Below are 110,958 nucleotides of genomic sequence, written 5' to 3' on the forward strand. Positions count from 1 at the left end.
TGCGGGGCTGCATCTGCTGGACCATCCGCCTCGACAGGGTCCTCAGCCTGAACCTCGGCCTGAACCTCGGCGATGGCGATCTCCTCGGGCGGGCTTACCTCTCCCTCAATCACCACTTCACCCGTTGAGGGGGCGGGATCAGTTGCCTCGGCCTCAGCGGCAGGGATATCTCCGGCACCCATGGCGGCCACATGGGCGGGACCATGTTCGCGCAACAGCGCCTGCACATCCTTGATGGACAGCCCCTTGTCGTGCAGCAAAATCTTGATGCTGCCCAGCAATTCAACATCGGCAGGCCGATAGTACCGACGCCCGCCTGCGCGTTTGACCGGTTTGATCTGGGTGAATTTGCTTTCCCAGAAACGCAAGACATGCGCCTGGATCCCCAGCCACTCCGCAACTTCGCTGATGGTGCGGAAGGCGTCTGGTGATTTTGACATCGCGTGGTGTGTCCCGTGGTTACTGACCGTTATTTACGGTTCCCGTCTGCCACCCGGTCCTTCATCAAATGCGATGGTCGAAAGGTCAAAACCCGGCGAGGCTGAATGGGCACCTCTTCGCCAGTCTTCGGGTTGCGTCCCACGCGGGCGGATTTATCGCGCACGCTGAAGGTCCCGAAGGAAGAAATTTTGACCTGTTCCCCACGGACCAGGGCGTCAGACATATGCTGAAGCAGGCTTTCCACCAGCTGCGCGCTTTCGTTGCGCGACAGGCCAACCTCGCGGAAGACCGCTTCACTCAAATCCATTCGTGTTAGTGTTTTTTCGCCCATGACTATCCCCGCTGTTTGTCGAAGCATAGGGCGGGGGGAATTTCCCTGTCAATATCAATGAATTGCATCGGGGAGTTGGACTGGTAAAATCGCACGCCTTCTGAGCGTTGCCTTGCCGCTTACCAGCGCAGCACCACCGATCCCCAGGCCAAACCGCCGCCAATCGCCTCGGTGACCACCAGATCGCCCTGTTTGATCTGACCCCGTGCCTTGCCCACCGAAAGCGCCAGCGGGATCGACGCGGCGGAGGTATTGCCGTGGTCCTGTACGGTCACGACAACCTTCTCCATCGGCAGGCCCATCTTCTTGGCGGTGCCCTGAATGATGCGGATATTGGCCTGATGCGGCACGATCCAATCCACGTCATCCGCGCCAAGGCCGGCCCGCTCCAGCGCGGTATGGGCGGTGGAGGCCAGTTTCTCAACTGCGTGGCGGAACACCTGATTGCCCTGCATGCGCAGATGACCGGTGTTCTGGGTCGATACACCGCCATCCACATAAAGCAGATCTTTGTAGCGCCCGTCGGAATTGAGATCGGTTGCCAGAATGCCGCGATCATCGCTGCTGCCGGCGCCGTCCTGCGCCTCCAGCACCAGCGCGCCGGCGCCATCACCAAACAGAACGCAGGTGGAGCGGTCGGTCCAGTCCATGATCCTGCTAAAGGTCTCAGCCCCGATCACCAGCACCTTTTCGGCCTGACCGGAGGCAACCAGCGCATTGGCGTTGCTCAGCGCGTAAACGAACCCGGCACAGACCGCCTGCACGTCAAAGGCAAAGCCGCGCGTCATACCCAGTTGCGCCTGCACCATGGTGGCAGCAGAGGGGAAGGTCAGATCGGCGGTAGAGGTGGCCACGACGATGGCGTCGATATCTTCGGCCGTCAGCCCCGCATCGGTGAGCGCATTTTGCGCGGCCTTGGTGGCCATCATCGAGGTGGTTTCCCCCTCGGCGGCGAAATGGCGGCGCTCAATCCCGGAGCGGCTGCGAATCCATTCGTCGGTGGTGTCTAGCGTGGCTTCGAATTCCGCGTTTTCGACCACGCGTTCAGGGAGATAATGCCCGGTCCCGACAATTACTGCGCGTCGCGTCATTCTATGGCCTGCCTTTTAGTCTTTTTTGGTGGGCGCCTGGTCGGTTGGGGTCTCGTCCATTTGCGCTGGTTTATCTTGGGTAAGCGCCACAGAGGATGCAACCCGTGCCGCCAGTTTTTCTGCAAACCCCTGCTGGGCGAGACGGAACGCCAGCTTGACCGCCGCCGAGACACCGGTGGCATCGGCGCCGCCGTGGGATTTCACCACGGTGCCATTGAGGCCAAGGAACACGCCGCCATTGACCCGGCGCGGATCCAGCCGTTTGGAGAGCCGCTTCAGCGAGGTCATCGCCAGCAGCGCGGCAATCTTCGACAGGAAGGAGTATTCAAATGCCTCGCGCAGGGCGACACGCATCAGGCTGGCGGTGCCTTCGCCGGTCTTGATCGCTACATTGCCGGTAAACCCGTCGGTGACAATCACATCGGCCACATCACCGGGGATATCGCTGCCCTCGACGAAGCCAACAAAATCAAAGCTGCCGTTGTCCGAATGATCGGAGATCAGCCCGTAGGCCTCTTTCAGATCGGCGTGGCCTTTGTGTTCTTCGGTGCCGACATTCAGCAGACCCACGCGGGGGCGGGGGATATCCATCGAATTGCGCACATAAGAGGTGCCCATCAGGGCATATTGTAGCAGATCCTGCGCATCGGCACGCACATCGGCACCGACATCCAGCATCACGTTGAAGCCTTGCGGATTGCGTGACGGCCAGAGAATCGCAATCGCCGGACGGTTCACGCCGGGCAGCTTGCGCAGGCGCAGCATCGACAGCGCCATCAGCGCGCCGGTGTTGCCGCAGGAGACGGCGCCGGCGGCTTCGCCCTGTTTGACCGAGTCCAGCGCCGACCACATCGACGTGCCCTTGCCGTTGCGCATCACCTGAGAGGGTTTGTCCTCCATGGTGACCACATCGCGGGCATCGCGGAATTCCACGCGTCCATTGAGGATGCGTTTCTTGGCGACGAGTGGTTTCAGCTGATCTTCGGGACCATGCAGGATGAACCCCAGATCGGGGTTCTTGTCGGCGGACATAGCAATGCCGGCCACCACAACTGCGGGGCCGGCATCTCCGCCCATGGCGTCAACCGAAATGACTATGCGGCCGGCATTCTTCTGCATCTGATCGGGTTTACCCGCCATGAAAAGGCCTGCCTGACATAAGTCTGGGTCAGACGCGGCTTAGGCCGCGTCTTCGTCCATGTCGATCTCGTCAGCGGCTGCGACGATTTCTTTCTCGTCGTAGTGGCCGCAGGAGGGGCAAACGTGGTGCGGGCGCTTCAGCTCGCCGCAGTTGCCGCATTCGTTCGGGTTTGCAGCAACCAGTGCATCGTGCGCGCGGCGGTTGTTGCGACGCGACTTGGATACTTTGTTCTGTTGGACAGCCATGTCTCAACCTTTGTCACTTGGGGCCTTGGGGCTGTCCCCGCGGCGCGTTTCACATTCAATGTTTCGATCGGTCTGCCGTGCGTTTAGGCCGCAGCCTTGCCGATGTCCAACCAAAATTCCGATGAGCGCGCGAAAATACTGCGAATTGACGCTGGCGCAAGTGGTTTTTTGGCCGGTCAGCGCAGGAACACCAATCGGAATCGTCTGGCTGCTCTCTTTTCAGTCTTCGCCGCCGCCGTCAAGCTGATCGCGCAGAGCCGCCAGCCCGGCAAAGGGCTTGGTGTCTTCATCGCGCATGGGGGCCACACCGGGTTCGGCATGCACCGATTCTCCCAGTTCGGCGCCGTCTTTGCGGGGGTATTGCGGCAGCGCCAGCGCCAGCGCCTCCACCATCACCTCCTGCGGGGAGATATGGCTGCCAAGCGGTTCGCTGGTGTCATCTTCCGGCATCTCCACTTCTTCCTCGCTGTCGGGATGCACCAGCCCCGCGATGAAGCTGCGGCGCACCTTCTGGTCGATGCGGCTGGTCACCGGATCCAGTGTCACCACGCAGGGCTGCACCACGGTCGCCCCCAGATCCGCCACGAGTTCCCAGTCGCGTTTGCCCAGGGCGCGGATCTCTCCGGCAAAGCGCAGCTTGCGCAGATCATCAACGCCAAGCTCCTGGGCGAGCGCCTTCATCGTGGCGGTGTCAGGGCGCAGTTCAAAGGTGGTTGCGCGGTTTTGCGGGAGGTCAGCGACCCGAAAAGCGGTGCTCTCAGACATTTGGGGGACTTTCGTTTCTTGAACCGGAGGCTCGGTTTAGGTAATCCGGTTCAAAGGCGTATTCAAGCCGGGGGGCAAGAGAGTAGCATGACATCCAAACGCATGAGGTCGCTGAAGGCGGCGACAAGGGTCACGGTTCTCTTGGTTGCGGGGCTCGCGGTCAGTGGCTGCGCGATGTATCGCAAACATGGATATGTCCCCAGCGAGGAACTGCTCTCCGAGGTGGTTGTGGGCGTTGATACCAAGGACAGCGTGGCCGAAACCGTCGGTGTGCCTGCAGCAGAGGGCGTGCTGACCGATGGCGGGTATTACTACGTCTCCACCCTGATGCGCCGCCGCGGCCCGTCAGCGACAAAGCCGGTCTCGCGCGAATTGGTGGCGATCAACTTCAACGATCAGGGCGTGGTCACCGGGATCGAACGCTACGGTCTGGAACAGGGCCGGGTGATTCCCTTGCAGCGCCGCGTGACCAGCTCCAACGTGCAGGACAAGACATTCCTGCGCCAGCTTCTGGGCAGCCTCGGCAACTTTGGCCCTGGTGGTCTGATCGAATGATGGGGCGGGTCTGATCGGCCTGCATATCGAGATCTTTGAAAAGCCATCCCGATCCGGGGTGGCTTTCGTCATTTGGCTGAGATGCGATCCATGGTAGGCAGGCCTGAGTTGTTTGCTGTGCGGTAGCTTGCGGTGTCTGTGGTTGGTGGAAGATCTGTGTTGCGTGATGTAATCAATCCGGTCGGGATGACAGGTGATGCAGAGCCTGAGGCTGTTTTGCATGGCGGCCGCTACCGTGTCCGCGTCATTGATGGGGCGGAGGGGGCGCTGGACCATGCCGATCTGCAACAGGCACAGCGCCTGCGTGGTCTGTGTTTTGGACGACCGGGGTCGGATGCAGAGGCACTGGATGCGCGCTGTCGGCATCTGTTGGTGGAGGATCAGGCCAGTGGCCGCTTGGTCTGTTGCTGCCGGTTGCTGCTCTTGCCGGATGGCGCGCATCTTGGGGTCAGCTACGCCGCGCAGCGCTATGATCTGACCCCGTTGCAGCCGCGTACTGGCCCGCTGCTGGAGCTGGGCCGGTTCTGCATCCATCCTGATTGGCAGGACGCGGATATTCTGCGGCTGGCCTGGGGCGCGCTGACGGCGTTTGTGGACCAGCAGGGCGTGGAGCTGCTGTTTGGCTGTTCGTCGTTCCGGGGCACGGATCCGGCGGCTTACTCTCAGGCACTGGCCCTGCTGCGGTTGCGTCATCAGGCCCCGCCGGGGCAGGGCGTCGGGGTGCGTGCGGCGGAGGTGCTGGAGCTGGCCGCGCTGGATCTGCCCCGCGTGGACGGCAAACAGGCCTTGCAGCAGATGCCACCCCTGCTGCGCAGCTATCTGATGATGGGTGGTTGGGTCAGCGACCATGTGGTGATTGACCGTGATCTCGACACGCTGCATCTGTTTACGGGTGTTGAAATTGCCGCCATTCCCGCCGCGCGCAAACGTCTGCTGCGCGCTGTTGCCGGGGGCTTCGCCAGTCACGGGGCCTGACAGCCGTTGACCTGCCCCGCGCCCCGGTTTAGCTGGCTCCTATGGCACGTATTCCTCTCTTACAGATGTCCGGTATCTCCCTCACCTTTGGGGGCGATCCGGTGTTCGCGGATCTTGATCTGGTGGTGCAACCCGGTGACCGGGTGGCGCTGGTTGGGCGCAATGGCTCCGGCAAATCCACCCTGATGAAGGTGATGGCCGGTCTGGTCGAAGCTGACGCGGGGGCGCTGGTGGTGCCGCCCGGAAAATCCGTCGGCTATATGGAACAGGACCCGCAGATGACCGGCTTTGCCACCCTGGGCGATTTCGCGGCCTCCGAGTTGGACCCCGGCGAGATGTACAAGGTGGAGCGCGCAGGCGAGGGGCTGAAGTTTGATCCCGCACGCCCGGTGGCGACGGCCTCTGGCGGTGAAAAGCGCCGCGCGGCGCTGGCCAAGCTGATGGCCGAGGCGCCGGATCTGATGTTGCTGGATGAGCCGACCAACCATCTGGATATTGAGGCGATCACCTGGCTTGAGAATGAGCTGAAGGCGACCCGCGCGGGGTTTGTGTTGATCTCGCACGACCGGGCGTTCCTGCGGGCGCTGACCCGCGCGACGCTATGGGTGGACCGGGGGCAGGTGCGCCGTCAGGAAAAGGGGTTTGAGGCCTTTGAGGCCTGGCGCGACAAGATCTGGGAAGAAGAAGACCAGCAGCGCCATAAGCTGAACCGGCTGATCAAATCCGAAAGCCGCTGGGCGGTGGAGGGGATCTCGGCCCGGCGCAAGCGCAATATGGGCCGGGTGCGCGCGCTTCAGGATCTGAAGGCGGAGCGGTCGAGCCAGATCAAACGACAGGGCGCCGCGGAGCTGGCGCTGGACGCAGGCCCGAAATCTGGCCGTAAGGTGATTGAGGCCGCAGGGCTGACGAAATCCTATGGCGACAAGGCGATTGTGCGGGACTTCTCCCTGAAGGTGCAGCGCGGGGATCGGGTTGCCTTTGTCGGGCCGAATGGTGCGGGCAAGACGACCCTGTTGAAGATGCTGCTGGGGCTGGAACAGCCTGACGCGGGGACGGTGCAGCTGGGCACCAATCTGGAGCTGGCGCTGTTTGATCAGACCCGTGATCAGCTGGACGGCGATGCCAGCCTTTGGGAAAACCTGACCTCTGATCCTCTGCTCGGGATTTCCGGCAAGGCGGATCAGGTGATGGTGCGGGGGCAGCCGAAACATGTGGTGGGCTATCTGAAGGAATTCCTGTTCGATGAGGCGCAGGCCCGCGCGCCGGTGCGGTCCCTGTCCGGGGGCGAAAAGGCGCGGTTGCTGCTGGCCCGGCTGATGGCCCGGCAGAGCAACCTGCTGGTTTTGGATGAACCGACCAACGATCTGGATGTCGAAACACTGGATCTGTTGCAGGAGCTGCTGGACAGCTACGACGGCACGGTTTTGCTGGTCAGCCACGACCGGGATTTTCTGGACCGTGTGGCCACCACCACCATCGCCATGGAAGGCGGCGGCGGGGCCACCGCCTATGCCGGCGGGTGGAGCGATTATCTGGCCCAGCGTGGCCCTGTGGCCGGGGCGGCGGAGAAATCCGAAAAACCCAAAGCGGCGAAATCAAAACCCAAGCAGGAGGCGCAGCCGAAGGACGGTCTGAGCTTCAAGGAAAAACACCGGCTGGAGGCCTTGCCCGGAGAGATCGAGCGGCTGGAGGCGGAGATCGCTAAATTGCAACAGCTGATGGCCGATCCTGAGCTGTTCACCCGCGAGCCGGTGAAGTTTCAAAAAGCCACCGATGCGCTGGTGGAGCGGCAGGAAAAGCTCTCCGCCGCTGAGGAAGAATGGCTGGAGCTGGAAGAGAAATCTGCGGGCTGAGGCCCGTCTGGTTTTTTGGTAAGTCATATTGACCCAATGTTTCGCGTGCGAAACATTGGGTCAAAGACGCTGCCGTAGTCGTTTGTAAAATATAAATTTTTCCTGATTGAAGTCTAAGGTGGCGCGCGCCTGCTGTGCAACAGTTCCGCGTTTTAACCGTGCGGATGTCAGCCGGGCAGCGCCCGCGCCGGATTGCCGACAACCCTCACCCCGGCTTCCACATCCCGTGTCACCACGGCACCAGCGCCGATGATGGCGCCATCGCCGATGCTGACACCGGGCAGGATGATCGCGCCGCCGCCGATCCAGACATCGGATCCCAGCGTGACCGGGCGCGCGACCTCTAAACCCTTGGCGCGCAACGCAGGATCGCGGTGATGATCGGCGCAGTAGATCTGCACATTTGGCCCCAGCATGCTGCGATCCCCGATGCGCACAGGGGCGCTATCCAGAATGGTGCAGCCCGCATTCATATAGACCTGATCGCCAAGCGTAATATTGATCCCATAGGCGCAGTGAAACGGGGTCTCGATCAGGCAGTTCTGTCCATGTTCAGCGAAGAGCGCAGCCAGCGATGGGCTGAGGGTTTCGCTGGGGTCCGGGGCGCGGTGATTGTGCTGGTGCACCGCCAGACGGGCCTGATGACGCAACACCGAGAGTTCGCTGTCTATGCAACAGTACCAGTCGCCCGCCTGCATCTTTTGCCGCTCAGATCGGCTCATGCCGGGCCTGTTCCGGGTGAGGGTGGCGCGATGGTTTTGGCGTAATCGGCCATCAGATCCGCCAGCGCCTCCGCCGTGGTGGGGAAGCGGGCATAGCTGTGGGGGGCCGGGACATTTGCCCAGGGCTGTTTCTCCTCGGTCATGATCTCGACGAAGGGGGTGAACCACGTCAGATCATCCAGCAGGGAGGCACGCAGATTCACCCGCTCCGGCGCCGCCTTCAGGCGCGAGAGAACGAAGCTGAGGCAGCTCGGGCAGTAATAATGCTTGCGCTCTGCGCTGTGGAGGCCGCCTAGCACCAGCTCTCCCGTGGTGGTGACGGCCGCTGCCGGGAACATGACGGTCAGGGAATAGGCGCTGGCGGCAAGTTTCTGACAATCGCGGCAATGGCAGGCCAGCGTCAGCAGGGGCGCGGCAGTGACATGCAGCTGCACAGCGCCGCAGAGACAGGCGCCGGTCAGTGGCAGGTTGGGCTGGGTCATGGGTCGGCTCCCCCTCGGTCAGGCTCCGCGACAGGCTAGCGGAGATTCTGGGGGCTGTCGCTGCTCATTTCCCTGCCGCGCCAATCAGGGGGAGGGGGGCCTCAAGAGGGGGATCCCCCCTTGAGGTATCAGCGGGTATCAGCTGCACTACGTGCACCTGTGGGCGCGTCAGCGCATCCGCAGCGCGCCGTCGAGGCGGATCACCTCGCCGTTGAGATACCCCATCTCGACGATGAACCCGGCCAGACGGCCATATTCGGCAGGATCACCCAGGCGGGCGGGGTTGGGCACATCGGCGGCGAGCTGCTGCTGCACCTCCTCCGGCAGGCCAGCGAGCATTGGGGTCATGAAGATCCCCGGCGCGATGGTCATCACCCGCACGCCCGAAGAGGCCAGATCGCGGGCCATCGGCAGGCACATGCCCACAACACCCCCTTTGGAGGCGGCATAGGCGGCCTGGCCCTTTTGACCGTCAAAGGCCGCGATGGAGGCGGTGTTGATGATCACGCCGCGACCACCATCCTCGGCCGCGTCACATTTGGCGATTTCCACAGCGGCCAGCCGGGCCACGTTGAAAGTGCCGACGAGGTTGATGTCGATGGTGCGCTGGTAGGCATCAAGGGGATGTGCGCCATCGCGGCCCACGGTTTTGATGCCAAGGGCGATGCCGGCGCAGTTCACGCAGGCGTTGATCTTGCCCATCTTCTCGCTGGCGAGCGCCATGGCAGCAGCAACTGAGGCTTCGCTGGTGACATCGGTTTCGGCAAAATGCCCCCCGATTTCGGCGGCCACGGCGGCGCCGCGTTCGGCGTCCCGGTCCAACAGGGTGACCTGGGCGCCATTGGCGGCGAAATGACGGGCGGTGGCCTCACCAAGGCCAGAGGCGCCGCCGGTGACGACGGCGGCGGTTTGCGACAGTTTCATGAGCAGGGCTCCTCCCGGGGATCTGTGCTATCGGGTTCATATCTGAACATGCGTTCAGATAATCACGTCCCCCTAGCAGTGTCCAGAGAGCCCGGGATTCATCAGCCGTTTGTCGAGCGCGGCCAAGGGGCGCAGCAGGCGACCCAGCGGCGGCCAATAGGCCCAGGTGCCGCCCAGTTGGTGCAACCGCGCGCCGGTGCCCAGTTTGAACCGGGCCAGACCTGCGGCGTCTTCGGTGTTGATCACCCCCAGATCCAGCTGTTCGCAGCCCTGTTTGGCCAGCCAGGACATCGCCTCCCACATCAGGAGGTTATGGGCGGAGAGTGCCTTGCCCCGGTCGGTGGTGTGGGCGATGTGGTAGGTCGCGCCGCGCCCATGGCGCAGAACAAGAATGCCCGCGACGATCTCCTTGCCGTCATGGGCCTCGAAAATCTTGGCCATGCCTTTGTTCTCGCGGGCGTAGGCCAGCGTCAGATCCACAGGCCAGCTGCGATACCCACGGCTGGATTGCTGCGCGGCATCGGCGGCAAAGATCCAATGCGCCGGTGTCTGCGGCAGCGATTGGCGGGTGATGCGCAGCCCCTGTTGTTCGCCGTGGACCAGCCGGTTGCGCCATTTCTGGTGCAGATTGGCGCGCCGCTGATCGGGGTCGGTCGTCAGGTCGACCAGCCCGACATGGGCCGGGCTGACCAGCGCCACGGCGCCGTGGCGGGCCAGGGCAGGCGTGGGCGTTTCGGGGGATAGGATCACTGGCGTGCGGCGCAGGCCGTTCTCCTGCAGGTGTTCCAGCAGACGCAGCGGTTTGTCGATGCGGGCACGGTTCACCATGGCCACGTTGATGCGGCCCCAGAGTTTGCGGCGCATCACGACAGTGTCCTTCATCTGGCCAAGCACCAGAGGATCCTTGCCGGTGGCCTGAAGTGCGCGGGCAAATTCTGCCGATTGCGGCAGGGCAGAGATGGTTTCATCGCGAAGAATGGGTCGGGGCATGACATCTGCTGGTGTGAAATCGAACATGGCGCCATTAACCGCAGCGAAACCTAAATGATGGTTAATGGGGGTATGAAAAATACGAATAAAATTCGAAATCATCATGCGCCGGGGCCGAGGATCACCAAAGCCGCCGCTTTGTTGGCAGCGCTGGCCGTGTCCTTGCCGGTTGGGCTGGTGCTGTTGCTGGTGGATCTGCTGCTGTTATGAGGGCGCGGGTTGGCTGCGGTGGGACCCGTGGCTGAGACGAAAAAGGGGGCCGATTGGCCCCCTTGGATCATCGTTTTGATCTATGCGCGCGGGGTCAGCCGTCTAGCTGCACCAGCGCGTGGCGTTTTTTGCCGGCCGAGAGTTTGATCGGCGAGGCGAGCGCGGCGGCGTCGATCATCAGCCCTGCATCGGTCAGCGGCTTATCGTCGATCTTGGCACCGTTTTCCGAGATCAGGCGCTTGGCGTCCTTGCCGGATTTGGCCAGCCCGGATTTCACGATCAGCTGCACGATGGAGATGCCATCGCCCAGATCCGCAGATGACAGCGAGAGCGTGGGCAGATCGTCGCCAATGCCGCCTTTCTCAAACACTTCGCGGGCGGTGGCCTCGGCGGCGGCGGCAGCCTCGGCGCCATGCAGCAGGGTGGTCACCTCATTGGCGAGGATCACCTTGGCGGCATTCACCTCGGAACCTTCGAGCGCGCCGAGGCGGTCACATTCGTCCACCGGCAGCTCGGTGTAGAGCTTGAGGAAGCGGCCCACATCGGCGTCGGTGGTGTTGCGCCAGAACTGCCAGAACTCATACGGCGAGAGCAGATCGCCATTGAGCCAGATCGCGCCGTTCTGGGACTTGCCCATTTTCTTGCCATCTGAGGTGGTCAGCAGCGGCGAGGTGAGGCCGTAGATCTCATGATCCAGCACCCGGCGCGTCAGGTCGATGCCGTTGACGATATTGCCCCATTGGTCCGACCCGCCCATCTGCAACACGCAGCCGTAGCGGCGGTTCAGCTCAAGGAAGTCATAGGCCTGTAGAATCATGTAGTTGAATTCGAGGAACGACAGCGACTGTTCGCGGTCGAGACGCGATTTCACGCTCTCAAACGACAGCATCCGGTTCACCGAAAAATGGCGCCCGATGTCGCGCAGGAACGCGAGGTAGTTCAGATCGTCCAGCCATTCGGCATTGTTGAGCATCATCGCCGCGTTACCCGCGCCGCTGTCATAGTCGATATAGGCGTCGAACACCTTTTTGATGCCGGCGATATTGTCGTCGATCTGGGCGTCGGTCAGCAACGGGCGTTCATCCGCGCGGAAGGAGGGGTCGCCCACCTTGGTGGTGCCGCCGCCCATCAGGGTGATCGGTTTGTGGCCGGTTTTCTGGAACCAGCGCAGCATCATGATCTGGATCAGTGAGCCGACATGCAGCGAGGTCGCAGTGGCGTCGAAACCGATGTAGGCGGATTGACCGGGAGTCATCAGCGCCTCGTCCAGGCCCTGATAATCGGTACAGTCGGACAGATAGCCGCGTTCCATCATAACTGCGATGAAATCCGATTTTGGGTGGTAGGTCATGATGTGCCTCGGCTTTTGAATTGCGCGCTGCTGTATAAAACGCAATTTGCACGGGGGAAAGCAGTGTGAACGGCTTTGCGGAAGAAATTCGCTGCTGTATCCTTGCGGTCAAATCGGCGCGATGCGTCCAATATCTCAGCAGGCCTTATCAGCATGACAAGATCCCATCCTCCGGCGCGTTTGTCCGCGATCCCCAAAACCGGCGTGTTGCGCGCCCTTGGCACCATGAGCGGCACCTCGCTGGACGGGGTGGATGCCGCCATTGTCGAAACGGATGGCGTGGCGATCCACGGCTTTGGGGCCAGTGCTTATCGCGCCTATGAACCGGTGGAGCGCGCGCAGCTGGCTGCCGCGCTGGGGCAGTGGCAGGGGCCGCAGGTGGAGGCGGCAGGAGAGATCGTGACCCGCGCCCATGCGGATCTGCTGGCGCAGGTTTTATCTGATCAGGCGGATACGGATCAGCGGGCGGTAGATGTCATCGGTTTTCACGGTCAGACGCTGGCCCATGCGCCGCAGACACAGGGCACCCTGCAGGTGGGGGATGGGGCGGCACTGGCGGCTGAGCTGGCAACGCCGGTGGTCTGGGATTTTCGCAGCGATGATGTGCGGTTGGGCGGTGAAGGCGCGCCGCTGGCGCCGTTCTTTCACTTCGCCTGCGCGAAATATCTGAAACGAGACAAGCCCCTGTGTTTTCTGAACCTCGGCGGAGTGGGCAATCTGACCTATGTCGATCCACGGTTTGACGCGGCGGAGGATCCCGGGGCGCTGCTGGCGTTTGATACCGGGCCGGCCAATGCGCCGATCAATGATCTGGTGCAGGCGCGCTGCGGTCAGATGATGGACGAAGGCGGCGCGATTGCCCGGGGCGGTGTGGTGGAAACTGGCGCGCTGGAGCTGTTTCTGGCCGAGCCGTATTTTGCCCGGATGCCACCGAAGTCTCTGGACCGGAATGATTTTGCCGAGATGATTGATCTGGTCAGTGAGTTGACCGATCGCGATGCAACAGCGACCCTGACCGCGATGTGTGCCGCAGCCGTGGCGCAGGGGATGGAGCATTGCCCGGAGCCACCGGAGGTGGTGCTGATCACCGGTGGCGGGCGGCATAATCCGGTGCTGATGGAGATGCTGCGGGTGTCGCTGGATTGCCCGGTCGCCCCGATTGAGAGCGTCGGGCTGGATGGCGACATGCTGGAGGCGCAGGCCTTTGCCCATCTGGCGGTGCGAGTGGCGCGGGGGCTGCCGACGTCCTGTCCGGGCACCACAGGGGTCCGCGCCTGTGTGGGCGGCGGTGTGGTGAGCGTGCCAGGCGGCGCGGGCTGAGGTCTGGCAGCCAAGAAGCTTTAAAGTTTCTTGGCAAATTTCTGTGTAGAAATTGGGCGTTAGCCGCGCGGGATGTCAAAGCTAGGCGCGGCGAGTTCAAAGCCTTCGAACTGGAACCCCGGCGAGACGGTGCAGCTGACCAGCGTATAATCTCCGGTGGTGCGGGCGGCTTGCCAGTGGCCTTCCGGCACAATCAGCTGGGGTTCGCCCGCTGTCAGATCGGGGGTGAGCAGGTGGTCCTGTGCGGGGCCATCGTCGCTGGCCGAGAGTGACAGCACCAGCGGCGCGCCAGCGTGGTAGAGCCAGATTTCGGTGGCATCGACCCTGTGCCAATGGCTGCTTTCGCCCGCCTTCAGCAGGAAATAGATGCAGGTGCCGGTGGCGCGGCCGTTGTGGCTGTCGGCGTTACCAGCAATCCATGTCTGGCGATAGTAACCGCCTTCGGGATGGGGCTGGAGGTCCAGCTTGGCGATGATCTCATCGGCGGTCATGTCTCGGCTCCGTTTAGTCTGTTGGCACAGGGTAGGTTTGGCTCTGGCAATTTGACATTTGCCGCATATGTTTGGGCCATGACATTGCACATTCCCTTTGACAATACATATGCCGCGCTGCCGCCGGTGTTCTACACGAAACAGGCCCCTGTGCCGGTGAAGGCGCCAGAGCTGCTGGCCTATAACGCCGCGCTTGGGGCAGAGCTGGGCATCACCGCAGGTGAGACGGCTGAACTGGCGGAGGTCTTTGCCGGCAACCGAGTTCCCGATGGGGCCGAGCCGCTGGCGCAGCTTTATGCGGGGCATCAGTTTGGCAATTACAATCCGCAGCTGGGGGATGGGCGCGCGATCCTGCTGGGCGAAGCTGTTGGCCCGGAGGGGGCGCGGCGCGATATCCAGCTGAAGGGATCGGGGCGCACGCCGTATTCGCGGGGCGGTGACGGGCGGGCCTGGCTGGGGCCGGTCCTGCGGGAATATGTGGTCAGCGAGGCGATGCACGCGCTTGGCATCCCAACCACCCGCGCGCTGGCGGCGGTGGCATCGGGCGAGACGGTCTGGCGCGAAGAGGGCGGGCTGCCGGGGGCTGTGCTGACGCGGGTGGCCTCCAGCCATTTGCGGGTGGGAACCTTCCAGATCTTTGCCGCGCGTGGCGAGCAGGCGGCGCTGCGTCAGCTCACGCAGTATGCGATCCAGCGCCACTATCCTGACGCGGACGGCCCGATGGGGCTGCTGCGGGCGGTGCGGGATCGTCAGGCGGAGTTGATTGCGGCCTGGATGTCGGTGGGGTTCATCCATGGGGTGATGAATACCGATAATTCGTCGATATCCGGCGAGACGATCGACTATGGGCCGTGCGCCTTTATGGATGTGTATCATCCCAGCACAGTGTTCAGTTCGATCGACCGGATGGGACGTTATGCCTATTCCAACCAGCCCGATATTGCGGTGTGGAACCTGGCGCAGCTGGCGACCGCGCTGATCCAGCAGGCGGAGGATCCGCAGGCGATGGTGGAAGAGGCGACGGAGATTGTGCATGCGATGCCCGCCCTGACTGAGGCCGCCTGGCTGCGGCGGTTCGGGGCCAAGATCGGTCTCGCTGAGGCGACGCCTGAGGATATGGCGCTGATCACCGGCCTGTTGACGCGCATGGCAGAAGGTCAGGCGGATTTCACCAATACATTCTGGGCTTTGCTGGAAGAGGTTGAGCCAGACACAGGCGCGGCGCGGGATCAGTTTCTGGCGCCTGAGGCCTTTGACAGTTGGGCGGAAGACTGGCGCGCGCGACTGGCACAGGAGGCAGACCCAGTGGCGGTGATGGCGGCGGCAAACCCGGTCTATATCCCGCGCAATCACCGGATTGAGGCGATGATCGCCTCTGCCGTGGCGGGGGATTTCGCCCCGTTTGAGCGGCTGAATACGGTGCTGTCGGATCCATATGCCGTGCAGGACGGGGCCGATGATCTGCGCCGCCCTCCGGCGGAAAGTGAGGTCGTCAAGGCGACCTTCTGCGGCACCTGATTGGCGGGATCGCTGCGCGCGCGGTTATTTGCGGTTGATCAGCACGATGCCGATTGCGACCAGTGCCAGTGCGGCCCAGACCTGCGGGTAGATCACCTCATCCAGCAGGAGCCAGCCGAGGATTGCGGCGATCACCGGTGACAGGAAGCTGAAGGAGGCGACCGCATTGGCGCGGTAAATGCTGATCAGCCAGAGCCACAGGAGATAGCCGAGGCTGGCAATGGCCACGGCCTGAAACACCACGCCGGAGATATGCAGCGCGGTGGGGTCGCGTAGGAGCGGACCGAACAGCGGCGAGATCGCCAGCAGCACCAGCGCCGAGGTGGCCAGCTGATAGGTCAGCTGGCGGATGGGCGGCACCGCGGACAGGGGCGAGAGGCGCGCGCACAGGGCGATCCCGGCCCAGGCCAGCGTGGCCGCAAGCGCCAGAACATCACCGAGCAGTGAGGCATCATCGCTGCCCCGGTGCAGGACCGCCAGCACAACGCCCCCCATGGCCAGCACAAGACCGAGCATGCGCAGCGTATTGAGCCGCTCTCCGGGCAGGAGCAGATGGCCGGCCAGTGCCAGCCAGACCGGCATGGAGTTGAAGATAATGGTGACGCGCGAGACGGAGGAGAGGTCCAGCGCGACATAAAGACAGACAAATTCAGCGGTGAACAACAGGCCGGACACCAGCCCCCAGAGATGGACAGAGCGCGTCCAATGTGTTGGCGTCTGGGCAGGCGCCGGCGTGTTTGCGCGTTTCAACTGGCCGCGAAAGGCGAGCCATGCAAGCAGCACACCGAGGCCGATCAGAGAGCGCAGGCCTGCCTGAAACACCGGGCCAAACCCGCCGTTGGAGACCTTGATCACCACCTGATTGAAGCCCATCAACCCACTGAAGCCGATCAGCATTGCGGCCCCGAGACCGTCCATTGCGCGTTTTTCACTCATGGCGCCAGAGGAGGGGTAGGAGATCTCAGAGTCAAGGTGGCAAAACAGGTGTTTAGGTCACTGCGGATCGGCCTTGCCCGGCTCTGGCCTGTGCGCTGGTTTTGGGTCATGCTGTGGTGCGTATCGCGTATCAGATTGGCAGCAGATAAGGCAGGCGGAATGACGCAGGAACAGAGCAGGCAACCCGGTCGGCTGCGCTTGGCGAGTTACAATATCCAGAAGTCCGTCGGGCTTGATCTGCGCCGCCGCCCGCGTCGGACCCTGCAGGTGATCGAGGGGACGGGCGCCGATCTGGTGCTGTTGCAGGAGGCGGACAAGCGGTTGCCGCCGCGCCCGGCTGCCTTGCCGCATTTCATTCTGGATGAGGCCGGTTGGCAGGTCGTGGATCTGGGCGGAGCCGGGTCGCTGGGCTGGCATGGCAATGCGGTGATCTGGCGGGGCGCGGCGCTGACCTTGCAGGATCATGGCCATATCCCGTTGCCGGGGCTGGAGCCGCGCGGCGCGGTCTGGGCGCTGTTTCAGACCGGGCTTGGGCCACTCAGGGTGGTGGGGGCGCATCTGGGGCTGACCACCAAGGCGCGCCATGAGCAGGTGCATCATCTGGCCGAGGTGATCGCAAGAGAGCCTGAGTTGCCGACCGTCTGGGCTGGTGATTTCAATGAGTGGTCACGTCAGCCGGTGCTGGATCATCTGGCGCCGCAGTTGCGGTTTGTGCCGCCGCGCGCCAGCTTTCCGGCGCTGCGGCCCATGGGTGCGCTGGACCGGATTGCGGTGAGCGCGGGGCTTGAGGTGGTGGACAGCGGCGTTTACCGGACGCGGCCGGCGCATATTGCCTCCGACCATCTGCCGGTCTGGGCCGATCTGGTGGCGGTGGACCAGCCCTAGGGCGCGCCGACCGGCCAACGCGCCGCCGTGGCCAGATGGCGGGCACAGGGCAAAAGCCGAAAAAATATAAAGCCGGAGACGCGGACTGCGACCCCGGCTTTAATTCTGGTTTCAACGGCGGCCCTGAAGAGGGCCCGCTGAGGTCACCCGGTTGGGCTTACTGGGCGCGGCGGCGCTGACCGCCGGGTTTGCCCTGTCCGCCACCTTGGCCTGCACCCTGACCGCCGCTGCGCGCGCCGCCCTGACCGCCGCCACCGCCGCCACTGCGCCGCCGACGATGACCGCCGGGTTTGCCGCCGCCACCGGGTTTGCCACCACCACCACCACGGCGTCCGGCCGGAGCCTTGGCATCGGGCAGCACCTCCCACGGACGGCCGGAGGCCACCGGGATATTGAGGTTCATGGTCTTCTGAATGGCTTTCAGCTCGCCCATCTCATCGGGCGCACAGAAGGCCACGGCCTGACCGTCCTTGCCCGCGCGTGCGGTCCGGCCAATGCGGTGCACATAGGCGTCCGGGACGTTGGGCAGCTCGTAGTTGTAAACGTATTTCACGTCGGGGATGTCCAGACCGCGGGCGGCCACATCGGTGGCCACGAGGATCTTCACCTCGCCGGATTTGAACGAGGCAAGCGCGCGTTCGCGCTGACCCTGGGATTTGTTGCCGTGGATTGCCGCCGCTGAGAAGCCTGCTGCGGACAGCGTCTTCATCAGTTTTTCCATACCGTGTTTGGTGCGGCCAAAGACCAGTGTACGCTCATCCTTATGGGCGCCCAGCAGCTCCTTCAGGAGCGACAGCTTTTCAGCCTTGGCGATGAAGTGCACCGACTGGGTGATCTTGTCTGCGGCCTTGCCGGGAGGGTTCACCTCGATCCGGACCGGGCTTTGCAGGTAGGAGTTGGCGATCTCGTTCATCTGCTTGGGCATGGTGGCCGAGAACAGCATGGTCTGGCGCTGTTCGGGCAGCAGTGCTGCGATTTTGCGCAGCGCGTGGATGAAGCCGAGGTCCAGCATCTGATCGGCCTCGTCCAGCACGAGGAAGTCACAGGAGCCAAGGTCCAGTGCGCCACGATCAAGGATGTCCAGAAGACGGCCCGGCGTGGCGATCAGGATATCGGTGCCGCGCGACAGGCGGCTGATCTGTGGGTTGATCGACACACCCCCGACAACCAGCCCGGTTTTGATCGGGGTGCCTTCGGTCAGGCCCTTGAGGTTGGCGGCGATCTGGTTGGCCAGTTCGCGGGTCGGCGCCAGCACCAGACCGCGCACGGTCTTGGCGGCAGGCTTGCGGCCGTATTGCATCATCTGAGCGATCAGGGGCACGCCGAAAGCGGCGGTCTTGCCGGTGCCGGTTTGCGCCAGCCCCAGCACATCCTTGCCGTTCAGCGCATGCGGGATGGCACGCGCCTGAATTGGGGTCGGATCGGTATAGCCCAGCTCAGCAATGCGGGTCAGGAGCTTTTCAGGCAGCCCCATGGTTGAAAATTCTGTCACGTCTCGTCCTTTCACAGCCGGGCGGATGCCACGGCCGGTGCCGCCCATGCGCATGCCGGGCGGACTGTCGTTGGGGCAGGGACCTCGGGCGGACGGGCATCATGCCAGACCGCTGGTCGCTGCGAGTGCCCCACGCGTGATATTGGGAACGGTGGCATATCCTTAGGGTCGGTTCAGTGGCCTGCGCACGCTTCTGGCGCGGCCCGACGTCCTCTGCTCACGCGGCAGGGAGGGATGCCTGCAGCGGGAGATGGGCCTGTCGGCGATGAAAGTCAATGGTGAATTGCCGCTTATTCTGCGCCAAAGAGTGTAAAAACCCGGTTTGCGTGGCCTGCGTCTTTGTATAAACAGGGACGCCACGCTGCATAGAGGACGGTCATGAGCGAGACGATTATCGCACGCTGCGAAGCCATAGGTCTGCGGATGACAGGCCAGCGACGGGTGATTGCCCGCGTGCTGCAAGAGAGCGCCGATCACCCGGATGTCGAGGAACTCTATGCCCGTGCCAGTGCCCTGGATGGGGCGATTTCGCTGGCGACGGTCTATCGCACGGTGAAGCTGTTTGATGAGGCGGGCATTCTGGAGCGGCTGGAGTTTGGCGACGGGCGCGCGCGCTATGAAGATGCCGACCGGGAGCATCATGACCACCTGATCGATATGACCACCGGGGCGGTGATTGAGTTTTGCGACCCCGAGATCGAAGCCTTGCAGGAAAAGATCGCTGAGAAACTGGGCTATGAGCTGCGGGGCCATAAGCTGGAACTCTATGGCGTGCCGCGTAAGCGGGACTGAGCGGCGCAGGTCGTTTTCTTTTCAGAAGAAAACGGGACCGAATTTTGCGGAAAATTCCGCTGTGCGACCGGGGCTGCTGCGGGTTGCCCATCACCGGGTGTGATGGCAGAGGTCACATGAAGTCATGGGGCGACGTCGCAAACGGAGTAGTTCGGTGTCGCTGGCTGATGTTTGTTGGCCGGATTGGTCGGCGCCGCTGCCCTGCCGCCGTTCACAAATCATCATCATGGGCACAAACCACCATCACGGGACGATCACGATGAACAATGTCACAGGAATTTTGCTGGTGATCCTCGCCATGGCGGGGTTCTCGCTGGAGGATATGTTCATCAAGCAGCTCGCCAAATCGGTGCCTGTGGGTCAGATCTTGATGATGCTGGGTCTTGGCAGCGGCACGGTGTTTGTGATCTGGGCCAAGCTGCAGGGGCACCCGGTCCTGGCGCCGCGCAACTGGCGCTGGCAGCCGGTATTGCGCGCCTCACTGGAGGCCCTGGCGGCGGTCAGCTTTGCCTCGGCCCTGGCGGTGGTGGATATCTCCACCGTGGCGGCCGTGTTTCAGGCGATGCCGCTGGCGGTCACCGTGGGGGCGGCGCTGTTTCTGGGCGAGGACGTCGGATGGCGGCGCTGGAGCGCGATCCTTGTCGGCTTTGCGGGTGTGTTGATGATCGTGCGGCCCGGTCTGGCGGGATTTGAGCCGGGTGTGCTGTTGGTGCTGATCTCGGTTGTGGCGGTTGCGGCGCGCGACCTGATGACGCGGGTCATGGACAGCGCTGTGCCCTCTGCCGTGGTCAGCTCGCAGGCCTTTGGGTCGGTGATCCCGGCGGGGCTGGTGATGCTGCTGATCTTGCCCGGAGAGCCTGTCGCCCTGCAGGGTGGCCAGTGGGGCATGCTGCTGGGTGGCGTGATCTTTGGCGTGCTCGGTTACTATGGCATCGTTACAGCGACCCGGATTGGCAACGCCGCTGTGATCACGCCGTTTCGCTATTCCCGGCTGGTGTTTTCCATCCTTATCGGCGTGGTGGTCTTTGCCGAGGCGCCCGATGGTATGACGCTGATTGGATCCGCGCTGATCATTGGCTCGGGGCTCTATACCTTCCTGCGGGAGCGGCGTCTGGCACGGCATGCAGCGCGCGCGGCAGCGGTGGCTGCAGCCTGAGGAACAGGCGGCGAAAACCGGCGGCAATTGGTTGCGCAAACAGGCGCCTGTTAGCCCTAACCCCGTAAAATAAGTCACGTTAGCGATAACGCCCGTGGTTTACTTTTGCCCTGTGGATGCTATGACGCTGGCAAGAATTGCCGCAACCATTTGCCAAGATCAGGGACCCGAGTGATGAGCACTATTATCGATATCCACGCCCGTGAAATTCTGGACAGCCGGGGCAACCCGACTGTCGAGGTTGATGTCATGCTGGAAGACGGCACAATGGGCCGCGCCGCGGTGCCCTCCGGCGCCTCGACCGGGGCCTATGAGGCGGTGGAAAAGCGCGACGGCGACAAATCCCGCTATATGGGCAAAGGCGTGCTGGAAGCGGTTGCTGCGGTGAATGGCGAGATCGCGGAGGAGCTGGTCGGCTTTGACGCGACTGAGCAGGTTGCAGTCGACATGGCGATGATTGAGCTGGACGGCACCGAAAACAAAGGTCGTCTGGGCGCGAATGCCATTCTGGGCGTGTCGATGGCCGTGGCCAAGGCCGCCGCTGATTTCACCACCCAGCCGCTCTATCGTTATATCGGCGGCACCTCGGCGCGAATGCTGCCAGTGCCGATGATGAACATCATCAACGGCGGCGAACACGCCGACAACCCGATCGACATTCAGGAATTCATGATCATGCCGGTGGCGGCGGAGAATATCCGTGACGCGGTGCGCATGGGCTCCGAGGTGTTCCACACCCTGAAGAAAGAGCTGTCGGCGGCGGGTCTGTCCACTGGTATCGGTGACGAGGGCGGCTTTGCCCCCAACATCGCCTCCACCCGCGAAGCGCTGGATTTCGTGCTGAAATCCATCGAGAAGGCGGGCTACAAACCGGGCGAGGAAATCTACCTGGCGCTCGATTGCGCGGCGACCGAATATTACAAGGACGGCAAATATGTCCTGTCGGGCGAGGGCAAAACCCTGTCGTCTGATGAGAATGTGGCCTATCTGGCGGCGCTGGTGAAGGACTACCCGATCATCTCCATCGAAGATGGCATGGGTGAGGATGACTGGGACGGCTGGAAGGCGCTGACCGATGAGCTGGGCGACAAGGTGCAGCTGGTGGGCGACGATCTGTTTGTGACCAACCCCGCACGTCTGGCCGATGGCATCGCGCGCGGCTGCGCCAACTCCATGCTGGTGAAGGTAAACCAGATCGGCACCCTGACCGAGACGCTGAAGGCGGTCGATATGGCGCATCGCGCGCGCTACACCAATGTGATGTCGCACCGCTCGGGTGAGACTGAGGATGCCACCATCGCAGACCTCGCCGTGGCCACCAACTGCGGCCAGATCAAGACCGGGTCGCTGGCGCGGTCGGACCGGCTCGCCAAATACAACCAGCTGATCCGGATTGAGGAGCTGCTGGGGGAAGTGGCCGAATATGCGGGCCGCTCCATTCTGAAATAAGATCTGAGGCCGGGGCGTTTGCTCCGGCCTTTTTACTTGGTGTTTGTATTTGTGGTGTTTGACCATGCTTAAAAAGATTGCGCATTTTTTCATTCGTCGCGCGGAGCGCCGGGTGGGCGTTTCTCTGGAGTATTCCCATGCGATTGCGGAGGCTGATTTTGGCCTGCTGACGCGTTACAATCGGGTCTTCGGGTTTCTGGATCCCAACCGTCATGTGCCGGCGGCGGCTTATCACGCGGCGCGGCTGACCGGCGCGTTGAGTGCGGATTGCGGCACCTGTGTTGAGGCGGAGATCAACCTGGCAAAAGCCGCTGGGCTGGCGCCGGAGCTGATCCAGTCGATCCTGACAGGTGGCACGCTGGAGCCGGAGCTGGAAGCGGTTGTGCGGCTTTCCGGGGCAGTGGCTGGTGCGCGAACGGATGATCCGGAGGCACGGGAGATTGTGCGCGCGGCCTATGGCGAGGCGGGGCTGATTGAGCTGAGTTTCGCCATGAACGGTGCAGCTATGCTGCCGGGGATCAAGCGCGCGATGGGCTATGCCACGGCCTGTGATCTGCAATTGATGCGCCGCTTGGCCTGAGGCGCGGCCGCCCCTCGTGTGGGGGCGGCGATCTCAATCTGCGCCTTCTCGACGTCCTGTCCTAGGTAGGCCCCGAGTGGGCAGCTGCTGGCGATGGGCCTGTCGTCCGGCCAATGTCAATCAAGGCTCATCCTTCAAATATGTGCGAATAGCGCGCGTCTGTGGCCTTGTTCACAGACGCGTGAGGACGGCTGTGGCAGTCTCTGGGTCAGGCGCTACGGGGGTGGCGCTGGCTGAGGAGGGGGAAGACCATGCGTGTAAGACCACATCCGAAAGCCCGGCCAACCGTTTCGGTGACCAAGGCTGACGCAACAGTGCCGGTTGGCGCTGCTCTTGCGACGGCCGGTGCAGGAAGCTGGCTGCCCATCGGGATTGTTGTTGCGGTGGCGCTGCTGGCGGGATGCGCTGGGCCTGGGCGCTATCCGCTGAGCGGGCAGACTGTTGGGATGAGCGATCCGGTTCTTAGCCTGTCGATGACACAGGGCGCGACTGTTGCCGGGGGGCTTTGACGCGCGCTGCCAAGGGGGATCGACAGCATCTGGGCCCTCTCTCTGTTCCGGGGGGCCTGCGCCGACGGGGGGCGCGGCTTTTTCAGCCGTTGGCGAATGGGAAAGACCCTGAGGGCGGTTGGCTCTCAGGGTCTTTTTCGTCTGTATATTTCCATGCCGGGCCGTTTGGGTCGCGGTCAGACGTGGGGTGGCTGGTCGACCTGGGCCTTAGGGGCAGGCCGCCGTGTAATAGGTGCCATCGCCGCGCGAATAGGCGCATTGGCGGGACTGGTTGTTCTGGGCCACCACGGTGCCCGCCGCCGCACCACCCAGGGCGGCAATCAGACGCCAGTCATCATCCGCCTTGAGCGCATCGGCAGCGATCAGACCGGCGGCGGCACCACCAGCGACCCCGGCGACGGTGCGTTGCTCCGGTGTGAGGTCAGAGCAGGCGGATAGGGCCAGGGTGGCTGCACTGAGCCCGGCGAGAATATGCGTTTTCATAAGGGTTCCTTTCCTGTCTTATGTGCGGTCCTGTTGATCCGGACGCACTTGGGTCGTGGCGGTCGCGATGATCTTGCGATGCGGAGCGACCGGATTGGAGTGGTCGCTGTGTGATCTGGGGGTGGCCCCCGTCCGAGCAGAGACAGGGGGCCACGCCGCGCGGGGGGCGCGGTAGATCCGGTTGAATTCTGTAGCAGACCAGAGCCGCCTCACCCCTGGGGTGGCTCTGGTCTGCTGGCCGGGTCTCACCCCTGATCCCCGGCCAGTTTGGCCATTGATGTGGCCGCAGCAGTCTGGATCTGGTCCCTCTCGGCTCCCCTAAGCCGGTGTTGAGGGGGCATATCCCATCGGAATGCGCCGGACCCATGCTGGTGTTTGTGCCGTCAGCTTTGCCTTGGCGACCACCCCGGTGGGTGGCCATACGTTGCGGCTTCTGCCGCTGTCTCAGTTGCGCTGCCAAAACTCTCTCTGGCGGCGCGCTCCCACACGTCCCACGGTGTGTTCAATATCGGTCAGCGGTGCGGAAGACTGTCAGGTTCTACCGTGCGCTGTCTGAGAAGGAACGCGCAACCTGCGCATGGGTTCCCTCCGCGCGGGAAAAAACATGTGGAAAAACTGCTGCGGGCGCAGCGCGGGGCGACCGGACGGGTTGGTTTGGCCGCCCTGTCGTAGCCGTCGGGACCGTTCGCCCAGCGGTAGGATCAGAGCTTGCGGCTCATCAGCATGTAGGTGTCGCGCGGTTCGAACCGGGCGCGGGCATAGAGGTTGCGGGCGGTCTCATCGGTTTTGTCAACTTCGAGATGCAGCGCCTTGATGCCAGCCTCTGCGAGGGTGCGGGGCAGGGCAAAGAGCACTTCGGTGGCAATGCCGCGCCCGCGCACCGGGGGGCGAATGAACAGCTCATCCACAAAGCCGTCCATGCCGCCAAACTCTACCGACCAGCTGAAGGTGACCACGATATAGCCCACTGGGGCGCGGGCGGGGCCGATCAGATAGACCGCGCCATAAGGCAAGCCCTCGAGCAGCGGTTCAATCGCGGCCCGCCGCAGCGTGTCATCGGAGGGGATTCCCATCTCGGCGTGGAAGGCGGCGACCAGATCCAGAACGCGGTCCAGATCTTCGGTGCGGGCGAGGTGCAATGCGGCGCTCATGAGGTTTCCTTTGCTGCCAGCGCGTTGATCGCGTGGGCTTCTGCCTTTTGCACCCAATCCGATTTGCAGTCACCATATCCGTGCATGTCGCCGGGGTGCAGCGCGGCACATTTGCCCTTGATCGCCGCATAGCCCGCCCGCAGTGCCGCGTTGGCCCGCAACGCATCGCGAAAGGCGATATGGCGGGTGATCTCGTCAGAGCCTGCGACATAACAATGGGCCTGCACCCGGCGTTTGCCGGTTTCTGGATCATCAGCACGGCAGTAGCGCCGTCCGGGCAGGCCGAATTCACCCAGCCATTCGAAACCAAGCGCCTCAATTTGTGGGCGGGCGGCATCCATGGCCGCCTCGCTTTCAAAGACGGGTATCAGGTCAATGATGGGTTTGGCGGGCAGGCCGGGCACAGCGGTTGATCCGATATGATGCACCGTCACTAAACCGTCTATCCTGCTGTCTGACCAGCGGTCTGCTTCGGCCTTGGCTTGTGTCGGCCAGCTGGGATCTGGGGCAACGATCAGGCTCATAGCAGCGCCAACCGGCTGGTGATCAGATCGAAGAAGCCATCGGCCTCCAGATCGCCAATGAACAGCGCATTGGCCGGGCGGTCGGTGACCCCCCACCAATCGGCCACGGTCATGCCCAGCGTCAGCTCGGACGTGGTTTCCACCACAACATTGACATGGCGGCCCGAGAACAGCTCTGGCCGGATCAGATAGGCAATGACGCAAGGGTCATGCAGCGGGCCACCTTCGGAGCCGTATTTCTCCACATCAAAGCGTTCAAAGAAATCAAGCATCTCGGCGGTGAAACGCGCCACTTTGGTATCGAGGGCACGGATCTTTTCGACGCGTGCGCGGGTGGCGAGCGCCTTATGGGTGACGTCCAGCGGCATCATGGTGACCGGCACACCTGATGTGAGCACTGCGGCGGCGGCCTCCGGGTCGACATAGATGTTGAATTCTGCTGCCGGGGTGATGTTGCCGACCTCGAAATAGGCACCACCCATCAACACGATCTTCTGCACGCGGTCCACGATATCGGGGGCCTTTTGAAAGGCGGCGGCGATATTGGTGAGCGGCCCCAGCGGGCAGAGCGTGACGGTGCCGGGCGCTTCGCGGCGCAGGGTGTCGATGATGAAATCAACGCCATGCGCCTCCGCCAGCGGCATGGTGGGATCCCACAGTTCGGGTCCGTCCAGACCGGTTTTGCCATGCACATGTTCGGCGGTGATCAGGGGCCGTTGCAAAGGGGCGTCACAGCCGGCGTGCACGGCGACATCCGGGCGGCCTGCCACCTCGCAGACGCGGCGCGCGTTGGTTTGGGTCAGGGCCAGAGGCACATTGCCAGCAACACAGGTTATGCCAAGCAGATCAATCTCTTGCGGGCTGGCCAATGCCAGAAGAATGGCGACAGCGTCGTCCTGTCCGGGATCGGTGTCGATGATGATCTTGCGCGCGCTCATGGGGCTGTCCTTCTGGTCGTCGCGCCGACCCTCGCAAGGGTGGCGGGCAATGTCCAGCGGTGGCGCGGGCTGCGGTCGGGAATTCGCCGGTTTCCTCCCACCCTCACACTGAAAAAGGCGCGCCGGATATAGCGCGCCTTAGCGGTGGGTCTGGCCTGTGCAGAAGGATCAGGCAGCGGCTGCGCCCATGGTGTCGTCCATCGCAGAGAGCAGAATGCCCGCAATCACATCGAGTTCGTCGCGGCTGAGGCGCACAGGCAGGCGGACATCGCAGGCCTGCATCAGCATGGCGCGGGTCTGCGGCAGCTCCGGGATATCGCGCAGGAACTGCCAGTTCCAGAAGGCACGGGCATTGTCTGCTGAACGGCCGAAGATCTGCACCTTGACGCCCCGTGCCTCGGTTGCGGCGGCAAAGCGGGTGATCTCATCATGGCTCATATCAACCAGATTGAACTGGATCGAATCCGGGGCGCGCTGCTCTGGTGCCAGCCGTGCGGGCACGTTGATATGCGGCGAGCGGTTCAGCTGATCGGCCACGTAGTCGTGGTTCTTCAGCCCGTCGCGAACCCGGCGGGCCAGTTCCGGCAATTGCGGACGGATCACCACAGCGGAAAGATTGCTCATCCGCAGATTATAAAGCGGCAGCTGGTTCTGCCACTTGGCAAAGGCCTGTTCCAGAGCACCGGTGTTGTCGCCTGGCGCGGCTTTGTGTTTCTTCCAATTGTGCTCATAGGCGCCGGACATGATCACCGCGCGGGCCACCAAATCGGCATCATCGGTGACCAGAATGCCGCCTTCGCCGGCGTTGATCATCTTGTAGGACTGGAAGGAGAAACAGCCGATCGCGCCGAGCGTGCCGATATTGCGGCCATGCCAGGTGGTGCCCAGTGAATGGGCGGCGTCTTCAACCACCGGAATGTCGCGCGCCTGACAAAGCGCCATGATCGCATCCATATCGGAGGTATGGCCGCGCATATGGCTGATGATCACCGCTTGCACATCGTCCAGCTTGGCCTCGAAATCAGCCATGTCGATGCGGTAGTTCGCGCCCACCTCGCAGAGCACCGGCACGCAGTCGGCATGCACAATGGAGGAGGGGACCGCCGCAAAGGTAAAACCGGGGATCAGCACGCGCGCATCACGGGGCAGGTCCAGCGCCTTCAGCGACAGGAACAAGGCCGCCGAGCAAGACGACACCGCCAGCGCGTACTTGCTGCCAAGGAGCTGGGCGAATTCCTCCTCCAGCAGGGCGACGGGCGCATCCTGCGGGGCGGTATAGCGGAACAGATCGCCAGAGTGCATCAATGCCTCAAGCGCGGCGCGCGCGGCCTCCGGGATGGGTTCTGCCTGATGGACATTCGGGACCTGCGACGGGGATGCCTGGCTCATATTTCAAAATCCTGAAGTTACCTTTTCAAAAATATAAAAGGTCTATGGGCAAATGCCAAGCACCCCCGGCGGCAGTGGCGGGTTTTGGCGACGAATTTCACGAAACTGTTGCTTTGGGTCTGTCCGGGGGCAGAGGGGCGCACCGCATGGCGGGCGCCTCGCAGGATCTTAGATACCCAGCCTGTCCCGCAGCGAATACCAGGTCATTGCCAAGGCCAGCAGCGGGCTGCGCATGGCCGCGCCGCCGGGGAAGGCGGGGGCGGGCACGCGGGACATTGTCTCAAACCCGTCACTGTCACCGGCGATGGCGCGCGCCATCAGCTGACCGGCGTGGGTGGCGGTGCCGACGCCATGGCCGGAATAGCCCGATGCGCTGAGGATATTCGGGGCAAGCCGGGCCAGATAGGGCATCCGTTTCATGGTGATGGCCAAGGTGCCGCCCCAGGCGTAGTCGATCTTCACATCACGCAGATGCGGGAAAATCTCCGTCATTGGCTTGCGCACGGTGGCGGCGATATCGCTGGGGAAGCGGTAGCCATAGCTCTCACCGCCGCCAAACAACAGCCGCCCGTCATGGCTGAGCCGGAAGTAGTTCACCACAAATTTGCTGTCAGCCACCGCCACATCGCGGGCCAAGACATTGGCGGCGTCGGCGCCTAAGGGTTCTGTCGCGGCGATGAAATTGTTGATTGGCATCACCCGCGCGGCCACCTGCCGGTTGAGGCCGCCGAGATAGCCGTTGCAGGCCAGGATCAGATGGTCGGCGGTGACCTGCCCTTCGGCGGTGCGCAGGCGGATCTGTGCGCCGTCTTCGATATCCAGAACCTCGCTGCCCTCGCAGATCTGTACCCCGGCTGCTGCGGCGGCACGGGCGAGGCCAAGTGCATAGGCCAGCGGGTGCAGATGGGCCGCGCCGGTGTCGAGCGAGCCGCCAACATAGGCAGGCGAGGGGCAGATCGCCTCCAGCCCGGCCTTGTCCAGCGCAGAAATCTCACCGTAGCCATAGCGGTTTTGCAGATGCTCCACATAGCGATGTTCGTCGTCGACTTCCGCTTTGGAGAAACAGGCATGGGCGATGCCGGGTTTCAGGTGGCAGTCGATGTCGTGGCGGGTGATCAGGGATTTCACCAGATCCTTGGCCTCCTCAGCCAGGGACCAGAGCTTGGCGGCGTCGCCGTCCCCCATGAGCTTTTCCAGCCCATCCTGCTCCATGCGCTGACCACTGCCCAGCTGACCACCGTTGCGGCCCGAGGCGCCAAAGCCGACACGGTTGGCCTCCAGCAGGATGACCGAGCGCCCGGCCTCCGCCAGATGCAATGCGGCGGAGAGGCCAGTGTAGCCGCCGCCAACAATGCAGACATCGGCGCGGGCCTCACCTTGCAAGGGGGCAAAGGGCGCGAGCGGAGTGGCGGTGGCGGCGTACCAGCTGTTGGGATAGGCCCCTTTGCGGTCATTGGAGTAAAGCAGGTTCAACGCCATGGCACACCTCAATCCCCGGCAGGCACCGCCTATACGGCGAAGCGCAACTGCCTGTCATCTTTCCATAAATACTCACCAGCGCTGACATCTCCCAAGACGCCAGCGCTGAGAATGTTAGACGTTCAGCAGCAGATGCTCCCGCTCCCAGGGCGAGATAACCTGCAGGAACTCGTCATATTCGGCGCGTTTCACGATGGAATAGACGCGGGCAAACTCCGGCCCCAGCACCTCATGCAGGTCTGTGGCTTCCTCAAAGAGGTCGAGCGCCTGACCCATCACCTGGGGGATATCGCCGTCACCGGCGTAGGCGTCTCCCTTGAACTGCTTGCGAGGGCGTTCCTCGCGGGTGAGACCTAGATAGCCACAGGCCAGGGACAATGCGATCCCAAGGTAGGGGTTGCAGTCCATGCCGGCGATGCGGTTTTCCACGCGCCGCGCTTCAGGGCCGGAGAGGGGCACCCGGATACCGGTGGTGCGGTTGTCGCGCGCCCATTCCAGATTGATCGGGGCGGCCTGTTCCTTCACGTAGCGGCGATAGGAATTCACATAAGGCGCCATCACCGCCAGACCGGCGGGCAGGTGGTTCTGCAACCCGCCGATGAAGTGGTAAAACGCATCCGTCTCGCCGCCCTGTGGACCGGAGAAGATATTGTCGCCGCTCTCCATGTCGATGATCGAGTGATGGATATGCATGGCAGAGCCGGGTTCATCGGCAATGGGCTTGGCCATGAAAGTGGCAAAACAGTCGTGGCGCAGCGCGGCCTCGCGGATCAGCCGTTTGAAATAGAACACCTCATCCGCCAGTTTCACCGGATCGCCATGGCGCAGGTTGATTTCCAGCTGCCCGGCGCCGCCCTCCTGGGTGATGCCGTCGATTTCAAAGCCCTGATGTTCGGCGAAATCATAGATATCGTCGATCACCGGCCCGAATTCGTCCACGGCGGTCATGGAATAGGCCTGACGGGCGGCGGCCGGACGGCCAGAGCGGCCCATCATCGGTTCAATGCCGCGCGCAGGATCGGTGTTGCGGGCGACCAGAAAGAACTCCATTTCCGGTGCCACAACGGGATCCCAGCCGCGATCATGATAGAGTTGCACCACCCGTTTCAGCACATTGCGTGGGCTGAAGGGGATCGGTTTGTGATCGCGGTCATAGGCGTCGTGAATGACTTGCAGCGTCCAGTCACCAGTCCATGGGGCGGCGGTGGCGGTGGACATGTCCGGTTTCAGGATCATGTCCTTTTCGATCCAGCCATCGTCATCCGCTGCCTCGGCCCAGTCGCCGGTGATGGTCTGGTAGAAGATGCTGTCGGGCAGGTGGAAATAATCCTGCTTGGCAAATTTGGACGCTGGCACCGCCTTGCCCCGGGCGATGCCCGGCAGATCCGAGATGATGCATTCAACCTCGTCGAGACGACGGCCCTCCAGATAGGTTTTTGCTGCATCGGGAAGGGTGTCTAGCCAGGCTGACATCAGGTCCTCTCTTTCTTGAAGAAGGCATTGAGGAAGGTTGCGATTTCACCCGATTGGACCGGATGGTGTAATTCTGTGCTGGCGGCATCCAGGATCGCATCCGGCACCACGCCGCGTCCGCGGCTGTCGATCAGGCCACCGACAAAGCTGCTGGCGAATTCGGGGTGAGGCTGCAGGGTCCAGATGTGATCACCATAGGCGAGTATACCGTTCTTGCAGTGGTCGTTTCCGGCCAGCACCCGCGCACCCTCGGGCAGGGCGGTGACCTGATCCTGATGCCACGCGTTGAGCCGCAGCGGCTTGCCATCCATCTGATAGGTGACCGGGCCGACGGCCCAGCCGCCGGTAAATTTCTCAACCTTGCCGCCAAGTGCCTGCGCGATGATCTGGTGGCCAAAGCAGATGCCGACCAAGGGCTGTTTACGGGCGTGGATCTCGCGGATCAGATCCTCTAGCGGGGGGATCCAGTCGTGGTCTTCATAGGCACCATGTTTGGAGCCGGTGATCAGCCAGCCGTCTGCTGCGTCGGCGCCGCTGGGAAAGACGTTGTCGACCACCGCGTAGGTGTCAAAGTCAAAATCGCCGTCGGCCAGCAGGTTGCGGAACATCTGGTCATAGTTGCCCGAGTTGCCGATCAGGTTTTCGGGCGCGTGGCCGGTTTGCAGAATGCCGATTTTCATGGGTCACCAAATTTGATCAAATTAAGCCTAGCCGAGGTCCGCAACTCAGGCAAGCGCTTGATGCGGAGCGTTGTGGGCTTTGACAGGCTGATGTCATACCGCCTCAAGCCAGGACAGCCAATGGCTCTCCGCTGGGCGCTCGGCAAAGCCTGCCAGCTCCTGACGTTTCATCATCACCAGATTGCGGATCACCCGGTCGGGCAGGATCCGCGCGATCAGCGGGTCACTGTCGAAGAGGTCGATCGCGGCGTTCCAGTCGGGGGCCAGCTGCGGCAACCCGTCAATCTCATAGATGTTGCCCTCGGACGGGGCCGGGGGCGTGGCGGCATCCTCGATCCCGGCGAGGGCCGCGCCGAGCACCACGGAGAGCATCAGATAGGGGTTGATATCGCCGCCTGCGACCCGGTGTTCGATACGGCGCGCCTTGGGGCTGCCGCCGGGGATACGGATTGCGGCGGTGCGGTTTTCATAGGCCCAGGCGGCGCTGACCGGGGCATGGGCGCCGGGCACCAGCCGGTCGTAGGAATTGCCGTGTGGGGCCAGGATCAGCGTGCTGGCGGGCATCGCGGTGAGGCAGCCGGCCACCGCGTTCATCAGCAGATCCGAGCCGCGTTCGGTGCCATCGTTGAAGATATTGTTGCCGTCCTCATCCTCGACCGAGAAATGCACATGCATGCCGTTTCCAGCCTCTTCGGCATAGGGCTTGGCCATGAATGTGGCGGCAAACCCATGCTTGCGGGCCAGACCTTTGACCAAGGCCTTGAACAGCCAGGCATCATCGGCGGCGCGCATGGCATCCTGATGGTTGAGGTTGATTTCAAACTGGCCCAGCCCCGCCTCCGAAATGGCGGATTGGGCGGGAATGCCCATCGCCTCCGACCCTTCATAGAGGTCGGTGAAAAACGCATCAAAGGCATCAAGTTCCGCGACCGACAGGACCGACTGCTGATCCAGCTCCCGGCCTGTGAGCGGGTCGATGGGCGGGGCCGGCTGTGCGCCGCTGTCATCCAGCAGGCTGAACTCCATTTCGGTGGCGGCGACAACACGCCAGCCGCGCTGCTGGTAGCGGGTCAGCACATCTGACAACACATGACGCGGATCGCCCATGAAGGGGCGGCCGTCTTCCCAGTACATTGCCATCGGGACCAGCGCGGATGGGTTGGCCAGCCAGGGCATCGGGACGGCGCCACGTTCGGTTGGCAGCATCACGCCATCGGCATCGCCGGTCTCAAACACCAGCGGGTTGTCTTCAACATCGCGGCCCCAGAGATCGACGTTGAGGGTAGAGATCGGCATCCGTGCGGCGCCATCTGCCAGCTTGTCTGCCAGCCCCACGGGCATACGCTTTCCACGCATCTGCCCGTTCAGGTCACAGGCGGCGATGCGGATAGTGCGCAGATGAGACAGATCCATCGGAGGCTCCCTAGTTGATTGCCCCATTACTAAAGCAGGATCCGCAAGACGCAAAGAAAATTTGATCAAAAGTTTTGTTGGCCCGATCACAGACACCGGCAGGGCAAAGAAAAAGGCGCCGCAGTGGGCGCCTTTGGGTGCTGGGGTCCAGAGAGTTGATCAGCGGATCAGGTTGGGCCTGTAGCGGATCTTGCGGCGTTTTTCCTGCGGCAGATGGGCGTTCAGCCGGGTGTTGATCACGCCGAAGATGCCAATCACCACCAGCGTCAGCAGGATGAAATAGAAGGCCAGGATCGGGTAGGGCACGAAGGGGTTGAACGTCTTATCCGCGAAATAGCTGGCGTAATAGAGCGCATCGCCGCGCTGTTGCCAGGCCGGGAACCCGGAGAAAAACACCAGCGTGGTGGCATGGAACAGGAAGATCGCCTCATTGGTATAGGACGGCCAAGCCAGACGCATCATTGTTGGCCACATGATTCGGCGAAAGCGGGTCCAGCCGGACAGCCCATAGGCGTCTGCCGCCTCGATATCGCCCTTGGGGATCGAACGCAGCGCGCCGTAGAAGATCTCGGCGGAATAGGCGGCGGTGTTGAGGATCAGCACGATCAGCGCGCCAAGCCAGGCCGCCGACAGCGGATTGAAGATTGGCGAGACCGACTTCAGCTGCAGGAACAGGAAGTAGGCAAAGAAGAACTGAATGAACAGCGGCGAGCCACGGAAGATGAAAATGAACCATTCAGCGGTTTTGCGCAGCGGTGTGGAAGTGGAATTCTTGGCCAGTGCCACGCCATTGGCGATGACAAAGCCGATGACGACGGCGATGGCGCCGAAGTAGATGTTCCACAGCATGCCCGAGCCGATGAGGACAAACTGGTCGCAGAGGGTGAAATCGCTGCGGGGCAACATGCGTTCGCCGATGCCAAGTGCGCGCAGGCCGTAATCCTGAAGGGTCTGGAAACAGCTCATGACGCTTTCCTTTGGGCTTCGCCTGCCAATGTGGCCTGCCCATGGGACAGACGGGTGCGGATGCGCTCCAGCACCACTTCGGAGAGTTTGGTAAAGGCGAGGTAGAACACCAGCAGGCCGAGGAAGTACCACATCCGCCAGTCGCCATGGGGGTAATCGGTGAAGCGGGCAGTCTTGGAGCCACCAAGCTCACGCGCCCAGTAGACGATATCCTCAACCCCGAGCAGGAACAGCAGCGGCGTGGCCTTGATCAGCACCATCCACAGGTTCGACAGGCCGGGCAGCGCATAAGTCCACATCTGCGGCACCAGAATGCGCCAGAAGGCCTGGCGATGGGTCATGCCATAGGCTTCGGCGGTTTCAATCTGGGCGCGGGGCACGGCCCGCATCGCGCCGAACAGCACATTGGCCGCAAAGGCGCCGAACACGATGGCAAAGGTCACCACCGCAAGCGTGAAGCCGTAGACCTCGTGGATCCACTGATCGGAGGAGCTGAGCGGCATCTTGGCAATGTCACAGACAACAAAGTCATTGCCTTGCCGTACCGGCGCGTCCCAGTCGGGGCATTTCACCTGATGGCGCAGATATTCAATGCCCTGATCCAGTGCGATCACGAAAAACAGGAAGAATGCGATGTCCGGCACGCCACGCACCACCGCGATGTAGGCCTTGCCCAGCCAAGAGAGCGGCGCGAACTGCGCGCGTGCAGCCATGGCGCCGCCAAAGCCAAACGCCAGCGCCGCCGGGGCGGTGACGGTCAGAAGCAGAAGCACCGTCCCAAAGGAGGCGTAGAAAGCAAAATGCTTGCCGGTGGTCAGGTAACAGCTCAGCCACTGGAAACCCTCCAGGCTGGCCGGATCAGAGCAAAAGGAGAAGATGGCGGGCCTCGTTCGGACAGGGACGGGTCAGGGGCACCGATGGGGCCGGGACCGGTCAAGGGTGAAGGGGGGCATGGCGCCCCCCTTCTTTGATATCAGGATGATGCGAGGGCTCAGAACTGGCCTTCGATTTCCCATTTTTCCAGCAGAGCGTTCAGGGAGCCGTCTGCCTTCATCGATTCGATGGCCACGTCGAACTTGCCGCGCAGCTCGTCGTCGGACTTGCGGAACGCCATGCCGATGCCGTCTCCCAAGAGGACGTCATCTGCGACAAATTCCATCTCGGTTTCGCCCACGATCGGGATCAGGAAGTCCTTGTCGGCCATGACCGCGTCCACTTCGCCGGCTTTCACAGCGGCAACGGTTTCATCCGGGGTGGGGAATTCAACCAGGGTGGCACCGGTGGAGGCGACATGGGCGGCCTGAATGGTTGAGGCCTGAGCTGCCACAACGGCGCTGTTCACATCGACATCAGCCGACATCGCCGCATAGGCGGAGGGCGACGGGCGGGTGTAGCCGGTGGTGAAGTTCACAACTTCCTTACGCTCGGCTGTGATCGACATGCCGGCGATGATGGTGTCGTAGTTGCCGGACAGCAGGTTGGGGATGATCGAATCCCAGTCGTTGGTGACCCATTCGCAGTCCAGCTCAGCGCGCTTGCACAGCTCGTCGCCCAGCTCACGCTCAAAACCGTCAACCTGACCGTCATCGTTCAGGAAGTTATACGGAGGGTAGGCGCCTTCGGTGCCCAGACGGACAGTGTCCGCCATTGCGATGCCCGCAGTGAGGGCCAGGGCTGCGGTGCCGAGGATAAGAGATTTCATGAGGTTACTCCCGTTTGGTTTGGTTTTTGTTGGTGGTTATTTGCCGTGACGCGTGGAGGCAAGGAAGCCGCGCAGACGTTCGGATCGGGTGCTGCCAAAGACTTCGTCCGGGCAGCCTTCTTCTTCGATCAGGCCTTTGTGCAGAAACACGATGTGGCTGGAGACATCAGCGGCCATGTTCATGTCATGGGTCACGATGATCATGGTGCGGCCTTCAGCGGCAAGGTCCTTGATCACCTTGACCACCTCCTGCTCCAGCTCGGGATCGAGGGCGGAGGTGGGTTCATCAAACAGCAGCGCCTCAGGTTCCATGCAGAGTGCGCGCGCGATGGCTGCGCGCTGCTGCTGGCCGCCGGAGAGCTGCGCGGGATAGGCATCGCATTTGTCGCCGATCCCAACCTTGGTGAGGTATTTGCGGGCGGCCTCTTCCACCTCGGCGCGGTCACGACCGAGGACGGTCAGCGGGGCCTCCATCACGTTTTGCAGAATGGTCATATGCGCCCAGAGATTGAACTGCTGGAACACCATGGACAGGTTGGTGCGGATGCGCAGCACCTGTTTCGCATCCGAAGGACGCCGGGCAAGGCCGGTTCCGGACCAATTGATCGGCTCGCCTTTGAAGAGGATATCACCCTCCTGGCTGTCTTCCAGAAGATTGCAGCAGCGCAGCAGAGTGGACTTGCCCGATCCGGAGGATCCGATGAGGGAAACCACATCGCCGCGGTGGGCGGTGATATCAACACCTTTGATCACTTCCAGCTCGCCATATGACTTGTGCAGGCCGCGGATTTCCAGAACTGGCGTTGTGTCGGTCAAGGTGTCTCTCGTCCAATTGTCGTTGAATTCGTCCTTATTGGACCGAAAAAAAGCGCGGATGCAACGTGCAAACCGAGAAGGCACGCGAGGAAATTGGCATTTTGGCGGATAATCTGATCAAATTGTCCTGGGACTGCTCACGGTCGGGGCATCTGCCGGCCTCTGTGCCAGCCCTATCGTGTGGGTATCAGCGCCGGGCAGGTCGCGGCGCGGTTGTGAGGGCCTCCGCTCCGGGGGTAGCCGGAGCGGATAAGTCTGGTGGATCAGCCTGCCGCCTGCTGGCGAATGGATTGCTCGGTCAGTACCGGGCCGAGCGGTGTCGGGACCGCCAGGTAGGCGCCCGGTGGGATCTCGCTTACACCCTTCAGGTGCAGGGCTTTGCGGTGCTCATCATCCAGAGTGGCGACAGCCTGCGCGACGGCGGTGCGGAGGGGGGCCGGATCACGGGTACTGGCGGTGATCAGCGGCAGACCCGGCGTCGACGGTGTGCGCGCCACTTCAACCAGATCTTTGGCCCAATCGTCATGTTCCTGCATTAAGGTCCAGCTGACAGCATCAAGGGCGGCGAAATCGGCGGTTCCTTCGGCCACTGCACGGGCGGAGGCGATATGGCTGCCGGATTGAAACAGGCTGCCGGGGAGGAGCGAGAGGTCGCGCAGATGCAGCATTGGCGCGGCCCAGCCGGATTGTGACAGCGCCTCATTATAGGCAAAGCTGCCGCCTGCGATCGCTTGCAGGCTATTTCCTGCACGGTTGCGATGGGCGATGAAGACGCTGTTGTAGTGCCCCGGCGGGCAGTCCGCGACGCCGTGATCCAGTGTCGTGACCAGATTGACCTGCTCATAGAGACGGGTGCGGTAGGGCAGGCCGCAGGTCTGTGCCAGCAGCAATTTCGAATCGGACCAGATCGACCAGAGGTCGCCGCCACGGGTGAGGGTTTCCGGCGCGTCGATGGAGGCCGCCGTCAGCTCGTGCCGGATCGCCTGCCACAGCGCATCAAGGGCAGGGGCGGTTTCGGGGCGGTCATACATCGCCAGGCTGGCGATCATGAGCTGGCCTCCGCGCGTCGACGGGCGCGGGCGCTGTCGACATCGCTTACCCCCAGCAGGCTGGCGGAGAGACGCAGCAGCGCATCCTCGGCCGCGTCACGCTTGCCATCGGCGAGCACGACCTGCCACAGGGCTTCGACCACAGCCATGCGGTTTTCATACGCAACGGCGTCCTTGATCGCGCGGGTAAAACGGACGGTGTCGGGGGCCTCGGCCTCCAGCGCCTCGGCCTGTTCGCGCAGCAGGATGGCGCCCCCCAGATCGAGATCGTAGCGGGCCCGCAGGATCCGGTCGATCCGGTCGCGTTCATCGTCGGAGTAATTGTGATCAGACCGCGCAATCCGCACCAGAAGAGCGCAAAGGGCGAGGCGCGCATCGCCATCGTCCAGCGGCTCTGGTGCCGGGGCCAGCAGTCGTCCAAGCAATTCCTTGATCATGGCTGCGGCTCCTTATCTGACGGGTCGGGGGTGGGCGATATCGTGGTGGCGCTCGAAAGCGGGCTTTGTGTGGTCGGCTGAGCTGCGGCCACGCCAGGCTCGGGGCCAAGCAGTTTGCCCTGCGCGCGGGCGCGGGCAGTGTCGCTGTCGGCCTTGGAGAGGCCCATCGCTTTGCGCGCGTCCTCTACGATCTTCATCTCTCCGGGGTGCTCATGACCATCCGCCAGCACCACCTCCCAGAGCGCATCTAGCGCCGCGAGCCGTTCCTCAAGCCCGGTGGTTTCGCGGATGAGGCGGCCGAACGTGTCGGTTTCCGGCGCGGCGGCGTGCAGTTTCTCACAAGCGGCACGGACCTTTGCGGCCTCAATCGCGTCGTGCTGATAGAGGCGGGCCAGAATACGGTCGATCAGGCTGATCTCTTCCAGCTGGTAGTCGCGATCCGATTGCGCCACCCGCACCAGAAGCGCGCCGAGCGCCAGCTCGGCATCGGGGTCCGGCTGGGCGGGGGTCTTTTGAGGTCGAAAGACCTGAAACAGTTTCTTCAGCATGGCACTATTCTACCCTTGAGCGCGTCCAGAACCAAGCGGGCCCTAGTCGCCATAGCCTTCGATGATTTCCATATCGCCGGTGGAGACCGGATCGCGCAGCGCCTTGGCCTGCTGATAGGCGACGGAGTCGTAACAGGCTTTGGCGGTGGCAAAATCCTTGAATTCGATCACCACGGTGCGGGCGCGGGTCTGGCCTTCGCGGACCTCTTTGGGGCCGCCACGGATCAGGAATTTGGCGCCGTATTCGGCAAAGGGGGCCGCATTGGCCGCAACATAGTCCTTGTAGCGGTCCATATCATCAACGTCGACATGGGCGACCCAGTATCCTTTGGGCATGGGGGGTCCTTTCTGGCGCGGATATCAAGCTGTTGCCACAGGCTGATACAGAACCGGGCCAAAGGCAATGACCGCATTGCGCGGTTTTTCCCCTTATGCGGAAGATTTGACGGGACCGTTCAGCCAATGGGCCGATTTACGCAGATTTAGCGCAGATGTGAGGGCACCCTTGGGGCGTTGCGCAGAAGCACCAGCGGTCTGCGGCAATGTCCAATGTGCGGTTTTTGGGGCAAGCCGGTAATGATACCAGTGGCTTGCCCCGTTGTTATGGGCAATCAGCCGATTTCAGCCAGACGCGCCAGCGCCTCTTTGATCTTGGCCTCTTCTTCCTCGCGCAGGGCAAGGTTCTCACGGGCTTCCGCGACGACCTCTTCCGGCGCGGAGGCGGCGAATTTGGGGTTGTTCAAACGCCCGCGCAGGCCGCCCAGCTCCTTGGCGAGTTTGCCCAGGGTCTTCTCCAGGCGCGCCTTTTCTGCGTCCACGTCGATGACATCCGCCAGCGGCAGACCGAAGGAGGCACCGGGGGCAGCGACCGAGGCGCAGCCTTTGGGGAAGGTGTCGACCTGCTCCAGCGTGGTGATGCGGGCCAGTTTCTGGATCATCGCCTCATTCTTCTCCCAGGCGGCGCGCGCCTGATCGGAGAATTCGGTCACCACCATCGGAATCTTGGCACCGGCCGGCACATGCATCTGCGCGCGGGTGGAGCGGATGTTCTCGATCGCGGTGATCACCCAGTTCATTTCGGCGTCCGCATCGGCGTTCACCAGCTCGGTGCCATAGGTCGGCCAGTTTTCATGCACCAGCATGTTCGCACGCTTGGCAGTGTTGCCCCACAGCTCCTCGGTGATGAAGGGCATGATCGGATGCAGGAGGATCATACATTGATCCAGCACCCAGCCCAGCGTCTGCCGGGTTTCAGCGATCACCGCCTCATCCTCGGAGCCGAACAGCGGTTTGCTGAGCTCGATGTACCAGTCGCAGACCTTGCCCCAGACAAAGGCGTAGAGGCCGAGGGCCGCGTCGTTGAAGCGGTAGGCCTCAAGGGCGGCGTCCACTTCAACCCGGACCTTGGCGGTCTCACCGATGATCCATTGGTTCACGGCGGCCTTGGCATCGGGGATGTCATAGGCGGGGGTGTCGGCGTCATAGACGGTGTTGAAATGGGCGAAGTTGACCGCATTCCACAGTTTGGTGCCAAAGTTGCGGTAGCCCGCAATGCGCTGCATATCGAGCTTCAGCACGCCACCAAGGCTGGCCATCGCCGCATTGGTGAAGCGCAGCGCGTCGGCGCCGTATTCGTCGATGATCTCCAGCGGGTCGACCACGTTGCCGGTGGATTTCGACATCTTCTTGCCCTTGGCATCGCGCACAAGGCCATGGAGGTAGACGGTGTCGAAGGGGATGCGTTTTTCAACCGGCAGATCCTGATCCAGAACCGCCAGCTGCATCATCATCATCCGGGCGACCCAGAAGAACAGAATGTCCTGACCGGTGACGAGGGTCGAGGTCGGGAAGTATTTCTGCATCTCCACTGTGTCTTCCGGCCAGCCCAGGGTGCCGATCGGCCAGAGGCCGGAGGAGAACCAGGTGTCGAGGACGTCGGGGTCGCGAGTTATCGTAATTTCACAGATCTTCCCTGTTCCGTCAAAGCTGACGGAAGTTCCAGATGAAGCTGGATTGCGCCCTTTCTCGGCCTGCATTGCGGAGATGGCATCTTCAGCGACGTCCTGAACGTGTACTCTGATTTCGTATCCAAGTACTTGGTCGTAGTAATCTTTCGCTTTTTGTTGTGCTTCTTCGGCGCTAGATGCACAGAACTGTAGCTCGTTCGGCTGTCGGGCACGACCGTCTTCGATGGTTGGTCCGAACCAAACTGGGATCTGATGGCCCCACCAGAGCTGGCGCGAGATGCACCAGGGTTCGATGTTTTCCAGCCAGTGGTAATAGGTCTTCTCGCCCGACTCCGGCAGGATCTTAACGGTGCCGTCCTTCACGGCGTCCAGCGCCGGCCCGACGATCTTGGCGGCGTCCACGAACCACTGGTCGGTCAGCATCGGCTCGATCACCACTTTGGAACGGTCGCCAAAGGGCTGCATGATCGGCTTGTTTTCGACGTAGGGCACAGTTTCGGAGATTTCACTCTCGTTGCCGTCCTCATCCTTCACCGTTTTGGTGAGGGTCTGCATCACGGCGAGACCTTCGGCGGTGATATCGGCGACCACGCGTTTGCGCGCCTCGAAACGGTCCAGGCCACGGTATTCTTCCGGCACCAGGTTCATCGCGGCGATGCTGGCTTCGGTGAATTCTGCCTCCCCATTGGCGATGGCTTGTGCGGTTGTGGCCTCTTCTACATAGGGCGCGCCGTCGCTGCGCATATGTGCCTTGGTGTCCATCAGGTTATACATCGGAATGCCGCCACGCTTGGCGACCTGATAGTCGTTGAAATCATGGGCACCGGTGATTTTCACCGCGCCAGAGCCGAAATCCTTGTCCGGGTAGTCATCCGTGATGATCGGGATCAGGCGGCGCTGCGCCTTGGGGCCGACGGGGATTTCACAAAGCATGCCCACGATGGGGGCGTAGCGCTCATCCGAAGGATGCACCGCCACCGCGCCGTCGCCCAGCATGGTTTCCGGGCGGGTGGTGGCGATGGAGATATAATCGCGCTCTTCCTCCAGTGTGACGTTGCCGTCTTCGTCTTTCTCCACATAGGTGTAGGTGGCCCCACCGGCGAGCGGGTATTTGAAGTGCCACATGTGGCCCGCAACCTCGATATTCTCCACCTCAAGGTCGGAAATCGCGGTTTCAAAATGCGGATCCCAGTTAACCAGCCGCTTGCCACGGTAGATCAGGCCCTTGTTGTACATCTCCACGAAGACCTTGATGACGGCGTCGTGGAAATTCGGGGAATTCTCGTGTCCGGTGCGGGTGTCGCCCTGGGCGCCTGCCATGGTGAAGGCGGTGCGGTCATAATCACAGGAGGCACCGAGGCGCTTCAGCTGGTTGATGATGGTGCCGCCAGATTGCTCTTTCCACTCCCAGATTTTCTCCAGGAATTTCTCGCGGCCCAGCTCACCACGGGAGGGCTGCTGGGTCTTGGCCAGTTCACGCTCCACCACCATCTGGGTGGCGATGCCGGCGTGGTCGGTGCCGGGCTGCCAGAGCGTGTCATAGCCCTGCATGCGCTTCCAGCGGATCAGGATGTCCTGCAGCGTGTTGTTGAAGGCATGGCCCATGTGCAGGACGCCGGTGACATTCGGGGGCGGGATCATAACGCTGTAGGTTTCGCTGCGCTTGGCGTTTGCGCCCGCGCGGAAACAGCCTGCCTTCTCCCAGGCCTCGGAAAGCCGGGCTTCGGCTTCGGCTGCGTTAAATGTCTTGTCCATCGCCATCGGAATGTCCTGCCTGCGTATCTGTCTGATCGGGTCATCCCATACCGAATGGTGCGGCAAAGGGAAAGTCTCCATAGGCGGGCCTGCCAAGGGGGGAGCGACAAGGATCCTGAGAATATCAAAAATATTATGGAACGATCCCGGCGATAACGGCGTTTTAAGGTTAATCCGGCACGGTAAGTGGTGGGGGGACCGCGATGCAGATGACAGTGAGTGATGTCGCGTCCGGTCAACCGGGGTGGAGTTCCAAGCCGCCTTTTCCACCGGGATCTCCCTCGGGTCCCGTTTGTCGATGCCTATGGTTTTAAGCCGCCCGGGCACCCTTGATGCGGATACCGCAGGGGTGGCCGGGCGCACGAGTTTTCAGGGATGATTATCGCAGCAGGCGTGTCAATTGGTCAGCGCTTCGCGTGCAGTTCACTGGCGCGAGCAATCTATTGGCCAGTGCGGTCCAGCTTGGTGGCCAGATGGATCAGGCTCTCGGAGGAGCGCACGCCGCGTGCCTCGCCGATGCGATCAATCGTCTCGTCCAGTTCGGTGGTGGTCTGCGCCACCACCTGCGCCAGGAGGTCAAACCGGCCTGAGGTGGTATGCACGACCTCGACACCCGGCAATCCGCGCAACCGGGCCAGAACCTCCGGGCCGGAGCGTGGTTCAATCGAGATCAGCACAGTGGCCTGCAATGGCGGGCGCGCCTGCGCCGAGGTGCGCAGCGTGTAACCGCTGATCACGCCGGAGCTTTCCAATCGTTCAATCCGCGCCTGAACCGTGGTACGCGCAAGGCCCAGGCGGCGTGCCAGATCGGCCACCGGGCGGCGGGCGTTTTCCCGCAGGAGCGTCAGAAGGTTCTGGTCGGTTTCGTCGGTTTGCATATGTGGCCTGCGATGTGACGTTATTTTTCGTCACTATAGGCAATGTGACGAGCGAAATCGACGGCGTAGTGGCGGAAACTGGGAAAAACATCCAATTAAGGCCGATATCCATGCAGCAGATCCCACCTCTCTGGCTTTCCCCTGAAACCCATTTGGCGCGCAGTACACCGGATCATCCGATCCTGTATTTTTCGCCGCGCGTGCTGCATGAGGTGGCCAACCGGTTTCAGCGCGGTTTTCCGGGGCTGGTGACCTACGCGGTGAAGGCGAACCCGCATCCGGCGGTGCTGTCCAATCTGGTGGCGGCGGGCATTACCGGATTTGACGTGGCCTCGCCCGCGGAGATGGACGCGGTGCGTGCCGCCAGCCCGGACGCGGTGATGCATTACAACAACCCGGTCCGCTCGGACGTTGAGATTGCGGCGGGTATCGCCCATGGGGTGGCGAGCTGGTCGGTGGATGAGTCGAGCGAGCTGGACAAGCTGGCCGATGTGCCCAAGAGCTGTGAAATCGCTGTGCGCTTTGCCCTGCCGGTGGCGGGTGCGGCCTATGATTTTGGCAGCAAGTTCGGGGCAGAGCCGGATATGGCGGTCGAATTGCTGAAGCGGGTGGCGGCGGAAGGCTGGACGCCTGCGCTGTGTTTCCACCCCGGAACGCAGTGCGAGGACGAGAGCGCCTGGGTTGAATATGTCCATGCGGCCAAGCGGATTATTGACGCCGCAGGGGTGAAGATTGCGCGGCTGAACGTCGGTGGTGGCTTTGCTGCGAACCGTGATGGGGTGGCACCGGATCTGGAGAAGGTTTTTGCCGCGATTTCCGCGACGGCAGAGGCGGCCTTTGGTGCGGAGCAACCGGTGCTGATCTGCGAGCCGGGTCGGGCGATGGTCTCAGAAAGCTTTACGCTGGCGGCGCGGATCAAGGGGATGCGCAAGGCCGGTGAGGTGGTGTTCCTCAACGACGGGATCTATGGCGGCCTGGTGGATATCCGCGACATGGGTCTGCCGGGGCGGGTCGAAGTGGTCGCCGCTGATGGCACCCGTCGGAAGGCAGAGGCCCAGCCGCGCGTGGTCTTTGGCCCCACTTGTGACAGTCTGGACCGGCTGCCGGATGGGCTGCCGCTGCCACGCGATACGCAGATTGGTGACTATGTGCTGTTCCCCGGTCTTGGCGCCTATTCTTCGGCCATGAGCACGCAGTTCAACGGCTATGGTCTGTCTGACGTGGCGACGGTGATCGAGCTGTCTGGACAAGCGCGCCCCTAAGGCTACTGTCGCATCTGACGGGATCAATTGGCGCGGCGCGCAGGGCATATCACCTGCGCGCCGCGGTTTTGTGTTTGCCATCGGCAAACCGGGTCCAGCATATCAGTGAGGGCAGGGGCAGAGATGGATAAATTCGGCAAAAGCCAACCGGTGCGGCGGGTTGAGGATATACGGTTCCTGACCGGGCAGGGGCGCTATCTGGAAGATGCCGCACCGGTTGGCGCACTGCGGGCCTGGGTGCTGCGCAGCCCGATGGCCCATGGCACCATCACCCATCTGGATCTTGAGATGGCCCGCGAGGCTGAGGGCGTGCAAGCCATCCTGACACTGGCTGATCTGGAGGCCGCTGGCATCCGCGTGGGTATGGATGGCGCGGTGGTGGACAACCGCGATGGCAGCAAGGGTGCCGCGCCGGAGCGTCCGATGCTGGCCCGCGGTCGCGTCCGGTTCGTGGGCGAGCCGATCGCCGTGGTGATCGCGCAGACGCTGGAGCAGGCCCGTGATGCGGGAGAGCTGATCGAATTGGATATCGACGATCTGCCGGCCAAGGTGGATCTGACAGTGGGCGGCGAACAGCTGCACGCGGAGGCGCCGGACAACCGGGCCTTTGACTGGGGCATGGGGGATGAGGCGGCAACCGAGGCGGCCTTCGCGTCGGCGGCGCATCGCGTGGCGCTGCAGGTTGAAGACAACCGGATCATCGTCAACACAATGGAGCCGCGCGGCTGTTTTGCCAATTGGACCGACGGGCGTTTGCAGTTCACCTATGGTGGGCAAGGCGTCTGGGCGATGAAAAAGCAGCTCAGCGACAAACTGGGATTGGCGGCGGAGGATGTGCATGTCACCACGCCCGACGTCGGCGGTGGCTTTGGCATGAAGGCGATGCCGTATCCTGAGTATTTTGTGGTGGCCCAGGCCGCGCGCCTGCTGGGACGGCCCGTGTTGTGGATGTCTGACCGCAGCGAGGCGATGCTGAGTGACAATGCCGGGCGGGATCTGACCTCACTCGCGGAACTGGCCTTTGACGCGGATCTGCGCATCACCGGCTACCGGGTTCATTCACAGTGTAATTTGGGGGCGTATAACTCGCATTTCGGCCAGCCGGTGCAGACACAGCTGTTCAGCCGGGTGTTGGCGGGGGTCTACGACATTCGCACCACCTGGCTGCGGGTGGAGGGAATCTATACCAACACCGCACAGGTGGATGCCTATCGCGGGGCAGGACGTCCTGAGGCGATCTATGTGCTGGAGCGGGTGATGGATCATGCCGCGCGCGAGCTGGGGATTGACCCATGGGAGCTTAGGCGGCGCAATTTCATCCGTGCGGATCAGTTCCCGTACCAGACCGCAACGGATGAGACATATGATGTGGGCGATTTCCATCAGCTTCTGGCCCGTACCGAAGCGGCGGCGGATCTGGCTGGATTCGCACAGCGCAGGGCCGCCGATGCGTTGCAGGGAAATTTACGGGGCGTTGGCCTGTGTTACTATATCGAAAGTATTTTGGGGGATCCTTCAGAAAGCGCGGAAGTTGCCTTTGAAGAGGAGGGGCGGGTGAGCATCTATGTCGGCACGCAGAGCAACGGGCAGGGCCATGAGACGGTCTATGCGCAGTTTCTGGCGGACCAGACAGGTATTCCTGCAGCAGATATTACCGTGGTGCAGGGCGACAGCGACCGCATCGCCCAGGGTGGCGGCACCGGTGGATCGCGGTCAGTGACCACTCAGGCCAATGCCACATTGGCGGCAGTTGATGTGATGATCGACGCCTTCATTCCTTTTTTGGCAGAGCAACTGGGCGTGAAGCCTCAGTCTGTCACCTTTGATGGTGAGCAGTTCAGCGCGCCGGGCAGCAACCAGCGGCCAACCCTGGTGGAGGCCGCTGAGATGGCCCGTGCGCAGGGGCATCACGCGTTGCTGCGTCACACGGCACGGGCCAAGTTGCCGGGGCGGTCGTTTCCAAACGGTGCCCATGTTGCCGAGATCGTGATCGACCCGGAAACCGGCGTCAGCCATGTGGACCGCTATACCGTGGTCGATGATTTCGGCAATCTGATCAACCCGCTGCTGGCCGAAGGTCAGGTGCATGGCGGGGTGGTGCAGGGGCTGGGGCAGGCGCTGCTGGAGCGGGTGGTCTATGATGCCGATGGGCAACTGCTCACAGCATCGTTTATGGACTACGCCTTGCCGCGTGCGGCGGATGTGCCGATGATTGACGTAGGTTTTGCGCCGGTGCCATCGACCCAGAACCCGATGGGCATGAAGGGCTGCGGCGAGGCCGGGACCGTGGGCGCGTTGACAGCGGTGGCAAATGCCGTGCAGGACGCGGTCTGGGATCGTGGCGTGCGGCAGGTTGAGATGCCTTACACACCACTTAGACTATGGGAAGCATTGAGGAATGTCGCTGACGCAGCTGAGTAAGAGGATCCTGGGATGGCTCGGGCGCCCGCTGCGCTCCGAGCATTCTGCCGAGACCAAGCTGCGCGGGCCGCAGGCCCATCTGATCATCCTTGATGGCACCATGTCGACATTGGAACCGGGGCATGAAACCCACGCTGGCATGGTCTACCGGCTGTGCCAGGAGGTTGGCCCGCAGGTCTCTGTCTTTTATGAGGCGGGGGTGCAATGGCAGAGCTGGCGCAAAACTGCGGATGTGATGATCGGGCGCGGTATCAACCGTCAGATCCGCCGCGCCTATGGCTATCTCGCCTCGCGCTACCGTCCGGGGGACCGGATTTATCTCATGGGCTATTCGCGGGGCGCCTATGCGGTGCGCTCGCTCGCCGGTGTCATAGACGAGGTCGGGCTGCTGAAGGCCGAACATGCCACCGTGCGCAATATCCGCACCGCGTATCGGCATTACCAATGTGGTGGTGCTTCGGCCAGCGGACCGGGCAAGACGCAAGGTTCGCTGACGACGGCTAAACCCGACATCGCTGAGACGGAAGACGCAGGCATCACCGCGCAGGCGGCGGCGCAGACCGGGGGCTGTGTTGCCTCCACTTTCACGGAACGTTATTGCCACCTGGATGTGGAGATTGAGATGGTTGGCGTCTGGGACACGGTGAAGGCGCTGGGCCTGCGGTTGCCGCTGTTGTGGCGCTGGGCGGAGCGGCGGCATGGGTTTCACAACCATCAGCTCGGCAAACATGTAAAAAACGGTTTTCACGCGCTGGCGCTGGATGAGACCCGGCAGGTCTTTGCGCCGGTCCTCTGGGAATGCCCCGACGGGCATGATGGCAAGGTGGAGCAGGTCTGGTTCCGGGGCAGCCATGGCGATGTGGGCGGGCAGCTGGGCGGGTTTGAAGAGGCGCGGCCGTTGTCCAATGTCTCTCTGGTCTGGATGCTGGAGCGGGCCGAAAACTGCGGGCTGCCGCTGCCGCGTGACTGGCGCATGCGGTTTTCAGTTGATCCGACCGCGCCCTCGGTCGGAACCTGGCGCGGCTGGGGCAAGATTTTCCTGCTGCGCGGCAACCGTCGGGTCGGGTTGGACAGCAGCGAGCGATTGCACAGCAGCGTGGGTGCCAATATCACCGACAAACGCTTGGCGCAGTGGCAGTCGGAGCTGTCCAAAGTGGCGCGTTAGCGATCTTGCCGCGCACCGGTGGCTGTAACGGGTTTGAATGGCCAACCGGCCGACGCGCGCCCGTGGGTGTCAGACCTGGAGCCTGCGCATGCGGCCAATCTATGTCGGTGCGAGATCTATGGGTTCGAGTGTGAGTGCCGGGCCTGCCGACAGGCTGTTGCTGAATTTACCTGCGGTTCTAGGGGACCTGCGAGGACCGGGGGATGCGTGTTCTCGACCCATCCTATCCGTGGCATATAGGTCGGCTGTGAACGCCGACGGGAGAGATGCGGACCGTCGCGCAGCGCCATCCGACACGGTGGGTTGTCCGCATCCGGCCAAAAGCCGCGTCATGCAGCACTGACCCAACCGTCAAGCGGTTTGGACCCAGACTGGACCTTCATCGCGTGTGCAATGATATGAAGGGTGGGCGGAGTTGCCGTCCTCCTCCTCAAAATCAAGGCCGGCTCTCGATCCTTTGGAGGTAGTCGCTGACAATCTCCTCCCAGAGCATTGGCCACCACATTACCCAGTGGCCTCTGTTGAATCCGGGCACAGTTACAATATGGAATTCGTTTTCCGCGCCCACCTTTTCAATGTGTGCGAGGTTCGACCGAGAGTGGTCGATGCTGTAGAGCGGATCATCCTCGCCATAGATTGACAAGACCGTGCCGTCGAACCCCTCGACGCGGCGAAAGAGTGTTGGATTGATCTCAGGATCACCCGGACCCTCGGTCATCCACCCCCGACGAAATTAATCACACCAGCCGTGTCTTCTGGCTGATCCCCAGCTTGCATAAGTGCGACCACGCCGCCGCGCGAAACTCCGGAGAAAAGCACCGCGCCATCGCTGACTTCAGGGCGTTTTCTAAGCGCAGCCAAGGCGGCATTTGCATCAATGAGGGCCCTCGTCGCGCCGGGCAGAGAAAGGCGCGCCTCGGTTGAATAGCCCTGCGACCGGTCTTCGGAGAAACCCTCATCGTAAAGCCCGTCGGACCCACCGCGACCTCGGCGCTGAGGGAAAGCCACCACCCAACCGTGAGCATTGAGTAAATCAGCAAACCAGTCATGCGTGAAAAACCATTCGAAGTCGCGTGGGTTGGTGCCAGAACCCGTTGATCCATGATGGACAAGTGCCAGAGGGAAGGGGCCATCACCATCGGGAAGATACATGGCGACCGCGAGCTCGATTGGTTTGCCGTCTTCCGTCATGTCGGTCACCAGAAACTCGCGCCGACCTAGCTGAAACCAATCATCGGTCGGTGCCGCGAGCATGGCTGATAACTCCTGGCGCTCCAACACAGCGAAGTGATCTTCGGTTGGGTATATACCGCGTAAACGCCCGGTATCGGACACCACATAGCGCGCTGCAAAATCATCATCTGCGAAGACCAGAGTCCCGTTCTCTTGACGCGCCTTTGCCCGAAACCAGTTGCCCCCACCCTGCTGGTCACGTCCCACAGAATAGATGACGTCAAGCAGCCCGTCGTCGTCGAGGCCTTCCACGACGAGAATATGGCTGCGCCAGGAATCCCATCTGCCCACCCAAACACCAGCAAAAGGAGAGTGCCCTGCGTCGCCAATCGCGATGCCTGCTGGCAGCGGTGCATCGCCAATTACAATCGTATCCTCTGCCCGAATTTGACCTGCGAGGGGCAGTAATATGGAAAGGGCGAAGAACAGACGCATGACCACCTCTCAAATAGCGCATGGTCGATATTGATTGACTTTAGCAAGGTACCGAATGCGCCTGTTTACGACAATTGTTTTCCCCGGCACTCCCGAACAAGCCATCCGTTGCCTGGCAGAACATCGGAGATTAGATCTTTCACCGGATCGTCCGTGACGGGCTGCTCTCGCTCTCCTCGCGAGGGTATGCACAGCTGTTTTTGCCGTGGTTCGCAAAGCGTCGGCCAGACTTTGCCCGATGGTCGCAGATCGGCGCATCTTTATCGCCAACAAAGTGATAGCCGGGTCAGCCATGCCCCAGTGTGTGGGCGATCTTTGTCAGGGGGCTTTCCGACCTCGAAGCAGCGCCAGCGCCGGATGCATAAATGCCTTGGCCCCTAGCTGGGGGTGATCTGCATGACAATGCAAGTGGTGGAGCCGGTGGCGTAGAGGCGACCGTCGGCAACACCGCGCAACTCGCCATGGGCAACGCCGGTGGAGCGTCCGACGTGATCGGTGAGGCCAATACATTCGATTTCGGTGCCCAGCGGGATCGATCGCAGGATGTTCACCTTGAATTCCAGTGTGGTATAGACCGACCCCTTGGGCACGCGGGTCATCACGGCGCAGGCCATGGCGCTGTCCAGCAGGGTGCCATACCAGCCGCCGTGAACCGTGCCGAGCGGATTGGTGACAGCAAATTCCGGGGTGCCACGGAAAACCACCTTGCCCGCCTCGACGCTATGCAGATGGTAGCCCAGGGTTTCCCCGATGGGCGGACCGGGCAGGCGGCCGTCAAGAATGGACTGCATGAACTCCAGCCCGGAAATCAGCGAAATCTCCTCAGGCTTCATCAGATCGGCGAGACCTGTGGCACGGCGTCGGTGAGAGGCGGCGGAGGGCGCGACGGATGAGGGAGACGGTGCGGTCATGCGGCAATCCTGATCTTAGTCCTGAACAAAACGCCCCAGCCGAAAACAGCAGGGGCGTCAGGATCGGAGGCTAGAAGCGCGCAGGTCGCAGAGCAAGCGCTACGCCACGTTCTCCAGCGAGACATCGGGCGTGATGCCAAGCGCAAAGCAGACGTCACGGGTCAGCTCTGGGCGGTTCAGCGTGTAGAAGTGCAGTTTGTCGACGCCGTTGTCCATCAGATCGGAGCAAAGTTCAGTGCACAGAGCCGTGGCAAGCAGATCTTCGCGACCGTCGCGGATCGCCTTGTCAAAGGCATCGTCGATCCAGGCCGGAATGGTGGCGCCGCAGCGTTTGGCGAAGTTGCGCGCGCCCTTCCAGTTTTCAATCGGCAGGATGCCGGGGGTGATGCGGCTGGTGTCGATCCCGGCCTTGGCGCACTCATCGCGGAAGCGCAGGAAGGTATCGGCCTCAAAGAAGAACTGGGTCAGCGCCTCATCCGCGCCGGCATCCAGCTTGCGCTTCAGCCAGTCGACATCCGCACGGGTACTGGTGGCCTCCGGGTGGCGGTCAGGGTAGGCGCCGACACGGATGGAGAATTGATCGCGTTCAGCCAGTGCGGCGATCAGTTCAACCGAATTGGCGTAGCCGTCGGGGTGAGGTTCGAACCCGGCGGCGCCTTTTGGCGGGTCGCCGCGCAGGGCCACGATTTCGCGCACGCCTGCCTCGGCGAACTGATCGGCTATCGTCATGGTCTCCGCTTTGGTGGCGTTGACGCAGGTCAGATGCGCCGCGACATTGAGGCCAGAGGCGTTGTGCAAGGTTGCCACCGCCTCCCGCGTGAGGTCACGGGTGGTGCCCCCGGCGCCATAGGTCACCGAGACAAATCGGGGGGCGAGTGGGGCCAGCGTCTGCACCGTGTCCCAAAGCCGAAATGAGGCCTCCAGAGACTGCGGCGGGAAGAATTCAAAAGAGATGTCAGGGGTCGTCATTTTAATAAGCGCTCCGCATGATTTCATCTCTTGTTGCATACAGCCTATTGTGAAACAATTTCATAATACTCAAGAACAACATGAGCGACACGATAGATGCATATCGAATTCCGTCACCTGCGCACGATCAAGGCAATCCATCAGGAAGGCGGGCTGGCGCGGGCGGCGGATCAGCTGAATATCACCCAGAGCGCATTGAGCCATCAGATCAAGGGGCTAGAGGATCAGGCGGGGGTGGAACTGTTCCTGCGGCGCTCAAAACCGATGAAGCTGTCGGCGGCGGGGCTGCGGCTGCTGCGGCTGGCGGATCAGGTCTTGCCGCAGGTGGAGGCGATGCAGGCGGAGTTCTCTGCGCTGCGGGATGGCAACACCGGGCGGATGTATATCGCGATTGAGTGTCACGCCTGTTTTGAATGGCTGTTTCCGGTGTTGGAGGGCTTGCGCAAGAATTGGGCCGATGTGGATGTGGATATTCGTCCGGGCCTTGCCTTTGACGCGCTGCCCGCGCTGCAGAAGGAGGAGGTTGATCTGGTGATTTCCTCTGACCCGGAGGTTCTGCCGGGGATCGAGTTCATTGAGCTGTTTGACTATAAACCGGTTTTTGTGGCCTCTGCGCTGCATCCGCTGGCGGAGAGGTCCCATATTGAGGCCGAGGACTTTCGCGGGCAGACCCTGATCACCTATCCGGTGGAGAAGTCGCGACTGGATATTTTCAGCCAGTTGCTGACCCCGGCGGGGGTTGAGCCTGCGCATATCCGGCAGGTGGAGCTGACGGCGGTGATCCTACTGTTGGTGGCATCGAACCGGGGCATTTCTGTACTGCCCGACTGGGTGGTGCGGGAGGTGAAATACTCCTCTGACTATGTGACACGGCCCCTGACATCCAAGGGGATCACCCGCAGGCTTTATGCGGCGATCCGCAGTGAGGACCGGGAAAAGCCCTATATGCAGGAGCTGATCCGCCTGGCCAAGGTTGAGGCGCGCAGGCTGCAGCAGCAGTAGAGCGCCGGCCCTGGGGGATTTGGTGCTTGGCTATGGCCTGTCCGCTCATCGTCGCTCGCCCTCGCGAGACACATGCGTCTGGGGCATAGCTCTCATGTGCGCCGGGGGCGGGGTTATGCCGCTATTGGGCCTTGGCAAGCGGCAATGAGGCGCGTATAGGCACGGTTTGACCGACATCTCCCCCTATTTGCTCAGGAGTCTTTCGCATGATTGGCAGCGCAAACCTCAACATCATGATCAAAGCTGCCCGTAAGGCGGGGCGGTCGCTGGTCAAGGATTTTCGCGAAGTTGAAAACCTTCAGGTGTCGAGAAAGGGCGCGGGCGACTTTGTCTCCAAGGCCGATATCGCTGCGGAAAAGATCCTGAAAGACGAGCTGATGGGCGCACGCCCGACCTATGGCTGGCTGGCCGAAGAGGGCGGCGAAGAGGAAGGCGCAGATCCGACCCGTCGCTGGATTGTGGACCCGCTGGATGGCACCACCAACTTCTTGCACGGTCTGCCTCATTGGGCGATTTCCATCGCGCTGGAGCACAAGGGCAAAGTTGTGGCCGGTGTCGTTTATGATGCCGCCAAGGACGAGATGTTTTTTGCCGAAAAAGGTGCGGGCGCCTGGATGAATGACACCCGTATCCGTGTCTCGGGTCGTCACCGCTTGATTGAATCGATTTTCGCCACCGGTCTGCCCTTTGCCGGGCGCTCTGATCTGCCTGCGACCCTGCAGGATCTGGCGCGGCTGATGCCGGCCTGTGCTGGTGTGCGCCGCTGGGGCGCTGCGGCGCTGGATCTGGCCTATGTGGCGGCGGGCCGCTACGAAGGGTATTGGGAACGCCGTCTGAACGCCTGGGATCTGGCGGCTGGTATCATCATCGTGCAGGAGGCCGGCGGGCTGATTGAAGCGGTGAACCCGGAGAATGATATCCTGACCTCCGGCGAGGTGCTCTGCGCCAATGAGGCGATCTTTGATGGCTTCGCCAAGGTGATCCGGGACTGATCAGGTCGGATAGCAGGTTTTGAAACGCGGCCCTTGGGTCGCGTTTTTTCGTTTGTGCGTTCTGTTTGAGTGGGCTGGCGGCTTTGCTGTTGCCTATTGGTCCGACGGGTGGTTCACGCCATCGTGCCAAGGGATCTCACCATAGGTTTCGGCATGTGCGCGCGGGTTGCCCCCGTCGATGCAACCGAGGTTGATCCCACATTCTGCCGGATCGGAGCGGCGCTGATGATAGACATAGATGCCGCAGGTCTTGCAGAAATAGTGCTTCGCCGTATGGCTGCCCCAGGTGTAGAGGCTGAGGTTCTCCGCGCCTTTGAGGATGCGCAGGCTAGCGGTGCGGGCAGTGACAGCGGCGGCACCCCTGCGGATGCAGAAAGAACAATTGCAGCGGCTGGCAGAGGCAAGGCCGCGGGGTAACTCGGCGCTGATCTCAACCGCGCCACAGTGACAGCTGGCATGGCAGGTTGTTGGGCCGTCTGTGGCGACGGGTGCGGGAGTGCCTGAGGTCATTGAGACGGGCCTTTTCTAAGGGAAATGAGATGGCGCATCCTTATCGGCCCCATGGGCTATCTCGGCGGCTGTTCCTGTGGTCATCACGCCGGGATTTGCGCGCCACGCGGGGGATGCGGCTGGCAGAGTAGCTGACCTTGGGGTGGGGCGGCTGTCCATGGGTCTTGCCCCAATAGGCCGGTCCGCCCCGCCGCAGCCAGAGCGGGATCGTCAGCACCAGCCCGACACCAAAACCGCCCGCATGGGCCCAATAGGCCACACCGCCCGCCTGGGGATCAGAGCCGATGCCGCCCAGAAATTGCATGCCCAGCCACACACCCAGCATCACAAAGGCGGGAATTGAGAAGACGCGGAAATAGACGATCAGGATCAACAGAATATCGACGCGCGCCCGCGGGAAGAGCAGCAGATACCCGCCCATGACCCCGGCAATGGCGCCGGAGGCGCCGACCAGCGGCACCAGTGAATAAGGTGCGCTGGCCACATGGATCAGCCCGGCTCCGATCCCGGAGACAAGGTAGAAGGCGAGGAAGGTGACATGACCCATCTCATCTTCCATATTGTCGCCAAAGATCCACAGAAACAGCATGTTGCCGCCAAGGTGCATCCAGCTGCCATGGAGGAAAGTGGAGGTCAGCAGGGTTTTCCAGTCGTAGCCTGACGTGACCTCTGCCGGGAGCAGGGCGTAGGCGTTGTAGAGCGCGGTCAGGCGGCGCGGACTGTCATAGCCAAAATAGGTCAGCGCAAAGATCGCGATATTCGCCACCATCAGTGCGTAGGTCACATAGGGCGTGCGCCCGGACGGGTTGTGGTCACGGATCGGAAACATGGGGGAACGCTGGGCCGAATATGGCCCAGCGTCAAGAGCTTACCCGCGCGTCGCCTGTGCGGGCGTCATCCAGACTGGTGCGGCAGTCAGGACATACCGCCCAGAAGGGCCGCGTTGCCGCCCGCAGCGGTGGTATCGACACAGACATGCCGCTCGGCCTGCACCCGTGCGATATCCGGCAGGCCGGGGATCAGCGGCAGGATCGGGCCGGTGCGTTTCGCCAGCCAGATCTCAATCTCGCGCGCGGTGGCTGCATCGCCCCACCAGATTACGCCGGATAGCCCGTCCATGGTTGGCAGCTGTGACATCTCGATCGGGCCGGACGCCTCAATTGCGGTGCCGCCAAGGGCATGGACCGCGCGGGCCTGTGCTGCGACGGCCTGCTGTCCCGGCCCGAGGCAAAGGAGTGGCGGACGCGCGAGCTGGGACAGGCGGTTGGACTCACCGGTGGGGCCGGGCAGGCTGGTGGTGACCTCCTGCATGGGCTGGCCGGTGGGGGCGGGCAGGGTGCTCATGATCGCGGTTTCGGCGGGCCAATTTTCCGCCATCTGCTGCCGGTCCGGGGCGCAGAAGCGCGTCATGTAGAAGGGGCCGCCTGCCTTGGGTCCAGTGCCGGAGAGGCCTTCGCCGCCAAAGGGCTGACTGCCGACGATTGCGCCGATCTGGTTGCGGTTCACATAGAGGTTGCCCGCGTGGATCCGGTCACAGATGTATTGCACCCGGTCATCAATCCGGGTGTGCAGGCCAAAGGTCAGCCCGTAACCGGTGGCGTTGATGTCACTGATGATCTGGTCCAGATCCTGCGATTTGAAGCGCACCACATGCAGAACCGGGCCAAAGATCTCCTGTTCCAGCGCCTGAATGCCGGGGATTTCGATCAGGGTCGGGGCCACGAAGGTACCGCCCTGCGGAGCGGTCATCTCCTTCAGCACCCGCCCCTCGGCGCGGGCGGTGTCGATATGGGCGAGGATGCCTGCGCGCGCGGCTTCGTCGATGACTGGGCCACTGTCAGTGGACAGGTTCCAGGGGTCGCCAAGCCGCAGCGCATCCATCGCGCCCTTCAGCATTTTCAGCACATTGTCGGCGATGTCGTCCTGAAGATAGAGGCACCGCAGGGCCGAGCAGCGCTGACCTGCGGATTGAAAGGCGCTTTCGATCACGGATTGCACGGCCTGTTCTGGCAGGGCGGTGCTGTCCACGATCATTGCATTGAGGCCGCCGGTCTCCGCAATCAGCGGCGCGCCGGGGCGCAGGTGCTCGGCCATGGCGGCGCGGATCTTGAGCGCGGTCGCGGTAGAGCCGGTAAAGGCAACGCCGCCGACACGTGCATCGGAGGTGAGGGCGCCACCAACGGCGCCGCCGCCCGGCAGCATTTGCAGCGCGCTGCGCGGCACGCCCGCTTCATGCAGCAGCGAGATGGCGCGGTGCGCGATCAACGGCGTCTGCTCTGCGGGTTTGGCCAGAACCGCATTACCCACCGCCAGAGCAGCCGCAATCTGACCTGAGAAAATCGCCAGCGGGAAATTCCAGGGCGAGATACAGGTGAAGACACCAACCGGCGGTTCCGCCGGGATGCGCGCGGCGTAGTAGCGCAGGAAGTCGACCGCCTCGCGCAGTTCCGCCACGCAATCGGGCAGGGTCTTGCCCGCCTCGCGGGTCAGCAGCGCGAACAGTTCACCGTAGTTTTCCTCATAGAGGTCAGCCGCACGGTTCAGGATCTCGGTGCGGGTCTCAGCGCTGGTCTCCCAAGGGGTTGCGGCGCTGAGCGCGGCGTCAATCTCGGTCTCACCGGCTGTCTGCACATGGCCCACGGTGGTCAGGTCAGCAGGGTTGCGCACTGGCTCATCTGTGGTGGTTGGGGTCGCGGGCGCCTTGGCCAACAGCGGCGCTGCAGCCCAGCTGTGGCTCTTCCAAGGCGCGCGGGCGGCGTCGATGGCCGCAAGGGTGGGCGCGTGGCCCAGATCAAATCCCATCGAATTGGGGCGCTCCGGCTGGAACAGGTCGGGACCCTTGCGCAGATTTGCGGTCAGATCCTCAACTTGCGCAAAAGGATCGGCGGCAACCACCTCAGGCGGGACATTTTCGTCCACGATCTGGTTCACAAAGGAGCTGTTGGCGCCATTTTCCAGCAGGCGACGCACCAGATAGGCCAAAAGATCGCGATGCGCCCCAACCGGCGCATAGATCCGGCAATGGGTGCGGTTTTGTTCCAGCACCATCTGGTGCAGGGTCTCGCCCATGCCATGCAGCCGCTGGAATTCATAGGCGCCATTATCGATCTCCTTCGCCATATGCAGGATGGCGGAGACGGTGTGGGCATTATGGGTTGCGAACTGCGGATAGATCCGGTCGGTCATCGACAGGAGCTTACGGGCATTGGCGATATAGGACACATCGGTCAAGGATTTGTGGGTGAATACCGGGAAGCCATCGACGCCTTCCACCTGGGCGCGCTTTACCTCGGTGTCCCAATAGGCGCCCTTCACCAGCCGGACCATCAGGCGGCGATCGTAACGGTTCGCCATGTCGTAAAGCGCATCCAGCGCCGCACCTGTGCGCGGGCCATAGGCCTGAACCACCACACCGAAGCCGTCCCAGCCAGCGAGGGCGGGATCGGAGATCACCTCCTCAATGACCTCAAGCGAGAGCGACAGGCGATCAGCCTCCTCGGCGTCAACATTAAGGCCCATGCCGGCCGCCTTGGCCAGGAGCGCCAGCGCCTGCAGACGCGGGACCAGCTCCTCCATGACGCGGGTTTCCTGCGCCAGCTCGTAGCGCGGATGCAGGGCCGAAAGTTTCACCGAAATGCCGGGGTTCTGGCGAATATCCTCGCTGTTGCAGGCTGCCGCGATGGCTGAAATCGCCCGTGAATAGGCAAGGTGATAGCGCGCAGCGTCCGCTTCCGTGCGGGCGGCCTCTCCCAGCATGTCGTAGGAATAGGTATAGCCCTTGGCCTCCATCCCGGCAGCGCGTTTCATGGCGCCTTCAATGGTTTCGCCCAGCACGAACTGGCGCCCCATTTCCTTCATCGCGCGGCTGACAGCGGTGCGGATCACCGGCTCCCCCAGACGTTTGATGGCGCCGCGCAGGGCAGAGACGGGGCTGCGTTTCTCATCCAGCACCTTGCCGGTCAGCATCAGTGCCCAGGTGGAGGCATTGACCAGTGAGGAGGTGGATTTGCCCAGATGCTTGCCCCATTCCGATGGGGCGATCTTATCCTCGATCAGGGCGTCAATGGTGTCCGCGTCAGGCACCCGCAGCAGCGCCTCCGCAAGGCACATCAGCGCGACGCCTTCATCGGTGGAGAGCCCGTACTCGGCGAGAAACACCTCCATCAGACCGGGGGAGGAGTGGCCGCGGATGTCGCGCACCAGTGCCGCGGCATTGGCGCTGATGGTGCTGCGGTCTGTCGCGTCCAGATTGGCAAGCGCGAACAGCTGGTCCCGCATCTGGGCCTGATCAACATAGGTGCCTGCATCAATCTGATAGCGCAGGGCGTCGCTGTGCGTCGGTGTCGGCGCAGAAGACATTGCGGGCGTGGTCTGGGTTTGGGGCGCGGTCATGTTGGGAACTCTCCGAAAGAACCATGGGCGATGCCCAGGTTGGTCGTTTCACACATGATATCGTGAATCGATTGGGACAAACGGCCAAAAATGTGGGATATGAAGTGCAATGGGCCAAAAAGAGGCGGGTTTTCGATGCAAATGGACTTTCCGGGAATGGATCGGTTTGATCAGGCGATTCTGGCCGCCTTGGGCGAGGACGGGCGCATGTCGATCGCGGATCTGGCGCGGCGCATTGGGCTGTCGAAGACACCGACACAGGCGCGGCTGCGGCGGCTGGAGGCTGAGGGGATCATCACCGGTTATCGGGCATTGATCGATCCGATCCGGCTGGGGCTGGATCATGTGGCGTTCGTCGAAGTGAAACTGACAGACACCCGCGAGGCAGCCCTGGCGAAATTCAACGCGGCCCTTGCGCGGGTGCCCGAGATCGAGCAGGCGCATCTGATGGCATCACATTTTGACTATCTTCTGAAGGTGCGGACGCGATCCATGTCGGCCTATCGGGCGGTGCTGGGCGAGAAGATATCGGCGTTGCCGCATGTGGCGTCGACCTCCACCTATGTGGCGATGCAGGCGGTGATTGAGGACAGCGCTGTGCTGCCGTGATCGGCAGGCCGGGCGGGTGCGCGCGAAATCGTGACTTGTCCGGCAAAGGCTTTACGCCAAGATTGGGGAATGCGACAGTTCTGGATTGCCCCGCTTCTTGGTCTTGGTTTCGCTACGGCTGCGTCCCTCGCGCAGGCGGAGGGGGCAGGGCCGCCGCCGCCATCCGGCGATATTGCAAGCTGCCCGGCGGCTCCGGATCATCAGGGCGCGGTCGACCAGTTGATTGGCCGTGTGCAGGCGGCCCCGGATGAGATGTCGGCGCAGCAGATCTCCAACCAGTTCTGGCAATATTGGGCAGATGCCCCCAACGCTGAGGCGCAGGCCTTGCTGGATCGTGGGATGACCCGGCGCTCAGCCTTTGATTTTCTGGGAGCGTTGGAGGCCTTCGACCGGTTGGTCGCCTATTGTCCGGACTATGCCGAGGGCTACAACCAGCGTGCCTTTGTCCACTATCTGCGACGGGATTTTGCGGCGGCCCTCACGGATCTGGATCGGGCGCTGGCCTTGTCGCCACGCCATGTGGCCGCCATGAGTGGGCGCGCGCTGTCGCTATATGGGCTGTCCCGCCTGAGCGAGGCACGTGTGGCGCTGGAGCAGGCGCTGTCGTTGAACCCCTGGCTGCCGGAGCGGCATCTGGTGGCGCCAGGTGGACCGCTGGCCCCAGAAGGTGCAGACCCCGCCACGCCGGAGGTGGAGCTGTAAGTTACCGCATGGCGTCGCCCGGAAAAATTCGCCAAAGAGATCAGATAGCCCATTGTACCGCTGGAGCGTCCTAGGTAGGTCTGTGATAGCAGCGGCCTAGCCTGCTGCGCGGACGTGGTGGAATGGTAGACACCGGAGACTTAAAATCTCCTGGCCGTATGGCCGTGCGGGTTCGAGTCCCGCCGTCCGCACCATCATTCAAACAGAACTGAACATGTTTGAATATTTATTCATACAAATCTAGGTGGTTACGGATTTTGCTTGCCTGAGTGGCTACCCATGATGTGCAGGAATGTGTATCCGTTTACGCATATTTTCCGCACGGTGCGTAATTCATGGCGTCTATTCGTAAGCTAAAATCGGGATATCGGGCCGAGGTTGCCCGCAATGGTGTCCGAAAGTCAAAGGTATTTCCGACAAAGCAAGAGGCCAAAGACTGGGCCGCTCGGGCTGAGTTCGAAATATTGAACCACGACAAGGTTGCGGCGAAGCTAACGCTGGGCGAGCTGTTTGAGCGCTATGCTCGCGAGGTCTCGCCTTCAAAGCGGGGGCATCGCTGGGAGGTGATACGGCTGGAAAAGATCGGGCGAGATGAGATCGCCAAGATCAGGCTGGAGGATTTATCTGCCAAGGATTTCGCAAAGTGGCGGGATCAGCGCCTAAAGGAAGTTGCACCCGCGAGTGTGATCCGCGAGATGCAGCTCATATCATCAGTTCTGACCGTTGCGCGGAGGGAGTGGGAGCTGATCGCGGTAAATCCAATCAGTGACGTGCGTAAGCCTACGAAACCGCAGCCCCGTGATCGGTTGCCGACTGCCGACGAAATCGAAGCGATGCAGTTGAGTGCAGGTGAAGATCTGACCAAAGCAACAGCGCGGGCGTTCCATGCATTCAGGTTTGCTCTGGAGAGCGCAATGCGCGCGGGTGAAATTGCTGGCTTGGAGTGGGATCGGGTTGATCTAGATCGCCGGGTGGCTCTGCTAACGCATACCAAGAATGGCAGGCCGCGAGAGGTTCCGTTGTCGACCAAGGCGGTTGAGCTGCTAAGAGCCTTGCCGGATCTCAATCCGGTGTTTGGTCTTTCGTCTCGCCAGCTGGATGTTCTGTTTAGGAAGTTGCGGGATAGGGCGGATGTCACCGGTTTGACGTTCCACGATTCCCGTCATGCGGCGATCACTGCGCTCTCACGAAAGCTTGACGTACTGGCGTTGGCCCGGATGGTGGGGCACACGGATCTGAGGCAGCTGCGCGTGTACTACAATGAAAGCGCTGAAGAGCTGGCCAAGCGCCTGGATTAGGCATCTGGGTTCTTGACCAACTTCTGCTTTCGTTCAAGCTGGCCATCCCTGATCCATCGTCTGACGGTCGCTTCGGATTTTCCCACCTTTTGCGCGTATTCCGCGACGGTAATCCATTTTGCTGGCGGGTTGATTTTTGATGCCAACAGGAGGCGCTTTATTTCTGTCAGCTCATCCTGGAGGCTTGCCAGCGCATTGGCATCTACGGCGATCAGTTGCTGTGTCATTTCTGGCTCCCGATAAGGGTCTGAGTATTCTTTGAGGCTGGCAATTCATTTTGGGCCTTGAAGTCCCTGACCCATTGATAGACGCGAGATTTGGCGATGCTGGGTCCTGGCATTGCCTTCATGACAGGGATGATCTTGGTTGCCGATACGCCTGCTAGAGCGAGTTCTGCGGCCTTTTCCATCCGTTCTGGTGTCATCGTCTGGGGTCTGCCGTGAAGCGCGCCGCGCTCACGGGCCGCTTTGACTCCCGCGATTGTGCGCTCTCTGATCAGGTCACGCTCCATCTGCGCCAGAGCGGCCATGATGTGAAACATGCCTTTGCCCATCGGGCTGGCGAGGTCGAAGCGCTCTGTCAGGCTGACCAACAGGACGTTGTTTGCCTCAAACACCTGCATTGCGCCGATGATGCCCAGCAGTGTACGGCCCAGTCTATCCAACTTCCAAACAACGAACTCGCCACCAGTCTCCGCCGCTGTTGAGATAGCCGCTTGCAGCCCTGGGCGGTTTTTCTTCGCGCCGCTCATTTTGTCGGTGAAGATCATGGCGTCATGGACGCCGTATTGTTTGAGGGCTGTGATTTGCATGTCGAGGTTCTGCTCTATTGTCGAGACGCGGGCATATCCCACTTTCACGGTTTCTGGCTTGGTCACGTCGGTCCTGCAATTGGGGTTAGGTGGAGCGGCGCGCCGGGTCATCGTCTCGGTGCCGGAAGTGGGCGAGTGCGGCTTCCTCTGCGGCGCTCTCGATCAAGCTTTCGACGGTGCGGCCGAGCTGCGTGGCAATGGCATGCAAGCGCCGGTCTGCGGCTTCGTCTATCGCGACGTGGTACGTGTTCATGGTGCCTCCGGGGTTGGGGTTAGGTGGAATGGGTCTCAGTCAAGCGGTAGGCCTGTGCGCAGGAGCCATCTCCAGTACAAGCAATCCACCCTTGGTGCGTCCACACCGCTGCCAACCTGCACACTCGAAACAGTAACCTGGTCGGCCGGGACGGACGTGCTTCTGATTGACGTATGTGTAATGCCTCTCACCAGGCCAGCAGAAATTAGCGATAGCGTCAGCCTGTCGGATAAGCTCTGACGCGAGGTGCGCGCTTTCGTTTCGGAACACGGCACAATTCACACCCGTTTGCCCGCTGGCATCGATGAACTTTCGCCAAACAAACATTGCATCGGCGCTCTTGGTGCGGAGCACAATTTTCTCGCCTGGACCGCAGAACAGCTTTCGTTTGCGCCCATCTTGGTACTGATATGCTGAATAGTGTCGCTCATACATTTTCAGGCAGGATCGATCACCGTCTTTCGTGAGCCACCAAAGCGGTTCGTTCCTGCTTTCAGCCTCCTGAGTTATTTGCATAGATTTACCCTTGTCGGCTTCCATCAAAGGGGTGCGGTTCTAGGTTGAGGCGTGTTCGCGCGGATCAAAGTGCTGCGTCGATGGCGGTGATGATGATCCCGGTCAGCCCGGCGAAGAAAAGTAGAGGGCCAAGGATTGTGCGCTCGTACTCGCAGGCGCGGATTTCAGCGGCGATTTTGAAGGCGCCGACGAATGTCATCAGGGCGAACAATGCAAATTCCATAGGGATCTCCTGAGGTAACAAGGTGGCCAAATCGGTGGTTTAGGATGAGGCGCGGCGGTAGGTCCGTGAGTGGGAGGCCGCGCCTCTGTCGCAGCGCCTACGCTGCGAGTGCTCTGCCCGGCTTAGGGGGTCTCAGGCGCGCCATAAAATAGCGGTAGTTGCGTGTCCTTTTCGGCCTGCTCAACGGCTTCTTTGAAGGCTGCTTCAAAGGATTTCTCAGGGTTGTAGAGCGAGAGGATAAAGCAGATTTTTCCGCCCTTCTTGCGATACCGGAAACGAACAGCCATGCGGTATGCTGCGCCGCCACGGAACACGGGGATTGCGATGATGATCAAATTGGGGATGTTGAGCGGTTTTCCTGCGGCATCCTTGTGCTCGTTTACAAAGCTGATCTCGGCCTCGCCGGTGTCGCGATTTGTCGACACGCTCAGATCGCTGGTTTCAAACACCTGAAACTGCTTGGACATCTGTAGAAGGCTGTGGAGCTGGCCAAACTTGCCTTCAATCTGGTTTGCGGTGCGAATAAGCCGATTTTCCCAGCCCTGGTTATCGTTGAGTTCTTCGCCCTTCAGGATGGCGGGTGTCGGGTCCATGACATCCTTCGCGTTGATCTCGATGAACTCGCCCATGTCGTCTTTTTCAAGTGGATCGCCAGATACGCCCATCCATGCCTTCCACTCATCTGACAGCGGAAAGCTGTAGGTGGCCTTGTGATGGCAGTGGCGGGCGGTCGGGTCACCGGTGACGGTTGTCTGATCGGCTGGGCCTGCGGCGTGATAATCGGCGATGCAGGTCAGCTTGGGTGCGGCCATATCGGGTTCAGCAAACAGGGCTGAGGTTTCACCTTTGAAGCGGTTGGCCCAGCTGATGATGCTGTTCAGATCTTCCAGGCGGGCGGTGCCCTTGCGGCGTGCCGGTTTCAAGTATTCGGCGGCGCTGCGGATTTGCGGTGTCAGGTCTTTGATGTCGCGATGCTTTGGCACCGTCACCAGATCGGCTCGGGTCAGATCCAGTGTCTCATGCAGATCAATGTCTTTATGGTGGCCGAATTCTTCCATCACCTGACGCATGGTCTCGGCTGGGTTCGTCATTACGTCGGGATCGTCATATGCCATTTGGGCTGTCCTCTTTTCTGCGGTTTTTGATGTGCGGGGTGGCTTAGTCCGGATCGCGGATTTCGCCGGTTTCGGGGTCGTAATCGGTGACGTCGCGGACTGGTTCGTGCATCTGCTTCATCATGGGGCTGTAAAGTGTGAGCTCGCCCTGATCGTTGAGGAACGCTGCTGCATTTGATGCGGGCTTCTTGGGGCCTTTGAAGGCTGCGGTTGCGCCCATATTCACGTCGCCGGATTTGCCCACCGCGTAGCTGACTGTGATGGTCATGCTGCCCTGACACCCTTTGGTGCCGTGCTCTTCCTTGTGTTCCAGCATGTCGAGCTGCAGCTGACGGTGATCCTTCATGAGCTGGATCAGGAAGTCGCCACCATCAAATAGGGAAAGCACCTGTTCCAATGACCGCATTTTGTAGGGGTCGTGGGGTTCAGCCTTCATTAGGGCGGGGGGCGTGGTCAGTGTCATCACACGTGGGTCCTTTCTTAGCGCGGGGTCGCGATTTTGCCTGTCCAGGCGTTGAATTCGGTGCGCAGGGCGGCGAAGCGATCGGCAGCGGCCCTGTTGCTATTGAGCAGGCCACGGCTGTTCACGCCGCAGATTAGGCGGACGTATTCAGCGGCGGCGCTGGACATCAGCGATTTGCCGGGAAAGCCGCTGCGCTGTGCGGCGAATTCCTGAAAGCGCGGATCATTGCAGAGGATCCCCGCCTGCTGGGCGGGTGGCATCTCGGCAAAGGACTGGCGGGTCATGCGATCGCGCCTTGGGCGATCAATGCCGGCGGACGGGCGGGAAGGCCTGTCGCGGCGATGTGGCGTCGGATGCGGTCCGCGATCCTGCTGGGTGGTTCAATCCGGTGCGCGGGTTCATCAAGCTTATCGAAATTGACGCGCTGGCCTCGGGCGGATTTCAGGACTGACCACGACCAAATGAATTTATTTGAATTGTTACAGTGCGCTATTGGGTTGCCCGTAGTGTCGAGCGCATCGGTCAGTAGGTCCTGCTCAATATCGCATGTGGCGTTAGCAGGTGCGGGGTTTGTCTCAAATACATCGTCCACGCTGTACTCCATTCAAAATCTGTACCTGTATGTACATAAATATACGTAATGGTATAAATCAAGTCATAAATATACATACAGGTACAAATGTGATGGATGTGAGAAGCTCCCCTAGCCAGTTCTGCGCATGTCGCTGCGAATATCGGTTCTCAGTGCGACATATTCTAAGCCATCGAACGTGACGGGTTTGCTTAACACGCTGACTTTGTATCCCAGTCGCCTGAGTGCCAAAGGCATTAGGCGGGGGGACAGTGTCAGGACTGACTGGGCCCCAACTTCAGACAAGTATTCGTTTGCACGGGCAAGTATTACCCTAGTGATATGGGGACTTCCTACGAAGCGGGTCATTTCCCATAAATCAGCGCTCGGGTGTAACTCGGCCTTCATTGCTGCGGGATCAAAGTCAACTGGCAGAGCGCCCGATAGGAAGTCGGCCAGCATGTAGGACAGATCTTGCCCCTGGCGCCGAGGTGTTATGCTGTCGGTGCGCATAAGTCGGGCTCCACCGATACATTTTCCATCTTCATATGCTACTATAAATTGAGCATTCGGGAGGTCGTATTCATCCCATTCGACTTGCGACGTATGGACGAGATCCCATCCTAGTCGATCTACAAATTCCTCCTTCCTGATTGCCATAAAGTCCAGAATGTTTTGATGGGTTACCTCGGAGGGGTTTGGTCCGACGATTGAAATCATTTTTCTACTCCTGAATTTAGAATCCAAGAGCAGTTTAAGATTTAAGCTTTCGACTTTCTCTATACCGTTCGGTAAGGGCTGAATGCACCTTCACGGATAGCTATTACAACCGCCTGGGCGTCTGTCTTGGCACCAATCTCGTCAAGCGCGTTCACCCGCCTTGCGCGAGCGCCTGAGTAGGTTAGTCCCAGAACTTCGGCGACATCGTTCAATTTTCCACCCTGTGAAATCGCCGACAGATAATCCAAAGTTCCTTGCGATAGCTTTAGCGTCCTGCGTTCTTCAAGCGAACTCAAAGTTGCTAGGCTCAACGCGTCCATGCATCTATCGAGAGTGGCATCCGACGGCGGGCAACCTTTGCGATGAGATATGCTTGCAATTGTCTTGTGCCCTTCGATTTCGAGGGCGAAGCAAACACCGTCTTCAATTCCGAATGATCGCGCCAGCTCAAACGATGCTGCGTCCCATCCTTGCCTCTCCAGCTCGGACCAGCCGATACGGCCATTGCACGTCAAACCGTACCTCAAGGTGGCATCCCTTAGAGCCATGTCCTTCTCATGGTATGCTTCCAAGAATGTGGGAGGATAGGTGAAGTGGGAGTATTTTGGATGACCATTGTTGAACAAAATTCCGATTGCGCATCCGAAATCTGAGAAGCGCGACAATGTGTCAAAGGCTAATTTTACATGAGGGTTCATCTCAAATTCCTTGACCATAACTATCCCCTAGGTAGTATACCAAAATGTATAAATCAATATCAATTTTGACAGTGAGGCCGCACGCATGACGAGTTTTCAGGACATCGCTAGCGCAATAGTCCATTCGTCCGACAGTGAGTGGCGGGCCATACGTCAGTTCTATCTGAAAAGATTGAAGGTTTTTACTTCTTCACAAGGCCGTGTTGCCGAACAAACTCAGCAACATCAGAGATCACGCTCTCAGGTGCATTCGCAAGACTGTTGATCAGCTCTTCACGGTCTGGAGAGCTAGATCGGCCGGTCAAAATGAAGGTAATGTCGACCTCGAGGGCATCGCAGATAGCTTGCAAGCGTGTCGGTGACGGATCCTGAATACGACCGGTCGTAACGCGAGAAACATAAGTCGCTGTTCCAAAAAGCTTGTTGCTTAACGCGTCAGCGGTCCAATCGCTATGCGCAAGGGCTGCTTTCAGTCTGTTTCTTGCGGCGTTGTCCATGTGCTCGGCTTAGCTCTCCCAATCAACGAAAACGGTAGTACGTATCGGTATAGGGCGCAAGACGGATTAGGCGTTGACAGTTGTACGTTCAAGTATATTTATATACCTGTATGTATAAGTGGCGTCAAAAATGACAAACTGCATTCAAGACATCAAAACTCGACGTGAGGAACTTGGTCTCTCACAGGCGGAGCTGTGCCGTCGTGCAGGCCTACCCTCTTCCAACTATGTCTGCCGATTAGAGGGCGGGAAGATCGCCGGGCCTTCGCATGGAACAGTCGTGGCTATTCTCGATGCTCTTGCTGATGCTGAAAAAGAGGCCACGAAATGACGGAACCTCACAAGAACCAATGGGACACTGTGATCCCATCACGTTCAACGCAGCCATTTATTCCTGTCTCTCTCGGGCTTTGGGCTAGCGGTAAAATGAAAGTACCCATGACCCGGAGATGCGCGGCACTTCTTGGAATACGCATCGCCCTGCAGGATCGTTTTAACCCCATCGTCATGGCAATTGGGGCAAAGGTAGTGCAGGGGCTCTACGCCTGCTGGGGATCTATAGACCGTTTGTCCTTCCGGTGTCTGCCACAGTTCGTATCCGCTAAATTTCTCCTGACGGCGTTTCATCTCGATCATCTCGTCGCGGAGATCTCCTACCGTCTCACGAAGTCTTATATTCGCCTCGCGCGCATCCATTATCTGTTCGTTCAGCGCGGTTATGGTCGCTCTGACATCATCCATTGGCAGCGGCTCAGACGACTTAAACAACGTCTTGAGGCGGTCAAGGGCGCCTACAGCCGAAGAAAGTGCCGTGGAGCCGCTGCGAGCGATGTCGATTGCCTGCTTCGCGGTGTCTATGTCGATATCCATAAAATAGCCTTTTGTTCGAATGAAAATTCAAAAGATCGCGTGTTAGCTGCTGCGGCCAAGCCTGGAATGCAAGGGGGGATTAGATGATTGGGCACCCCATGAGCCGCGTCTGTTCAGATGTCAGTCAAGGCGGTTTTTTCAAGCGGCGCGTGGCGGAATGGATCGCATCGGGTGTTTGTGGTATTGCGCCCTATGCGATCCGCTGGTTCTGCGTTTCACGTCTGGGCGCTCTAAAATTCCTCGCCGTATTGCAGATCACCAAACACGAATTCTCCGGTCGTGCCATCGTTCAGTCTAACAATCGCCGTGCCGGAGATCAGATCTGTCTTACGGGTGATGATCGCATTGCCGGTTCGGCCATCGGTGCAGGATACCGGTGCGCGAATTGTAATAGCGGTTGTTCCCGCATCATAGGTGCCAGCGCAACTCAGCCCTCTGGTGTTGAGGACCTGAAAGGTTCCGCCGGAAAGCGACGCGGTCGCTGTGCCTTGTGCTGGCTCGCCATCGAATTGACCATTTACTGGCAGCGAGACAGAGCAAGCTGCGGCAAAAGGCACGACAAAAAACGCAAATTTACGCATGATGAATCCTTCGTATCTATGTACCGAACAACTGGTGCGGGAATGCGTGTGCTGTCAACTCTTTGCGCGGGTTCATCTCCCATTTCTATTTTGTGTGATCCAGCCGGTTGCAGAAACACAGTGGGCATAGAGGGCCGCCACCCTCGCTTCGTCGCCGATTGGGGGCAGGCGCGCCTGCATGTGGCCCCCGTATCCTCCCTGATGGAACCTGGGCGCGTTGGTGCAGCTTGCACTGCGCGCCCCTTTTTCCAAGGGGGGTGCCATGCTTGACCTTCAGTCCTGCGCTTTGGCGTTTCCTGACCGGCCCGATTGGGTCTGGTTGCGCTGGTATTGGGGTATCACAGATTTGCTACGCGCAGGCGTGACGCTTGATGACGTTGCTGCGCGCGAACGGGGGCGGATTGCCTGCCTCGCCACGCCTTATTCGGGTTTTCCCGGCGGTCCCGTGTTGGCGGTTGACTACGCGGCGGAATGGGCGGGGTTGTTGAGTGGGGCAGGGCTGCTGCCCTTGTCGCCTGCGCTATCGGCGTTTGAGGCTGGCACGGCCAGCGCTGAGGTTGGCCCGGTTTCTCGCGTTGCTGAGGTTGTCGTGGTGCCCCCGATCGAGGGTTGGCGTCAGTCGGCAGAGGTCTGGCGCGCTGTCTGCACCGGACTGGGCGCGATGCGGCCTGTGTATCTGCTGAATGGGGGTGCCTGATGGCTGAGCGGGATCTCTGGCGGGCGATCTTGGCCCTGGCTGTATCGGATACGCTCTATGAGGGGGATGCACCGGTCGCCTGCGATGCACGTGATACTGCGTGCGAGTGGTTCCGGTTTGGTGGTCGTGATTTCCGCTTCACATGCGTGATGGCGGGATTTGACCCCGATGCAGTGCAAGCACGGTATATGGCGGGTAAGTTTTCAGCGGTCGCCGAGGCTGGGCGTGCGTTCATGCATCATTCTGGGCGAGAGCCGCATGTACCCAAAAAACGAACAAAGATCTTTATCGAGGGACAGGTGGATAATCGACGTTCACGTGTGGAGGAAAGGGGGAAGTTATGACTGAAGCGCACACGTGCCGATTTCTCTGGACGAGGTTCTTTGATCTTAGCGGTGCCATACGGGTCAACGTTCAGCAACCAATTGTCCCCTTGCGCTTGTGTAGTAAACCTATGCAATCTCAGTTGTGTGTTTCCACCGTAGGGCTTTCTGAAAATGCTCCAAGACTTAGGCGAGTATCCTTATCCGCTGAATTTGCGGTGGGGTTATATCTCTTGGGTGCCATTCTTCCATCGGAAGTTTTTGCAGTCAAAATTCGGTATGAGGGCAGATTTAGAAGTAAAAGGGGCTGCCTTTCAACTTTGCTTGCTGGCAATGGGAGAGCGTCCCCCCGGGACGCTGGATTGCGACCAAGAACATCTCGCTTGGATTATGCGGCTAGATTTGAAGTATTGGTTGGAATTGTGTTCGCGCGACTTTGGCCCGTTACACGGGTGGGGGCGTATAAAGTGTGGTCGAGAGCAACGGCTTTCTCACCCTGTTTTATTGGAAGCGCTAGAGGTTTCCATAAAAGCAGCCAAGCTTCGACAAAGAGGAACCACGGATCGGAAGCCATTCTCACCACCAGATGCAGGGCGCGCGCCGGGCTAGTTTTTTATCTTATTCCATCTGGTAGGCACGTCGAGGTGGCAGCATGACATTGCATGCAGTTTCGTCGCCAGAAGATGTTAGTGGATTGCCTGAGTATCCCATCGACGCGGATTGCCGACTCGACTCTCACGGTTTTGTACAGTGGGAATTTCGCCGCTGGCTCAGTTCCGACATGCGTTGGAATGGGACACACGAATGCAAATCCATGTGGTTCGAGTTGCTCAACCTGGCGCATTCCGAGACGCCGGTTGGGACGCTTCCATGTGATCTGCGGCGGCTTGCCCGGATGATAGAGCCAGCGGTGGATCGCGACCATTTTGCAGAGTTGTGCAAGCTGGAACATGGGCCGCTGCATGGGTGGGTTCGGTGTCGCGTTGATGATGAGATCAGATTGATGCACCCGGTGGTGACGCGCATCGTGACCGCTGCCTTTGCATCGCGAGCAAATCACGTTGCGCGGGTAGAGGCCGCGTCACAAAAAAGGCGTCTGCAGCGTTTGACAGAAGATGTGGCGGCACTGTCTCCGGTAATCGCGGGTGATATGCGTAAGGTGAAGTGGATTGATGCCGCTATTCGGGAACGTATGAAGCTTCACGGTCGCGCTCGGCGCATTGTCGACGATTTGCACACCGCTATTCAGGCTTGCATTGAAGAGGACCGCAGAGGCCGCTTCCCTAAAATCGCTCAAAACTGACTGTCACTTAGTGTCCGTGAGACACTAACGGACAGTCGCGGACAGTCACTTAGTGTCTGCATCGATAATGATAAAGACAATGAGAAAGAAAATAGAACTAGCCAACCGCGACACTCTGAACCGACATCGCCTGTGGAAAACTTGAAATTGTCTGATCGGTTGGAGCGGCACAAAACGGCATAATACAGAACACCTTACTAGCGCAGAACTCTGGCGGGACGCCTGTGGATAACTTGGAATTGCTTAGAAGAAAGGCAGAGCAGACATGGACGCTAGAGAGCAGCAAACGGGCGAAAAGCGGGTGCGGGAACACCTGATTGATCCGCTGACCCGGTTGGGGTTGGTGAAGCCATCGGGAATGACCGTGGCGCAGTTCAAGGTGATGCAGGACGAACTCTGCGGCAAGCTGGCCTATATGACGGATCTGAACCTTCAGGCGCTGGCCGAACAGGTACGATCGATGCCCAGCGGCAAGAGCAAGGATCGGTTTCCGATTGCTGCCAAGGTGCTGGGCTGGGCGGCGCAGATCCAAGCGCCCGCCGATGACGCATCGCCATTGTTCCGCGCGGTGTTCGGCGGTGCCCTCGGCAAGGCTGCGATGGCGGAGGATTTCGCGCCGGAACTGTTGGCACATTTGCGGAGCCATCGGGTGTGGCCGCGTGAATACGATGTGCGCCAGATCCGCGAGCGGTCAATTGAGGCCAAGCGGCGCATCACTCGGATGATTGAGGCAGAGCAACGCGGCGGTGTCGTATCTGAGGAAGATCAGCGACTGAGAGCTGCGCGCGCGCAGGCATCAGAGAAGTGCCGGCGCATTGTTGCGATCGTCGAGAGCGGGGGTGCAGCATGACCGAACATGTGGTGATCGTCGCGCCCGATGGTGTCGCGCGGCTACAGGCTGAGGCAGATCGAATTGCCGCGATCAAGGCGCGCGGTGCAGTACCGTTGGCCTGTGGTGATGAAATACCTGAAGCGCCAGCGCGGGGGGCTTTTCGGGTATTTGAGCCGATGCGGTTGAGGTCTGTTGGTTCCGGCGAATATAAAGCGCAGCATGTTGGATATCGTGGCCGATCGGCAATTCGCAATGCCGACGTGTTCGACGTGATGGCAGCGGCGGCGGCGCGGAAGAAAAAGTCGCCGCCGTTCACGCCTGGACAGGTTGCAATGGGTCGCCACTATCGCGATCTGGTTGAACGCCATGCTTGCGCTGGGTTGCGGTGTTCGTCTCTTGAGGCCGTGTGCTCGGGTGGCGGTGGACAGGGAGGTGAGTTCATTGATGCAGTGCTTCGTGATCGTGAAGAGATCTCGCTGATGCGGCGGCGGATCGGCACCGGCAGCGCGATAGAGGTGCGCAGGGTGCGCCCGAGTAAGCGCGGGTCACGAATGACGATCACCAATCAGCGCCTTGTCGATATGGTCTGTATTGAAGGCAAGTCGTTACGCGATGTTCTCGAATCTCACGGCTGGTCGGTTTATGGGGAAACGACCAAGGCTGTCCGGCAGGCCTTGGCTGGCTTGCTGGATGCAATGGCTGGCCCAGTGTATACTGGGCGTATTCAGTCGCTATGAAAAAAGGGACTTGACCCTTACCTCATCTGCGAGGCATGAATAGTACATCATCACGAAATGCGCCCACGGGAAACCGGCGGGCGCTTTTGCTTTTGGGGGTGTCGATGTCCGGGCTTGATCTGAGTTTGCACATGGACACCAGTGATTTCATCAAGGGTGCTGATGACATCCAGCGCAAGCAACTGCCGATGGCAACGGCGTGGGCCTTGAATGACACGGCACAGGAAGTGCTGGAGCATATCCAGCACCGGATGGAGGTGGTTTTTGATGAGCCGACGCGGTTCACAAAGAATGCGTTCCATGTGTGGCGGGCCAAGAAATCCAACCTGGTCGCCAAGGTGCAAGAGCGGCCATCGGTAGGCAGTAAGCACTATCTGAAGGTGCAGGAACGCGGCGGGCGCAGGCCAAAGACTGGTCTGGAGCGGATGCTTTCATCCTCGCTGGCCTATGACGGGATCTTGGCCGCAATCGCCCCGGCGGCTGGTGCCAAGCGCAACCGCTTCGGCAACTGGGCACCGGGCCAGCGCAATCAAGCGGTCTCGGCCATCAAGGGTTGGAGCGAAACCGGGTACAAGGCCAACGCCACCAAAGACAGCGCGGCCCGCAACCGATCGCGCGCCGCGTATTTCGTGCCGCAAAAGAGTTCGAAGCTGACGCCCGGTATTTACAAGCGCACGGGTAGGGGGAAGCGGGAAAAGGTTGTGAAGATCGCCCACTTTCTGGACAGCCTGCCAAGCTATTCGGAGCGGCTTGGCTTCCATGATGGTGCTGAGCAGGTGTTTGAGAGCCGGTTCCCGATGTACTTCAGGCGCGCCTTCAAAAAAGCGATGGCCACCCGTCGATAGGCCCTTGGGTCCTTCCTGGGGATTGGCTGCACGCGGGTAATTCGCACCCCGATCCATTCAAGTGTCTGTTGTTTTTCAATGCTTTGGGTTGTGGTTCTTGTTGATGTTTGAGCGGAGGACGTTGGCATGATGATCCGGCCCAACATGGCTCTGACCTATTCAGATGCCCGACGCATCCACGCGCGCAAAGGCATTTGGATGGTCGAGTATCTGCGGGCACGGCGATCCCGCGACCGATTGATCTCTTTCTTTCGGCGGCAGCATTTCAAATCCAGACCGGAGAGAAAGCGATGAAGCTACTCAAATCCCCTGAGCCTTTGGCCTTCGGAGTGGGTGTCAGCAAAACACTCGGCGGCTTCTGGGTGCAGATCGGCCCTTGGCTGATCGTTGTCTGAGCAAGTGAGAAAGATAGACCGATGACGGAATTGATCACGTTGGACAGCGGGGAGGTGATTGATCTTTCACGCTACCCGTTGCCAGACGGGATTGACGATGAGGTTTACAACATCCAGCTGATGGCCAAGGCCATGAACACCAGCACGGTAACGGTCAACAAGTGGATTGATGCCGGGATGCCGGTCGAGAACCCCGGCGGAAATGGTCGCTCCTACGAGCTGCGGTTTTCTCATTGCTACGCTTGGCGCAAATGGCGTGAGGGTAAGGACCAAGCGGCTGTAAAGGCGAAGGCCAGCAGTGCAGCGCAAAAGGCCATGCTGTTTGTCGGTGAGGATGATGAGGCCGCAGCTGATAACACGCTCTCGGCAAAAGAGGTGCGTGAATGGTCAGAGGCCGTGATCCTGCGCGACAAAGCAGCGTTGCAGCGCGGGGATCTGGTCAAGCGCGGCGATGTTCAGGACATCATGGAAAAGCTTCTGGGCACGGTTCGGCGAACCATCACCAATATGCCGGATTGGCTGGAACAGGAATTCAGTCTCAGCCCGCGCCAAGCGGACAAGGCCCAGACCTATGCCGATGGCCTGCTGGATGAATTGCGGCTGCAATTGGAACGGCAGGGATATCAGACCGCCGATGTCATAGACTTTGGAGACCGCGACACCCTCGCGGAATAAGCCATGCTGGAAAATCGAGATCATGCGCTGGGACAGATCATGGATCTGCCCCCACTGCCGCCGCATACCAAAGCGGGTGAAGTGCTGGCAGATTGCCTGCCGATCCTGGACGCTCCCAGCCGCATCACGCCGATCGAGTGTGCCCAGCAGAATGTTCGGGTAGAGGCGCGCGGGGTCTGGCAGAACTACGACCCTGACGTCACGCCCTACATGGTCGAGCCTGCCAACACGATCCAATCACGCCTCTACAAGGGTGGCGCCTTTGTCGGGCCATCGCAATCCGGCAAGACCATGGCGTTGATCACCACGGCGCTACATCCAGTGATCTGTGATCCTTCGCCGACTTTGGTGATGCACATGGACAAGCCCAGCCGGGACCGCTGGGTTGAGGAATCCTTGAACCCGGTCATTCACAACAGCCCGGAGGTCTATAAGCGGCTCGGCAAAGGGCGCGATGATGACACCTTCAGCCGTAAGCGTTTTCTGGGCATGCGGTTGATGCTTGGGTATCCGACACCGCAGTGGCTGTCCTCGGCAAAGTACAAGCTGGTAGCTCTGACCGACTATGACCACTTCCCGCCAGAGCTGGGCGTCAGAAAGGACGCGCCTGAGGGTTCGTCTTTCGACATGGCAAAACAGCGGGTGAAGACGTTTCTCAGTCGGGGATTTGTCTTCGCGGAAAGTACCCCGGCGTGGCCCGTAACAGATGAGGAGTGGGAGGCTGCCGAGCAGCACCCACATGAGCTGCCGCCGGTCAAGCATGGGATTGTGTTGCTCTACAATGAGGGCACGCGCGGTCGCTGGTATTGGGAATGCCGTGACTGCAAAGAGCTGTACGAACCTACCGTAGAGCGGTTGGAATATGACAAAACTCTACCGCCGATAGCGGCTGGCGAGACAGCTGTGATGGTTTGTCCGCATTGTGGTGGGTACGTCGGACCTCAGCACAAGACCGAATTGAACCGCGCCGCCTTGGCGGGTCGCGGCGGTTGGCTCCATGAGACAGAAGACGGTAGCGGCCTGGTGCCGTTGAATGACAGCCGCATTCGTGGATCCGAGATTGCATCCTGGGCATTGAACGGGGCAGCGGCGACCTTTGCCAAGTGGTCGGAGCTGATTTCACGGCGTCTGGTTGCAGAGAATGCCCTCGCGAGGCTCGGTGATGAGGTTGCCCTTGCCCGCTACTATTACACCGACGTGGGCGTCCCCTATCACAGGAAGGTCGACAAGAAAGAGGGCGAGCTGACTGTCCAGTTCCTCAAGGATAACCTGCGCGAGGCAGAGCGTGGTGTGGCCCCATCGTGGACCCGCTTTATCGTCATCACCGTTGACGTTCAGGGATCTTACTTCCCGGTGCAGATCACTGCATTTGGAGAAGATGGAAAGGCTCAGGTTGTCGATCGGTTCGACCTGACACAACCGCCCGTAGATGCCCCCAATCGGGGCAGCGGCGATGAGATCCGCCGGTTGGAGCCTGCGCGATACTCTGAGGACTGGAAGGTCTTGGATGGGTTGGCGCAAAAGGTGGTGCCGATCGAGGGCGAGGATTACGGCCTGAAGCCAGTTCACTGCATCGTGGATTTCCACGGTGAACCCGGCGTCAGTGACAACGCAGAGAAATTCCTGAAGCGCCGCCGCAAGGAGGACGAAGGGCACATTTGGCGCGTGTCGCGAGGTGAGGGCAAATTCAAGGTTCCATTCCGCATCAAGTATGCAGAGCCGGAACGGGGCAGCGGCGGTAAGGCCGCGCGCTCTATTCGCATCCTGACAATGGCCACAGACCGTCTCAAGGATACCTTGGCTGTGTCGCTGAAGCGCGCAACCGGGGGTGCGGGGCCATTCCTGTTGCCAAGCTGGATGCGGGAAAACACCGCACTCTTACAAGAGTTTGTCGCAGAACAGCGCGCCTCTGACGGTTGGGAAAAGAAGCCCGGCCAAGTCCGAAACGAGGCGATCGACCTTTCCGTCCAGGCGCGCGCCGGTGCGGAACACAAGGGCCTGTTGCGTATCGACTGGGCAGCCCCGCCGGAGTGGGCGCTAGGCGGTATTCAAAACGAATTCGCGGTCGCGCTGTCAGTCGATGAGGGCGAGGCCGCAGAGCCTGCGCGCGAGAAAGAACCACCTGCGCAGCAATTCGTCAGTTTTCTAAGGAGATGATGGGCATGTACTCGCAAGATCAATTGCAGAAACTGAAGGATGCCTATGCCAAGGGTGTCCTGTCCGTGGAGTTGGCGGGCGAAAAAGTCACCTTCACCAGCGGCTCGGAAATGCGCCGCCGCATCCGCGATATTGAGGGCACCATCTCAGGTGGCGGAAACGAGATGACCGTCTCCTATGCGACAGCGGGGCGGGGTTACTGATGCGCTGGCTTGATAAAGCGGTGCTGGCAATCAGCCCGGAGCGCGGGTTGGCACGTGTCAAGACGCGGAGTGCTGCGTACACCTTGATGAACTATGACGCGGCATCAAAGGGGCGGCGCACATATGGGTGGAAATCACCGGGGACATCTGCCGACAGTGCAGCGCTTGGCAGCCGCTCCCGCCTGCGCAACCTGAGCCGGGATTTTATGCGAAACCGCGCCCTTGCGGTGCGTGGCCGGGATGTGACGTCCGGCAATGTCGTTGGCACCGGCATCCGCCCTTCCGTCCGCATGGAACAGGGGCAAGAAGACCGCGCAAGTGAGGCGATGGAAGTGGTCCAAGATCACCTCCTGACGACTGCAATCGACACTTATGGCGTCAGCGACATCCTCGGCCTTCAGACGCTGGTGATGAATTCGGTTTTCACCGATGGCGAAATCCTTGTGCGTCGCCGCATGCGCAACACGCTGTTTGACCCAAATCTGACATTGCCGTTTCAGGTTCAGCTCATGGAGGTGGATCACCTTGATGAAAGCATAACCAGCAACGGCAACAACGATGTGATCGAAGGGATCGAGTACGGGCCTACCGGGAAGGCGGTCGCCTACCACCTTTTTGACCAGCATCCGGGCGAGGTCGGGTGGCGGCGGCGGCGCAAGATGACCAGCACTCGCGTTCCTGCTGACCAGATCCTGCACATCCGCCGGATTGAGCGCCCAGGCCAGATGCGCGGCATTCCGTGGCTTGCGCCTGTCATGACCACCCTTGGTGAGATCAGTGACTATCAGGATGCGCAGATCCTCAAGCAGAAGATCGGATCTCTGCTGGCGTTTTTCGTCAAGTCTGGTGCTGACGGGAAGACATACGGCGGCGCGCAGCTGAGCCATTTGGAACCGGGCGCGATTGTAGGGCTGGCAGAAGGGCAGGAGGTCACGGCCTCAGAACCACCAAAGGTCGATGGCTATCAGGAGTTCATGAACCAAGCGATCCGAACAATCGCGATGGGGTTGGGCCTCAGCTATGAGAGCTTCGGGGATCTGCGCGGGGTCAACTTCAGCTCCGGCAAGATGGGGCGCATTGAAATGGACCGCTTTGTCGAGATCTGGCAGCGCGCGATCATCATCACTCAATTCTGCATGGGGGTCGCGCGTTGGACGCGGGATAGCTGGCGTCTGGTGGAAGCCTCCAAGGGTCTCGCGCCGGTTCCAAAGTCGATCGACTGGACCGCCCCGAAACGCCCGATGATCGACCCGGCAAAAGAGATCGGCGCTGCCGTCGATGAGATCGAAGCCGGATTGACAAGCCTGCAGCGAAAACAGCGCGAACTTGGATACGACCCCGACGTGATTGCGCGCGAACGGGAGGAAGACGCCAATCGCGGCGGAACCCCAACGGCTCCGGCCAACAGAAACCAGCGCCCCCCAGAGGACGAAACCATCGAAGAGGATGAGGAAGATGAACGGCAATGATTTGATCCTGAACGGTGAAATCGTTCTGGAAGGTTACATCCACGACCATGAGACCTGCGAATGGATGGGGGCTGGGTATTTCTCTAGCCGGATGGTGCGTGATGCGCTTTCGTCCTTCTCCGGCGACGTGACCGTACGGGTCAACTCCAATGGCGGCGACCCTTTCGAAGGTGAGGCGGCGCGGGCCGCGTTCGAAGCCCATTCGGGCAAGGTCACTGTTTTGGTCAACGGCATGGCCGCGAGCGCGGCCTCTCTGCTGATCATGGGGGCTGACCAGATCGAAATGTCCGCCGGTTCGTTCATCATGATCCACGATCCGTCGGGTGGATGTTGGGGCACGGCAGAGGCGCACGAGGCTGAGGCGGAGCGGCTTCGCACCCTCGCCAGCACCTATGCCGATGTCTACGCGGCTCGATCGGGGCGGTCGAGCGATGAGGTCAAGGCGATGATGACTGCCGAGACCTACCTGAATGCAGCGAAGGCGGTGGAAACCGGCTTCGCTGATGCCGTTATCGGCAGTCCAAAATCAGACGTGCCAGAGGATGAGGCATTGGCAGCGGTGCAAACCGAAATGGCCCGCCACCATCGCCAGTATCTCATGGCCATGCAGCATTTTCGCGCATTGGGCGGCAAGCCCGGTGCGAAACCCCAGGTCAGTATGACCGCTTCACAGGAGGCTCAAGAGATGCCGAACGATACCAATCAGCAGACCCCCAATCCGACGCCCTCGGTCACGCCGCCTGAAGGTGCCGCGCCGGAAACCACCATGACCAGCACGCCCGAAATTGAGCAGGCTGTGCAGGCAGAGCGCCAGCGTCAGACCGCTATCCGGACGATGGCAGCACCGTATCGCGAATCCGGGCAGTTGGCGCAGATGCAGATCGACACTGTTATTGATCAGGGCCTCACGGTGGAAGCCGCAGGCGCACGGTTCATGACCCTTATGGCGGCAACGCCTGATCGCGTTGTGCCGGCCGCACCGATTGGCGCCCGTCAGGATGAAGCCGAAACCCGTATGGAAGGCATGATCCAAGCGCTGATGTCCGACTATACCGGGCCGGGTGAGCAGTTCCGTGGGATGCGGGTGCGGGGGCTTGCGATGGAACTGGGCGGCGGCTCCAGCTTCGATACATTCGCGCAGGTTCAGCGCGGTATGCGCTCCACCACAATGATGGGCGGCGCGCATGGCGTTAGCGACTTTGCCTATATCACCACTGAAGTAATGAACCGCAGCCTGATTGCCACCTATGAGCGGCGCACTGCAAACTGGCAGGTTCTGACCGGCACGCCGATGCAGGCCAGCGATTTCCGCGAGTTGCATGCGGCGCGCTTTGGCGGGGATTTCCAGCTCAAGAAAGTCCGCGAGAACGGCGAATATGAAGAGGCCACCCTTGCAGATGAGGCGGAGGGCCTGAAGGTCGAGCGCCGTGGCCGGACCATCAACCTGACTTTTGAAGCGGTCATGAATGATGACATGGGCGCGTTCAACCGCATTCCCACGGATTTTGCGATGGCCGCGCGGCTCATGGAAGCATCCATGGTCTGGGCACTTCTGCGCTCCAATGCGGTGCTGAAGTCTGACAAGACCGCTCTGTTCCATGCCAGACACAAGAACATTGCCCCTGCGGGTGCGATTGGTGCTGAGAGCGTCGGCAAAGCCCGCAAGCTGATGTGGGAACAGAAAGCCTTTGGTTCTGCGGATGGCGCTGAGGACTTCCTGATGGTCGAGCCTGATCTTCTGATTGTTCCCCCGGCGCTGGAAACCGATGCGGGCAAATTTATCGCTGACGTGACCCCGGCAAAAATGGCTGATGCCAACCCCTGGCGCGCTACGCTGACGCCGGTTGTTGCGCCGCATATCGGTTCAGTTGCTCAGGGTGGTTCTGACACGAATTGGTATGTCGCATCGTCTGACCTGCCGCCTATCACCGTGGCCTATTTGGAAGGGCATCAGGCCCCGACGGTTCGCACCGTTGAGGGTATGAACCCTGACAAAGTGACGATGACAGCGCGCCATATCTTCGGTGCGGCTCCGTCAGAGTTCCGCGGTATCGTGAAAGTTCCCGGTCAGTAAGTCGGGCAGTTTTCCCAACATGAACTGATGTGACGAAAGGGCGGCAAGTGCCGCCCTTCGTCGTTTGCAACGCTGACAAAGGAAGGTTTGTCATGAAAAACTATGTAAAGCCCGGTGATCATCTCCCCGTCATTGCTCCGGCAGATGTGAAATCTGGGGACCTCGTCAAGGTTGGCGCTCTGATCGGTATTGCCCAGCATAATGCCCTCGCTGGTGAAGAGGTCGAAATCGTCCGCAAGGGCTGTTTCACTCTGCCGAAAGTGTCGGCCCAGGCATGGGCGCAGGGCGCAAAGGTCTACTGGAACACCGCCGACGCCAAATGCACGACCACAGCGGGCGGAAACACCTTGATCGGCGCGGCTGTTCTGGACGCGGCAAACCCGTCTGACAGCGGCTTGGTCCTTCTGGACGGCGTGATCCGCTAAACCAATGAGCCATTTTTTCGATGGCATGGCCGGATTGCTGAATGATCTGTTTGGTGATCCGGTTCTGATCACACGCGCAAACGGTGATGTTGGCACCATCCAGGGTGTCTTTCGTCGCGATCCAATCGAGGTGGCTGGCGATGATGGGTTTCCTGTCCTGGTCATGAGCCCAACCCTGAAGGTGCCTCAGACCACCCGCCTTGCGTTTGGCGACTTGGTAGAGCCGTCTATCGCACCCGGTGCGCGTTTTGTGGTCAAGAGCGGTGAGCCAAGTCCGTCACCGTCAGCAGATCGCATGGTGGTCTATGAACTGGAGCTTGAGCCATGACAACAAAGATCGCTGAGACCCTTTCGACCGCGCGCGCAACGATAACAGCTGACCCGCGCTTTGCCGGGTTCCGCCAGTTTGGAATATGGGACAAGCGCATCACTGAGGATTCCCTACCCGCTTTTGGTGTCGGGGTGCCTCGCTGGACAGACGATGACAAAGATACCCTAACCAGCGGTGAGGCGGTGACCACGGTTGTGATCGCGCTGAAGCGATCAGATGGGGATCTCGAAAGTCTGGCATTCGAAGATGCAGCGGCGATCAAGGCGCTGTTGTTGTCGGCCTTGGAAGATGAAGCACATGAGCTGAGCTTTCAGGAGGCGACCTATCAGGAGGACACCGCCGGGGAGAAACCCGTTTCCACTCTCTCGATGATGTTCTCTTTCACCTACTGGCCCGCAGTTCTGTAGGCCAGCAAACACCCGCACAGGCGGGTAATCCGACATAGGAGAAGAATGATATGTCAAGCAGCGGAGCAATTCGCGGCGACGGTTCAACTGTACGCGCAGGCGTCGGCGATCCTGTCGCATGGACCAGATTGTTCGGGATCGAGTCTTTTGATTTTCCAAAGCAAGAGCGCCCGGAACTAGACGTCACACATCTGTACAGCCCAAACGATACCGAGGAGGCCATTCCAGGGATGCGCCCTGTGGCGACGTGGACCGTCGAAGTGCAGCACGTTGAGGGGAGCGCTACAGAAGTGTTGTTATCGGGTTTAGAAGCCACCGGGGAGCCGATGCAGCTGGAACTGAAGACTGGCGGCGCTGCAGCCACCCCGAAAGTCTTTGCAGGCTACGTCAAAGGCTACACTCCCAAAGGGATTGGCCCCAAGGGTGTCCAGATGGCTGACCTGAGTATCCTTATTCAAGCCAAGATCGAAGGGTGAAGAGTATATGGTTGACTATTCAAAAGGTGAAGTGAGCGGGCGCGTGCGTGGGCGCGTCAAAACCCTGTGCCTTGATATGGCAGCACTAGAGCGGTTTGAGGCGTTACAGGGCCAAGATGCGTTTTCTGCAATCGAAGAAATGCGCGGTGATGATGCCGGGTTTGCGACGCTGCGCCGACTGGTGCAGTCGGCAATGGCCAAGCACCACCCGGACGCCACACTGGCAGAGGCGCAAGCGTTCATTGCCAAGCATGCTGACAAAATCCGCGCAATGCTTCAGCGGGCACTACCGGAGCCTGAGACGGATGAGGACGCGGCAGAGTCCGCGCCGGGAAAACCGGCCGGAGCGACGGGGTAGGGGTCTCTTCGCTCCGGCATGATTGGCTTGATGCCGGTCTTGATCCTGATCGGTTCTGGCAGATTACCCCGCGCCTTTATGTTGAAGAGATGCGTTCGGCGGCCCGCCGTCGAGCGCATCAGCAGGCCGCCTTGGCTGAGGCCATGTTTGCCGGTTCCCGTATGGACGGCAAAGACCTTCAGAAATACTGCGACGACCTGCGCGGTGAAGATCGAACACAGCCGCCCGAAGCTCTGCCCGGTGCAATTGATGCTGCAGCGCGGGGTCACCCGGTGATGACCTGGAAAGAATTCCTAGCACAAAGGAACACGTGAAATGTCTCTGGTGGGTCGTCTCAAAGCGACCCTCGGGCTTGATGCCCGTGGGTTCGACAAAGGTCTGAAGTCAAGTGAGAGCCGCGTGAAGCGGTTCGGAAAGGCTATCTCCAAGATAGGGGTTGGCCTTTCTGTTGTTTCTGCTGGTGTGCTGGCGGCAGTGCGCAATCAGCTCAATGCCGCTGATGAGCTGTCCAAAAGTGCGCAACGACTTGGTGTGCCGATTGAAGAGCTTTCTGCGCTCCGCCATGCCGCTGATATGTCCGCAGTCAGTGCATCTGATCTAGACAACGGTTTGGTTCGCCTGTCGCGGAACATGCAGGACGCATTTGCGGGCGGCAAAAGAACCTCCGCTCTGTTCCGGGATCTTGGGATCAGCTTTTCTGATACTAACGGCAAGCTGCGTCCAACATCTGAGGTGATGGCAGATGCGGCAGAACGTCTTGCGGCCATGCCTGACGGGGCCAAGAAAACAGCGCTGGCATTTGAGCTGTTCGGGCGCGCGGGCGCTAACCTGATCCCAATGCTGAACGGAGGTCGGGCAGGCCTGCAGGGCATGCTGAAAGAGGCCCGCGAATTGGGTCTGGTTGTCGATCAGAAGACTGGCAAATCTGCCGAGAACTTCAATGATAACCTCTCGCGTCTTTCCAAGACGCTGCGGGGTGTATTGTTGCAGTCCATGGCGGCGCTGGCGCCCGTGTTGGAGCGCATCACAAATGCGGTTGTGAACGCGTCCAAATGGTTCCGTGATCTTTCGCCTTCTGTTCGTCAGGCCCTTGCGGGGTTCGTGGCATTCCTGGCTGTCGCAGGACCATTGGCTCTTGCCATCGGTGGGGTCACATTAGCGCTGTCAGCGATCGCGGGACCAGCTGTTGCTGTGGTTGGTGGTTTCGCGGCTCTAGTGGCTGGGGCTTCAGCCTTGGGCGTCAGCCTCAGAACCATTGCCGCTGTCGCGGGTGCTGTTGCCGCAGCCTTCGGGATCAAACTGGTTGTTGCGATTGGGGCAAAGTTTGTCGCCTCCGCTGTCGCTGCAACCCGTCAGGCCCTCGCTTTGGAAATGGCTCTGGGGGCCAAGTCCCGTGCCGCCGCTGTCGCGGGGGTTGCCGTCAAGAGTTTGTCGCGGGCGCTGATTGCCCTGCGGAGCGCACTTGTCGCCACTGGCATCGGTGCCCTCGTGGTGGCCGCAGGACTGCTGGTCGACCAATTCACGCATTTGGTTCAACGGTCTGGTGGTCTGGGAACAGCGCTGTCCCTTCTGTGGAATGTTGTGAAAGAGGTATTCAACCGGATCGGCCTTGCGGGCTTGGCGGCTGTTGACCGGCTGCGGGCTGGGTTCTTTGATCTTCAGGCCCGCTCTGTGCGGATCTGGGCAGGTATTATTCGAACCGTCACCAATGCCGCCGAGGCCATTGTCGATTCCGGCATTGGCGCTGCTGAAGCCTTCAAGACCGCATTTCAGGGCATCCCCCAGGCCCTTGGCGATTTCATGTTTCAGGCCGCAAACTCGGTCATTGATGGTGTCGAGGGGATGATTAATGCGGTGGTGAGCCGCATCAACAAGTTCATATCTGGTCTGAACAGCGCCCTTGCAAAACTGCCGTCATGGGCTGGCGGCGGGTCTCTGTCGGTCGGACTGGTGGGGGAAGTCAATCTCGGGGGTGTCGACAATCCGTTTGCCGGTAAGGCTGCGGGCATGGGTCAGGCGGCGCAGGATGCCTATGACGCGGCGCAGGGGACCAGCGACTTTGGCGGTCGAGCGGATCGTCTCGAAGCTGTTGCATCTGGCATCGACACCAGCGCGGCTGCTGCCCGCGCCGCAAGCGATGTTCTCCTTGATATGGCTACAGCGCCGTTGACCAGCATCGATGCGTTGCGCGAGGCGATGCAGGAAACCGAGGGGGATATTGACAGCACGTCGGAGGCCACGACCCGGCTACAGCAGGAGCTGGATAAGCTTGGTGATGGCGGCGGCGGTGGTGCTGGCAAGGGAAAGAGCGGCAAGTCCATCAAGGAAAAGCTCAGTGAGCCGTTCAAGTACCTAAAAGAAAAGGTCAAAGGATTTTCCGATTCACTTGCAGGCGCAATCGTTCAGGGCAAGAGCCTTGGCGATGCCATGCGGGGCGTATTCCAGCGGATGGCGCAGGATCTCATTGCCAGTGGCATTCAGCGGCTGATGATGAGCCTGTTTAGCTTCGGGGGCGGCGGTGGCAAGATCTTTGGGTCGCTTCTGGGGTCGATCTTTAAAGTTCCCTCCTATGCGTCGGGCACCATGAACCACCCCGGAGGTATCGCGCAGGTCTTTGAGGAAGGTGGCGAGCTGATCAACCTGCCCAGTGGTGCGCGGGTTATCCCCCACGATCTTTCGCGCATGATGGTGACGGCTGCAGGCAAATCGGCGGGGGCCTCGGCGTCCTCTGATCTGTCCAAAGTGCAAACGCAAGAGGTTGTTGTGCGCCTGTCCCAATCCGCCATGCGTCTGAGCGATGACGGGAAAATCGTCGCGGAGATCGGTTTGCAGACGGATCAGAAGATTTCACGCGCGGCTGAAAATGCGGATCGCGCCTTGCCGCAGAAGGTCCAGCAGATCAACCACAGACCAAGGGATCGCTACACATGAGCAATCAACCACCCCTCGCGCTGTCAGAGTTCTGGAACAAATTGCGCCTTCGGGCGATCACCTTTGATTTACCCGATGATCAGACTGGGACCGGCACCGGCAGCGGCGAGGTTCTCAGGGCCAGCCGCCGCGACGTGCTATGGCAGGGCAAGGCGGCTGTGACGCTCAATCGCCATGACGCGCAGGACGAAGTTAAAGCGCTCATGGATGAGATCCGCCATGGCGGCGCACGTTTTCTGGTCAGCGACCCAAAGCGCAGAGGGCCGCAGTCGGATAAGCTGGGCACCCTTCAGGGCAACAGTGTCGCAACCGTGCATTCCTTCGACCTGGGGGATCGCCGCAAGTTGGTTCTGCGCGGTCTCCCGGCAGGATTTGAGCTGCGGCCCGGTGATCTGTTGTCGATCGAGTACGGCGCTGATCCCGTCCGGCATTTCCTGGCGCGTATCCAGCGCGGCGGGGCTTTCGCAGGCAATACCCCAAAGTGCGAGCTTCGGGTTTTGCCGTTCTTACCGATTGGCCTAGAAGTCGGGCAGGTTGTCACGCTGCGCAGCCCTGTCTGCAAAGCCTCTTACGTGCCCGATTCCTATACCCCTATCGAAAGACTGCCGGGTTACGACGGCGGCTTTGAATTCAAGTGGAGGCAGACTTACCGATGAGCTGGCCAGTTTCCCAACGCAGGGACCAACACAACCGTGTCTTGATGTGGGTTGAGGCGAAAGAGCATCTGACCGGCGACCCAAAGCCGCTTGGTATTTGGGACGGTCGGGATCATCAGCAGTTTGAGATCGATGGCGAGATCCGCGCGTTCTTCGGTGCCGGGAATATTCAGCAGCTCAAAGCCTTCACCTCTGAGGCGGGTTTGGTGATCCAGAACTATGGCCTGGATCTCGCGGCCTTTTCTCCGGAGGTGCGCGCATTGGTGCGTGCCCGTGATGTGCGCTTCGCGCGTGTTCAGATCTATGTTGTTGTGTTTGATCCGGAGACCGGCGCACAGCTTGGCCTGCACAGAGTGTTCAGCGGCGTCATTGATGGGGCACCTGAGGAAATCGGGGCGGCTGGCGGAGACGCTCTGGTGAAGCTGAATCTGGTCTCCAATGCCCGTTTGTTGACGCGCAAAGCGCCTGTCCTCAAATCTCAGGCAGCACAGTCCAAGCGCGATGGCGACAAGTTTTTTCAATATGCGGATGTATCCGGCGCTGTCCCTGTCTTCTGGGGCCGGTGGCGGCACCGGGACTAACTGAAACTCCACAATCTGAAAAATTGAGGCGGGAATGACCCAATCAATTAAGCGCCATAGCCAATGGCGTTCAAATCTTTGCGGCTTTTTGGCTTCGGTCTCTCGGCAGAAATTTCGGCCAGGGTCGCATGATTGCGCCTTGTTTGCTGCCGGTGCTGTGCAGGCAATGACCGGCGCAGATCTCGCCGCAGAATATGCCGGCCGCTATCGCACAGTCGCAGAAGGCATGGCCTTGTTGCGCTCTGAGGGGGTCGTGGATCTCACTGCCTTGGTGATCCGTCATTTTGTAGAAATCCCGCCACTCAAAGCCGGTGTCGGGGATCTCGCCTTGGTTCAAGGGGAAGGGGGAGAGGATGCCCTCGGCGTTGTGCAGGGGCCGTCAATATTCGTTCTGCAAAGGAACGGGCTTGGCCGCGTTTCCTTGGAAGCTGGTTTGAAAGGGTTTCGCGTATGAAAAACCTGTTTCTTGCGGCCTTGGTGTATTTGCTGGCGTCGTCAGGGCCTGCTGACGCCGCGCCAGTAATCGCCGCCTTCCAGGCCGTCGCCGCTTTTGTGGGCACGCTTGGTGTTGTTGGTTCGGCGTTGCTGCAACTCGCGATCGGCTCGGCCATGAGCATGATTGCCAAGTCCAAAATGCGCAAAGCGCAGGGGCAAAATTCGGGCATTCAGACAGAGGTGACCCTAACCGGCGGCACCAACTCTGAGAGCTTTATTCTCGGCTATTACGGCACTGCCGGCACATGGGTTTGCCCTCCTCTTTCGCGCGGTGACCGCCTCAAGGTGCTGACCTATGTGATCGACCTGGCTGGCATGCCCGGACACTCGCTGGAAGATGTGTTTGTCAATGGCGAGAAACTGAAGCTGGACGGCAAAATCAAGCATGGCAAAACCGTCGCCTCCAAACCGGACAGCTTCAAAGGGCTGGTGACCGTCACCTATTTTGACGGATCGCAAACCAAAGCACCCGTCATGATGCAGCGGAACTATGGCACCGATCCCGACTTTCCGTGGACCGCTGAAATGGTCGGTCGTGGGCGCTGTTATGTGATCGTTGAGTTCACGCACGATGCTAAGGTCTTCTCGGGCCTCCCCCGCATGCGCTTCGGTCTGCGCGGCTTGCCGCTTCTCGACCCCCGCGTCGGCGAGGTGGCGCAGTCTGATAATCTCGCGCTGTTGGCATATTCCGTCCTTCGTGGGTTTGAATTTCCCGATGGCACCCGCTGGGGCGGCGAGGCCCGTCTTGCAGATCTCCCGCTGTCGGTTTGGGCCGCTGCCATGAATGAGGCCGATCGTCTGATCGCCACCAAAGATGAAAGTGAGGAACCGCAGTTCCGTGGTGGTTTTGAAATCAAGATCGCTGAGACAGAACCGGCTGAGGTTCTGGAGCGGTTCATGGACGCCTGCACCGGCGATCTCGCTGAAGAGGGCGGTACATGGTACGTGCGCATGGGCGCGCCACAGGTGCCGTCTGCGTTCCTGACGGATGATGATCTGATTGTTGATGCGCCGATGTCTCTGACGCCGTTTGCGGGCTTGGCAGACAGCATGAACAGTCTGACGCTGAAGTATCCGAACCCGGCCATTGCTTGGGAAGTCAGTGAGGCGGAGCGTATCTTGCGCCCTGAGCTGGAGGCGCAGCACGAGGGGCGGCGGCTGTCAGAGGATCTTTCCTTGTCGGCGTGTCCCTTCCCGCTTCAGGTGCAGCGCGTGGGGAAAGCCTATATTGAGGATGCGCAGCGCGATGTGCTGCACAGCTTCACACTCCCCCCGGATTTCGCGCATCTCCCGCCCTTGTCGGTGATCTCCTGGACGTCCGAACACAATGAGTATGACGGAAAACACTTCTCGATCGAAAAGAAGGTAATCCACCCGCACGATCTGTTGGCCTCGGTTGAGGTGCGCGAGGTCGACCCGGCTGACCACAGTTGGTCAACTGATGATGAATTGCCAGTGCCGGACGGCGTGACCCAACTGACGCCGCCGGTGTTGTTCATCCTGAATGGCGTCCGGGTTGCCCCCGTTGATATCTTGGATAGTGACGGCAACCCGCGCAGGGCTGCGATCGAGGTTTCGCAGATCCCCATTGTTGAGGGGATCGAATGGCGGGTGTTCGACTTCGCGGGCACCCGCATTGCCGACGGCGTTGCCATGGATGTTGGCGACACCTTCCTGATCACTCAAGGCATCCTGCCGGGGCACACCTACTTTGCGAGTTTGCGGGTTGCTGATGAGGTCAATGTCGATTGGTCGGCCTGGTATGAGGTCAACACCAATGATGTTCGGCTCGGGCCGGACGATCTGTCAGAAGAGGTGTGGCAGTACGTGGATGGCGTGGCCGTCTCAGCGCTGAACGACTTCAATGGCAGCATGACCTACGCGCTGGAAAAGTTAGCGCAGGTGGACCTGGAAAACCGGGTTTCCGGGTTTTTGGAAACCGCCCGAATTGAGGGGGAGGTGAATGAGAAGACAGAGGCGCTTTCGTCGGAGATGGATGGGGTCCGCGCTGATCTGGTGCAGAACTACATTACTGCGGCAATGCAGGATTCCGCACTCGCGGTCCTACGGACATCTCTAACCGCCGAAATTGATGGCGTTTCCGCCTCTCTGTCGACCAGCTATTACACGATTGCGCAGGTCAATTCTGCGATCTCGGCAGCGCGTACATCTCTGCGAAGTGAAATCGCAGGGGTCTCCGCCACGCTAAACGCTGACTATTACACCATCGCTGAGACCAACTCGGCCATTTCGGCGGCGACAACCTCGGTCACCAGTACCCTTGATAGCCTGACCACGACCGTTAATCAGGTGCAATCCTCGGTCGATGGGGTCAAAGGCACATACGGGGTCCAGGTCAACAACAACGGCGTCGTGACCGGCTTCGGTCTGGTGTCGGAGCTGATCAACGGATCTGTCTCCACCACCTTCACGGTGCAGGCAGACCGCTTTGTCGTGGCCAGCAGCTCAGGCGGGGGGGCCGTGTCGCCTTTCCTGATTTCAGGTGGCAAGGTCTACATCCGTGATGCGGTGATCCGAAACGCGTCTATCTCCAGCGCAAAGATCAAGGCCCTCGCCGTTGACACCCTGCACATCAAGGGCAAGGCGGTTGACACCCGACAGATCGCAGAAAACGCCGCCACCACCTTTTATGAGGCTACGGGTGGTGGCGGTACGAAGCGGATCCAGATCAGGAACACCCATGATGAGCCAATCACGCTGATCATCCAGGTGCTCTATGATTGTCAGGATGACGGCGGTTCTGCTGCGTTGTTTGCGGGCGTGAAGATCTACAAAGAGCAAACCCCCGGCGGGAAAAATAACCTTCTGTCCTTGGTTGGTGACGGCAGCACCGGCGGTGGTGAGGTCGCTGCCGCCGATGGCACCGAAGTCGTCACAACAACCATCAATCCTGGCATCACCCGGTACATCGCAGCCTATCCAGAGGGGCGGGTGGTTCGGCGGTGCGACATGATCATTTTGCAGAGGCAGAGATGAGCGAGAACCGCCACAAAAAGCCCAAGCGCTTTGCGATCTACTGCAAAGACACCGGAGAAATCAGGCAGATCACTGTCTGCCCCGCTGAAGCTATCGGGGGGCAGCTGGAACCGGGGGAGAAAACCCTTGCTCTGGATCTCGCCGGGGAAGCCGAATTGACCTCCCTTCGGGATCTTTCGCGGGTGCGTGTGGATCAGGGCCGGTTGGTGTCTTTCACACCGCCACTGGATCTGGCCGCTGAAATGGCCGCGATCCGGCGGCGGCGCGACAAGCTGTTGGCCGGAACCGACTGGACGCAGATGCCCGACGTTCCGATTGACCTGCGGGTCTGGGGATCACGTCGGGCATATCGGCGTGCCTGGCGCAAATACCGCAAGGCGCTCCGCGATCTGACAGAAACCATCACCGACGTCGGAAACGTCACATGGCCGCAACCTCCCGAGAAAGGACAATAGCATGACGTGGTATCGCACCGGCACGGTCGAAATCGCCCAGGGCAGCAACACCATTCAGGGCACCGGCACCAATTGGATCGAACAGAAATCCGGTTGGGCGATGGTGATCGAGGGCGTGCCCGGATTGGTCGAGATTGACGCAGTGGTCAGCGCGACTGAACTGCGCCTTGTCGAACCGGTCGAGGGTCAAGGCAGCGGATTGGGCTATGCCATTATCCCGACGCATGGCCTCAGTATCCGACTAATTGGATACTTCGACCGGCTGATTGAAGAGCTGAACGCAACGCGGGCGACATGGAAAACGGTGTTTTCCACCTTCAGCGCCACTGCATATCAGCTCTGGCTTGATCAGGGCAACGCAGGGACGGTGGATGACTTCTTGCAGGCCATACGCGGCGAGCAAGGCATTCAGGGGCCTCAGGGCGTCCAGGGCGAGCGCGGCATCCAAGGTGAGCAAGGGGTGCAAGGGGAGCGTGGTGAGCAGGGTATCCGGGGCGAACAGGGTATCCAAGGTGAGCAAGGCGAACAGGGTGTTCAGGGTGATAAGGGCGACACTGGCGCCGGTCTGAACATCAAGGGCACGCTGGCCGATGTTGCGGCTCTGCCCGGATCGGGCACAGCTGGCGATGCCTGGTCTGTGCAGGGCGATATCTTTGTCTGGGACGATATCAACGCCGAGTGGGACAACGCAGGCCCCCTGCGCGGTCCTGAGGGACCAAGAGGGCAACAGGGTATTCAAGGCCCCCGTGGCCCACAGGGTGAGGTGGGTCCGGTTGGTCCAGTTGGGCCGCAAGGTGTGCAGGGCATCCAAGGGCCACAGGGCGACAAGGGCGATACGGGCCTCACCGGGCCAAGCGTCTTTGAGGTCTGGCGGCAGTCCCGTGGTGGTGTCGGCACCTTGGAGGACTACCACGACTTTCTGTCTGATCAGACCGTCTCACTGGCGCGCGCGCAGGCCGACGCTGCCAGCGCCGACCGCGCTGCCGCTGAGACTGCCCGCATCGCGTCTGAAGCCGCAGAGGCCGAGGCACAAGCCGCCGCCGCCTCTGCAACTCAATCGGCGCAAGTCCTCTCTGACAACGCTGAAATCGTGCGCCTGCTGCAACAGCACCGGGTGCGCGCCCTCTTGAATTTGGACATCTAAAGGAGACCTGAAATGTCACTTGAACTGGTCGCACAGGCCCTCAACAGCAAGATCCAAGCGGCGGCAGATGGTGCCGGTCCGGAGGATCTTGCAATGCTGGCAACGGCCCTGGACCGCATCGGTGGCCGGGTCACCATCGCCGAAGTCATGGCGGCAGGTGCAGAGGCCAAGGTGCAGCTATCGCAAGCGCAGGCCGAGGCCATTGCCGCAATCGTCGCCGTGAAAGACGAGGTCCGCCAAGCGGCCTTGGAGTTCCAAGGTACCGCCCTCAAATCCACCCAGTTTTTCGGCCTGTTTGTGGCCTCTCAGTAAAGGAAGGAAAGCCCTATGCCATTTGCAAAAACCACTCTTGATGGGGTCAACACCCCCGAAATCATCGCGACCTCGGCAGGCAAGCTGCTGAATTTGAACGTCTCAGCTGTGAACACCTCGCAGGACCGCGCCGTCGTCAAATTCTACATCCACGCGGCAAATGTCGCGCCGACTGATGCCGATATCTTCGACATGGCGACCTTGGACAAAGGGGCGCTGTTGGAGCGTAGCGGCGTGATCCTGCCCGAAAATATGGCCGTGTCCGCCTTCAGCGATACAGCCGCAATCAACGCATTCGCCTGGGGCCTTGAGGCTCTGGCGTAACCCAAAATCTTAGGAGAACGAACATTGGGACGTATTATCACAGGGGCGCAAAGCGCCCGCACTGGTCGCTTTAATGAAATCGCGATCTTCAACAAGGCCGGTGTATTCGACTGGATCGTGCCTGAAAACATTGACCCCGGCGTGCCAATCCGCGCGCATGTGTATGGGGCTGGCGGTGCTGGCGGTAGTGCTGGTGGCACAGGCAACGGATACGGCGGCGCAGCTGGCGGTCTTGCTCTGTCCGAGATCCCGCTGTCCGCTCTGACCATTGGCGCGGCTGTTTCGTTGACTATCGGCCTCGGTGCCCAGACTTCGACTGGTATTGGTGGCACATCGTCCTTCGGGGCACTGCTATCCGCGACGGGCGGCAACTCTGGTAATAATGACGCGGATAACCTCGGCCTTGCCGCATTCTCTGCCGGTGGTATGGGCGTTGGTGGTGATATCAACCGGCGCGGCGGATCCGGCGGGGAAGGGACGATGTCGTCGTCGTCCGGCGGCGGCGGTGGCGGTGGCAGCGCGCCTGCACCGGGCGGCATGACCGAAGGATACAGCGGCGGAGATGGCATTAGCTATAGTGGCGGCTCCGGGGCTTCTATTCACTACAACGGTATCAAGCCTGAGGGCTCTTCAAGTTCTGCCGGAGGCTCCGGCACCGCAGGACCAGGCTGCAGCGGGATGCCATCTTCAAGTCATGAATCGCACGGCGGAACTGGTGGAGCTGGTTTGATTGGTCCAGGCGGACAGGGGGGGACAGCTTACTCCTATAGCAACAACACTCAGGCCATGACACCTGCCGGAAATGGTTGGGGCGAAGCCGTGTTGTTGCCAAACCGTATTTTGCTGGGGGGTGGCGGTGGCGGTGGTGGCGCGCGCTGCTTCCATTCAAATGCTCATGCAGGGGTTAACGCGGGTAACGGCTCTGCTGGTGCTGGCGGAGGGTCCGCATCTGCTCATGGCTCTGGAACCGGCGGCGTTCGAAACTTAGCTGGAACCGGCGGTCTTCTTGGCGGTGGCGGCGGAGCGGGCCAATACTGTGTTCCCGGCCACGGCGGTAACGCCGGGGGCGGTGGCGCAACCGGATACAACTACGGCTCAGATCAGGGCTACGGTTGGGGCGGCGACGGCCTGATCATCCTGCAATTCGCACTCATTCACTAAGGAGGCTCTCATGGCATATGCAAAAATCGCCAATGGCACGGTTATTCAGGTGCTGGACCATCTGGACGGCGTCATTCACCCCGCCCTACACGGTGGCTACACCGAGGTGATCAGCAGCGTGAAACAGGGGATGACGACACAGGACGGTCAGTCATTCGCCTGGCCCGAAACCGCCGCCCCTGATCCGGTTGAGCCGGTCGCACCGCGCGTCCTGCCGAAACTGGTGTTCTTTCAGCGCCTCACAACAGCTGAGCGCGTTGGCATTCGCACCGCAGGTAAAACCGATCCGGTGGTTGAGGACTGGCTTGCCATGCTGGATCTGATCGAAAACGTGCATCTCGATGCAGAGGACGTCACCGCCAGCCTGGGCTATTTCGTCAGTGAAGGGCTGATCAACGCCAATCGGGTTCCTGAAATCCTCGCCTGACACCGGGCGTTATTCTAACGCCGCCCCACTTTTCCTGAAAATCTGACACCGCACGCGCTGGCCCGTATGGACCCGCGCCAAAACTGCTGCGCGCCAACAGGCGCGCGGCATCTGCCTGCACGGCACATCCCCTCACAAAGCAATGAAGGATAGCTGCAATGACCATTGCAATCATCGTGTTCGTCCTGGCCCAATTGGGCGATGTCATCACCACCAAACGCGCGCTTGCCCGTCCCGGCAATCGGGAGGCCAATCCGTTCATGCGGGTTTTGTTCGACCGTCTGGGCGTCAATGGTGGCCTGACGGTCAAAGCGCTGGTCGCCTCAGCCCTGGTCTATTGGCTGTGGTCTGAGGGCGCGGCGCTTCCCATTTGGGCTGTTGCGGTCATGACGGGCGCAGTTGCGCTGCACAATCATCGCTTGATGCAGAAAGGATGAACCCTTGTCTGTTCATCGTTTCGCAAAACAGGCTCTGCCCCGGTTTCTGAAAAATCCTCGCATTCGGCAAGATCTCTATCACGCTTCCGTCCCGATGGTTCTGGCCGTGGCCATGGCCCCCAGCAGTCTCGCAGGTAGCGCGATCTTCCTGCTGGTCTGGGTGCTTATTCGGTGGAGCGGCCATGGCTGAGTTGCACCACAAATTCAATTGGATACGGGCGGTTTCGATTGTCTCGATCATCGCTCTTTTCATCGCAGATTTCGCTTTCAACATCATGGCCAAAGATCCGCCGCTTTGGGCCTATCTGGTTCCCGGCCTCTTGGCGCTGGGGGTTGAGGCAAACGCGGTTGGCCGGTTGCTGATGCAGCTGGTTCGCGCAGCCGCGAGAGTTCCACAGGAGGACAAAGACCCATGAAACTCACCACCCGTGATATTCAGGCCCGTCTATCGGCCCTGGGCTTTCACCCTGGGCCGATAGACGGACGCAGGGGGCCGCGCACCTCAGCGGCCAGTCGGGCCGCTCTTGAGGCGCACAGCGGCAGCACGGTCACTGATCTGTTCCACAAGAGCGGGTTGCACCGGATACATATGCACTGGACTGCCGGAGCCAAAGGCGTCATCGAAATGGAGCGCCGCGCCTATAACTCGCTGGTCACGCATGATGGGCAGCGGGTGCAGGGCGTGTTTCCGCCAGAGGCGCAGGCAAACTATGCTGTCGGTCGCGCGGCATCCCACACCCGCATGTTCAATCCCGGTGCGATCGGGCACGGAATGGACGCCATGGCGGGCGCAAACGAGCGCCCCTTCGATCGGGGATCCGCGCCTATCACGTCGCGCCAGCTTAACACGTTCTGCTGGTGGGCTGCGGAATACAGCGTCAAGTATTGGATTCCGGTCAATGTCTACGGCATGCCGACCCATGCAGAAATACAGCCGATATTCGGTGTGCGCCAGCGCTGGAAGTGGGACATCACTTGGTTGCCCGGAATGTCTGCCCCCGGTGATCCCTTGGTGGTTGGTGAGCGCCTGCGCGACATGATCCGCGAGCGCCTGCCAGACGTGCGAGCTGCCGCATGATGCGGTGGGTTGCGATCGGGGCACTGTGTCTGGCCGTGATGCTTGCGGGTGTGTCCTCATACCTGGTCTGGCGCAATGGGCACCTGCGCGAAGATCTGGACGCCGCCACGCGCCGCCTACGGGTTGCGGAGCGGCAGGCCGATGACGCACGGCAGACCGCCGATGTGCTGGACGCTCATATCAAACGGATGCAGGAGGATCGCCGCACGCTTGATGCGGATCTGCGCAGCCTGCGGGAACGGGAGGGATACGATGCGCCATTGTCTGATTTTCTTGGCGATGCCTTTGACCGGCTGTAGCTGGCTGCTGCCAGATCCTGAGCCGTTTTATGTAGAGCGCCCCATACCGGGGGAACTGACCACGCCTTGCGCTGAGCCGGTGAAGGGGCAGCGTACCGAGGGCGGCTTTGCGGAGCTGGCCCTAGGCTGGCGTTACACCGCGCGATGCAACGCGGGGAAGCTGGAAGATATCGCGGAGTTGACAGGGCCGCGCTGAATGAAGAAAGCCCCGCCGATTGGCGGGGCTTTTTTTGTATCTGAAGCTTTCGCTGCGAAGCGCAGATAGAGACCTTTGCAAAGTTGTGAAATCTGCCAGCCGGACGGCGGTCCCATATTGCACGAGCAGCGGAGGGAGCAGACCTTCGCCGCAAGAGCAGCCACCAACCATTATCGAACGGACGGGATGCGGACCTTGCGGACATTCGCTGCAAGTGCGCGATCCTTGCTGCATTTGCGAACGCATCAGAAAATTGCTCGCATAGCAGCCATTCGTTGCACAACAGAGTGCGCATGTCGCGCTAACTTAGAGCAGACTTTCCTTCCACGGCGTAGTAGCCTTTTGCGAGTGCTGTTCTGCCGACGCTTCAACCCTAGCAGTAACCCGTGTAGCATGAAGCGCGCATACTCAAATTCGCCGGGCGTTCACAGAGGATATATTTTCGTTGTCGGACCAACTCATCTCCCTAGCAATTGATAACATATCGAAAACGGACTTTGAAACTTGGGCGCAAAAGGTCCTCGCCACGACCGAAGGCATTGACTTTGCTCCAACTGGCGGCATCCACGACGGTGGCCAAGACGGGTTCATTAGAGGGGTTGAAGGACAACCCGCGCATTACATCCAAATTACTAAGCAAGAAGACACGAGGAAGAAGGTTCGCGAAACTATCGAAGCAATTCGAAAGAAACGAAAGCTCGATCAGCTCACATTTGTAACGAGTGAGGTTGAGCAAAACCGAGACCTTCTTGAAGCAAAGTGGGGTAAAGAATTTTCGCTCAGGCTGCGTATCCACGACAGGAGCTGGCTTTTGGTACGTGCCAGCCTTGACGAAAGTTTGAGGGACGAACTCTACGGGTACGTGAGGGGGCTCCTTGAGGAGCTGAACCGGGCTACATCAGTTCGTCGGCAAATTGGGAAACAGGACCGCCTTAGTATCGTCACATACCTCGAAGCCCAGGCAAAGTCTCTCCCGAAGGCAGAAGACTTCCAGAACATTTGCCTAGACACGGTCATCTACGCAGCGCTGCAGGGTACGGATCCAGCAGAAGAAAAGTTCAAAACCGGTGACGAACTTAAGTCCGAGCTAGAGGTTTCCCATGGGCAGCTACTTGCCAAAGCACCGGTTAATCTCGAAGACAGGCTCGAGTTCCTTTCATCAAAAAACAACTCCCCTCGCTTGAGAAAACACCCGGGTGAGAAGTTCGCGCTCCCATACGAGGTTCGAAGCCAGTTCGGTGAATTCAACATTTCGATCCAAAATCAGGAAGATACCTTTCTTGCCAGCTTGAGCTCGCGCATCAGAGAACAAGCGCCAGGGCTTAGTAACGAAATGCATGGAAAGGTTCTGACGTTGGTGCGTGACACGTTGCATGAGACATTTCGTCGACAGGCAATGAATTTTGCAAACTCGTTTAACGCGTCGACTGAGGAAGTAAGTATCGAAGTCTTCGAAATTATTGCGGAGCTTTCCAAGGAGATGGAATTCGAACCTCAGGAACTTGAAGCAGCTCATGAGTTAGCCGCTTCGGTGTTTCGCGGTGCATGCTATTCTTCCGAACAAGGCGAGCGAGCATTTATCGAAACGTTGATGAAATACTATACGGTGCATTTTTTGATGCATGGCGACGCAGTGGTTTCGGAATATTTTTCGGAGATGTCCAAACGCCTTCGAGTTTATCTCGGCACTGATATTATTGTCAGATGTCTATCCGAGACATTTGTTAAAGAAAGAAGCCGTGGCATGACCAACGCACTGAGCAGGATTCGGCGCGGCGGCGTCACGCTGCGAATAACTCGTCGTACATTAGAAGAAGTTTTTAGCCATTTGCATACAACTTACCTGACATTTCGCAATGACTTTGAGGGTTGGTATCGCAATGGTTCGCTTCAAGATATTATGCAGAGCGATAAAATCCTGATTAGAGCATTTGGCTATGCGTATTTTGAGCCGATTGGCCACACACGCCAGCCTAGGGACTGGAGCGATTTTCTCAATCAGTTTGGAAGTGCTTCTTGGTTCGCCGAACCGGAACGCAACATAGATGAATTCGGCTCTTACTTGATAGAAAAGTATGGTTTCGAGTTCGTGGAATTGGAGGGAGTTACATCCAAGATTGATACCGACCTAGCCCAAGAAATTGCTGATGGCATCCTAGACGCCCGAGATCGAGGCACAACGTCTGGACATGCTAAACTTGCGCTAAATGACGCACAGATGGCGCTTCTGATCACTGCTGAACGAAACGAGCGAGGCGAACGGGTAACTACTGACCTATATGGTTACAATACGTGGTGGATGACCGAAGAGGCGAAAGTCTTGCGAGAGTTAAGGAAGCGAGATTTGTCTGCAAATATTGTGATGCACCCGCAGTTCTTGATTAACCATCTGCTGTTAGACCAAGCGGCACTTTCCGAAAATCATCAAGGGCAGGACCTAACCCCAACTCTATTTGGCCTTCGGATCACCAACCGTGTCCCGAGCGCTTCTCTTAAGCAGTTCTTGGATGCGGTGAGAGACATGGGAGATCTGGGAGAAGCCGCGCAGCGTGCTCGTATTAGAGCCGCAGCAAACCGCCTAAAGTCGGAAGGTCGCCGCGCTACGTAGTCTTAAGTTCCGCCCTTGCTGAGTTATCTGCCTCACGTCACGTTAGTAAGCGTAGCCAACAATGGTCCACTTTGGTGAGGTTGCACCGCAGCGTCGATCGGCGCGACGAATGACAGGCATGAGCCGGTCCGACATTCTGCTCCAGCAAAGGTCATTGCCATGAATAATGGCCAGAGTGGGCTCAACTACCCGTCTGTGCTCTCAGCAGCGGACGGAAGGGCCGCGCCCAGTCTGCATCATGCTGCGAGCTAAGTGAACAGCAGCTCTTTGACGGGTGAGGCATGAGCCGGTCAAGAGGTCACAGTTTTGCCAACAGAAAATTTCACAACTAAGCCCTTGACTGAACTTGGGTCGTCGAGAGCAGGACATGAGCGTCCGTCTTTAGCACAGGGATTTCAGCCAGAAAATTTGGCATGATACGAATGTTCTCCCATATTAGAAATTTTAACCCGTGTTTTGGCATTCGATGAGGCGATGGTATTATTGGCTCCAACTTGATTCTGTTTACGGGTAACTATGGGAGAGATCACAATGAAATTTCGCTTCTTAGTTTTGCTAGCGTTTTATTTCTCCACTTCTGCCGATCAAGCGGTAGCCTTTACTCACAAAGGCGACAGCATAATCAAGAAGGGCGGTGATGTCCTCGAGAAAGGCGCTCAAGACGCCGGGAATGCCATCGAAAAGGGCGCTCAAGACGCCGGGAATGCCATCGAAAAAGGCGTTCAAGACGCCGGGAATGCCATCGAGAAAGGGCTTCATGACACAGGGGATGAGCTTGAAAGGTTCGCCAAGCGCGTATGTGAGGATTGGTTGAATATTCCTGATGGGGAATGTTTCGCATGCTACACATCTGACCGTGGTGACGGAGAGGATGCAGTCTATGCTTGCGAGGATGGTGATCCAGATAAGGGCGATCCTGGGCAGTATCCTGGGGATGACGATCCGGGTCCATCGGATGAGCAATTGGAAGACATGAATAATTGGGCTGAGTCGACCAGGATAAGCCATGAAGAACTGGAACCTTGGAGTGACGGGCAAAATAGATTCATGCGCAGCAAGAGAATTCTGGGAAATCCGTTACCTGAGGGTTCAGATGTCGTTTCACCAACAGGTAGCGACGAAATACGTACGAAAGATGACTACGGGATCGGTTTCTTCCTCGCTCCACGCGCACTATATGGCAATGATGGGAAGAGAGTTGGAACCCGATATCATGGTGGCGTCGATTTTGTAAGTAAGCCCGGTCAGGAAATTGTGTCTCCAGTCAACGGAGAAGTCTTGAGAGTTTCCAATGCTTATAAATCAAACAATCAAGGACTAAGCGCAGTAATAATTGGTCATGAGGGGTATGAATTTAAAGTGCTCTATACATCACCGGAGGTGAAGAAAGGAGACTTTGTGCTTCGAGGTCAAAGAATTGGCACGGCGCAAGACCTGAAGCCGAAGTTTGGTGATGGAATGACAAATCACATTCATCTTTCGATAATTGATAGCGGTGGGAAGAGAGTGTCGCCGGATGCTAAATGGACAATAAGAAAAAGAGAATGACTTGGTCGATTTGAACACCTTGGAATGGCTCTATTAACATAATGAACCCTACGAGCGATCATGGCTTAGTACGGACGTTTTCTAGAACATATTTAACGGTGGTTACGTCCGCCCCCCTATCGTTCGTCGGACATGTTTTGAATGGCCGCAAAGCGTCGTTTGAGACGTGCTGCGCGTGCGAGGGGCTACTTGGCGGCCAGCGACCGCAAAGGGCTCACTACCGACTTGCGGCGTTGCATCCCGTACCTACGCCTATCATGGGATCACCGCAGTCAGCCCAATTCGGACTTTCGCACGAGGCCTGCGATGCCCTCGCTGCAGACGCGAAGGATCCCGCCAGACTTCCCGAGAGCGGACCTTCAGGCTAGCTCAGCTGGCCAGGACGATGCTGCACCCCGCTCGAAGGTTAGAGATGCGCAGATAGCGACCTTTGCAAAGTCAGGCCAAGCAGCCAATTAATCTCAAAGAATATCGCGACGCAGCAAGCCATTTCTGACATTGGCTGCGAATCGACTCCACATAGGAGGCGAAATCATGCTTTTCGGGCTACCGATATTGGCGCGGCTTGGGTGGAGAAAATGCGTCCATGCTGGAGCTTTGGCAAGGAAGGTTAGACGCAGCCCAAGTGTTGGGTGCGTTTGGACCGCTTAGGTTGAACGAAGTCTACAAACGCATTACATCTAGAAACTAGATTTAGTGGAGGCGACGGTGACCATACCAAATTTCAAGGTAACCTATCAGAACCCCTTCAATGAATTGTCTGAGTTGCGTCTGAAGCTCAACGCCTCGGACGACAACCAATTTGAGGTAACATGTCGGATACGCTTCAGCGTTATGCACCACGAGCACAATGGGCGCGAATATACCGTTGGGCTGAAAAGAGCTTTTCTCCGCCTAAACCTTGAAGGCTGTGAAACCACACTCGACCCAGTCTTTGGCGAGAATGAACTTGCGGCTGCAACTGATGAGGCAACGCTCGAATTTACTTCTCGCGCTGGAGGCGACTTCAACGCCAAAGCTGGAACTGAAAGCAAGCCAAACGCAGGCGTAGGTTTTAGCGCCGCAGTTGAAGGGACGGGGGCTCGCAGAAGCAGTCTCCGCAATACACGTCTCCCGATGACTGCCAAACCAAACGATACCTGGGAGGTTGCGGCGCAATCTGTTGGCGGCACAGCTCAGGCTAATTTGGACGGGACCGCAATAGCCGGGCAACGGCTCTGCACAATACAACGAAGAGAAGGTGGCAACCGTTTGGCCGTAACCGGTGAAATACAGGCTTCTAAAGGGGCGGTAAACGTCTTAGCAAAGGGCGGAAACAAGTGGGGAAAGGACTTCGCAGTCTGGGGTAACAAAGATGCGGTAATTGGACAGGTGCTGAGAAAGGCACTTGAGCGTGAAACAGTTCGCACCTCGTCGGGCGTTTTTGTAGCATCTCGCTGTGAAGTAGCTGAAGAATGAACAAGCTGTTCGACGACATTCTAACTTCGGAAGAACTTGCGGCAATCGACGTGGTTCACCAAAGCAACTCTACCCAGTTTGATGTTCTCGTGAGCCTCGCAGGTCTGGACCCTGGCAAAGACTTTCGATTTTCTCAGCTACAACGCCTCGATTTGCGCGGTGCAGTACTACGCGGCTTCGACTTTACAGGTTCGGATCTGCGCCAAAGTGTAATCGACGCGCAGACCATCATTGATAATACTACAATTATGGTTGACGCGCAGATCGACTGGATCCAGGCGGACACGCTGCCAATTGTGCAGCAGATGCAGCAAATTGAAGCTACATCTTCATCAGAAAAGCGTCTCGCTCTAATCCAAGAGATGGTAAGTAAGCATGGTCGCACCAACCACGTGGTCGCCTACATGGTGCGTGCCGCTCTAGAGACCAAAGAGGTTGAAACGTTTCTAGATTTCGTAACAAATCTTCCTTCCCAACTTAGCCTTGAACAGATCAGGCAACTCAGCACGCACGGGACGAAGCTATTAGAAAAGAAATTCAAAAAGGCCCAAAGCAGAACGCGTCGCAGCGCGACTGCGAACTTTGCTGTAGAACCGATTGTTGAGCGTCTGCGAGAAAGCCCAGGCGGGTTCGGTGCCCTACTGTTCGGTCAACTTGCAAAGGTAATGAACCAGAAGGCCAAGACTGTTCAACTGAATGGAATGGTAATGCTTGAGCCTCAAGATTTGCAGAAGGCTTTCTCACTACTCCGTCCGAACTAGCCTTCACTACGGTACATCTGGCCGTGAACGTCACTCCTTAGCGTAGTTATCAACGCCCTTGCGACCGCAGAAGATTTCTAGGGTTCGCCGCCTGATGTGACGGACGGTCATGTATGTCTGCTTCGGGCTGAGACCGGGCGTCTGCTAGAACAGCGTTGCGAATGGCTCGATCAGCTCCGGCCCATCGTCGTCGCGTCCAAAGCGGGCAACCTTGTGCGCTCTCATGCGCCCGTCCCAAACGGTTCCTAGACGCTGTTCTTCGTCACTCACAAGATTGCCTGATAGCCATGGGTAAACCTGATCATCGGCTAGGATCACCGGGGATCGTGCGTGTATCTCGCTGATCTGCGGCAATGCTGATCGCGTCAGAATAGTGCATGTGTGCAGATCGTCGCTCAGGCGCGAATAGAGCCCGGCGAAGAACAGGGCAGGGGCGTTGCTATCGGTGGTGATCCACCAGGGTTGTTTGTTGCCTTTGGGGCCAGTCCATTCATAGTAACCTGCTGCCGGGATGATGCATCGTTGTGACTTCCAGGCATTGCGAAAACTTGGCAGGCTGGCTGCTGTCTCAATCTTCGCGTTGAAGGTGGTGCGTTTCCATTCCTTTACATCGCCGCGATGCCAGCTTGGCACGAACCACCAGCGGGCTGCCGCGCTGAACAGCTGGTCGGCATTCAGATAGGCAATATCTACCAGTTGGGTGGGCTTTACATTCCAACTCGCTGACAGCTCAACCGCGTTGGGATCGCGAACGGGTATAGGTGGTCCGAGAAAACGGCGCTCCAGCTCGTACAGCTGTCGCCACGTAAGATCTGGCCTGCCCAATCTCCCGCACATGGTTGATCTACCTCTTAGCAAATGGGTCAACTACAACACGATAGGCAAACGCTTGAACTTTGCAATATGTTCGCATTGTGTTCTCATCTTGCATGAGGATGTTCAGATGCCAAACGTTATGCATATGTGGTGTGTCTGCGGTCATGTCGGTACGATAGAGGTGCCCTACAGGGTGGATTACGCACCTCTTTGGGCCCGTGCGGGATGCCTGATCTGTGGCCGTCTGGGGCAGATTGAAGACATACGCCTTGGCTGGACCGATGATGCGTCATGGAGCTAGGAGAGCAAAAAGAGCAGGACCGGAGTTGCTGTTAACTTGCTTCTTGCTTCGAATGCCGTGCTGATCTAGAGAATCAACACAATGGTGGCTCTTGTTGTAGATGAGATCGGCGTAACTTTATGGGCAATCCGCATGATTTACGCGTCTGCAATCTTAAAGCATTGAAATAGAATGGATATTGGGTGCGCGCCGTCCGCACCAGTTTTGGAAGGCGTCGTATCGGGAGCAGTGAATGCGCTACACATTGGTGGCAACTGCCAAGAACGAGGGGCCGACCATTCTGGAGTGGGTCGCCTATCACAAGATGATCGGCTTTGAGACCATCATCATCTATCAGAACGATTCAGATGACTTTACCCATGAGACCTTGAAAACCCTGAGGGACATGGGCGAGATTGCTTATTTTTACAACCGTGCAGAGCGCGGGCGGCATCAGGTGAAGGCCTACAAGCGAGCCGCAAAGCAGGCGGCGTTTCGAGATGCACACTGGGTATTGGCGCTGGATCTTGACGAGTTTCTGGTCGTCCATGCGGATGGCGGAACCGTGCAGGACCTCATTGACGCGATGCCAGAGTGCAATCAGATCATGTTGAACTGGAAGCACTTTGGAGGTTCAGGCAAGATGCGGATCTCGGAGGATCTGGTGGTTGAAACCTTCACGATGGCCGAGGATGAGGCGCGCGTCAAAACGCACCTGACGCCATTTAAGGCAATGTTCGATCCAAGCGCATATACGCGATGTGGTGTCCACCGGCCACAGGGGCAACTAATCCCGGACGATCAGATCCGCATCTGCAACGGCTCTGGCCTGCCGCTCAACGCCTACGAGCATCGTAATTTTCGGGCCAAAGATCCTGGCCAGCGGGCGTTGGCGCAGATTAATCACTATAACACGAAGGACGCGGCGAGTTTTGTTCTGAAGTCGTACCGTGGCAGCGCGCATCAGGCCAATCGCGCCATCGATCGAAAATACTGGACGCGGCGCAATCACAATAGTCAGGAAGATCTGCTTCTGGCCGCAAGAACCGATGCAATTCGTGGTCGGATGCAGGAACTTGATGCGGCGTCAGGTGGTCGGTTGTTAGCTCTGCGACAGCAGGCGATCGAATTGCACCGCAGCCGGTTTGACGCGCTGATGGAAGATCCTGCTACTGCGTACCGTGACCTCTATACTTATTGTCTGGAAAATCCTGGTCTGGCCACAAGAGACTGAACGTGTCCGGTGGCTGGCCCCTAAAGGGATCAGGAATTGGTGCCTTCTTTTGTCTGATCCGGCGGCGCCGCGCGTTCAGCCTGAACCGAGGCGATGGTCTCCAGAAGCAGCGGTTTACGGATGGGTTTTTGCAAAAAGCGATCCATCCCGGCGTCGAGACAGGCGCGGCGGTCACTTTCGAAGGCGTTGGCGGTCAGGGCGATGATCGCGGGCTGTGCCATGTCGCTGGCCCGAATCTGGCGGGTTGCGGTCAGGCCGTCGACCTCTGGCATGGACATGTCCATCAGGATGATGGCCGGTTGATGGTCGCGACACATATCTACCGCTTCGCGCCCGTTCTCAGCCTCAATCACCTTAAGCGGGGTATCGGCAAGAAATTTTCGGATCAGCAGGCGGTTGGTCCGATTGTCATCGGCCAGAAGCAAAACGCCAGGGCCAGGCTGGAGATGCGCGGCCTCCGGGTTGATCTGTGTTGGGGCACTGGGCGCGCTGCGGGCGGCAGACAGGCGAATTTCGAGCCGGAAGCGGGAGCCCTGACCTTCATTTGAGTTCAGGCTGATGCCGCCGCCCATACGCTGCGCAAGAATATTCGAGATGGTCAGCCCCAAACCGGTGCCGCCATAGTGGCGCGTGGTGGCGGCATCGGCCTGCGAGAACCGCTCAAACACATGTCTGGCCTGATCCTCTGAGATGCCGATGCCGGTGTCCTCGACCTCAATGAACAGATGATAGGGGTCCTTCGTATCGCGACTGACATGCAGAGAAATGCTGCCGTCCTGGGTGAATTTCACCGCATTACTGAGGAGGTTCACGAGGATCTGGCGCAGCCGCCCATCGTCGCCATGAACCTGCTCGGGCAGCTCATGAGCGTATGTTTGCGTGAAGGTGAGACCCTTTTCACGCAGCTTCGGGCGAAGGACATCGACGGCTCCATCGATGCATTTGCGCAGATTGAAATCAACGGCGCTGATCTCCATCTTGCCGGCCTCCAACCGGGACAGATCCAGAATGTCATTGATGATTTTCAGCAGAGCGACCGAGGAGTCCCGGATGGTGTCGACACATTGCTCCTGTTCCACCGAAAGGGGGCTTTCGGCGAGGATATCGGACATGCCGATGATGCCATTCATGGGGGTTCGAATCTCATGGCTCATATTGGCAAGAAACTCGGTCTTTGCCTGATCAGCCTTTTCGGCGGCCTGTTTGGCATAGGTCAGCTGGGCGTTGCGGTGGGTCAGCTGTTGGTTGGTACGCTTCAATTCATTGTTGAGATCGACGTCGCGGGTCACATCCCATTCAACGCCGATCATCCGGTTGCGCCCCCTTGAGTCACGAAAGGAACAGCCCATCGCGCGGATATTCTTATGGGTGCCGTTTTCCAGCCTGACCCGGAAATCGATGGAGTGGTCGCGAACATGGCGCAGCGCCTCCTGAAAACCATTGATGACACGATCACGGTCATTGGGGTGCAGAAAGGACCTCCAGACGGAGAGCGGCACATCGCTTGAACCGACGGGGTCGCCATAAAGCTCCCGCATTCTGCGATCCCAGATGGCAACATCTGAACTGCCCTCAATCTCCCAGATGCCGATTTTCGAGGTTTCAACAGCCATCTCCAGACGGCGTGACAGCGCCTCAAGCTCCCGCTCGCGCCGTTTGAGGGTCTGGATCACCGACCGTCGGGCCGCAGACAACCGGCCCGCCAGCGCGGTTGGAAAGAGAATGAATGCGCCAGCCAGCAGAATGGTGAACCGCAGTTGCCATTTGTTGTCCGCGCGGGTGGGCCAGCCCCCCTTCGGACGCGCGGCAAGTTGCCAGGTGCCCACGGGCAGGACAATGTCCATCAGGACAGGGCGATCCTGCAGAATATCTGCATCGCCGTAAAACTGCACGCCACTGGCGCCTTTGCCATCCTTCCCGACGAGGGCGACATCGATCATCAGATCAGGATCCGTCAGCCCGCCCTTCGAGTAGACAGCATCAATGTCGATCACTGCGGAGAGGATACCCCAAAAGGATTCGTTTCCTTGCGGCCCGATGAAGATTGGGAAACGCGCGATCATGCCGCGACCGCCCTGCAGCAGATCGACCGGACCTGCGAGCACAAGATCGCCGCTGTCGCGTGCCAAGAGGGCGGCGGCGCGTTGGGCATCGTTTTTGCGATAGTCCAATCCGATCGCGGCCTCGTTGCCTTCGATCGGATACATCAGTTTGATGACGAGATCGGGCGCCGCAGCGATATTGCGCAGGCTATCTTCGGCGCCCAGCAGATGATCCGCCAACTGGGCAAATCGGCGCTGTGTCATATCGGGTTCCGTCGACAGCACGGCCTGCAATCCGCGAACCAGTTGAATGTCCGCTGCCAGATTGCCCTCGATTCGGGCGCGGATCAGCCCCGCCTCATATTGGACATCGGCCCGCAGCTTTTGTTCATAGATGGTATCATTCTGGGATTCAGCGGATATGCCCGCGGCGATGATCACCACCAAGGCGACCAGGGTCGGCAGATAGGTCCGATTGTTCAGCGCCTGGATCCACGCTTTGGGCCGAAATCTCATGAAAGGTACACCGGTGATTGTCGTCTGCTGTAAATATACAGTCATTCCTGACGCAAAACTGTTCAACCAATATTAACGATGCCCGAGCTTTTCCACTTTGAGAGGTTTTTCTTACGATCGCTCACGCGTAGCGGGATCTGGTTTGAAAAAACCTGACAGTCGTCTCTCTGATTAAAGTTAAATTGAGCAGGTTATTAGGTGGCTGCCAACGGAAGGGGAACCATCTTGAGTTGAACGTACTAACGAGCGCTAGCGTAAATGCGTGTCTTTGTGATCTATAGTGAACACTTTGAAGGGTAATTAAGTTATTGTAGGCAATAATGAAATTATGAGTGAGACAGGGGAGGTGCTGCTCTCCGGCCCCTGACGTAGCGCATTTTTCAAAGTTAATATTTGGGCAAGGAACCTCCGATATTGATTTTTAGATCAACTTTCAATGTATGGCCGAGGGTAACGATGTTTTTCAAACGTGATGCAAAAAAACAGCAAGCTGAATCGACAATGGAACGGTCGATCATGGATATGATCGATCGAACTCAGGCCATGATCCAATTCGAACCCGACGGAACGATCCTAGAAGCCAATGCAAACTTCCTGGGCGCGGTCGGATACCGGCTTGAGGAAATCCAGGGTAGGCATCATTCGATGTTTGTGGATCCCGATTATGCCCGCAGCGACGCCTATAAATCGTTCTGGGCGGATCTGGCCGCGGGAAAGTTCTTCACCGATCAATATCCGCGTGTATCGAAAACCGGAGAGCAGATTTGGATCCAAGCCACCTATGCGCCGGTACTCGACAGTGAGGGTAAGACGGTGCGGGTGATCAAACTCGCCACCGATATCACCGCGCGGCAGAACAGTGTTGAGGATATCTCAAAAGGGCTCGAAGCCCTGAGTGAGGGGGATCTGAGCTACCGGGTACAGCCCTCTGAATTGCCGGACATGCGGGTACTCTGCGAGGCGTTCAACAACGCGCAGGATACGTTGAACGGCGCTGTTGAAACGGTGAAGGCGGTCGCGGAGGCGGTTGGCAGCACCGCTTCCGAAATCAGCCAGTCCTCCAGTGAGCTGTCGCATCGCACCGAAACCCAGGCCGCCACACTGGAAGAAACCGCCGCTGCAATTGAGGAGCTGACCTCCACAGTGCGTTCTGCCGCCGATGGCGCCCGTGAGGTTGAGGACATCGTCAGCAATGCGCGCGCAACCGCGGAGGAAAGCGGCGAAGTTGTGAGCAACGCGGTGACGGCGATGTCGCAGATCGAGGAATCCTCCGGCAAGATCTCGCAGATCATCTCGGTGATCGATGATATCGCCTTTCAAACCAATCTGCTGGCGTTGAATGCAGGTGTTGAGGCCGCGCGGGCAGGCGAGGCGGGGCGCGGTTTCGCGGTTGTTGCCTCCGAAGTGCGCGCGCTGGCGCAGCGATCCTCTGACGCGGCGGGTGAGATCAAGCAGTTGATCAACGAGAGTTCGCAATATGTCGGCAACGGTGTGAAGCTGGTAAGCCGCGCGGGTGAGGAGCTGCAGAAAATCATCGGCAGCGTCAGCACGATTTCGGGCCATGTCAGCCAAATCGCAACCGGTGCGGCGGAACAATCGGTGACCCTTGTGGAGATCAACACCGGTGTCAGCCAGCTGGATCAGGTGACCCAGCACAACGCAGCCATGGTCGAAGAGGCAACTGCGGCCAGCCAGACACTCTCCAATGACGCCAACGAGTTGACCCGCCAGATTTCCATCTTCAAGACCGGATCGGGCACCCAGAACATCGTGTCATTTGGAAGCGGCGGCACTGGAGCGCAGGGCTATGGTGTCCGTGCAACCGGCTGAATGAGGCGTCAAAAGGCCGTTCATCTGAGGCGCCGCCTCTCCCATTCAGAAGAACGATCTGGGGAACTGTCTGTACCAAATGTCCTCAGCACATGGCCGCCGCACTGCACCAGCAGCTGCGGCGGTTGGTATTTTGACCGCAGTGTTTTCAGGGGCTGATCAGTGGCCATTTCGGCGCTGTGCTGCCCTGGAACTGATCAGGATCAAAGACCGGTCTTCCGACACCATGATTTATGGTGACAGATAACCAAATCTTGCCAACCCATGACCGGAGTGACCGCCATGATCCGCCTAGCATCCATCCTCTATTCCCTGATCGGCAGCAGCCTTGCTGGGGCCGCTGTGATCACGGTTCTGGTGGCCGGGCATGTCTCTGTTCCGGCTATTCTGATGGCGGCCGCTGTTGGCGCCGTTGCCGGACTGCCGGTGTCCTATCTGGTGGCCCGGCGGCTGTATCAGGGCTGATCACCCCCGCGCCCTGGGCTGGGGGCCGTTCAGGCGTCGAAGAACCCGCGGGCCGTTGCCACAAAGGCACGCGGATTTTCGGCGTGGAGCCAATGGCCGCAATCGGGAAGTTTGGCAAAATGTGACTGGCTGAACCGTGCCTTGATCAGGGGGCGATGCTCCGGCAGGACATAATCCGAGGCAGCGCCGGACAGAAACAGCGTGCTGCCGTCCCATTGCGCGTCGGTCTCGGGAAAACCCATGATGTGGGGCATGTCGTGTTCCAGGGTGTCCAGGTTCAGGCGCCAGCGCCTGTTCGGCAGATCAAGGGACTGCGTGAAGAAACTCTGTAGGGCTTTCTCAACGCCGAGGTTGGCCAGTTGCGCTTCGGCGTCGGAGCGGCGTTCGACCTTGGCAAGATCAACCTGACGCATGGCATGGATGTACTGGATCTGGCTGTGCTGATAGGCCACCGGTGCAATATCCGCGACCAGCAGGCGGCGCAGCGCCTGGGGGTGGTTGAGGGCGAGCGTCATCGCTGCCTTGCCGCCCATAGAATGGCCAATCATATCAACAGGCCCGCCATGCGCTGCAATCACCTCCGCCAAATCATCGGCCATATCGTGGTAACTGTGGGTCTCGGTCCAGGGGCTGCTGCCATGGTTGCGCATATCGATTGCGATGACCTCACGCTCATCGCAAAGCCGCTTGGCAATTGCGCCCCAGTTGCGGGCAGAGCCATAAAGCCCATGCGCGATCATCAGGGTGGGCTTGTCGGTCGGGGCGCCGTGGCGGATCGTGTTCAGCATATCCCCGTGATAACGTCGGCATCGTCCGCTCGCCAGCCCCTTTGCGCGGGGGATTGCTGTTGTGTTTGATATCTCCGGCTGGCCATTGAGCGCACCGCAAAGCGTCGTTAATGTGCCGTTAGTTTTTCAGATCCCGGACCATCCATGGCAGATACACTTCTCAGCGATATCGAACAGGTTCAGGAACTGCTGAAAGACCGCGAACAGGCCGGCGGCGACCTTGCCTCTGCCTTGAAACACGCGCGACGCCGGTTGCCACGCCGGATCTACCGTCAGGGTATGCGGCTTGCCGAGGCGCAGCATTTGCTGGCGCACCCGAAGCTGCGGCTGACGGTTGAGCATGATCCGTTGCAGCGCGCGGCGCGAGAGGTGATCAAGCACCTGAAGTCCATCGACCTGGCAGACCGCCGTCGCGGACGGCTACTGGATATCGTCGCCACAATGGCCTTCTCGTTAATCGTGGTCGCGATATTGCTCGTGGTGGTGCTGCGCTGGCGGGGGTTTGTCTAAGGCGTGACACCCCCTTTCCCTTGCGGGCGCGGCCCGGTATCTTGAACGTGGTTCAAGACTGAAGGGCAGAGCAAATGGCAAGCAAGGCCGAAATCCGCAAGCAAGAGTTGCGTGAAAAACTGGTGGCAGCGGCTGAGATCCGCATTCGCCGTGATGGGGCAGGGGCACTGCGGGCGCGGGATCTTGCGACGGACGCGGGCTGCGCGGTGGGCGCCATTTACAATGCCTTTGACGATATGAATGCCATCGTGATGGCGGTGAACGGGCAGACCTTCCAGGCGTTGGGGCAGGCTGTGCGGCGGTCTCTCGACGGGGCGGAAGCTGCGGCGCCTACCGAACGGTTGATCCTGATGAGCAATGCGTATCTGGGATTCGCCGCTGAGAATACCCGGCTGTGGCGCGCCTTGTTCGATGTGCAGGCGGAGGAGACGGAGGTCCCTGACTGGTACCGCGCCGCGCTGGAGGATCTGTTTTCAAACATTGCGGCGCCGGTTGCGGAGATTTTTCCCCACAAAACACCCGAGGATCTGGTGCTCATGGTGCGGGCTTTGTTCTCGGCCGTGCATGGAATCGTGCTTCTCGGGTTGGAGAACCGCATCTCTGGCGTGCCGGTGGACCAAATTGAGCGGATGATTTCCGAGGTATTGTCACGCCTTACATGATTTCCTGAACATCGTTCAAAATAGTCCTTGAACGGCGTTCAATATTTCCCTATACCAAATTCATGAACGGTGTTCACGATTTGGAGGAAGCCATGTTTGCAACGATTAAGACTTTGATCCGGGGCATTGATGCCCGCGCTGAAGAGCGGTTGAGCGACACCTATGCGAT

121 protein-coding genes and 1 tRNA gene (2 of these 122 cut by a window edge) are annotated in these 110,958 nt (G+C 59.9%); 67 read left to right on the plus strand and 55 right to left on the minus strand.

The window, feature by feature from the left end; all coding sequences use genetic code 11:
• From D1820_RS01360 to D1820_RS01385, 6 genes are all read right to left on the minus strand, one after another.
• Nucleotides 1-440, minus strand: the 5' portion of a protein-coding gene (locus D1820_RS01360; protein ID WP_118067615.1) for a MerR family transcriptional regulator. The gene continues 3,058 nt to the left of window position 1, outside the view; the window shows 440 of its 3,498 coding nt (coding positions 1-440); it begins with the start codon at nt 438-440; the stop codon falls past the left edge of the window.
• 29 nt (nt 441-469) lie between these two features.
• On the minus strand, nt 470-772 hold the full coding sequence (gene ihfA, locus D1820_RS01365) for an integration host factor subunit alpha (RefSeq protein ID WP_014874236.1): 303 nt from the start codon (nt 770-772) through the stop codon (nt 470-472).
• Between the two features lie 119 nt (nt 773-891).
• Nucleotides 892-1,863, minus strand: coding sequence for a beta-ketoacyl-ACP synthase III (locus D1820_RS01370; RefSeq protein WP_040172974.1), 972 nt, complete (start codon nt 1,861-1,863; stop codon nt 892-894).
• Nucleotides 1,864-1,878: 15 nt separating this feature from the next.
• Nucleotides 1,879-3,003 (minus strand): phosphate acyltransferase PlsX, encoded by a 1,125-nt coding sequence (gene plsX, locus D1820_RS01375; RefSeq protein ID WP_096788947.1) that lies wholly within the window; start codon nt 3,001-3,003, stop codon nt 1,879-1,881.
• Between the two features lie 39 nt (nt 3,004-3,042).
• Nucleotides 3,043-3,249, minus strand: a complete 207-nt coding sequence (gene rpmF / locus D1820_RS01380) for a 50S ribosomal protein L32 (protein ID WP_014874239.1) — start codon at nt 3,247-3,249, stop codon at nt 3,043-3,045.
• A 219-nt stretch (nt 3,250-3,468) separates the two neighbouring features.
• On the minus strand, nt 3,469-4,014 hold the full coding sequence (locus D1820_RS01385; RefSeq protein WP_118067616.1) for a DUF177 domain-containing protein: 546 nt from the start codon (nt 4,012-4,014) through the stop codon (nt 3,469-3,471).
• 87 nt (nt 4,015-4,101) lie between these two features.
• Between D1820_RS01385 and D1820_RS01390 the strand changes: the two genes are divergently transcribed.
• The 3 genes from D1820_RS01390 (at nt 4,102) to D1820_RS01400 (ending at nt 7,397) form a co-directional block, all read left to right on the plus strand.
• On the plus strand, nt 4,102-4,569 hold the full coding sequence (locus D1820_RS01390; protein WP_014879657.1) for an outer membrane protein assembly factor BamE: 468 nt from the start codon (nt 4,102-4,104) through the stop codon (nt 4,567-4,569).
• A 156-nt stretch (nt 4,570-4,725) separates the two neighbouring features.
• Nucleotides 4,726-5,544, plus strand: a complete 819-nt coding sequence (locus tag D1820_RS01395; protein ID WP_118067617.1) for a GNAT family N-acetyltransferase — start codon at nt 4,726-4,728, stop codon at nt 5,542-5,544.
• Nucleotides 5,545-5,609: 65 nt separating this feature from the next.
• The gene (locus D1820_RS01400) at nt 5,610-7,397 is read left to right on the plus strand and encodes an ABC-F family ATP-binding cassette domain-containing protein (RefSeq protein WP_118067618.1); all 1,788 of its coding nucleotides are present in this window, start codon (nt 5,610-5,612) and stop codon (nt 7,395-7,397) included.
• Nucleotides 7,398-7,564: 167 nt separating this feature from the next.
• Here the strand turns inward: D1820_RS01400 and D1820_RS01405 are convergent, their stop codons facing one another.
• The 4 genes from D1820_RS01405 to D1820_RS01420 form a co-directional block, all read right to left on the minus strand.
• Nucleotides 7,565-8,119 carry a sugar O-acetyltransferase gene (locus tag D1820_RS01405; RefSeq protein ID WP_118067619.1) on the minus strand — a complete coding sequence of 185 codons (555 nt, stop codon included), beginning with the start codon at nt 8,117-8,119 and terminating at the stop codon, nt 7,565-7,567.
• Nucleotides 8,116-8,601 (minus strand): GFA family protein, encoded by a 486-nt coding sequence (locus D1820_RS01410; RefSeq protein WP_118067620.1) that lies wholly within the window; start codon nt 8,599-8,601, stop codon nt 8,116-8,118. The genes D1820_RS01405 and D1820_RS01410 overlap by 4 nt, the downstream gene beginning before the upstream one ends.
• A gap of 168 nt (nt 8,602-8,769) precedes the next feature.
• The gene (locus tag D1820_RS01415; RefSeq protein WP_040177983.1) at nt 8,770-9,525 is read right to left on the minus strand and encodes an SDR family NAD(P)-dependent oxidoreductase; all 756 of its coding nucleotides are present in this window, start codon (nt 9,523-9,525) and stop codon (nt 8,770-8,772) included.
• A gap of 72 nt (nt 9,526-9,597) precedes the next feature.
• The gene (locus tag D1820_RS01420) at nt 9,598-10,542 is read right to left on the minus strand and encodes a GNAT family N-acetyltransferase (protein ID WP_118067621.1); all 945 of its coding nucleotides are present in this window, start codon (nt 10,540-10,542) and stop codon (nt 9,598-9,600) included.
• A 45-nt stretch (nt 10,543-10,587) separates the two neighbouring features.
• Here D1820_RS01420 and D1820_RS19015 point away from each other — a divergent pair, with 45 nt between their 5' ends.
• Nucleotides 10,588-10,725: a hypothetical protein gene (locus D1820_RS19015; RefSeq protein ID WP_162894047.1), complete on the plus strand. Its 138-nt coding sequence runs from the start codon at nt 10,588-10,590 to the stop codon at nt 10,723-10,725.
• A 94-nt stretch (nt 10,726-10,819) separates the two neighbouring features.
• On the opposite strand, the gene tyrS is transcribed toward D1820_RS19015, so the two are convergent.
• On the minus strand, nt 10,820-12,076 hold the full coding sequence (tyrS, locus tag D1820_RS01425) for a tyrosine--tRNA ligase (protein ID WP_096871035.1): 1,257 nt from the start codon (nt 12,074-12,076) through the stop codon (nt 10,820-10,822).
• 153 nt (nt 12,077-12,229) lie between these two features.
• Here tyrS and D1820_RS01430 point away from each other — a divergent pair, with 153 nt between their 5' ends.
• Entirely contained in the window at nt 12,230-13,396 is a 1,167-nt protein-coding gene (locus tag D1820_RS01430) for an anhydro-N-acetylmuramic acid kinase (protein ID WP_118069959.1), read from the plus strand.
• Between the two features lie 59 nt (nt 13,397-13,455).
• Here D1820_RS01430 and D1820_RS01435 read toward each other — a convergent pair whose 3' ends face one another.
• The gene (locus tag D1820_RS01435) at nt 13,456-13,887 is read right to left on the minus strand and encodes a cupin domain-containing protein (protein WP_118067622.1); all 432 of its coding nucleotides are present in this window, start codon (nt 13,885-13,887) and stop codon (nt 13,456-13,458) included.
• Nucleotides 13,888-13,965: 78 nt separating this feature from the next.
• On the opposite strand from D1820_RS01435, the gene D1820_RS01440 reads away from it, so the two are divergent.
• Complete coding sequence (locus D1820_RS01440) at nt 13,966-15,405, plus strand: YdiU family protein (RefSeq protein ID WP_118067623.1); 1,440 nt, start codon at nt 13,966-13,968, stop codon at nt 15,403-15,405.
• A gap of 24 nt (nt 15,406-15,429) precedes the next feature.
• On the opposite strand, the gene D1820_RS01445 is transcribed toward D1820_RS01440, so the two are convergent.
• Nucleotides 15,430-16,341, minus strand: coding sequence for a DMT family transporter (locus tag D1820_RS01445; RefSeq protein WP_118067624.1), 912 nt, complete (start codon nt 16,339-16,341; stop codon nt 15,430-15,432).
• Nucleotides 16,342-16,500: 159 nt separating this feature from the next.
• Between D1820_RS01445 and D1820_RS01450 the strand changes: the two genes are divergently transcribed.
• Entirely contained in the window at nt 16,501-17,226 is a 726-nt protein-coding gene (locus D1820_RS01450) for an endonuclease/exonuclease/phosphatase family protein (RefSeq protein ID WP_162894048.1), read from the plus strand.
• A gap of 157 nt (nt 17,227-17,383) precedes the next feature.
• Here the strand turns inward: D1820_RS01450 and D1820_RS01455 are convergent, their stop codons facing one another.
• Nucleotides 17,384-18,718: a DEAD/DEAH box helicase gene (locus tag D1820_RS01455; RefSeq protein WP_254683342.1), complete on the minus strand. Its 1,335-nt coding sequence runs from the start codon at nt 18,716-18,718 to the stop codon at nt 17,384-17,386.
• A 378-nt stretch (nt 18,719-19,096) separates the two neighbouring features.
• Here D1820_RS01455 and D1820_RS01460 point away from each other — a divergent pair, with 378 nt between their 5' ends.
• The 5 genes from D1820_RS01460 (at nt 19,097) to D1820_RS01480 (ending at nt 23,204) form a co-directional block, all read left to right on the plus strand.
• The gene (locus D1820_RS01460) at nt 19,097-19,510 is read left to right on the plus strand and encodes a Fur family transcriptional regulator (protein ID WP_014874254.1); all 414 of its coding nucleotides are present in this window, start codon (nt 19,097-19,099) and stop codon (nt 19,508-19,510) included.
• Nucleotides 19,511-19,769: 259 nt separating this feature from the next.
• Nucleotides 19,770-20,666, plus strand: a complete 897-nt coding sequence (locus tag D1820_RS01465; RefSeq protein WP_118069965.1) for a DMT family transporter — start codon at nt 19,770-19,772, stop codon at nt 20,664-20,666.
• Nucleotides 20,667-20,840: 174 nt separating this feature from the next.
• A complete protein-coding gene (gene eno, locus D1820_RS01470) occupies nt 20,841-22,115 on the plus strand; it encodes a phosphopyruvate hydratase (protein WP_040173008.1) in 1,275 nt (424 codons plus the stop codon).
• Nucleotides 22,116-22,179: 64 nt separating this feature from the next.
• Nucleotides 22,180-22,695 (plus strand): hypothetical protein, encoded by a 516-nt coding sequence (locus D1820_RS01475; protein ID WP_118069967.1) that lies wholly within the window; start codon nt 22,180-22,182, stop codon nt 22,693-22,695.
• Between the two features lie 251 nt (nt 22,696-22,946).
• Complete coding sequence (locus D1820_RS01480; RefSeq protein ID WP_040177992.1) at nt 22,947-23,204, plus strand: hypothetical protein; 258 nt, start codon at nt 22,947-22,949, stop codon at nt 23,202-23,204.
• Nucleotides 23,205-23,411: 207 nt separating this feature from the next.
• On the opposite strand, the gene D1820_RS01485 is transcribed toward D1820_RS01480, so the two are convergent.
• The 19 genes from D1820_RS01485 to D1820_RS01575 form a co-directional block, all read right to left on the minus strand.
• Nucleotides 23,412-23,687, minus strand: coding sequence for a glycine zipper 2TM domain-containing protein (locus D1820_RS01485; RefSeq protein ID WP_024097740.1), 276 nt, complete (start codon nt 23,685-23,687; stop codon nt 23,412-23,414).
• 701 nt (nt 23,688-24,388) lie between these two features.
• Nucleotides 24,389-24,838, minus strand: coding sequence for an N-acetyltransferase (locus D1820_RS01490; RefSeq protein ID WP_040173012.1), 450 nt, complete (start codon nt 24,836-24,838; stop codon nt 24,389-24,391).
• A complete protein-coding gene (locus D1820_RS01495; protein WP_118067625.1) occupies nt 24,835-25,362 on the minus strand; it encodes a GrpB family protein in 528 nt (175 codons plus the stop codon). Before D1820_RS01495 ends, D1820_RS01490 begins: the two co-directional genes overlap by 4 nt.
• Nucleotides 25,359-26,300, minus strand: coding sequence for a nucleoside hydrolase (locus D1820_RS01500; RefSeq protein ID WP_118067626.1), 942 nt, complete (start codon nt 26,298-26,300; stop codon nt 25,359-25,361). Before D1820_RS01500 ends, D1820_RS01495 begins: the two co-directional genes overlap by 4 nt.
• 168 nt (nt 26,301-26,468) lie before the next feature.
• Entirely contained in the window at nt 26,469-27,689 is a 1,221-nt protein-coding gene (locus D1820_RS01505; protein WP_118067627.1) for a DegT/DnrJ/EryC1/StrS aminotransferase family protein, read from the minus strand.
• Nucleotides 27,690-27,857: 168 nt separating this feature from the next.
• Nucleotides 27,858-29,168, minus strand: coding sequence for an FAD-binding oxidoreductase (locus D1820_RS01510; protein WP_118067628.1), 1,311 nt, complete (start codon nt 29,166-29,168; stop codon nt 27,858-27,860).
• A gap of 114 nt (nt 29,169-29,282) precedes the next feature.
• On the minus strand, nt 29,283-30,641 hold the full coding sequence (locus D1820_RS01515) for a glutamine synthetase family protein (RefSeq protein ID WP_024097734.1): 1,359 nt from the start codon (nt 30,639-30,641) through the stop codon (nt 29,283-29,285).
• The gene (locus tag D1820_RS01520) at nt 30,641-31,321 is read right to left on the minus strand and encodes a type 1 glutamine amidotransferase (protein WP_118067629.1); all 681 of its coding nucleotides are present in this window, start codon (nt 31,319-31,321) and stop codon (nt 30,641-30,643) included. The genes D1820_RS01515 and D1820_RS01520 overlap by 1 nt, the downstream gene beginning before the upstream one ends.
• Nucleotides 31,322-31,414: 93 nt before the next feature.
• Nucleotides 31,415-32,734 (minus strand): glutamine synthetase family protein, encoded by a 1,320-nt coding sequence (locus D1820_RS01525; RefSeq protein ID WP_118067630.1) that lies wholly within the window; start codon nt 32,732-32,734, stop codon nt 31,415-31,417.
• Nucleotides 32,735-32,893: 159 nt separating this feature from the next.
• Nucleotides 32,894-33,700 carry an ABC transporter permease gene (locus D1820_RS01530; RefSeq protein ID WP_096788965.1) on the minus strand — a complete coding sequence of 269 codons (807 nt, stop codon included), beginning with the start codon at nt 33,698-33,700 and terminating at the stop codon, nt 32,894-32,896.
• Nucleotides 33,697-34,578: an ABC transporter permease gene (locus D1820_RS01535; RefSeq protein WP_118067631.1), complete on the minus strand. Its 882-nt coding sequence runs from the start codon at nt 34,576-34,578 to the stop codon at nt 33,697-33,699. Before D1820_RS01535 ends, D1820_RS01530 begins: the two co-directional genes overlap by 4 nt.
• A 113-nt stretch (nt 34,579-34,691) precedes the next feature.
• Nucleotides 34,692-35,402 carry a transporter substrate-binding domain-containing protein gene (locus D1820_RS01540; protein ID WP_014874269.1) on the minus strand — a complete coding sequence of 237 codons (711 nt, stop codon included), beginning with the start codon at nt 35,400-35,402 and terminating at the stop codon, nt 34,692-34,694.
• Between the two features lie 36 nt (nt 35,403-35,438).
• Nucleotides 35,439-36,218, minus strand: a complete 780-nt coding sequence (locus tag D1820_RS01545) for an ABC transporter ATP-binding protein (protein WP_024097728.1) — start codon at nt 36,216-36,218, stop codon at nt 35,439-35,441.
• A 263-nt stretch (nt 36,219-36,481) separates the two neighbouring features.
• The gene (locus D1820_RS01550) at nt 36,482-37,267 is read right to left on the minus strand and encodes a phosphate/phosphite/phosphonate ABC transporter substrate-binding protein (RefSeq protein WP_118067632.1); all 786 of its coding nucleotides are present in this window, start codon (nt 37,265-37,267) and stop codon (nt 36,482-36,484) included.
• Complete coding sequence (locus D1820_RS01555; protein ID WP_014874272.1) at nt 37,264-37,704, minus strand: TerB family tellurite resistance protein; 441 nt, start codon at nt 37,702-37,704, stop codon at nt 37,264-37,266. The genes D1820_RS01550 and D1820_RS01555 overlap by 4 nt, the downstream gene beginning before the upstream one ends.
• A complete protein-coding gene (locus tag D1820_RS01560; protein ID WP_014879682.1) occupies nt 37,701-38,252 on the minus strand; it encodes a TerB family tellurite resistance protein in 552 nt (183 codons plus the stop codon). Before D1820_RS01560 ends, D1820_RS01555 begins: the two co-directional genes overlap by 4 nt.
• A 42-nt stretch (nt 38,253-38,294) precedes the next feature.
• Nucleotides 38,295-38,588: a DUF1330 domain-containing protein gene (locus D1820_RS01565; protein WP_014874274.1), complete on the minus strand. Its 294-nt coding sequence runs from the start codon at nt 38,586-38,588 to the stop codon at nt 38,295-38,297.
• Between the two features lie 275 nt (nt 38,589-38,863).
• Nucleotides 38,864-41,980, minus strand: a complete 3,117-nt coding sequence (locus D1820_RS01570; RefSeq protein WP_118067633.1) for a valine--tRNA ligase — start codon at nt 41,978-41,980, stop codon at nt 38,864-38,866.
• A gap of 434 nt (nt 41,981-42,414) precedes the next feature.
• Nucleotides 42,415-42,852 carry an Lrp/AsnC family transcriptional regulator gene (locus tag D1820_RS01575; protein ID WP_014874276.1) on the minus strand — a complete coding sequence of 146 codons (438 nt, stop codon included), beginning with the start codon at nt 42,850-42,852 and terminating at the stop codon, nt 42,415-42,417.
• A 110-nt stretch (nt 42,853-42,962) separates the two neighbouring features.
• Between D1820_RS01575 and D1820_RS01580 the strand changes: the two genes are divergently transcribed.
• From D1820_RS01580 to D1820_RS01590, 3 genes are all read left to right on the plus strand, one after another.
• Nucleotides 42,963-44,114, plus strand: a complete 1,152-nt coding sequence (locus D1820_RS01580) for a type III PLP-dependent enzyme (protein WP_118067634.1) — start codon at nt 42,963-42,965, stop codon at nt 44,112-44,114.
• 123 nt (nt 44,115-44,237) lie between these two features.
• Nucleotides 44,238-46,535 carry a xanthine dehydrogenase family protein molybdopterin-binding subunit gene (locus tag D1820_RS01585; RefSeq protein WP_118067635.1) on the plus strand — a complete coding sequence of 766 codons (2,298 nt, stop codon included), beginning with the start codon at nt 44,238-44,240 and terminating at the stop codon, nt 46,533-46,535.
• Nucleotides 46,513-47,700, plus strand: a complete 1,188-nt coding sequence (locus D1820_RS01590; RefSeq protein WP_118067636.1) for a DUF2235 domain-containing protein — start codon at nt 46,513-46,515, stop codon at nt 47,698-47,700. Before D1820_RS01585 ends, D1820_RS01590 begins: the two co-directional genes overlap by 23 nt.
• A 436-nt stretch (nt 47,701-48,136) precedes the next feature.
• On the opposite strand, the gene D1820_RS01595 is transcribed toward D1820_RS01590, so the two are convergent.
• The 4 genes from D1820_RS01595 to metF form a co-directional block, all read right to left on the minus strand.
• Nucleotides 48,137-48,418: a hypothetical protein gene (locus tag D1820_RS01595; protein ID WP_118067637.1), complete on the minus strand. Its 282-nt coding sequence runs from the start codon at nt 48,416-48,418 to the stop codon at nt 48,137-48,139.
• The gene (locus D1820_RS01600) at nt 48,415-49,368 is read right to left on the minus strand and encodes a S9 family peptidase (protein ID WP_118067638.1); all 954 of its coding nucleotides are present in this window, start codon (nt 49,366-49,368) and stop codon (nt 48,415-48,417) included. The genes D1820_RS01595 and D1820_RS01600 overlap by 4 nt, the downstream gene beginning before the upstream one ends.
• A gap of 377 nt (nt 49,369-49,745) precedes the next feature.
• Nucleotides 49,746-50,201 (minus strand): PaaI family thioesterase, encoded by a 456-nt coding sequence (locus D1820_RS01605; RefSeq protein ID WP_118069969.1) that lies wholly within the window; start codon nt 50,199-50,201, stop codon nt 49,746-49,748.
• Between the two features lie 177 nt (nt 50,202-50,378).
• Nucleotides 50,379-51,248 (minus strand): methylenetetrahydrofolate reductase [NAD(P)H], encoded by an 870-nt coding sequence (metF, locus tag D1820_RS01610; protein WP_118067639.1) that lies wholly within the window; start codon nt 51,246-51,248, stop codon nt 50,379-50,381.
• Between the two features lie 96 nt (nt 51,249-51,344).
• Here metF and D1820_RS01615 point away from each other — a divergent pair, with 96 nt between their 5' ends.
• Complete coding sequence (locus D1820_RS01615; RefSeq protein ID WP_102897245.1) at nt 51,345-52,250, plus strand: LysR family transcriptional regulator; 906 nt, start codon at nt 51,345-51,347, stop codon at nt 52,248-52,250.
• Nucleotides 52,251-52,456: 206 nt separating this feature from the next.
• On the plus strand, nt 52,457-53,242 hold the full coding sequence (locus D1820_RS01620) for an inositol monophosphatase family protein (protein WP_118067640.1): 786 nt from the start codon (nt 52,457-52,459) through the stop codon (nt 53,240-53,242).
• Nucleotides 53,243-53,335: 93 nt separating this feature from the next.
• Here D1820_RS01620 and D1820_RS01625 read toward each other — a convergent pair whose 3' ends face one another.
• From D1820_RS01625 to putA, 3 genes are all read right to left on the minus strand, one after another.
• On the minus strand, nt 53,336-53,752 hold the full coding sequence (locus D1820_RS01625) for a GFA family protein (protein ID WP_118067641.1): 417 nt from the start codon (nt 53,750-53,752) through the stop codon (nt 53,336-53,338).
• Between the two features lie 40 nt (nt 53,753-53,792).
• Nucleotides 53,793-54,581 (minus strand): rhomboid family intramembrane serine protease, encoded by a 789-nt coding sequence (locus tag D1820_RS01630; RefSeq protein WP_118067642.1) that lies wholly within the window; start codon nt 54,579-54,581, stop codon nt 53,793-53,795.
• Between the two features lie 86 nt (nt 54,582-54,667).
• The gene (putA, locus tag D1820_RS01635) at nt 54,668-58,111 is read right to left on the minus strand and encodes a bifunctional proline dehydrogenase/L-glutamate gamma-semialdehyde dehydrogenase PutA (protein ID WP_118069971.1); all 3,444 of its coding nucleotides are present in this window, start codon (nt 58,109-58,111) and stop codon (nt 54,668-54,670) included.
• A gap of 168 nt (nt 58,112-58,279) precedes the next feature.
• Here putA and D1820_RS01640 point away from each other — a divergent pair, with 168 nt between their 5' ends.
• The 4 genes from D1820_RS01640 to D1820_RS01655 all read left to right on the plus strand — a co-directional run bounded on the left by D1820_RS01640 (nt 58,280) and on the right by D1820_RS01655 (nt 60,753).
• Nucleotides 58,280-58,753: an Lrp/AsnC family transcriptional regulator gene (locus D1820_RS01640; protein WP_014879695.1), complete on the plus strand. Its 474-nt coding sequence runs from the start codon at nt 58,280-58,282 to the stop codon at nt 58,751-58,753.
• 69 nt (nt 58,754-58,822) lie between these two features.
• Entirely contained in the window at nt 58,823-59,455 is a 633-nt protein-coding gene (locus tag D1820_RS01645) for a tetratricopeptide repeat protein (RefSeq protein WP_118067643.1), read from the plus strand.
• A gap of 108 nt (nt 59,456-59,563) precedes the next feature.
• A tRNA-Leu gene (locus D1820_RS01650) sits at nt 59,564-59,649 on the plus strand.
• A gap of 141 nt (nt 59,650-59,790) precedes the next feature.
• Nucleotides 59,791-60,753 carry a site-specific integrase gene (locus D1820_RS01655; RefSeq protein WP_118067644.1) on the plus strand — a complete coding sequence of 321 codons (963 nt, stop codon included), beginning with the start codon at nt 59,791-59,793 and terminating at the stop codon, nt 60,751-60,753.
• Here D1820_RS01655 and D1820_RS01660 read toward each other — a convergent pair.
• From D1820_RS01660 to D1820_RS01700, 11 genes are all read right to left on the minus strand, one after another.
• A complete protein-coding gene (locus tag D1820_RS01660; protein ID WP_118067645.1) occupies nt 60,750-60,980 on the minus strand; it encodes a DNA-binding protein in 231 nt (76 codons plus the stop codon). The two genes, D1820_RS01655 and D1820_RS01660, sit on opposite strands and share 4 nt — an antisense overlap.
• On the minus strand, nt 60,977-61,630 hold the full coding sequence (locus D1820_RS01665; RefSeq protein WP_162894049.1) for a recombinase family protein: 654 nt from the start codon (nt 61,628-61,630) through the stop codon (nt 60,977-60,979). Before D1820_RS01665 ends, D1820_RS01660 begins: the two co-directional genes overlap by 4 nt.
• 19 nt (nt 61,631-61,649) lie before the next feature.
• Nucleotides 61,650-61,817, minus strand: coding sequence for a hypothetical protein (locus D1820_RS19020; protein ID WP_162894050.1), 168 nt, complete (start codon nt 61,815-61,817; stop codon nt 61,650-61,652).
• Nucleotides 61,818-62,397: 580 nt separating this feature from the next.
• Complete coding sequence (locus D1820_RS19025; protein ID WP_162894051.1) at nt 62,398-62,556, minus strand: hypothetical protein; 159 nt, start codon at nt 62,554-62,556, stop codon at nt 62,398-62,400.
• A gap of 122 nt (nt 62,557-62,678) precedes the next feature.
• Entirely contained in the window at nt 62,679-63,671 is a 993-nt protein-coding gene (locus D1820_RS01675; RefSeq protein WP_118067648.1) for a DUF2303 family protein, read from the minus strand.
• 43 nt (nt 63,672-63,714) lie between these two features.
• On the minus strand, nt 63,715-64,134 hold the full coding sequence (locus D1820_RS01680; RefSeq protein ID WP_118067649.1) for a hypothetical protein: 420 nt from the start codon (nt 64,132-64,134) through the stop codon (nt 63,715-63,717).
• A gap of 17 nt (nt 64,135-64,151) precedes the next feature.
• The gene (locus D1820_RS01685) at nt 64,152-64,418 is read right to left on the minus strand and encodes a hypothetical protein (RefSeq protein WP_118067650.1); all 267 of its coding nucleotides are present in this window, start codon (nt 64,416-64,418) and stop codon (nt 64,152-64,154) included.
• The gene (locus tag D1820_RS19030; protein ID WP_162894052.1) at nt 64,415-64,726 is read right to left on the minus strand and encodes a hypothetical protein; all 312 of its coding nucleotides are present in this window, start codon (nt 64,724-64,726) and stop codon (nt 64,415-64,417) included. Before D1820_RS19030 ends, D1820_RS01685 begins: the two co-directional genes overlap by 4 nt.
• A 111-nt stretch (nt 64,727-64,837) precedes the next feature.
• Nucleotides 64,838-65,425, minus strand: a complete 588-nt coding sequence (locus D1820_RS01690) for an acyl-homoserine-lactone synthase (RefSeq protein WP_118067651.1) — start codon at nt 65,423-65,425, stop codon at nt 64,838-64,840.
• 59 nt (nt 65,426-65,484) lie between these two features.
• Nucleotides 65,485-66,141, minus strand: a complete 657-nt coding sequence (locus D1820_RS01695) for an autoinducer binding domain-containing protein (RefSeq protein WP_040182932.1) — start codon at nt 66,139-66,141, stop codon at nt 65,485-65,487.
• Nucleotides 66,142-66,305: 164 nt separating this feature from the next.
• Entirely contained in the window at nt 66,306-66,620 is a 315-nt protein-coding gene (locus D1820_RS01700) for a helix-turn-helix domain-containing protein (protein WP_040182933.1), read from the minus strand.
• A 130-nt stretch (nt 66,621-66,750) separates the two neighbouring features.
• Between D1820_RS01700 and D1820_RS19290 the strand changes: the two genes are divergently transcribed.
• Together D1820_RS19290 and D1820_RS19035 are read left to right on the plus strand one after the other, a co-directional pair.
• Nucleotides 66,751-66,951: a helix-turn-helix domain-containing protein gene (locus D1820_RS19290; RefSeq protein WP_118067652.1), complete on the plus strand. Its 201-nt coding sequence runs from the start codon at nt 66,751-66,753 to the stop codon at nt 66,949-66,951.
• On the plus strand, nt 66,948-67,577 hold the full coding sequence (locus tag D1820_RS19035; RefSeq protein WP_162894053.1) for a hypothetical protein: 630 nt from the start codon (nt 66,948-66,950) through the stop codon (nt 67,575-67,577). Before D1820_RS19290 ends, D1820_RS19035 begins: the two co-directional genes overlap by 4 nt.
• 143 nt (nt 67,578-67,720) lie before the next feature.
• Here the strand turns inward: D1820_RS19035 and D1820_RS01715 are convergent, their stop codons facing one another.
• A complete protein-coding gene (locus D1820_RS01715) occupies nt 67,721-68,071 on the minus strand; it encodes a hypothetical protein (protein WP_072503499.1) in 351 nt (116 codons plus the stop codon).
• A gap of 262 nt (nt 68,072-68,333) precedes the next feature.
• Here D1820_RS01715 and D1820_RS01720 point away from each other — a divergent pair, with 262 nt between their 5' ends.
• From D1820_RS01720 to D1820_RS01910, 37 genes are all read left to right on the plus strand, one after another.
• Nucleotides 68,334-68,768 carry a hypothetical protein gene (locus D1820_RS01720; protein WP_162894054.1) on the plus strand — a complete coding sequence of 145 codons (435 nt, stop codon included), beginning with the start codon at nt 68,334-68,336 and terminating at the stop codon, nt 68,766-68,768.
• Complete coding sequence (locus D1820_RS01725) at nt 68,768-69,112, plus strand: hypothetical protein (RefSeq protein ID WP_118067655.1); 345 nt, start codon at nt 68,768-68,770, stop codon at nt 69,110-69,112. The genes D1820_RS01720 and D1820_RS01725 overlap by 1 nt, the downstream gene beginning before the upstream one ends.
• 631 nt (nt 69,113-69,743) lie before the next feature.
• A complete protein-coding gene (locus D1820_RS01730) occupies nt 69,744-70,394 on the plus strand; it encodes a hypothetical protein (protein ID WP_118067656.1) in 651 nt (216 codons plus the stop codon).
• Nucleotides 70,395-70,659: 265 nt separating this feature from the next.
• The gene (locus D1820_RS01735) at nt 70,660-71,244 is read left to right on the plus strand and encodes a hypothetical protein (protein ID WP_118067657.1); all 585 of its coding nucleotides are present in this window, start codon (nt 70,660-70,662) and stop codon (nt 71,242-71,244) included.
• Nucleotides 71,241-71,963, plus strand: coding sequence for a hypothetical protein (locus tag D1820_RS01740; RefSeq protein WP_118067658.1), 723 nt, complete (start codon nt 71,241-71,243; stop codon nt 71,961-71,963). The genes D1820_RS01735 and D1820_RS01740 overlap by 4 nt, the downstream gene beginning before the upstream one ends.
• A gap of 131 nt (nt 71,964-72,094) precedes the next feature.
• Complete coding sequence (locus D1820_RS01745) at nt 72,095-72,808, plus strand: hypothetical protein (protein ID WP_118069973.1); 714 nt, start codon at nt 72,095-72,097, stop codon at nt 72,806-72,808.
• 416 nt (nt 72,809-73,224) lie between these two features.
• A complete protein-coding gene (locus D1820_RS01750; RefSeq protein ID WP_118067659.1) occupies nt 73,225-73,878 on the plus strand; it encodes a hypothetical protein in 654 nt (217 codons plus the stop codon).
• 3 nt (nt 73,879-73,881) lie between these two features.
• A complete protein-coding gene (locus D1820_RS01755; RefSeq protein WP_118067660.1) occupies nt 73,882-76,035 on the plus strand; it encodes a terminase gpA endonuclease subunit in 2,154 nt (717 codons plus the stop codon).
• Nucleotides 76,036-76,040: 5 nt separating this feature from the next.
• Nucleotides 76,041-76,238 (plus strand): phage head-tail joining protein, encoded by a 198-nt coding sequence (locus tag D1820_RS01760; RefSeq protein WP_162894055.1) that lies wholly within the window; start codon nt 76,041-76,043, stop codon nt 76,236-76,238.
• A complete protein-coding gene (locus D1820_RS01765; protein WP_118067662.1) occupies nt 76,238-77,707 on the plus strand; it encodes a phage portal protein in 1,470 nt (489 codons plus the stop codon). Before D1820_RS01760 ends, D1820_RS01765 begins: the two co-directional genes overlap by 1 nt.
• Nucleotides 77,694-79,781 carry a head maturation protease, ClpP-related gene (locus tag D1820_RS01770; protein WP_162894056.1) on the plus strand — a complete coding sequence of 696 codons (2,088 nt, stop codon included), beginning with the start codon at nt 77,694-77,696 and terminating at the stop codon, nt 79,779-79,781. Before D1820_RS01765 ends, D1820_RS01770 begins: the two co-directional genes overlap by 14 nt.
• Before the next feature lie 92 nt (nt 79,782-79,873).
• Nucleotides 79,874-80,206, plus strand: coding sequence for a DUF2190 family protein (locus D1820_RS01775; protein ID WP_118067664.1), 333 nt, complete (start codon nt 79,874-79,876; stop codon nt 80,204-80,206).
• Nucleotides 80,207-80,210: 4 nt separating this feature from the next.
• Nucleotides 80,211-80,534 (plus strand): hypothetical protein, encoded by a 324-nt coding sequence (locus tag D1820_RS01780; protein WP_102884798.1) that lies wholly within the window; start codon nt 80,211-80,213, stop codon nt 80,532-80,534.
• Complete coding sequence (locus D1820_RS01785) at nt 80,531-80,944, plus strand: hypothetical protein (protein ID WP_072503512.1); 414 nt, start codon at nt 80,531-80,533, stop codon at nt 80,942-80,944. The genes D1820_RS01780 and D1820_RS01785 overlap by 4 nt, the downstream gene beginning before the upstream one ends.
• Nucleotides 80,945-80,994: 50 nt before the next feature.
• Nucleotides 80,995-81,420: a phage tail tube protein gene (locus D1820_RS01790; RefSeq protein WP_118067665.1), complete on the plus strand. Its 426-nt coding sequence runs from the start codon at nt 80,995-80,997 to the stop codon at nt 81,418-81,420.
• Between the two features lie 7 nt (nt 81,421-81,427).
• Nucleotides 81,428-81,778, plus strand: a complete 351-nt coding sequence (locus tag D1820_RS01795; RefSeq protein WP_118067666.1) for a hypothetical protein — start codon at nt 81,428-81,430, stop codon at nt 81,776-81,778.
• 131 nt (nt 81,779-81,909) lie between these two features.
• Entirely contained in the window at nt 81,910-82,092 is a 183-nt protein-coding gene (locus tag D1820_RS01800) for a hypothetical protein (protein ID WP_162894057.1), read from the plus strand.
• A gap of 1 nt (nt 82,093) precedes the next feature.
• Nucleotides 82,094-84,709, plus strand: coding sequence for a phage tail tape measure protein (locus D1820_RS01805; RefSeq protein WP_118067667.1), 2,616 nt, complete (start codon nt 82,094-82,096; stop codon nt 84,707-84,709).
• Nucleotides 84,706-85,365, plus strand: coding sequence for a hypothetical protein (locus D1820_RS01810; protein ID WP_118067668.1), 660 nt, complete (start codon nt 84,706-84,708; stop codon nt 85,363-85,365). The genes D1820_RS01805 and D1820_RS01810 overlap by 4 nt, the downstream gene beginning before the upstream one ends.
• Nucleotides 85,362-85,946, plus strand: coding sequence for a hypothetical protein (locus D1820_RS01815; RefSeq protein ID WP_162894058.1), 585 nt, complete (start codon nt 85,362-85,364; stop codon nt 85,944-85,946). The genes D1820_RS01810 and D1820_RS01815 overlap by 4 nt, the downstream gene beginning before the upstream one ends.
• Before the next feature lie 34 nt (nt 85,947-85,980).
• Entirely contained in the window at nt 85,981-86,400 is a 420-nt protein-coding gene (locus D1820_RS01820) for a hypothetical protein (RefSeq protein ID WP_118067670.1), read from the plus strand.
• Nucleotides 86,397-89,438, plus strand: a complete 3,042-nt coding sequence (locus D1820_RS01825; RefSeq protein WP_118067671.1) for a phage tail protein — start codon at nt 86,397-86,399, stop codon at nt 89,436-89,438. The genes D1820_RS01820 and D1820_RS01825 overlap by 4 nt, the downstream gene beginning before the upstream one ends.
• A complete protein-coding gene (locus tag D1820_RS01830) occupies nt 89,435-89,893 on the plus strand; it encodes a tail fiber assembly protein (protein ID WP_118067672.1) in 459 nt (152 codons plus the stop codon). Before D1820_RS01825 ends, D1820_RS01830 begins: the two co-directional genes overlap by 4 nt.
• A gap of 1 nt (nt 89,894) precedes the next feature.
• Nucleotides 89,895-91,037 (plus strand): collagen-like protein, encoded by a 1,143-nt coding sequence (locus tag D1820_RS19040; protein WP_162894059.1) that lies wholly within the window; start codon nt 89,895-89,897, stop codon nt 91,035-91,037.
• Nucleotides 91,038-91,049: 12 nt separating this feature from the next.
• Nucleotides 91,050-91,349, plus strand: coding sequence for a hypothetical protein (locus D1820_RS01845; protein WP_118067675.1), 300 nt, complete (start codon nt 91,050-91,052; stop codon nt 91,347-91,349).
• Between the two features lie 15 nt (nt 91,350-91,364).
• Complete coding sequence (locus D1820_RS01850; RefSeq protein WP_118067676.1) at nt 91,365-91,673, plus strand: hypothetical protein; 309 nt, start codon at nt 91,365-91,367, stop codon at nt 91,671-91,673.
• A gap of 24 nt (nt 91,674-91,697) precedes the next feature.
• Nucleotides 91,698-92,834 carry a hypothetical protein gene (locus D1820_RS01855; RefSeq protein WP_118067677.1) on the plus strand — a complete coding sequence of 379 codons (1,137 nt, stop codon included), beginning with the start codon at nt 91,698-91,700 and terminating at the stop codon, nt 92,832-92,834.
• A gap of 10 nt (nt 92,835-92,844) precedes the next feature.
• Nucleotides 92,845-93,261, plus strand: coding sequence for a hypothetical protein (locus tag D1820_RS01860; RefSeq protein ID WP_118067678.1), 417 nt, complete (start codon nt 92,845-92,847; stop codon nt 93,259-93,261).
• Nucleotides 93,262-93,419: 158 nt separating this feature from the next.
• Nucleotides 93,420-93,698 carry a DUF5658 family protein gene (locus tag D1820_RS01865; RefSeq protein ID WP_118067679.1) on the plus strand — a complete coding sequence of 93 codons (279 nt, stop codon included), beginning with the start codon at nt 93,420-93,422 and terminating at the stop codon, nt 93,696-93,698.
• Nucleotides 93,699-93,880: 182 nt separating this feature from the next.
• Nucleotides 93,881-94,114 carry a hypothetical protein gene (locus D1820_RS01875; RefSeq protein ID WP_024099686.1) on the plus strand — a complete coding sequence of 78 codons (234 nt, stop codon included), beginning with the start codon at nt 93,881-93,883 and terminating at the stop codon, nt 94,112-94,114.
• Entirely contained in the window at nt 94,111-94,776 is a 666-nt protein-coding gene (locus tag D1820_RS01880; RefSeq protein WP_118067680.1) for a peptidoglycan-binding protein, read from the plus strand. Before D1820_RS01875 ends, D1820_RS01880 begins: the two co-directional genes overlap by 4 nt.
• Nucleotides 94,773-95,075: a hypothetical protein gene (locus tag D1820_RS01885; RefSeq protein ID WP_118067681.1), complete on the plus strand. Its 303-nt coding sequence runs from the start codon at nt 94,773-94,775 to the stop codon at nt 95,073-95,075. Before D1820_RS01880 ends, D1820_RS01885 begins: the two co-directional genes overlap by 4 nt.
• Entirely contained in the window at nt 95,062-95,271 is a 210-nt protein-coding gene (locus tag D1820_RS01890; RefSeq protein WP_162894060.1) for a hypothetical protein, read from the plus strand. Before D1820_RS01885 ends, D1820_RS01890 begins: the two co-directional genes overlap by 14 nt.
• A 445-nt stretch (nt 95,272-95,716) precedes the next feature.
• Nucleotides 95,717-97,879, plus strand: a complete 2,163-nt coding sequence (locus D1820_RS01895; RefSeq protein ID WP_118067683.1) for a restriction endonuclease — start codon at nt 95,717-95,719, stop codon at nt 97,877-97,879.
• A 531-nt stretch (nt 97,880-98,410) separates the two neighbouring features.
• On the plus strand, nt 98,411-99,427 hold the full coding sequence (locus D1820_RS01900) for a M23 family metallopeptidase (RefSeq protein ID WP_162894061.1): 1,017 nt from the start codon (nt 98,411-98,413) through the stop codon (nt 99,425-99,427).
• A gap of 708 nt (nt 99,428-100,135) precedes the next feature.
• A complete protein-coding gene (locus D1820_RS01905; RefSeq protein ID WP_118067685.1) occupies nt 100,136-100,885 on the plus strand; it encodes a hypothetical protein in 750 nt (249 codons plus the stop codon).
• A complete protein-coding gene (locus D1820_RS01910) occupies nt 100,882-101,646 on the plus strand; it encodes a hypothetical protein (protein ID WP_118067686.1) in 765 nt (254 codons plus the stop codon). Before D1820_RS01905 ends, D1820_RS01910 begins: the two co-directional genes overlap by 4 nt.
• A 144-nt stretch (nt 101,647-101,790) precedes the next feature.
• Here D1820_RS01910 and D1820_RS01915 read toward each other — a convergent pair whose 3' ends face one another.
• A complete protein-coding gene (locus D1820_RS01915) occupies nt 101,791-102,471 on the minus strand; it encodes an SOS response-associated peptidase (RefSeq protein ID WP_254683344.1) in 681 nt (226 codons plus the stop codon).
• A gap of 118 nt (nt 102,472-102,589) precedes the next feature.
• On the opposite strand from D1820_RS01915, the gene D1820_RS19165 reads away from it, so the two are divergent.
• Together D1820_RS19165 and D1820_RS01920 are read left to right on the plus strand one after the other, a co-directional pair.
• On the plus strand, nt 102,590-102,763 hold the full coding sequence (locus D1820_RS19165) for a hypothetical protein (protein ID WP_205521396.1): 174 nt from the start codon (nt 102,590-102,592) through the stop codon (nt 102,761-102,763).
• A gap of 304 nt (nt 102,764-103,067) precedes the next feature.
• The gene (locus D1820_RS01920; RefSeq protein WP_162894062.1) at nt 103,068-103,976 is read left to right on the plus strand and encodes a glycosyltransferase family 2 protein; all 909 of its coding nucleotides are present in this window, start codon (nt 103,068-103,070) and stop codon (nt 103,974-103,976) included.
• A 29-nt stretch (nt 103,977-104,005) separates the two neighbouring features.
• Here the strand turns inward: D1820_RS01920 and D1820_RS01925 are convergent, their stop codons facing one another.
• Nucleotides 104,006-106,534, minus strand: a complete 2,529-nt coding sequence (locus D1820_RS01925; RefSeq protein WP_118067689.1) for an ATP-binding protein — start codon at nt 106,532-106,534, stop codon at nt 104,006-104,008.
• A 456-nt stretch (nt 106,535-106,990) separates the two neighbouring features.
• Between D1820_RS01925 and D1820_RS01930 the strand changes: the two genes are divergently transcribed.
• Complete coding sequence (locus tag D1820_RS01930; RefSeq protein WP_118067690.1) at nt 106,991-108,364, plus strand: PAS domain-containing methyl-accepting chemotaxis protein; 1,374 nt, start codon at nt 106,991-106,993, stop codon at nt 108,362-108,364.
• Between the two features lie 282 nt (nt 108,365-108,646).
• Nucleotides 108,647-108,829, plus strand: a complete 183-nt coding sequence (locus D1820_RS01935; RefSeq protein ID WP_118069975.1) for a hypothetical protein — start codon at nt 108,647-108,649, stop codon at nt 108,827-108,829.
• Between the two features lie 29 nt (nt 108,830-108,858).
• Here D1820_RS01935 and D1820_RS01940 read toward each other — a convergent pair whose 3' ends face one another.
• The gene (locus tag D1820_RS01940; RefSeq protein ID WP_118067691.1) at nt 108,859-109,617 is read right to left on the minus strand and encodes an alpha/beta fold hydrolase; all 759 of its coding nucleotides are present in this window, start codon (nt 109,615-109,617) and stop codon (nt 108,859-108,861) included.
• Nucleotides 109,618-109,761: 144 nt separating this feature from the next.
• Here D1820_RS01940 and D1820_RS01945 point away from each other — a divergent pair, with 144 nt between their 5' ends.
• From D1820_RS01945 to D1820_RS01955, 3 genes are all read left to right on the plus strand, one after another.
• Entirely contained in the window at nt 109,762-110,127 is a 366-nt protein-coding gene (locus D1820_RS01945; RefSeq protein WP_040173064.1) for a hypothetical protein, read from the plus strand.
• Between the two features lie 74 nt (nt 110,128-110,201).
• Complete coding sequence (locus tag D1820_RS01950) at nt 110,202-110,789, plus strand: TetR/AcrR family transcriptional regulator (RefSeq protein WP_118067692.1); 588 nt, start codon at nt 110,202-110,204, stop codon at nt 110,787-110,789.
• Nucleotides 110,790-110,881: 92 nt separating this feature from the next.
• Nucleotides 110,882-110,958, plus strand: the 5' portion of a protein-coding gene (locus D1820_RS01955) for a PspA/IM30 family protein (protein ID WP_118069977.1). The gene runs 601 nt beyond the window's last position; the window shows 77 of its 678 coding nt (coding positions 1-77); it begins with the start codon at nt 110,882-110,884; its stop codon lies beyond the right edge, outside the window.

Origin of the sequence: Phaeobacter sp. LSS9 (genome assembly GCF_003443595.1) — a bacterium.
Classification (GTDB): domain Bacteria; phylum Pseudomonadota; class Alphaproteobacteria; order Rhodobacterales; family Rhodobacteraceae; genus Phaeobacter; species Phaeobacter piscinae.

Excerpts from the sequence above, each read along its gene's own strand:
- ihfA (WP_014874236.1), bottom strand. The coding sequence starts at position 772 with ATGGGCGAAAAAACACTAACACGAATGGATTTGAGTGAAGCGGTCTTC.
- D1820_RS01370 (WP_040172974.1), bottom strand. The coding sequence starts at position 1,863 with ATGACGCGACGCGCAGTAATTGTCGGGACCGGGCATTATCTCCCTGAA.
- plsX (WP_096788947.1), bottom strand. The coding sequence starts at position 3,003 with ATGGCGGGTAAACCCGATCAGATGCAGAAGAATGCCGGCCGCATAGTC.
- rpmF (WP_014874239.1), bottom strand. The coding sequence starts at position 3,249 with ATGGCTGTCCAACAGAACAAAGTATCCAAGTCGCGTCGCAACAACCGC.
- D1820_RS01385 (WP_118067616.1), bottom strand. The coding sequence starts at position 4,014 with ATGTCTGAGAGCACCGCTTTTCGGGTCGCTGACCTCCCGCAAAACCGC.
- D1820_RS01390 (WP_014879657.1), top strand. The coding sequence starts at position 4,102 with ATGACATCCAAACGCATGAGGTCGCTGAAGGCGGCGACAAGGGTCACG.
- D1820_RS01400 (WP_118067618.1), top strand. The coding sequence starts at position 5,610 with ATGTCCGGTATCTCCCTCACCTTTGGGGGCGATCCGGTGTTCGCGGAT.
- D1820_RS01405 (WP_118067619.1), bottom strand. The coding sequence starts at position 8,119 with ATGAGCCGATCTGAGCGGCAAAAGATGCAGGCGGGCGACTGGTACTGT.
- D1820_RS01410 (WP_118067620.1), bottom strand. The coding sequence starts at position 8,601 with ATGACCCAGCCCAACCTGCCACTGACCGGCGCCTGTCTCTGCGGCGCT.
- D1820_RS01415 (WP_040177983.1), bottom strand. The coding sequence starts at position 9,525 with ATGAAACTGTCGCAAACCGCCGCCGTCGTCACCGGCGGCGCCTCTGGC.
- D1820_RS01420 (WP_118067621.1), bottom strand. The coding sequence starts at position 10,542 with ATGTTCGATTTCACACCAGCAGATGTCATGCCCCGACCCATTCTTCGC.
- D1820_RS19015 (WP_162894047.1), top strand. The coding sequence starts at position 10,588 with ATGAAAAATACGAATAAAATTCGAAATCATCATGCGCCGGGGCCGAGG.
- tyrS (WP_096871035.1), bottom strand. The coding sequence starts at position 12,076 with ATGACCTACCACCCAAAATCGGATTTCATCGCAGTTATGATGGAACGC.
- D1820_RS01430 (WP_118069959.1), top strand. The coding sequence starts at position 12,230 with ATGACAAGATCCCATCCTCCGGCGCGTTTGTCCGCGATCCCCAAAACC.
- D1820_RS01435 (WP_118067622.1), bottom strand. The coding sequence starts at position 13,887 with ATGACCGCCGATGAGATCATCGCCAAGCTGGACCTCCAGCCCCATCCC.
- D1820_RS01440 (WP_118067623.1), top strand. The coding sequence starts at position 13,966 with ATGACATTGCACATTCCCTTTGACAATACATATGCCGCGCTGCCGCCG.
- D1820_RS01445 (WP_118067624.1), bottom strand. The coding sequence starts at position 16,341 with ATGAGTGAAAAACGCGCAATGGACGGTCTCGGGGCCGCAATGCTGATC.
- D1820_RS01450 (WP_162894048.1), top strand. The coding sequence starts at position 16,501 with ATGACGCAGGAACAGAGCAGGCAACCCGGTCGGCTGCGCTTGGCGAGT.
- D1820_RS01460 (WP_014874254.1), top strand. The coding sequence starts at position 19,097 with ATGAGCGAGACGATTATCGCACGCTGCGAAGCCATAGGTCTGCGGATG.
- D1820_RS01465 (WP_118069965.1), top strand. The coding sequence starts at position 19,770 with ATGAACAATGTCACAGGAATTTTGCTGGTGATCCTCGCCATGGCGGGG.
- eno (WP_040173008.1), top strand. The coding sequence starts at position 20,841 with ATGAGCACTATTATCGATATCCACGCCCGTGAAATTCTGGACAGCCGG.
- D1820_RS01475 (WP_118069967.1), top strand. The coding sequence starts at position 22,180 with ATGCTTAAAAAGATTGCGCATTTTTTCATTCGTCGCGCGGAGCGCCGG.
- D1820_RS01480 (WP_040177992.1), top strand. The coding sequence starts at position 22,947 with ATGCGTGTAAGACCACATCCGAAAGCCCGGCCAACCGTTTCGGTGACC.
- D1820_RS01485 (WP_024097740.1), bottom strand. The coding sequence starts at position 23,687 with ATGAAAACGCATATTCTCGCCGGGCTCAGTGCAGCCACCCTGGCCCTA.
- D1820_RS01490 (WP_040173012.1), bottom strand. The coding sequence starts at position 24,838 with ATGAGCGCCGCATTGCACCTCGCCCGCACCGAAGATCTGGACCGCGTT.
- D1820_RS01495 (WP_118067625.1), bottom strand. The coding sequence starts at position 25,362 with ATGAGCCTGATCGTTGCCCCAGATCCCAGCTGGCCGACACAAGCCAAG.
- D1820_RS01500 (WP_118067626.1), bottom strand. The coding sequence starts at position 26,300 with ATGAGCGCGCGCAAGATCATCATCGACACCGATCCCGGACAGGACGAC.
- D1820_RS01505 (WP_118067627.1), bottom strand. The coding sequence starts at position 27,689 with ATGAGCCAGGCATCCCCGTCGCAGGTCCCGAATGTCCATCAGGCAGAA.
- D1820_RS01510 (WP_118067628.1), bottom strand. The coding sequence starts at position 29,168 with ATGGCGTTGAACCTGCTTTACTCCAATGACCGCAAAGGGGCCTATCCC.
- D1820_RS01515 (WP_024097734.1), bottom strand. The coding sequence starts at position 30,641 with ATGTCAGCCTGGCTAGACACCCTTCCCGATGCAGCAAAAACCTATCTG.
- D1820_RS01520 (WP_118067629.1), bottom strand. The coding sequence starts at position 31,321 with ATGAAAATCGGCATTCTGCAAACCGGCCACGCGCCCGAAAACCTGATC.
- D1820_RS01525 (WP_118067630.1), bottom strand. The coding sequence starts at position 32,734 with ATGGATCTGTCTCATCTGCGCACTATCCGCATCGCCGCCTGTGACCTG.
- D1820_RS01530 (WP_096788965.1), bottom strand. The coding sequence starts at position 33,700 with ATGAGCTGTTTCCAGACCCTTCAGGATTACGGCCTGCGCGCACTTGGC.
- D1820_RS01540 (WP_014874269.1), bottom strand. The coding sequence starts at position 35,402 with ATGAAATCTCTTATCCTCGGCACCGCAGCCCTGGCCCTCACTGCGGGC.
- D1820_RS01550 (WP_118067632.1), bottom strand. The coding sequence starts at position 37,267 with ATGATCGCCAGCCTGGCGATGTATGACCGCCCCGAAACCGCCCCTGCC.
- D1820_RS01555 (WP_014874272.1), bottom strand. The coding sequence starts at position 37,704 with ATGATCAAGGAATTGCTTGGACGACTGCTGGCCCCGGCACCAGAGCCG.
- D1820_RS01560 (WP_014879682.1), bottom strand. The coding sequence starts at position 38,252 with ATGCTGAAGAAACTGTTTCAGGTCTTTCGACCTCAAAAGACCCCCGCC.
- D1820_RS01565 (WP_014874274.1), bottom strand. The coding sequence starts at position 38,588 with ATGCCCAAAGGATACTGGGTCGCCCATGTCGACGTTGATGATATGGAC.
- D1820_RS01570 (WP_118067633.1), bottom strand. The coding sequence starts at position 41,980 with ATGGCGATGGACAAGACATTTAACGCAGCCGAAGCCGAAGCCCGGCTT.
- D1820_RS01575 (WP_014874276.1), bottom strand. The coding sequence starts at position 42,852 with ATGCAAACCGACGAAACCGACCAGAACCTTCTGACGCTCCTGCGGGAA.
- D1820_RS01580 (WP_118067634.1), top strand. The coding sequence starts at position 42,963 with ATGCAGCAGATCCCACCTCTCTGGCTTTCCCCTGAAACCCATTTGGCG.
- D1820_RS01585 (WP_118067635.1), top strand. The coding sequence starts at position 44,238 with ATGGATAAATTCGGCAAAAGCCAACCGGTGCGGCGGGTTGAGGATATA.
- D1820_RS01590 (WP_118067636.1), top strand. The coding sequence starts at position 46,513 with ATGTCGCTGACGCAGCTGAGTAAGAGGATCCTGGGATGGCTCGGGCGC.
- D1820_RS01595 (WP_118067637.1), bottom strand. The coding sequence starts at position 48,418 with ATGACCGAGGGTCCGGGTGATCCTGAGATCAATCCAACACTCTTTCGC.
- D1820_RS01600 (WP_118067638.1), bottom strand. The coding sequence starts at position 49,368 with ATGCGTCTGTTCTTCGCCCTTTCCATATTACTGCCCCTCGCAGGTCAA.
- D1820_RS01605 (WP_118069969.1), bottom strand. The coding sequence starts at position 50,201 with ATGAAGCCTGAGGAGATTTCGCTGATTTCCGGGCTGGAGTTCATGCAG.
- metF (WP_118067639.1), bottom strand. The coding sequence starts at position 51,248 with ATGACGACCCCTGACATCTCTTTTGAATTCTTCCCGCCGCAGTCTCTG.
- D1820_RS01615 (WP_102897245.1), top strand. The coding sequence starts at position 51,345 with ATGCATATCGAATTCCGTCACCTGCGCACGATCAAGGCAATCCATCAG.
- D1820_RS01620 (WP_118067640.1), top strand. The coding sequence starts at position 52,457 with ATGATTGGCAGCGCAAACCTCAACATCATGATCAAAGCTGCCCGTAAG.
- D1820_RS01625 (WP_118067641.1), bottom strand. The coding sequence starts at position 53,752 with ATGACCTCAGGCACTCCCGCACCCGTCGCCACAGACGGCCCAACAACC.
- D1820_RS01630 (WP_118067642.1), bottom strand. The coding sequence starts at position 54,581 with ATGTTTCCGATCCGTGACCACAACCCGTCCGGGCGCACGCCCTATGTG.
- putA (WP_118069971.1), bottom strand. The coding sequence starts at position 58,111 with ATGTCTTCTGCGCCGACACCGACGCACAGCGACGCCCTGCGCTATCAG.
- D1820_RS01640 (WP_014879695.1), top strand. The coding sequence starts at position 58,280 with ATGCAAATGGACTTTCCGGGAATGGATCGGTTTGATCAGGCGATTCTG.
- D1820_RS01645 (WP_118067643.1), top strand. The coding sequence starts at position 58,823 with ATGCGACAGTTCTGGATTGCCCCGCTTCTTGGTCTTGGTTTCGCTACG.
- D1820_RS01655 (WP_118067644.1), top strand. The coding sequence starts at position 59,791 with ATGGCGTCTATTCGTAAGCTAAAATCGGGATATCGGGCCGAGGTTGCC.
- D1820_RS01660 (WP_118067645.1), bottom strand. The coding sequence starts at position 60,980 with ATGACACAGCAACTGATCGCCGTAGATGCCAATGCGCTGGCAAGCCTC.
- D1820_RS19020 (WP_162894050.1), bottom strand. The coding sequence starts at position 61,817 with ATGAACACGTACCACGTCGCGATAGACGAAGCCGCAGACCGGCGCTTG.
- D1820_RS19025 (WP_162894051.1), bottom strand. The coding sequence starts at position 62,556 with ATGGAATTTGCATTGTTCGCCCTGATGACATTCGTCGGCGCCTTCAAA.
- D1820_RS01675 (WP_118067648.1), bottom strand. The coding sequence starts at position 63,671 with ATGGCATATGACGATCCCGACGTAATGACGAACCCAGCCGAGACCATG.
- D1820_RS01680 (WP_118067649.1), bottom strand. The coding sequence starts at position 64,134 with ATGACACTGACCACGCCCCCCGCCCTAATGAAGGCTGAACCCCACGAC.
- D1820_RS01685 (WP_118067650.1), bottom strand. The coding sequence starts at position 64,418 with ATGACCCGCCAGTCCTTTGCCGAGATGCCACCCGCCCAGCAGGCGGGG.
- D1820_RS01690 (WP_118067651.1), bottom strand. The coding sequence starts at position 65,425 with ATGATTTCAATCGTCGGACCAAACCCCTCCGAGGTAACCCATCAAAAC.
- D1820_RS01695 (WP_040182932.1), bottom strand. The coding sequence starts at position 66,141 with ATGGTCAAGGAATTTGAGATGAACCCTCATGTAAAATTAGCCTTTGAC.
- D1820_RS01700 (WP_040182933.1), bottom strand. The coding sequence starts at position 66,620 with ATGGACAACGCCGCAAGAAACAGACTGAAAGCAGCCCTTGCGCATAGC.
- D1820_RS19290 (WP_118067652.1), top strand. The coding sequence starts at position 66,751 with ATGACAAACTGCATTCAAGACATCAAAACTCGACGTGAGGAACTTGGT.
- D1820_RS19035 (WP_162894053.1), top strand. The coding sequence starts at position 66,948 with ATGACGGAACCTCACAAGAACCAATGGGACACTGTGATCCCATCACGT.
- D1820_RS01715 (WP_072503499.1), bottom strand. The coding sequence starts at position 68,071 with ATGCGTAAATTTGCGTTTTTTGTCGTGCCTTTTGCCGCAGCTTGCTCT.
- D1820_RS01720 (WP_162894054.1), top strand. The coding sequence starts at position 68,334 with ATGCTTGACCTTCAGTCCTGCGCTTTGGCGTTTCCTGACCGGCCCGAT.
- D1820_RS01725 (WP_118067655.1), top strand. The coding sequence starts at position 68,768 with ATGGCTGAGCGGGATCTCTGGCGGGCGATCTTGGCCCTGGCTGTATCG.
- D1820_RS01730 (WP_118067656.1), top strand. The coding sequence starts at position 69,744 with ATGACATTGCATGCAGTTTCGTCGCCAGAAGATGTTAGTGGATTGCCT.
- D1820_RS01735 (WP_118067657.1), top strand. The coding sequence starts at position 70,660 with ATGGACGCTAGAGAGCAGCAAACGGGCGAAAAGCGGGTGCGGGAACAC.
- D1820_RS01740 (WP_118067658.1), top strand. The coding sequence starts at position 71,241 with ATGACCGAACATGTGGTGATCGTCGCGCCCGATGGTGTCGCGCGGCTA.
- D1820_RS01745 (WP_118069973.1), top strand. The coding sequence starts at position 72,095 with ATGGACACCAGTGATTTCATCAAGGGTGCTGATGACATCCAGCGCAAG.
- D1820_RS01750 (WP_118067659.1), top strand. The coding sequence starts at position 73,225 with ATGACGGAATTGATCACGTTGGACAGCGGGGAGGTGATTGATCTTTCA.
- D1820_RS01755 (WP_118067660.1), top strand. The coding sequence starts at position 73,882 with ATGCTGGAAAATCGAGATCATGCGCTGGGACAGATCATGGATCTGCCC.
- D1820_RS01760 (WP_162894055.1), top strand. The coding sequence starts at position 76,041 with ATGTACTCGCAAGATCAATTGCAGAAACTGAAGGATGCCTATGCCAAG.
- D1820_RS01765 (WP_118067662.1), top strand. The coding sequence starts at position 76,238 with ATGCGCTGGCTTGATAAAGCGGTGCTGGCAATCAGCCCGGAGCGCGGG.
- D1820_RS01770 (WP_162894056.1), top strand. The coding sequence starts at position 77,694 with ATGAACGGCAATGATTTGATCCTGAACGGTGAAATCGTTCTGGAAGGT.
- D1820_RS01775 (WP_118067664.1), top strand. The coding sequence starts at position 79,874 with ATGAAAAACTATGTAAAGCCCGGTGATCATCTCCCCGTCATTGCTCCG.
- D1820_RS01780 (WP_102884798.1), top strand. The coding sequence starts at position 80,211 with ATGAGCCATTTTTTCGATGGCATGGCCGGATTGCTGAATGATCTGTTT.
- D1820_RS01785 (WP_072503512.1), top strand. The coding sequence starts at position 80,531 with ATGACAACAAAGATCGCTGAGACCCTTTCGACCGCGCGCGCAACGATA.
- D1820_RS01790 (WP_118067665.1), top strand. The coding sequence starts at position 80,995 with ATGTCAAGCAGCGGAGCAATTCGCGGCGACGGTTCAACTGTACGCGCA.
- D1820_RS01795 (WP_118067666.1), top strand. The coding sequence starts at position 81,428 with ATGGTTGACTATTCAAAAGGTGAAGTGAGCGGGCGCGTGCGTGGGCGC.
- D1820_RS01805 (WP_118067667.1), top strand. The coding sequence starts at position 82,094 with ATGTCTCTGGTGGGTCGTCTCAAAGCGACCCTCGGGCTTGATGCCCGT.
- D1820_RS01810 (WP_118067668.1), top strand. The coding sequence starts at position 84,706 with ATGAGCAATCAACCACCCCTCGCGCTGTCAGAGTTCTGGAACAAATTG.
- D1820_RS01815 (WP_162894058.1), top strand. The coding sequence starts at position 85,362 with ATGAGCTGGCCAGTTTCCCAACGCAGGGACCAACACAACCGTGTCTTG.
- D1820_RS01820 (WP_118067670.1), top strand. The coding sequence starts at position 85,981 with ATGACCCAATCAATTAAGCGCCATAGCCAATGGCGTTCAAATCTTTGC.
- D1820_RS01825 (WP_118067671.1), top strand. The coding sequence starts at position 86,397 with ATGAAAAACCTGTTTCTTGCGGCCTTGGTGTATTTGCTGGCGTCGTCA.
- D1820_RS01830 (WP_118067672.1), top strand. The coding sequence starts at position 89,435 with ATGAGCGAGAACCGCCACAAAAAGCCCAAGCGCTTTGCGATCTACTGC.
- D1820_RS19040 (WP_162894059.1), top strand. The coding sequence starts at position 89,895 with ATGACGTGGTATCGCACCGGCACGGTCGAAATCGCCCAGGGCAGCAAC.
- D1820_RS01845 (WP_118067675.1), top strand. The coding sequence starts at position 91,050 with ATGTCACTTGAACTGGTCGCACAGGCCCTCAACAGCAAGATCCAAGCG.
- D1820_RS01850 (WP_118067676.1), top strand. The coding sequence starts at position 91,365 with ATGCCATTTGCAAAAACCACTCTTGATGGGGTCAACACCCCCGAAATC.
- D1820_RS01860 (WP_118067678.1), top strand. The coding sequence starts at position 92,845 with ATGGCATATGCAAAAATCGCCAATGGCACGGTTATTCAGGTGCTGGAC.
- D1820_RS01865 (WP_118067679.1), top strand. The coding sequence starts at position 93,420 with ATGACCATTGCAATCATCGTGTTCGTCCTGGCCCAATTGGGCGATGTC.
- D1820_RS01875 (WP_024099686.1), top strand. The coding sequence starts at position 93,881 with ATGGCTGAGTTGCACCACAAATTCAATTGGATACGGGCGGTTTCGATT.
- D1820_RS01880 (WP_118067680.1), top strand. The coding sequence starts at position 94,111 with ATGAAACTCACCACCCGTGATATTCAGGCCCGTCTATCGGCCCTGGGC.
- D1820_RS01885 (WP_118067681.1), top strand. The coding sequence starts at position 94,773 with ATGATGCGGTGGGTTGCGATCGGGGCACTGTGTCTGGCCGTGATGCTT.
- D1820_RS01900 (WP_162894061.1), top strand. The coding sequence starts at position 98,411 with ATGAAATTTCGCTTCTTAGTTTTGCTAGCGTTTTATTTCTCCACTTCT.
- D1820_RS01910 (WP_118067686.1), top strand. The coding sequence starts at position 100,882 with ATGAACAAGCTGTTCGACGACATTCTAACTTCGGAAGAACTTGCGGCA.
- D1820_RS19165 (WP_205521396.1), top strand. The coding sequence starts at position 102,590 with ATGCCAAACGTTATGCATATGTGGTGTGTCTGCGGTCATGTCGGTACG.
- D1820_RS01920 (WP_162894062.1), top strand. The coding sequence starts at position 103,068 with ATGATCGGCTTTGAGACCATCATCATCTATCAGAACGATTCAGATGAC.
- D1820_RS01925 (WP_118067689.1), bottom strand. The coding sequence starts at position 106,534 with ATGAGATTTCGGCCCAAAGCGTGGATCCAGGCGCTGAACAATCGGACC.
- D1820_RS01930 (WP_118067690.1), top strand. The coding sequence starts at position 106,991 with ATGTTTTTCAAACGTGATGCAAAAAAACAGCAAGCTGAATCGACAATG.
- D1820_RS01935 (WP_118069975.1), top strand. The coding sequence starts at position 108,647 with ATGATCCGCCTAGCATCCATCCTCTATTCCCTGATCGGCAGCAGCCTT.
- D1820_RS01940 (WP_118067691.1), bottom strand. The coding sequence starts at position 109,617 with ATGCTGAACACGATCCGCCACGGCGCCCCGACCGACAAGCCCACCCTG.
- D1820_RS01945 (WP_040173064.1), top strand. The coding sequence starts at position 109,762 with ATGGCAGATACACTTCTCAGCGATATCGAACAGGTTCAGGAACTGCTG.
- D1820_RS01950 (WP_118067692.1), top strand. The coding sequence starts at position 110,202 with ATGGCAAGCAAGGCCGAAATCCGCAAGCAAGAGTTGCGTGAAAAACTG.